We start from the raw sequence: 115343 nt of genomic DNA, 5'->3' as shown, positions 1-115343 counted from the left end.
GCGAAACTCGGACTTGATCGAGGTGCGCGTCATCAGGATTTCGCGCAGACCCGAGATCATGGTGCGCAGCACGCGACCCATCCGCCCCATCGTTGCGGGCAGGTCAGCATCGTCGATTTTCAGATCATCGACCTCCAGTGCTTCCAAGAACGCACGCGCCGCGGACGGATCACCTACAGTTGAGGTCACCGGTGCGGGGGGTTCGGGTATTGGCGGCTTGGGATGCGCGGGAGTTTGATCTTGCGGCGCAGGCCTTACAGGCGGGGGGGTGGTTTGTGCAGAAGGTTCCGGTGTGGAACAAGGATCTGCAGGTGCGCCGCCTGAAGGCGACAACAGATCATCATCCCAATCATCCGGGATCAGGTTCGCCCCGCCCCCGCTTTGTGGGGCCGTAAACGCATCCGATGTGGACGGGTTATGCATCGCATCGCTAGCCCCCATACCTGCATGTGGATCTTTGGGTTTGGCGAAAAACGGATCGTCGTCATCAAGCGGAGGCAGCAATTCGTCCATCGGATCTGGTGTCGCAATCTGCCCCGGCCCCTTTGGCGCATCACCACCCAGCAGATCATCGAGAAAGTCACCACCCGGCCCTGCGTCATCCAGCAAAGCCAAAGGATCCGGCGCATTCTGAGCCTGACCCGGAGAGACCCCGGCCTGTTGCATCGGCTGCGGGATCATTTCTTCGAATGTCGGAAGATCTGCGCCAATCTCGACGATCATCTCATAGCCGCCCGCCGTCAGCACATCGCCGTTGTTCAAAGGCGTTGGGGTGCGGCCCAAGGCGATCTTGGAATAGTTCAGAAAGGTCCCGTTCGTCGACAGATCGACGATCACCACATTGCCATTGTGATCTTCGATCACAAAATGGCTTTTGCTGAGCGTTTTTTCGGGATCGGGCAATACAAGGTCGTTGGCCGGGCCACGCCCGACGGTCAAAGAGCCCCCCTGCATCGATACCGGGCGCCCGTCGCCCGGCACGATGCCGGTGGATTGAAATTTTAGTGTGACCGTCATTCCTGTGTCTTCATCCTCCAACCAGCACCGTGAACTCCCCCTTGATGATCGGGCCGCCGCAGGCGCAGGTATCCATCACCCGCGCCGCTGGTAACTTGCTGATCAACACCGTCGCCGACCCCTTGATGATCGGGTGCGGGAAGGCCGGTGTCGCAAGATCCGTCAGCCGGGCAGCAGGTAGCTTGGCAACCAGAACCGTTGGGCAGCAGGGTGGCATGATCGGCATTGGCACCGGGGCCGGTGGTGGTGGTGCTGGCGGCGGCGCCGGCAGCGTACACATGTGCAAATCCGTTACACGGGCCTGAGGGAATCCCATGTCTAATCCTCTGTCTCGTTCGTGGCCGCCTCGCGGTCCAGCTTACCATTCCCACCCCGAGCAATATCGACGCCTCGGTCGATCAGCAACTGCACGTAGGCATCAAAATCGCCTTCATGGTTGTCCATGGCAACAACATTCATCGCAAAAGCCACTGTTTCAGCAGCGCCCGGAGGCGAGGGAATATTGGCCAGATCACCTGTTCCCAGCGTTCCTTCGGAATATAGCACGCCCATGGCGCAGTTCACGGTCTCGTCGTCGGGTTCTGCCAAGTCGAGCGTTTCTCCGGCCTTTTCACGGTTTTCCTCGGTCGGCCGAAACACCCATTCCTCGGCGGCGGCAAGCGAAGCCGTGTTGTTATCCGGTGCTTCGCCTACATAATCTCGCGCCGCGAGGCACGACCACCAGACCCGCTCGCGTGGCGGCAGCGCAACACCCAAAAGACGTAATATGTCGATAAACGCCTCTTTCTTGTCCAGCTCAGCCAGCACCACATCCAAGGGTGCGCTGGCCGGCGCGTCGAGCTTGGTCCCCAATCGGGCGTTTGCGTCCGCCAACATGCGCGCCGCTGGCGCATCGGGGGTTTTGGTCATTCCACTAAATCGATCACTCATCAGCCTATCCCCTAGTTGATCATGGTCAGGCCGCCCTTAAGGGTCAGCATCGCATCGCCATTCACGGTGGTCATCGGGCTTTTGGCGTCAAGCTTCGCATTCGCTTGCACCTTGATCATGGTGCTCTTGATGGTCACCGACGTTGGGTCCAGCTTGATTGACGAGCTGCCAACTTTCAGCTCGATCGACTGCATGGCAGTCATGGTGATCTTGCCAGACTTCGCGTCGACCTGGATGTTGCCCATGCTCACCGTTGTTGTCTTGTTGCCGGATTTGACCGTCTCGACAGTGTTGCCGGTCACGGTCCGGGTCGACTTGCCTTCGATCGTTTCGGTCTGGTCGGTCTTGATGCTGACCGTCTGGCTGCCGGTTTCGATCTTGAAGGTGTGATCACCTTCCTTGATCGTTTCATCCACGTTCTTCTTGACCACCTGGCTTAGACATCCGTCGCCACCATTGCCACCCTTGTCCAGCTTGTCATAACCGATGGTAATGGTGGACATGTTCTTGACCAGTTTCTCGTGGTCTTTCTGCGCCTGGAAACGGACAAGCTCGGCGTCTTTCTTATCTTCGAACATAAGTTCGTTGTAAGTATCCGCACTGCCCTTGGTGGTGGACCGGGTCTTTATCCCAGACTGTGTCTGATTGGCAGGCAGAGCATAGGGTGGCATCGTGTCTGCGTTATACAGCATCCCGGTACAGATCGGCCTGTCAGGATCACCCTCTTCAAACTGGATGACCACTTCCTGACCGATGCGCGGTATGCTGACCATACCCCAGTTCTTGCCCGACCACGGTGTCACAACGCGCACCCAGCAGGTGGTTTTCTCGTCGTTTTTGCCTTCGCGATCCCAGTGGAACTGAACTTTGATACGCCCATATTTGTCGGTCCAAATCTCCTCGCCCTTCTTGCCTGTCACAATCGCAGTGTGCAGGCCGGAAATCTCTGGCCAAGCAATCGTCCGCAAGGATTTGAACTCAGTTTTCGCAGGCTGAGCCTCGAACTCGACCATGAACATCTCGCCGCTGTCATCGGGAAACTCCAACGCGCCGGTGTCCAGGTCCTTTTGCTTTTTCTCAAAGCCATAACCTTCGGTTGTCTGAAGGAAATACTTGGCGCTGACGATCAGGTACTCGGCATTCTGAGACTTGTCGGGATGATCCGTCAGCGTGAACTTTCGCCCCGTTTCCAGCGACCTGACCGAGGCACGGGCCCGGCGTCTATCAAACAAGGCGTCTTCTGCCAGCATGCGCACCCGGGCACGGGTATCACCCAGCTTGGTCTCTTTGTGGTGACCCGGAATGTCATAAAGTTCCAGTTTGTCTTTGAAGCTATGGCCGGGTTTGGTTGCCGTATTTGCCCGCGCATCCAACGACGCTTTGGGTTTTTCAAAGTCGAAATCCCCAAGCGAGACGACACCCGGTTTGATCGCTTCGGACGCGGCCCATTCGGTGACGAAATCACCCAACCGTTGTTCATAGTCGTCACCGCCGCGGAATTCGACCTTGGGCTCTCCTTTGATCGGTGTATGGGCTGTCGGGCCGTCGCACAGAACAAGTTTTTCGTTTTTCTTGTCCGCGTCAGAATAGTCGAAGAAGTAGTAGATCCCTTCTTCCTGCATCAACCGCGACACGAAGTCGAAATCCGTTTCGCGATATTGAACGCAGTATTCTCGCTTTTCATAGGTCGAAGACAGGACTTTCTTGAAGTCAGAAATCTTGTGCTCGTCCTTAAAGATTTTCTCGATGATCTCGACCGACGTCATGTTCTGGAAAATACGACTGTTGGTCGATTGCGTGAGCAACCAGAACCAAGGGCGCAGTTCGGCCAGAAACTGCACGAAACCGTCGCGCAGGGCCAGACGCTCGACCCGGACAATCGTGCCGGTGAATTTGCGCTTTGCGCCTTCTTCGGCGTCAAGGTGAATGGTCATCACCTTGCCCAACAGCTTATCCAGTTCAATCGTCGTCATTTCCGACATGAACTCGACCTGAATCTCGGTCAGTTTCCCAAGTTCTTCGGTCACAATGGCGCGTCGGATGACCAAATCATCTTCGCCATAGGAATATGAACCTGTGATCCGGAGGGGCCACTCTTTGCTCTGCAAACTTTCCGCCATTTACCATTCCTTCCAAATCTTGTTCGCCCTGTTGTTACAGGTCGGCAAGCAGCGCCGCCAATTCAGGGTCGATATCATCTTCACTGTCGTCCTCATCGTCCGAACTGTCGTCGAACCCGGCCAGGAAATCATCCAGATCGCTCGAGTCGTCCAAATCGAGATCGAGGTCCAGATCCAAGTCGAGGTCGGTCGCCTCCGCGTCTGATGCGTCGTCAGACTCCAGATCGATGTCGAGATCCAAATCATCCGCATCGAAATCAAGGCTTTCATCGTCGCTTGTGTCCACCTCATCCGTTTCGGGCGCGGCTAGAATATCAGGCGAGGGATCCGGTGCCGCGGCATCGGACCAAGGCCCCAAGATTTCCTGACCGGCGACCGAGTTGAACGAGCCAAGGCGAATTTCGTCACGCCCTTTTATCGACAAAACGGGCATGTATCCGCGCTGAACGGAATGTTCGTGTTTTTCCAGCGTGATGTTGCGTTCCGTGCAGGGCAGCGCGACCTGATCCCCGTAACGATCATTGACAAAGTGATAGGGAACACCGCCCAAGCTCATGACCGAACCCAGGTTCATCGCTTTGCCGTTTTGCTTGAATGACCGCGCCAAAAGGATAGAGACCAGAACCGCCGGGTTCGCCCAGAGCATCCCGCGCAGGCCTTCGGCCTCGGTGAATTCCTCAAAGTCGAACTCATAGATCGGTTCGGATTTCGCCCCATAAGGACGCCGCAACAGGAACCGCGGCGACGCCAAGCCAACATAGCCCGCCTCGGGCATTGCGCGCAGCGTCTCCCAGGCCTCGACCACCAATGGGTGTCGGTCTTCGGGCTTAATATCCAGATATGACGGCGTGATGGCGCTGATAAATGGCGCGTCCACATGTGCCGCCACGCGTCCAATCCGACCCAAAAGCTCGGCATGCGGAGGTGTTTCTTCGAACGTGTAAAGCCCGATCATCGCCGAATAGCCGCCGCGCCCGTTTTCTTCGTCCAGGGGTTCTTCGGCCAGCAGACGCACCAATCCGGTCTGCGCCAGATCTTCTTCTGCAGCCAGATCGGCTGCAATTTCTTCAGCAGACACGTCGTAGAGAATAACATCCAGCGTATCATCATCTTCGATGCTGCGAGCAATCAGATCAAGGCTGCGCCACTGCGCCTCGACCGACTGAAATTCGGGGTGGTGCAGCACCATGCGCATGGCCGCACTCAGCGCTTCATCAACCGCAGACTGCATGGCCGAGACATCGGGACTGGGCAATTTGTGGATATGCGGGCCGACGACACGCTTGAGCAATTCTTCAACTGGCGACGCTTGCGTCAACTCTCCACCGCTATCCCCGATCAGCTTCTGGAAATCGCTCAGTTTCAGGTCAGCTCGAACAGTGTTGCCGCCCGAGCTTTTGCGCGGTGGTACAACGGCCTGACCAAACTCTTCACCCCAAGCAGTCAATTGCCTGGCCGCGTGATCTGCCGTTGCCCCGGCGCTGAGCTGGCTTTTCAAGCTGGACAAACCATCAAACAGTTCGACATTTTCGTACAGCTCGTCGGGGTGCAGGTCATCCAGCTCTTTCAGGTTTACCGCGATCCCGGCCCCGTCTTTGCCGATGGGAAGCACCAGTTTGGTGGCAAAGCTTGCGATGACCTCATCGACCGTGTCGGTATCCAACAGGATGGGCTTGCGTGCTGCCAGTGCATCGCCGGTTTCGATCAGACCCCGGGCTGCGCGACCCGAAAAGTCACCGAAAATCGCAAGACGGAAGCGCGTGCGCTTCAAACGCTCTGGATCGGGTCTGTCGGCGCTCATGCGACCAAAGGCCAGTACCGGTTCGTCAGTCAGCTGGGCCTCTTCTGTTGGAGGTTCAGCTTCTGTTTCGTCATCGCCGAGGAGATCATCGATATCAAAATCCGCCCCCTCTGCGTCCGACGCGGGAACGTCATCATCCAGATCTGACAGCAAGTCATCCAGATCAACATCGTCGAAATCGGATTGTTCTGTTGCTGCGCCGTCTTCATCGTCCGAACTGTCTGCGCTTGCCTCAGACGTATCATCTTCGGCAAGAAGATCGTCGATGTCGATATCTGCCGAGTCTTCCGGCTCATCGCTCAGGTCGTTCAACAAAGAATCCAGGTCGACGTCTTCGCCTTCCGCCTGTTGTTCCTCATCGGCACCAAGGTCGTTCAGAAGATCATCCAGATCCACCTCGTTTTCATCCGCGGGCGTATCTTCGGAAAGATCGGCAAGCAATGCGTCCAAATCTTCGGTTTCATCGGTCGGTTCGCTGTCGCCCAAACTGCTCAGGGTGTCGTCCGATGTCTCCTCCGCATCGCTTACCTCGGTATCTGGTACCGAAGCCAAGATGTCATCCAGTGTGACGTCGGTTTTTTCGTCTTCCGTTTCTGTTTCGGCCAGATCCCCTAACAGTTCGTCCAACGCATCTGCGTCAGGTGCGTCCTCAGGGGCAGCATCTGCCAATTGGTCCAGAACGTCCGAAAGCGCCTCATCCTCCTCGCCGTTCTCAGGTGCTTGGTCGGCAAGGTCATTGAGCAGATCATCAAGGTCGCTGTCATTGGTTTCGGTGTCCTCGGGTGCGGCACCAGCCAAGCCGTCCAGAACATCCGAGATATCTTCAGCATCTTCTTCGGTGAAATCAGGCAATGACGACAACGCGTCCGCGGTCGTGTCCTCGTCAGTTGACGCATCACTGCTCAGATCCACAAGATCACCCAACACGTCATCCAGGTCGGTATCGCCGCTCAACTCGGCTTCAACCGGTGTTTCGGCCAGTTGGGTTAGAACCTCTGAAGAGTCGTCGTTTTCGGTGGCCTCGACGGTTTCCGGGACCGATGCAAGGGCGTCTTCGATTGCTGAGTCAACGGCAACGGGCTGGGGTTCGGCTTCGGAGAGATCCGAGAGAATATCGTCGCTTGAGTCTTCGTCTACGCTGTCCTGATGGTCGGGCAGCGACGATAGGGCATCCGACAATGATGTGTCTTCCACGGTCTCCGTCGGCGCAGTGTCGACAAGGTCAGTCAAGACATATGTTGATTTGTCAGCGGTTTCGTCGACCGTGGTTTCAGGGATCGACGCAAGTGCGTCCTGAACAGATGTATCTTCGGGTTGATTTTCCGGAGCAAGAGTCGCCAGCCCGTCCAATACATCACCTGTGTCATCATGCGGTTCGTCCGCTGGCGCAACCTCTGGCAACGAAGACAGCGCGTCCGCAACGGACGTGTCTTCGGGCGTCTCGTCTAGTGCCGCATCAGCAAGGTCTTTCAAAACGTAGGGCGCAGTATCGTCTTGGGTGTTGCTGTGGACCTCAGGAAGTGAAGCCAGAGCGTCTTCGACCGATCGATCCTCGGGCGCGTCCTCCGGAGCCAAGGCGCGCAGCGCATCCAGCGTGGCGGCAGAACTGTCCCCGGCGACCGGGCTGCTGGCCAACGAACCCAGCAGGGCCGGATCGGCAAGGATCTTTTCGATCAACGCCTCAGCCCCGGCTTTGCCGTCCATATAGGCCATCAGAGTGGCAAGTTGTGTGCGGGCCTCAAGAAGCTTTTGCAAGGGTTCGATCTTGGCCGCGATCTGAGCGGGGTTGAAATCCTCCATCTTCTCGAAAGTCAGATCAACGCCCAGATTGCCTTCACCAGTCAGAGTGTTGGGCACCGAAAACTCGACCCTTGGGGCCATGGCTTTCATGCGATCATCGAAATTGTCGACGTCGATCTCAAGAAACTTCCGGTCTGAAACGGCGGGCGTTTCAGCTTTTGACTTGCCTGACAGATCGCTCATCACCCCCATGACAAAGGGCAATTGCACCTTCTTCTCGGCGCCATAGAGTTCGACATCATACTCGATCTGGACCCGAGGTGCCCGGTTTCGGGCGATGAATTTCTGGGAACTGTCAGCCATCGGTCTGACCTTTCAGCTCGGCCACTTCGCGGCGCAGGGCCCTGACCTCGACCAACAGTTCTTTGACATGATCATCCACAATATCGGTCTCGCTGCGAACCAGTTCGCGCAGGTGCGAGAACTCTTGGACCGATTCATCCTCAACGGCAGATTGCATTGTGTTCACAAGCAAACCGATGAACAGGTTAAGAACCGAAAAGGCGGTGATGACGATGAAGGGAACAAAAAAGATCCACGCGGTCGGGTGTGTTTCCATAACTGGCCGTACGATCCCCATGGACCAGCTTTCCAGCGTCATGATCTGGAACAGCGAGTAAAGCGACCGGCCCAACGTTCCGAACCACTCAGGGAAATCGGGGCCGTACATCAACGTCGCCATAACGGCAAAGACGTAGAACACGATCGAGATCATGATGATTACCGCGCCCATGCCCGGCAGCGCGTCCAGCAAAGCCTGTACCACAGCGCGCATCTGCGGGATGACCGACAAAAGGCGCATCGCCCGGATCACGCGCAAGCCACGCAATGCGGACAGGCCATCACGGTTGGGCAACAGGCCCAGTGTCACGACAACAAGGTCAAAGATATTCCAGGCGTTTTTGAAGAAATCCAATCTATAGGCATAGAATTTCAACAAAAGCTCAGCGACAAAAATGCCAAGCACAAGGGTGTCAATGACCCGAAGCACATGACCCAAATTGGCCTGGATTGACGGAGAGGTCGACAGGCCCAGCGTGATGGCATTGAAAATGATCACGCCAAGGATCGTGTTGGTGACTGCCCTGCGCTCGACAAACTCGCGCACGGTGTCGCGGAGCGCTTCGCTCTTCTCGATACCGGTGTTCACCATTGCCTCCTGTCGTTCATTGCAGACCGGGCGTGGCTTGGCCGCGCCCGGTTCGATTTATGTCTTAGCCTACAACGTCACTGATTTCGTCGACCAGCGTGTATACGCCTTTGACCGAAGTCAGCATCGTCTTGGTCTCTTTCAGCACAGTCATCTTGTCCAACTTCTTGAGCTTGTCGACAATCGTCGTGTCGTCCACCTTCAGACCGTTGCCTTCCATCAGAGCTTCCATTTCAGCCAGGAACTTCTGGCGCTCTTCCAGCTTGGCAGCCATGGCACTTGCTTCGCGCTTGACGGTCATGCACTCGGCGCCCAGCTTGATGCCTTCTTTCAGCGTCTTCTGCGATTTGGCAGCCTTCATCAGTTTGTCTGCTGCCTGGCCCAAGGAATCCACTTTCTGACGGGTCTTCGTCGTGTGTTCCCGGTACAACTTGCGCTTTTTGTCCGAGTCTTTCTGGTAAGCCTGATAGCCCTTGATCGCGAAATCCATGATGTCCTTGGCGATGGCTTTGGGGTCGCGCCCCTTTGTCACTTCTTCGCCCATACCAACGGCTTTGGCCGTCAGCTTCTTGATCGCTTCCATCGGCTTTTTGACAGAAATTCCAGAGGTATCTGTAATCCCCTGCCGCTCGGCGGCCTGCATGATCGATGTTCCGCGCAGGGTGATGTATTTCTGGATTGCGCCGTACAAGTCCTTGCGAAGCTTTTCCTCGCCCTTCAGCTGCTGCTGAACTTCCTTGCCCAGCTCATAGACCTGTTTGACAATCGTCTTATAGGCCATCACATCGGCCCCAGACGTCGCAACCAGGCGGGTCACAGCTGTGCCGATCTTGATCACACCAGCCGTGACCTTCAGCGTGGTTTTGACCCGCGCCTCTTTCAGCAGTTTGTCTTTGTTGGCTTCAACCTTGATCTGCTTTTCGATTGCAACCTGCGCGGCGCCCTCGGCAGATTTCAACGCGTTCTTGATCATCACGTTGGTCGCCTGGATCATCTTCTCGGCCTCAGCCTGAGATTTCTGACCCGGCGTCTTCATCAGCTCGCCAACTTTTTTGTCAAGCTTGACAGCCTCTTCCGAAATGACCTTCTCATAGCGTTCCAGCTCTTTCATCCCGGTCGCTTCAAGACGCTTGAGCGTTGTCGACGGGACCGGGCCTTTGGCGGTGACATCGAATTTGACGTCAACGCGATAGCTGGGGATCTCAATATACTGCAGTTTGGGTTTCGACCGTATCAGATCGACAACGTAGAACTTGTGCGATGTAACTGTCGTCTTTGCCATGATAGAACCTTGTGTTTTCTAGTGTTTTCCTGCCCCCGGATATTTTGCACCGCGCGTACTAGTCGCACGCGCGATGCCAGTGATTGCGTTAGCCGATTGCCTCTTCCAACTGATCTTTGCCTTCGGATGCGATGTCGTTGAACAGGCCCAAAGCCGTGTTGACTGTGTCCAGCGTGCTTGAGGCTTCCTTGAATCCGACGCCAGCATTCGCGCCGGCCAGGGTCAGATTGACGACTACAGGAAAGACCTTGTCGAAGATCTGAGCATATTTCGGGTTGGTCGAATTCAGCGCATCCAGCATCTTTTTGAGGTTGGGTGCGTTTTTGTCGGCGTTCGAGACACGCTCCATCATCGACGAACACCCATCCAAAGCCTTTTGCAGCGCTGCGCGGGCCTTTTTCAATTTGTCTAGATATTTCCCGGCCTTCTTGGCGTCGGCCTTCTTCATGGCCTTTTCAAGCTTGTCGCAATCAGCCAAGCCCTTGATGATGGCTTGAGACAGCTTGCGCCCGCCCACTTCAAGTCCGGCGACCTTGTTCTGCCAAAGCCCGTAATTCTTGTCGCATTTGGGCAGCGTTGCCAGGAAAGGCGCGTCGGTGCCCAGAATGCCTTTCAGAACCGAGGCACCCACTTCGGCACCACCCTGTACATTCTTTTTCGCTTCTCCTTCGGCGTTGCGATACCGTTTCAGCAGCGTGTCCAGATCGTTTTTCAGGGTCTTTTCGACCTTTTCCGCCTCTTGAGCGGTGTCTTTGATCTTGTCGGCCAGCTGCGCAACACCGCGCACCAAAGATACGATGCCCAAGGCCAAAGACGCCCCACCGGTTGCTGCGGCACCCGCAACCCCCACAGCACCGCCCACAACACTCAATGTGCCAAGCGCGATGTCAAAGCCGGTTTTGACCTTGTATTCCTTGTATTGCTGCTTGCGCTTTACAAAGGCTTGCCAGCGTTTCGCAGGTATTGCCTCGTAATGCTTCTTGGCGCCGTTCATGATGGTCTTGAGCTTGTCCTCAAACCCCTTGATCAGCGCGGCCCGCTTTTTGGCGTCCGTTTCCTTTTTGATCGCCGCATCCGTCGACATCAGCTCTTTGGCGATCAGCGCCACAAGCTTGTCGGTCACAGCATTGGCATCATCCACCATCTGCTGAGGCGTGACATAGTCGCCTTCGTCTTCCAGAACATCCAGAAGGTCTTCGTTCAGCTTCAGCTGGAACGCATAGCCTTTGAGATCCTTCAGCCAATCCGGCTTGAACTTCTTGGTTATCTCCTCGCCCAGATCCTTTTTCCAGATCACAACCGATTTGCCGACTTTCTGTTTCGGTGTGTCGGCTGGTGCCGATTTGGCGCGATCCTCGGCGTCCTTCTGCTTGGCCTTAAGCTCTTTCTCGATCTTGTCGATGATCTTTGGATATTTCTTGAGAACCGTAACCGTGTCAGCATGTTTGGACCCGGCGGCCTTGACCGCTTCGGCAACCTTGCGCTTGACGTCTGACAGCGCTTTCAGCGACTTCGCCCAGTCCATCTGATCCTCGGCGATCTGATAGGCTTTCAGCGCATCGCCCAAGCCGGTTTTTTTCATCAGCTTGGGCTTGTTCTTTGACCACCATTTCTGGTCGAGTTCCGGTGTCATTGTCGGTTTCACAATAAGTCCCTTTCGGTTGCCAGACGCATCATGCGTTGTGGTCAATCAAACCCATAAGTGAACTCGCCGTCTGTGACATTGATCACGACTTTGCTAACTTCTTGCCCTTCCATCATTCTTTTTAGGAATTCGGCCGAGATGTCCGGCAACATGGTATTGGTAACGATGGCGTCGATCATGCGGCCACCGCTGTCGAGCTCCTGACAGCGATTCACAATCTCTTCGACAACAGCGTCGGTGTATTCGAACGGAACACCATGGGCCTGTTGCACGCGCTTCTTGATGCGGTTCAATTGCAGCTTGGTGATTTCGCCCAGCATATCGGGGCTGAGCGGGTAGTAAGGGATGGTCACCAGACGCCCCAGCAGCGCAGGTGGGAACACTTTGAGCATCGGGTCGCGCAGCGCCTTGGCCATGCCTTCGGGATCCGGCATCAGATCGGGGTCGGCGCACATATCCATGATCATCTCGGTCCCGACATTCGAGGTCAGCAGGATCAGCGTGTTCTTGAAATCGATCACGCGGCCTTCGCCGTCTTCCATGACACCCTTGTCGAAGACCTGGAAAAAGATCTCATGCACATCGGGGTGAGCTTTTTCGACCTCATCCAGCAGTACAACCGAATAGGGTTTGCGCCGCACCGCTTCGGTCAGCACGCCGCCTTCGCCATAGCCCACATATCCCGGAGGGGCGCCTTTCAGGCTGCTGACGGTGTGGGCCTCCTGGTATTCGGACATGTTGATGGTGATGACGTTCTGCTCACCGCCATACAGCACCTCGGCCAGGGCCAAGGCGGTTTCTGTTTTGCCGACACCGCTGGTCCCCGCCAGCATGAACACGCCAATGGGCTTGTTGGGATTGTCGAGCCCTGCGCGAGAGGTCTGAACGCGTTTTGCGATCATCTTCATTGCATGGTCCTGGCCGATCACGCGTTGCGCCAGACGGTCTTCCAGGTTCAGGATCGTCTCGATCTCGTCCTTGACCATGCGCCCGACCGGGATACCGGTCCAGTCGCCAACGACGCTGGCCACGGCCTGATGATCCACGATGGGCAGGATCAGGGGGCTGTCGCCCTGCAAGGTCTCAAGCTCTTCGTTCTTTGCCTTCAACTCGGCCAGCAACGCGTCGCGATCGATGGGTTGGGCTTCGACTTCGGGGGCCTCTTCAGTAGCGGCTTCGCCTTCGGCTGTGCCGGTACCTTCAACCTCTTGCCCGCCTGCCCGCAGCTTGGCCCGCAGATCGAGGATATCCTCGACCACTTTCTTTTCGGCATCCCAACGGGCGGTGAGTTCTTCCAGCCGCGCTTCTTCCGTCTCTTTCGCGGCATTCACCGCATCGCGCCGGTCTGCGACGTCATAGCCTGCGGTCTCATCCCGTTCGATGATCTCCAACTCGGTGGTCAGCGCCTCGATCCGGCGGCGGCTGTCGTCAACCTCGGCCGGAACCGCGTGTTGAGACACGGCAACCCGGGCGCAGGCGGTATCCAGCAAGCTGACCGATTTGTCGGGCAATTGCCGGGCTGGAATATAGCGCGCCGACAGGGTCACTGCGGCTTCGATGCCCTCATCCAGAACCTGAACGCGGTGGTGCTTTTCCAGCATCGACGCGATACCGCGCATCATCAGAACCGCCTTGGGGATATCGGGTTCCTCGACATGCACGACCTGGAAGCGCCGGGTCAGGGCCGGGTCTTTTTCGATGTATTTCTTATATTCGGCCCATGTGGTAGCGCCGATGGTGCGTAGTGTGCCGCGCGCCAGGGCCGGTTTCAGCAGGTTGGCGGCATCACCGGTACCAGCAGCACCTCCGGCGCCCACCAGCGTATGGGTTTCGTCTACAAACATCACGATGGGCGTCGGGCTTGCCTGAACCTCATCAATCACCTGACGCAGACGGTTTTCAAACTCGCCCTTCATGGACGCGCCGGCTTGCAAAAGGCCAACGTCCAGCACCAGCAGACGCACATCCTTCAGCGCGGGTGGTACGTCGCCGCGTGCAATACGCAGGGCAAAGCCTTCGACCACAGCCGTTTTGCCCACGCCCGCCTCGCCGGTCAGGATTGGGTTGTTCTGGCGACGCCGCATCAGCACGTCGACTATCTGGCGTATTTCCTCGTCGCGTCCCACGATCGGGTCGATCTCGCCATTGCGGGCCTGCTCGGTCAGGTCGGTGCAGAACTGTTCAAGCGCTTCGCCCTTGCCCATTGCGCCGGGCGCCATTGCGCCGCTGGCCTCACCCGGTTCTGCGCCACCACCCACGTTCGAGCCATCCTGCGCACCCAAAGTATCCTCGGGCGAACCATCCGTGGCCTCTCCGAAATTGTCGGCCAAATCATCGGCCCCGATCTTGGCTAGTTCCGGCGACATGCTGGCCAGAATGTTACGTAATGCAGGGGTCTTGAGCATACCCAGGATCAGATATCCTGTGCGAACTTTGCTGTCGGAATACAACAACGAGCCCCAAACCCAGCCGCGCTCCATTGCGTCCATCAGATGATCGGAAAGGTCCGAAATCGAAGATGCCCCGCGCGGCAGCATGTCCAACGATCGCGTCAGCTCTGAGGCGATCTTGCCCGGATCCAGATCATAATGCTGAATGATGCGGTGAATGTCGCTGTCCTGCCCGTTCAGGATCTGATGCAGCCAGTGCTGAACCTCGACATAAGGATTGCCCCTCATCTTGCAGAATACGGTCGCCCCTTCGATGGCCTGATAGCCCAGCTTGTTCAGTTTCCCAAACAGCGAAACACGGCTGATTTCCGTCATCTTCAATACCTCTCACTATGGGCCGCTTCCTGGGCCTCGAATTCTTGCGTCGCGAAGGTGGGATACAGGATCAGATCATCTGCATCCTGCCCTGCCACATCCGGGTCGTCTCGGGTCTTTATCCAACTGGTGTGGCCCAATTGTGTTGTTCCACCCAGTGATGCGCGTGGAACCTCGTCGCCTGCCAGAACCAGATTGACCTCCCAATCCAGCGTGTCGCCGATATAGGTGCGCAGAATTGCTTCCATCCGGCGTTGGGACACGCCACCGGGCAGCAAGCGTTTGTAATCGCTCAGGGTCAGCGGCCCGATCCGCAGGCGGAATTTAGCCGACCGGGACCAGACCCGGCTGCCGATGTTGGTCGACTGCCCAAGCCGTGCAGCCCCGCCCAATTGCCAGGTGTCATCTGGTTCAAGCTCAAGCCACGAGCCGACGAATTGCTGCACATGGACCTCGACCCCGAAATAGTCGGATAGGATGGCGATAAGACCCTCGACCGTTTTTGTACCCGAGCCCAGATGCCCGGAAAAAAACCGGCGCAGCATATCCGGCATCGCGTCGCGGTCAGAAAAATCAACCCCCTTGAACCCGGCCAACGCAGCGATGCGTTGCTCGAACGGGTCGTCGCCACGGTCAAAACTGGGCGCGGGTTCGGCTTCGGCCCAGGCGCGATAGAGCAAGCTCATCATGCGGTGGGTCAGCATATCCGCGAAAGCCACAAAGGTCGGGTCGCGGTGATTGCGTAGACGGTCGCGCGCAAACTCGGTTAGGTGCAGCGGCAAAGGGCCTTGCGGGCCAAAGAACCCAAAGAAAAGATTGCTGAGCTTGCCAGGCTGCGTGTCGGTGCCCGGTTCAAACCGCGTCAGGGTTGTCGGCGGAAAGGCCAGCGACACATCCTGCCCCAGACGCACGCGGTCTTCGCGCGGACGTCGCGACTCGCCCAGGCGAGGTGCGTCGGTATAGTGCGCCTCGATAATGCGAAGCGCCTGAAAGACGTGGTGCCTTTCAGGATCAGCCGCCAGCGCGGCCAGCAGGCTCAGATGATCCTGCCCAGACCCGCCGCCGGTCGCCATCTGGCAATCTCTCCTCGTTTTTCTGTTTTCAGCACCGTTTCGGTGAAACTGTTGATGGTCGTGTATTTCCGGAAGAAACGTTCCAGCACGGCGCCCAGCACGTAAACACTGGTGCCCTCGTAAAAGCTCTCGTCAAAACCTAGCGAGATTTCGAGACCCCGCACCGCTGTGCTGAGAACCTCGTCGCTCATGCGGCGCACGATGGGGCGGCTATTGACCGAGACCACGCCCTCCAGCTGCTTTTCGGTGACGCGATTGCCAAGGGGCGCGTAGATGCCCAACAGCTCACGAAGCGCGCCTGCCCCACCTTCAGGACCATCACCGGCAATGGACAGATAATTCAGGCTCAGGTGGCTGATCAGTTTCCAGGCCGCGTCCCCTTGTGCAAGCGTCGCATGGGGTCGGGTTGGTGTCACTGGCGTACGTACCGCTTTGACCGGCCCGCCTTCGGGCAGATGAAACACGTCATCACCACCTGCAGCCAACAGCAACGGCAGGTCCCGGTTCGAACACAAAGCCTCGACCGCAAGCTGATCCAGAGAGACCGGGTAAGGCGCCTGGGCGCGGTCCACCAAAGTCAGATACACTTCGGAGCCCAAATATGAGGTCCGAACCCCACGCAGTCGTTCCTTTTCGTTCCGTTGCCGCATCCGGCGTTTGACGGTGTAATAGGCCAGGTGGTTGTCGCCCGCAGCGGTCAGATCGGTATCGCTGTAGAACGGGCGAAAGGGAATATCGCCCTCTTCTTCCGACTGAATACCCGTCACTTTGCTGATCGAGTAGATCTCAAAATCCAGCCCTGCGGTTCTGTTGGGAACCACGTGATGCTGCGTGTCCATCTGCGTGATGTGCACGCGGTCACAGCGCCGGTGAAACAGGTTGACTGCTGGTACGGCATTAAGCGTGAACGCGGCGGGTGTGACCGCCGGGGCCAAATCGCGCATGCCGTCTTGCAACAGGATGTAGATGTCTACATCTGTTCCGGCTGACTGGGTCAAAGCCACGTTTAAACCGGTCAGTTCGACGAACAGAAACCGCTCTGGCATGGCGAAATATTCCTGCAACAGCCGATAGCCATCGAAGGACTGGCGCGGTGTCGGCAGCAGGGCTTCATCCGCCTCGAACCCTTTGGGGATCACATCCGCATCATTCAACCGCACCGTCCAGTCGGCGCGGCGGTCTGTGGACCGTGCAGTCAGCCCAACACATTGCGTGCAGAGCACTTCGTGCAAAGACCAGGCCTTGCCGCTTTGGGTATCCAGATGCAACACAAGACGGTCCAGACCCAGTTCGGCCATCGGCTCGCCATCGGTGCGGTTCAGACGCAAGCGAATACCCGCCCGCGCATTGGTTTCCTTGGCCACGCCGGCAGCAACCAGCTCTCCGCGCCCGTCGATATATTCCGCTTCGGTCACTTCAATAGGCCAGAGCGTCAGATCAGACGATGTCGTGAATTCACACGCGGTCTGCTCTCCTTCGGCCAATCGTGCGCGCAGCGTCGTGCCTCGCGGCATGGGATAGCCTTCCTTGAGCGCGGCATTGCCGATATCGGGCTCGAACTGAGCGATCATCATCGACGGTGTCGGCGCCAGATAATGTGGGTAGACGATTTCCAGCAGGTTCGACGTGAAGGTCGGGAACTGCATGTCCAGTTCCAGCTGAACACGCGCGGTCAGAAAAGCGCTGCCCTCCAGCAAACGTTCGACATAGGGATCGACAACTTCGATCCCTTCCATGCCCAAGCGCGATGCGATTTTGGGATAGGCGCTGGCAAATTCCGCACCCATTTCGCGCAGAAAAGCAAGTTCGGTTTCGTAATGCTTGAGAAGCCGCGTATCCATTCTGCTTAGCTCCTCTCGATCGCCACTTCACCGGTCGTCACATCGACACGGCTGCGCAAATAAAGCTCAAGCGGCATCGGCTGCGCCCACATGACGGCGCGAATGTCGAACTCAACGTGCATTTCGCCGGACCGTTGTTTGGAACGAAGGTCAACGACTACGGAGCCTTTGACAATCCGCGGCTCGAACACTTCGATTGAATCGGCAATCGATTGCTGGATGCGTTGCGCCTGACGCATGGTGGAAAATGAGCCCGATGTTTCGCGAATCCCATAGTTCAGAACCGATTTGGCGGCGTGGGGATAGACATCTTCGTCGATCAGGTCGGATTGATCTGTCGTATTCAGCAGCAGGGAAAGATCACGTTGGATGATCTCGCGTAGACGGCCAACGTCGATCACCCGCGCGTCGCGGCCTTCTTTCAGCTGATCCGGGGCATTGTCGGTCAACCGGTCAAGAAGCGAAGGTTGTAGTCTTTCGACAAGCGCCTTCTCAGCCATCTCCTGCCATTTCCCCGGACTCGGTGGTCACGTTCAGGACCAATTCGCGAACGTCCAACAGAGCGACATCTGACGTATCGGTCGTCAAAAGACGTTGTCCCAATCCAACGAAGGTTTCAGCCCCGGCGTCGATCCAACTGGTCGCGCGCGCAAGGCGTGCGGCATCATCCCCTTGATCCGTTGTTCCAGCGTAACGCGTCGGGATCAGAGCCGCGACCTCGCCGCCGCTTGCGACGGTTAGTGTACACGCCGTCCAAACGGAATCCCGCAGATCGCTGGGTTCTTCGATTTCAAGCCGGGCGATCTGAGAAAACGGCAGCCAGAAATAGCGCCCGTTTACGATCACCTCCAAAACCGGCCCCAACCGCATATCGGCATCGGCGATCCATTCAAACGCTTCGCCATTCACAGTGCCCGATGTTGCAGGAGCCGCGTCAAAGGCTTTGGCCCGCAGCTCGGCGGCCTGTTCGAAATGGCCACCTGCCGTCAGTTTCTGAGCTTCGATCAGATGAGCCAGCCATTCTTCGGGCTCACCAAAAATCATTGGGGTCTTCTCACCCGCAAAAACCTTTTCACGATAGACCTCGCAGATAATGGCCTCGCGATAGGTTTTGGCCATCATCGTGGCCTCTTCTTCCATTTCCGCGCTCAGTTTCAACTGCGTTATCGCGCGTTTCCAATCGCCCATGACACAAAGCAGCTGAAACAGAAAAATCCGCAGCTTTGCATCTGCGGGGTTTGCGCGGATCTTGTCTTGCAGCGTTGAAAGCGTTGCGGTCAGATCGCCTGATTTAAGATGTTCTTCTGGCGTCATTAAACCCTCGCGCAGTCTGGAAGCAAAAAAGCAAAAGGGCCCCGGCGGCGCCTGCCGCCAGAGCCATTTTCAGATCGGACCTTAGCTGACGTCGCCAGTCTCCAGGTTCCACTTGAACTCGTTGCAGTCGCTGAGTTTGCCGGTTTTGAAATCGGCAATCTTGTATTTGACCGAGATGCCACGATACGCGACGGTCCAGGATTCCGACGGGATCGAATCTTCGCCACCCGAGACCGAGTAGCTGTCGACGATGGCGTCGCGCAGGGTGATGATCAGGTAGGGTTCCATACCCTTCTTTTCATCATCGCCTGCCCGGCATAGATGGATTGTCATCTCACCGTTTGCTTTGCCCGAGGCAACATAGGTCATGATCTTTGCCGAAGCTTTGCTCAGCTCAGTGCTCAGTTCGACCTTGCCAAAATTTGCGTTCGCATAGCCGCGCTGGGTTGTGCCCATGTCGGACATATCCAGCGTCCGCTCGACGTTCCAGCTGATCTCTTTACACGCGATCCAGTCTGTGTGTGCTTTTTCCCGGGCCTCGCCAGGGAAGTCCATTTTGATGAATACGTTTTCCATTTTGGGTTCCTCTAGTATGTGTACCCTTGGTTTACCTGAGGGCTACATGGGCGGCAGTGAATTGCTTCACATGCCGCCATTTTTTTTCGCGAAATTATCCAGCTTTTTCAGATGGAAGTTTCGAAACAAGGCGCAGCGACACTGACAAGCCTTCAAGCTGATAGTGCGGACGCAGGAAGAACTTGGATGTGTAGTATCCAGGGTTTCCTTCAACGTCTTCCACAACAACCTCGGCAGAGGCCAGCGGCTTGCGCGCTTTTTCCGCTTCGGCCGAAATATCGGCGTTGAAATCCACGTACTGGTTGATCCAATCCTGCAGCCAGCTTTCCATATCCTGACGGCTTTTGAACGATCCGACTTTGTCGCGCACCATGCATTTCAGATAATGCGCAAAACGGCAGGTCGCGAACAGATAGGGCAAGCGCGCGGCCAGATTGGCGTTCGCGGTTGCATCTGGATCGTCGTATTCTGCGGGCTTGTGCAAAGATTGCGCACCGATGAACGTTGCCGAGTCGCTGTTCTTGCGGTGGATCAGAGGCATCATGCCATTTTTGGCCAGTTCCGCCTCGCGACGATCTGAAATCGCGATTTCGGTCGGGCATTTCATGTCGACACCGCCATCATCGGTCGGGAATGTATGCGCGGGCAGTCCTTCGACCGTACCGCCACTTTCCACTCCGCGAATGCGCGAGCACCAACCATATTCCTTAAAGGACCGGTTGATGTTCACCGCCATGCCGTAGGCCGCATTCACCCAGCTATAGCTGTCGCTGTTGGCACCGGTTGTATCTTCCTCAAACGCAAACTCTTCGACCGGTTCGGTCTTCGAACCGTAAGGCAAACGGCCCAGGAAGCGTGGCATCGCCAGACCTACATATTTGGAATCTTCGCTCTCGCGCAGCGACCGCCACGCGGCGTATTCCGGTGTCTGGAAGATCTTGGTCAGATCGCGCGGGTTGGCCAGTTCCGACCAGCTGTCCATCTGGAACAGGCTTGGCTTGGCCCCGGTGATCAGAGGAGCATGAGCTGCGGCCGCAATCTTCGACATCTCACCCAGCAGTTCGATGTCCTGCGGGCTGTGGTCGAAATGGTAATCTGCCACCAGCGAACCGTAAGGTTCACCACCAAACTGGCCGAACTCTTCTTCGTAAAGCTTCTTGAAGATCGGTGACTGATCCCACGCGGTGCCTTTGAACTTGCGCAGGGTCTTGTGCATGTCTTTCTTCGAGATGTTCATCACGCGGATTTTCAGCATCTCGTCAGTTTCGGTGTTGTTCACCAGATAATGCAGACCACGCCACGCGCTTTCCATCTGTTGGAACTCTTCGTGGTGCAGGATCAGGTTGACCTGTTCGGTCAGCTTCTTGTCGATCTCGGCAATAATGCCCTCGATTGACCGCAGCGCGTCATCAGAGATAAGGCCAGCGTTGGCCAGAGCCTGTTCGGCCAGCGTTTTAACCGCACTTTCAACAGCGGTTTTCGCCTGATCCGATTTCGGACGGAATTCCTTTTGCAGCAGCGCCTCGAATTCCGAGGATCCAAACGCTGTTGCGCCTTCGGCGGCTTCTACCTTGGCTTCTTCTTCGGCCATCTTTTAGTCCTCCTCGGCTTCGTCGCCGCCCGGTTTGGGTTGGGCTGCCAGTGTTTTCAACAAGCTCGGGTCCTGCATGATCTTTGTAATCAGGTCTTCAGCACCGGTTTTGCCGTCCATGTAGGTCATCAGGTTGGACAATTGAGTGCGGGCATCCAGCAGCTCTTTCAGTGGCGCGACCTTTGCGGCGATCGCAGCAGGGCTGAAGTCATCCATGCTTTCAAAGGTGATATCGACCGCCAGGTTGCCTTCGCCGGTCAAGGTATTGGGCACGGTGAACGCGGCACGTGGGGCCATCGATTTCATCCGGTCATCGAAATTGTCGACGTCGATCTCAAGAAACTTGCGGTCGGCCACTGCGGGCTGTTCGACCTCGGACTTACCGGCCAGGTCGCTCATAACGCCCATGACAAAAGGCAACTGAACCTTTTTCTCAGCCCCATACAGTTCGACATCGTATTCGATTTGAACCCTCGGAGCCCTGTTACGGGCTATGAATTTTTGTGAACTGTCAGCCATCTGATGCTCCTCGATTCATGTGTCTGTGTTTGTTCTAAGTCCGCTGTCCCAGGGCATCTGGGGCGGTTCAATAATCGTCATCGTCTGATTTGAGGCCACCAATCTGACGGACCTCATCCAGACCTTCCTTGGCCATATCTTCGATAATCGTCAGGAAATCCGCGTTCACAAGCCGTTTGGCGCGCTCAAGCAGAATGGGCAGTGGGCTCGACGGTTCGCAGCGTGCGTAATAGTCCATGATGCGGTCCAGCATACGCGTGACATCCTCGGGCGAGTTGATCGCCCCGCCGCCCGACGGACCAGCAGCTGCCGGAGCTGCAGAAGAAACAGGCGCGTCGTCATCGCTATCGCTTGCGTCATCAATCGCCACCTCGCCTACGTCAGCATAACGTGCCAACGCTTGTTGAATACTGTTCAACGCCTCGGTCAGCGGATCAAGATTTGGTCCTTCGCCAGGCGTTTTATCGGCAAAGATTGCATCGATAGCAGCGATATCTTCCAGCGCTGCGGCAGCAGCTTCGGCATTCGCAGCCAACACCTCGTCATCGGTGTCTTTGAAAGCCGCCGCAACACTGTTTTCGTCGGGTATCTCTTCCAGATCCGCAGGCATGTTGATCCGGCCATCAACCACGTCGAGATGGCGCAGTGTCATACGGCCAAACATGCGACTGTCTGTGATACCGGTGCGCCGCAAAGCGCGCACCATGCGGTCCGACGAGGACAACCCCTGAACCGCGTTTATGCGCATCGTGGCATCGCCATCGTCTTCATCAAGTTCGGGATGGCATGTGTCCCAGAACTCATCCAGCAGCGATTTCGCATAGCCAACTGCCGCGGCGAACGCTGGCAGACCTTTGGTGTGCAGAACGGCCTCGGCCAGATAAATGGCGGCACGCAAGTCATGGCTCTTGTCCATAACCGCCAGCGCCTTGTCTTCGACGTCGCTCCAGTCCTGCTCCTCTGCTGCGACGATCTCGTCGCCCATCTGCCGCTCTTCACCGGGCTGTGCAGCGATTTCAAGATCCGTAAACGCTGGATCGTATTCCAGATTCTCTCCGCTTGGAGGTTCTTCACCTCTGGGTTCGAGATATGAGGATAGGTCCATTTTCTGTTATCACCCTATTGCCCGTTGACCGCGTTTCGTTGTTGTTTATCGCCTACCGCAGTGCTCACGATCTTGTGTATGACCTAGTTCACATGATCATTAAACTCGCAAACTTTTCTACTATTTTCGCAGCTCGTGTTCTGAATCAGCCGCATCACCGGGCTAAAGTCAAACCTCTTAAATACGTTTTTTTTGCGGCATGGGCTCGGTGCTACACTGCTGTATTTCAATCGCGGCTTTCTGGTCACAGGCGCTTCGTGCCTGTCTTGGAAAAAACTTCTTCCCGCGTCGAACCGAATGCTGCAATGATCAAGCCTGAATGCGTTTGGGCCTTATATTCTTGATCCTGACGCGATCTGACATCGGCTTTGCAGGGTCGATCCACGACGACGAAAAAGGGAAAAACATGAAAATACGCATACTTGGCGCAATTGCGCTGATGCTCGCACCGCTGGTTGTCGCAGCTGAAGAGGGGAAGCTGTCGATCGAGTTGAACAAGTTCGAACCCGGTGAGAGCAACGGATGTCGTGCGTATTTTCTGTTTCGAAATCGGACGGAGAACAGTTTTGAAGACTTTGAAATGTCGCTGGCTATCCTGGACAATGATGGTGTGATTGACCGGCTTCTTTCCATTGACGCCTCGCCGCTGCCTGTGCAGCGCACCGTGCTGAAACTGTTTGAAATCCCCGAGGTCAATTGCGCAGACATATCCGAAGTTCTGCTGCATGATCTGCCTGCTTGCAAGTCACAGAACGCTGAACCGATGGATTGCTTCCCACTGCTGACGCTTGGCAGCAAAACGACAGCTAATCTGGCGCAATAGACAATGTTTGGCTTTGAAAACTTGGGCACAGGTGGGCCCATCATTGCGGTTCTTGGTCTGCTGTCGTTGCTGTCGCTGACCCTTATCGTGGTCAAAACCCTGCAATTGGCGCCGGTGCGGTCGGGCGAAGCATCGCGGGATGCCGCCTTTGTACAATGGGCCAACGGGGATCGACAGCCCGCTCAGGCGGCAGTGGCAGCCGGCAAATCCCCTGCAGATCGCGTTTGCGCCTATGCAATGCAGGCCCTGATGGATGGGTTTAAGGGATCAGCGCTGATGGCTGAATTGACCCGACGCGGCAATCAGGAATTTGTTGCAATGAACACCTGGATCAGAGTGCTGGAGCTGATTGCGATGATCTCACCGCTTTTGGGCCTGCTGGGAACCGTGACCGGCATGATCCAATCTTTCCAACAGTTGGAACTCGCCCAGGGCGCCGCCAACGCGTCGGTCCTTGCGGGCGGTATCTGGCAGGCCTTGCTGACCACCGCCGCAGGGCTTTTGGTCGCCATTCCCGCAGCCATCGGCGCCTCACTTCTGTCAGGGCGCGCCGAGGCCGGGGCGCAATCCATCGAAAACGCCATCGGCCAGTTGATGGTGATCGAGGAACGAGGCACGCCCTAGGATCCTTCCATGACCTCCGAGCTTACCCTTCACAGGCGCAAACCGACCCGGCCCTTAATCTCTTTGGTGCCGATGATCGATGTTTTGCTGATCCTGCTGGTGTTCTTCATGGTCACCTCGACCTATCTGAATCTAGACATGATCCCGGCGCTTGCTCAATCAGACAGCCCGGCCCCGGCGCAAGAGGTGTCGGGCGAGGCCAATGCCAGCGCCTTGTTGCTCCGCATCGGCGCTGACGGCGCGCCTTATCATCAGGGCACGCCAATGACCCTGCCCGAACTCGACACATTGCTGGCAGCGCGTCTTGGGGATGACCCGACAACTCAGGTCATCATTCTGCCCACGGGGGGTGCGGCACTGCAATCGCTGGTATCGGTGATGGACAGTGTGACACTGGCAGGCGTTGTGAACATGCGTGTCGTTCGGCTTGAGGCCAGCCCATGAGGATCACGCGCCCTGCCCCGCGCACGCAGCCCGAGACCATTATCGCGCTGATCGATGTGGTGTTCTTTCTGCTAGTGTTCTTCATGCTGATCGGTCGCATGGACGCAACTGCGCCGTTTGATGTGACCCCGCCAACGGCCACTACCGGTGCAGATATGCCCGCCGGTGGTATCACCTTGTCAGTGAGTGCTGATGGTGTGTTGGCTTTGGACGGCGTCGAACTGAGCCCGCAAGCCGTGCAGGAGGCTGTGCAAGCACAGATCATGGAGGATCCCGAAACGCGTGTGCGCATCAACGCCCATCGTGACGCGATATTGCGCGACATCCTGCCCCTGATCGCGCGGTTTGAGGCTATGGGTGCGCGCGAGGTAGTTCTGGTCGTGACACCTCCGGGGCCGATCCGGTGACGGGCGGACCGCTGATTTGGGGGGCCGGGTTTGTAGGCTCGGTCACGCTGCATGTCGCGGGGGCGCTGCTCTTGCTCTGGACCAGCGACCCCGACCCGGTGCTGGACCAGCCCGTTCCCGAAACGCGGATGCAATTGTCGGCCCACCAGGTGAAGCAAAGCCAAGCGGTAGAAGCCCAACTGCAATCCGATGCGGCCCGGGCCAAAACCGCCAGCGGGGCGCGTCTGGATCAGGGTGTCATAAGGCAATCCAGCGCTGCCGCTGCCCCATTGCCACAGCAATCGCTTGCAGCGTCACTGCCACAAACCAACGCGCAGCCCCTGCTCGCGCACACCGCCAACCGGATCGAAGCGCAGCTGGCGCCAACGCTGGGCCTGACCGAAGTTACCAGCGCCGCTGAGGTGCTTGTGAGTGCCCAAGTGTCCCCGACCCCTGTCGTCGCTACGGTTGTCAACCAGGAATTGTCCCGACCCGCAGAGCTGGAGGCACAGCCCATTGTCTCGGCCACCCCGGCGACCGAAACGGCGCAGGCGGTTTCGCCACAACCTGTTGCGCTCAGACAATCCGAGCCCGACACGACAACAGCCGTGGCCTCAGATGTCATGTCAACAACCGGAGACGGCCCGATTGACCCCGTCTCGCTGGCTGCAATCCAAAGTTTCATGCGCCCCGAGGATGCCGCACAGGCTGCGCAGGATTTGCGTGACGGGATCGATGGCCTGCTGGTCCAAGTGCCCTGCTCCCGCCTGCAGGTGCAGTTCCAACCCGAAACCAACACGCTTGAGGTGATCGGCCATATTCCCGAAGACGGGTTGCGCGCTCCGACGCTTGCGGCGTTGCAGGCCCAGATGGGCGAGAATATCCGCGTCGCCGACAACATCCTGCTGCTGCCCCGTCCACAATGCGGCGCGCTGAGCGGAATTGCAGATGTCGGCTTGCCGCAATCCACGGACCAGATCACCAACCCTCTGCTGATCGGCGACGATGTGCACGCGCGCGAATTTCGCTATGTCCAGGGTCAGCAACTGGTTCTGGATCTGTCCGGCGCAGATTACGACGCCTATGTCTATGTGGATTATTTCGATGCCGATGGGCAGGTGATCCACCTCAGCCCCAACGCGTCAACACCGCTGGATCTGACACCGGCCAAAGCCTCGCTTCGTATCGGAGCAGATGAGCCCGGCGAACCGGGGCTATTCATCACCATCGGCCCACCTTACGGCCAGGAGATAGCGGTGGCCTTTGCGTCTTCGGTGCCGCTTTACCAGGAAGAACGGCCATTGGTTGAACCCGCTGATGACTACCTGAGATTCCTGAAAACCCGCATTTCTGCAGCCCGCTCGGAAAACCCGGATTTTAAAGGTGAATGGGTCTATTTCTTCATCACCACCGCAGCAGAATAGCCTAGACGTCAACCTATGCTGTCGTGCAAGCCGAGCGCAGCCCGTAGATCGCGAACCCGTTCGGCGTTATCTTTAGCAAGGCTGCCATCTGCATTGTGCAGATTGTTTTCAAACCCGATCCGCATCTCGCCACCCATTTGGTGGGCCTCGACCAGGCAGGCCGTTTCAGTCTGACCGAAGGCACATGCCATCCAGCGCGTTGGCCGAGTGCCGGCATCCAGAAACGGTTGCAGGTTTTCCGGGCGACTTGGCAACCCGTCCTCATAGCGCCCCAACACAAACAGAACGCGCTGCGGCTTATCGGGTATGACATGCCGGTCTTGCAGTTCCTCAAGCCACTCCCGATCTTTCGGAAAGTAGAGAATGTGTTGGATTTCAATACCCGACTCATCCGCCCAGTGATAGAACTGCCGCGCCGTGGCATCATCGGTACCGGTCATTTGTTCCCGCAATGCGACCGAGACACGCTGCGGCATCACATCTCGGACCAGTTTTCGTTGATCCGCAGCATCATATCGGTCGAGGCTTTCGGTGGTGATCTGCAACTGCAATTCCGGTACCTGCAGGGTGCATTCCTGCAAAACCTCGCGATATTGCCCGGCATCCAGCAGGTGATTGCCTGCGCTGTCGCGAACATGTGCATGAAGGGCGTCCGCCCCAGCGGCATGGCACTCCTGTGCGCAGGCGATCAGTTCGGCAACAGTTGTCGGGACAGCAGGATGATCCGCCTTGGTCTTGCGACCACCATTGGGCGCGACCATGATAAACGGCTTTTTGAACTCATTCATGGCTGCTGTCTGGTTGCTTTGCGCCGGGCTGGCAAGAGCCTTTCTTCTGCTTTTCCTTTGTCGCTTGTTGCGTTGAAATCAACGGGCGACTTCAAACGCCTTGCGACATCAGCAAAAGATGGTCGGTGACAGCGACAAAAAACAAGACACTGCCGGTCAGCACAAACACATGCCAGATTGTGTTGTGAAAGGGCAGCCATTCCATCAGGTAAAAAACCACGCCGACCGTATAGACTAGGCCACCTGCGATCATAAGCGTCAGGACAAAGGGCGATAGCTCGGCCAGCATGGAATGCCCGGCAAGCACAGCCGCCCAGCCCATGATCAAATAAAGCGCAAGGCCGAACCAGCGGAACCTGTCAGGGTCCATCATTTTCAAAACCGATCCAAGCGTGGCCGATGACCACAACCCCACCAAAAGCCCGGTGGTGGGGGCGCCTGAAAGCACAAGAAAGGGCGTATATGTCCCTGCAATTTTTACATAGATGCCCGAATGGTCTAGACGGCGAAACAGGTCGGTCATGCGATGAGTGTCGAACATGTTGTAAACCGCCGAGAACGACAGCATCAGCACCAGGGTGCAGCCATAGATTGATGCGGCCAGAACGGCTTCGGTCTTGGGGTGGCTGTAGGCTGTGACCCATATGAGGATCGGCACCGCGATGACGGCTGAGGACACCCCAAGTACATGAACACATCCGTCACTGATACGCTCTGCCCGGCTATAGGCTGGTCGGATATGCGCAAAAGACATCATGGATCAAAGGTAAGCGCGCAGAACCCGCGCAACAAGTTAACAAAACCGCGAGTGTGAGCGCCACGCCTATTCCGGCGCGTCATCCGGTTTGGGATCCTTGTACCGGTTCAGATCAAAAATCCCCGCCTGTAATGGGTCGCTTGCGGCAAAAGCCTGATGCAACTGGTCGCTTGATGGCCAGAAGTTCGGGCTGGTCCGGCGCACACCAAAATTGTTGACCAAAGTCAGATAGTCCTCCTGCGTTGCGATGGATTTCACCTCTTCTGTAAACACATCAAGCTGTGATTGTGGCACCCGAAAGAAGAAATTGGGATAGCTGCCGAAGAGCCCGGGGAGGATTGTCAGAACATCCTCGTCAGGCTGGCGCCGTGACGGCTCGTGAAACAGAAACGCGATATTGGAATGCGCTTTGTCATGGGCGATGGTGAAGATCTGATCCTCTTTGTCCGGGGTCTCGATGATCAAGACCGAGAGATCTGGAAAGAACTTGGCCCAGGGTCCAGGTTCAGCAGCGATGGTGCGCAGGGCCAGATCCGTGCAGGTTTCGTCCGCGCACCGATTTATCGGGTCAGACAGAGGCCAAAGACCACCGCCTCGTGCAAGTAACGCTAGCAGAAATTCCTGTTTCGGTTGGTTTGTGGCATACGCGATCCCGTTGGGAAACGTGTCATCCACCCGCCGCTGATGCCAGTAGGTATGCAATTGGGCCAGAGGCCCGCTATACCAGCTCTTATGCATCTCTGGACGGCTCTCACGTGGCATGAAGTTCAGGAATAGATCCTCGCTCTCCATCCGCAACTCGTCCATGTAAAGCCGAGTGGCCAGTTGATGTTCGATCCGGCCAAAGACATCGTAACCGGCAACCAGGTCGTAATAGATCCGCTCGAACACGGGGTAGTCGATCACCCATGCGGTTTCCGGGATCGCGCCGTGAAATCCAGTCATGGCCGACGCGTTGTCGAAATTGCGAAACACCGTCAGTAGGGCGTTTGTGTTCGTGCTCTCGCCGTCCCAGATCGCGTCATAGCCAAATCCTTGTTGATGCGTCGGGCTGGCACGGTATCGGGCGTCGCGGAATTCAAGATAGCGGATCTGATTTTTATGGGACAGACCATGCAAATCGCCCAGCTTTCCCCGATCGACCTGCGCCACCGGCAATTCCAGGAAGGCGGCGCCGTCTTGTAGGAAACTTGGGTCGGTGACCGACAAATCCGCGTCCGGGTCCAGGAAACTGACCCAGAACCGATCCTCAATAACGTCAACCGCTGTGGCCCCATGACAGACCGGGCCGCGGATAAAGCTGCGCACAAAAAACAGGGCGTCGTCCAACAGAAACTGATAGCGCGATCTTGCAGGCAGGCTGGCAAAGGTTGTGAACGGATCACCGCCTTCGGCATCTCCGTAAGACGGCAATGACGTGATCGACCAGTCGTTGTCCAAAAACAGCGCTTGATACCGCGCCATGCGGTCAGCCCCCAGCGTGTAGACCAGATGCTCTTTGTGGACGATGGTTTCGTCGATCACTCGCAGCCGGTAGTAAAACGGCCCGTCTCCGGGGCTGTCGAACGGGCGGCGGGTTGCGATGACGTCGATCTCTTGGCCGTGCGGTGTTCTGGATCGGACCAGTTGGAAAAACCGTCTGGGGTCATCCCCGACAAAGTGCAGATGGGCCAGGAACAGGTGTTCGTAGAGATAGCGGCTCATCAACTGGGTCCGCATATCTGAGGCGTTCAAAAAGGCCTCCCATTCGGCAAGCTGACGTTGGATGTCTTCCGGCACCTCGGTTTTTACTGTAGGTACAACCGCTCCTGCGCGCGCCCAGGCCGCCAAGGTTGCATATTCGTCATCGCCCAAAGCTGCGGCAGCATAGGGCATTCCGGCCAATGGGTTGTTTTTGGCAAACGCGTCGAACTGATCGGGCGTGGGGCAAACCAGAGTTCGATCAACCGCAAGCTCCAATGCCTGCGGGACCGGCGCATTCGTGGCCAAGGGGGTCTGCCTCCCCAACTCAAGATAGCGTTCGATCAGATTGGCCGAGGCTTCTGCCTGCTGCGGATCACGGGTGACAGAAAAGAATCCAAGATCCCGCCAACCTGCCACGGTTGTAGCATCAATCCCCAGCCGCGTGGGCTGCGCATCGCTCAGACGTTCGGTGTGATAGACCGGCTGCTGGCTCGCGCCGCGCAGAATACCTTGTGGGGATGTCAGTTTAAGCTGACAGGGTGCGTCATAGCAGCTGTGGCAGACAACACAGCGCTTATCCAGAATCTCTTTCACATCCTTCCAAGCAGGTTCAGACAGCGTATCTTGGCTATGTGCCATGATTGGAAAGCAAAGCGCAAAGACCAGCCAAAGCACCCCTGCGTTCCATTTCTGACCCGTGTGTTGTCGATCATGCGGCATGTCCGGCCCCCTGTTCGGCAGATGTCTGCAAGACGCATGACACCCCGATCCGAGATCGGATACAAGCCGGGACCGGATTAAGTTTGCCGGAATGAGTCCCTGAATGAGCAAGACTAATCCGAACCGTCCTGAATTTCGGCCAAAAGCCAGGATTTCAAGCTTTGGGCGCCTTCTGACAAATGCTCATCCGCGCGCCCGACCAGGTAGAAGTTGTCTGGCGCCGGGATCGCGTGCTCATCCAGAGCCACGAGCTTTCCGCTGTTCAGCATAGGGTGCACCAGGCGTCTCCAACCCAAGGCCAGACCCGCCCCTTTGCGCGCCAGTTGCAAGGCCAGCGCATAGCTGTTCACCCGCGATTGCACGGGAACCTGCCCGGTATATCCAAGTGCCTGAAACCAGGCGGGCCATGTGGTCCAGCTGCTGTCATGAGTGTCGAGATGGATCAGAGGCTGCTGCGCAATGTCAGCAAGCGTGGCCCCTTTCAGCTGAGTGGCCAGTGTGGGGCTGCAGACAGGGGTCAGCACATCCCGATAGAGTTGCGTATGCGGCAGAGAAGATCCGGGCGCGTGGCCATACCGTATGAAAAAATCCACATCAGATCGATCGTTAAAGGCCGTATCCTGTGCCAGCTGGTTCACCTTCACATGCGGGTAATCCTGCCAGAAGCGGATCACCGAGGGGGACAACCAAAGGGCCGCCACCGCAGTGGTTACGCCCACGGTGACATGGTTTTCCGAATCCCCGCTGCGAATTTGTTCAAGCACTTTGGACACTGTCTGAAAAGAGGTGCTGAGCGCCTCGTACAGTGCGGTGCCCCCGTCGGTCAGAACAACGCCGCGGTGACGGCGGATAAACAACGCAGCCGACAGCTCGGTCTCCAGGGCCTTGATCTGGTGGCTAACGGCCCCCGGGGTGACAGACAGCTCGACGGCTGCGTCCTTGAAGCTCAGATGGCGTGCGGCGGCCTCGAACGCCGAGAGCGATGCAAGCGGTGGCAGGTTATAGTGACGTCGAGACATTGGCTGCGAGCATATCCAGTTGGCTTGAGCGACATTCACCCCAGCTTGGCAACAAATCTGTCAGAAATCCACTTGTTTCACCGCCCCATGCGCTCACCAAACGGCAACCGGATCGCCCAGTACGGATTTGTCGACTTCGATGCCCAACCCCGGAGCATCCGGTACCATCACGCCACCATCCTGGACTGGAGCATCAAACCTCGCGGTCGACAGTGTTACCATGTCGCGACAATCCAGAATGCAGCGCAGGAAACGCTGCGGTACGGTGGACCCCAGATGAGCAATGGCAGCAAAGGCGATGGTTGACCCCACCGTGTCCTGCACGCTGAGTGTCAGACCAGCGGCGCAACAGATATCGCGATGACGCCGCCCATGGGTCAGGCCGCCCGCTTTTGAGATTTTCAGGCCAATCCCGTCAGCCACATCCTGCGCAATGATCTGAATGATGTCCTGATCCTGCTGCGCCAATTCGTCGATGATGATCGGCACATTGCACCTTTGTCGCAAAGACAGTGTCTCGCGCCAGGAGGCACAAGGCGCTTCCAGTACAAAATCGAGTCCTTGGGGCAGCAAACGCAACATCCGAAGCGCGGTTTCCGGCAACAAGCCACCGTTTGCATCAACGATGAAATACTCACCCGGCAGGCGGTCCGCCAGAGCCGCGGCGATCCGTTCGGCATCCAGCGCCGGGCCACCCTCGCTGTCCAGCGCGCCGATTTTGATCGAATGCCCTTGATACCCCATGCTGCGATGTTCGGCGACGCGGTGGCGCATGTCTTCGGGCGTGCCAGCATAGATCGACGAGATGATGGGCATACGGTTCCCCGTAGACCCGCCCAGCAAAGCACAGACGGGCATGTTCACCGCCTTGCCAAAGATGTCCCAGCACGCCACGTCCAGCGCGGTTTTGGCGTGGTTGTGGGCCACAAGCGCTGTATCCATTGCATCATTGATCCGATCCACATGGCGCGGATCGCGACCGATCAAATGTGGCGCGATCTCGGCGATGCCAGCACGCACGCCACGCGCATGAGCGGCGATATAGCTTGCTCCAAAGGGCGTGCTTTCACCCCAGCCTTCGATCCCGCACTCTGTTTCGATCCGCACGATCCCAGCGTCAAAACTGCAATATGTGCGGCCACCGGACAGCTGATAAACACCACCCGAATAGGGCAGTTCAACCTGATACAGTTCGATGCGCTTGATTTTCACTCAGGCACCTCGGGCGGAAGCAGAACAAGCTTGCCGATATGCCGTTTTGCCAGAAAATCCTGTTGAGCGCGGGCAATCTCTTTCAACGGATAGGTGGCCGACAAGGCCGGACGGATCTCACCCCGTTCGATATATGAGACGAGGTTCGGAAACACCTCATCAGCCTGGTAGGTGGATCCAAAAAGTGAGAGGTCTTTGAGGTAGAGCGTGCGCACATCCAGCTCTGCCATTGGCCCTGCGATGGCCCCTGCGGTTGCGTAACGGCCTCCTCGGCGCAATACCTCAAGCATGCTGGGCCATTGCGGCCCCGCAACCAGATCGATCACCACATCTACCGACATTTTCCCCAAACTGGTCACTAAATCGGCATTGCGATCAATAACCTCGTCGGCACCCAGATCCAGAACTTCATCAGCTTTCGATCTTGAAGACACGGCTATGACATATGCGCCCCGACGTTTGCACAATTGCACAGCCGCTGAACCCACGCCGCCTGACGCGCCGGTGATCAGCACCCGCTCGGCCCCGACCGAGGCGCGCTGCAGCATATTTTCCGCCGTTGAATAGGCGCAGGGCATCGAGGCGAGTTCGGCATTGGTCCAACCGCAATGAACAGGATGGGCAAATTCGGATTTGGCCAAGGTGAATTGCGCAAAGGCACCATCGCATTCCGAACCAAAAGTGATGCAGCTGAAGGGCGGGTGTTCGCGCAAGGGTTGGATCGATTGCACCAGCACTCGTTGCCCGATCCGCGACGGGTCAACGCCATCCCCGACGGCCTTGATATATCCGCAGGCATCTGCGCCCTGAATGCGCGGAAAGCTCAGCGGAGTGCCTGACCAGCTGGCGTCGGTGTTATCAACACTCTCGAACCCCTGAGCGCCACCGGTTTCAGTGTCTTCGGTCACCGCTTTGGAATACCAGCCGATCCGGGTGTTGATATCGGTGTTGTTGATGCCTGCCGCCGCAACGCGGATCAGAACTTCGCCCGGACCCGGTGAAGGTACCGGTATATCGGTGCGGTATTCAAGCTTGTCCAATCCGCCATGACCCGTCAGCACGACCCCTGCCATCGTTCTGATCATGATACCGCCCCCTTCGGTTAACAATCCCAACTCGTCCTATACGATCATACCCTAAACCATCGGCTCAAACGCCCCTTTGCGTCAAATGCCCAAACGCTCGGCACGTCCCCGCTCGTACAGTTTACGGTTCAACTCCTCTGCTTCAGGTGCGCCATGTTCCAGCGCGTAGACAAACGCGTGTGTAAGATAAAAACAGGCGGCATCGTAGTCTTGTCGCACCTCTGCAACCTCAGCCGCTTGTTGATACAGCTGAATCAGCGCCGGCACGTCCTGCTTGGCGTGGGCCAGCAACAGCTGCTGATCCAGTTTGTTCAGGTCCACTGTCAGTCCGCGTGCGGCGCCGAGCGCGCCTTTTCGATCTGCGAAGCAACCCAGTGATGAAAACAATGCGTCGGTCCGTCCATCACGGGTGAAAAGCGGCCACCGTCGAACTTAATGCCATGCCGGCCCTTTTGCATGCCTTCGACGACAAACACATCCTCTTCGAAAACCGTTTTCCAAAGAGCCGCATTCTGGGCGCGCAAAGCTTCGTGCTCGGGTGTATCCTCGGGGGGTTGAGCATAGTAGAGCTCGATCCGTTCGTTCGAGCGCTCATGGCTGATCGGGTCGATGATAAAGGCAAACCCATGGTCGCGCTGTACGCCCAACAAGGTGTTGGGATAGACAACGATATATTCGGCCCCTTCGGTCCATTTCTCGCTTAACCCGGCGAAATCATCCAGCTTTTCGCCCGCCTCCCCTTCGAATTGGCGGTACACATAGGTGCCCTGGCCGGAATACTTACCCAGTTCGTTGATGTTGTAATGGTCCTCAAGACGGGAATAGCTGTTCAGCCCGGGATGCACCCAGGGCAGGTGATAGCTTTCGCAGAAATTCTCGACCGCCAGCTTCCAGTTTGAGGCCAGTTCCAGATGGACCGAAGCGCCGTCTCCCCCGTGATACATCGGTTGATCGAAATCCTGCCAGCGCTCCATCAATTCGCCGTGCACCTCTTCGAAGTCAGGAGCGGTGCCGTCGATATTCACAAAGATCACATCGCGCCAAACATAGGATCGGATGCGGATCAACCCCAGATCGGCATAGTCCATATCCTCATGTGTATTCTGACCGGGGCCACCAACATGCGGTGCTGCTTTCAGCGTGCCGTCCAGCCCATAGCACCAGCTGTGATAGGGGCAGCGGATCGCGCCGCGGATCTTGCCAGGCTTGTCCACCAAGATCATTCCACGATGGCGACAGGTGTTCTGAAACACGCCTATCTGGCCTTCGCGATCTCGCACCATCAGCAAAGGCATCCCCAGAAACTCGATCGGATAAGCATCGCCCGCTTCGGGGATATCCTTGCCAAACCCAATGCCAGACCAATTGGCAAACAAGACGGCATCACGTTCTTCCACAAAGACATTCGGGTCGATGTAATGGGCGTTGGGCAGACCTTTGGCCTTGTTAACCTCGGTCAGAACAGATGAAAGCGAGACGCGTGTGTTCATCGATTACTCCTTATTGTCCAGAATGGGCTTGGTATCAGGACCCATTGGCAATGCTATTGATCGATCTTCAATATCAAAAATCCTAACCGATGAGTGAGCTTGGCTAAATTGAAATCTACAAAGGCTTAGATGCGGTGTTCTCAGCGTCCGACGATGCTGGTGGAAGAGCCACCTTGGTCACAAGGCGCGAGATTCACGCGCAATTCGTCTGAAAAAGGGAAAAAAGCCGCGAAAATTCTCCGTTTCAGGCCGATTTCGCGGACTGTACGCCAGCTGATGCTGATACAGATTGAAGCCACCGACCGCGAATGAGAGCTCAGATGCCAAAAACTTGTTATGCCTACCAATCCATCGCCCGCGCCACTCATGAACATGGGGTCGATACCATGTTCGGCCTGATGGGTGACGCGAATCTGTTCATGGTCGACAGCTTTGTGCGCGACTGCGGCGGGCGGTTTGTCGGTGCGGCGCATGAGGCGAGCTCGGTCCTGATGGCGTTGGCCTATTCCTATGTGTCAGGCAAGGTTGGGGTGGCAACAGTAACGCATGGCCCGGCGCTGACCAATTGCACAACTGCCCTGACCGAGGCCGCGCGCGGCAATGTTCCGATGGTTGTTCTGGCTGGTGACACACCGGTCAGCAACCCGCGCCATGTGCAGGGCATCGATCAGCGCGAAGTTGTCAAAGTCACCGGTGCCGGATTCGAACAATTGCGCTCGCCCGAAACCATTGGCGCGGATGTGGCTCGTGTGTTCTATCGCGCGCAGATCGAACAGCGCCCGATTGTTCTGAACATGCCTGCTGATTTCATGTGGCAAGAGGTTACGCACAGCGCCCATGTTCTGAACGTTTACAACGCACCCACCGGCGTCGCGGAGAGCGATATTCTGGATGACGCGATAGGCATGATCGCCTCGGCACGGCGACCGTTGATCCTGGCCGGAGCCGGGGCCGTTGCAGCGAAGGACCAGATCGTCAAACTGGCCGACCGGCTGGAGGCGCCGCTTGCCACCACGCTCAAGGCCAAGGGCCTGTTCAACGACCATCCCTATAATATCGATATCTTTGGCACGCTTTCGACCCCGGCGGCCTATGAGTTGATTGCCCAATCCGACTGTATCGTTTGTTTTGGCGCGCAACTGCATGATTTCACAACCGATCGTGGCAAGCTGATGAAGAACAAGCGGGTGGTTCAGATCGATGTTCAGGCCTCGGCCATTGGTGGTGGGTTGCACCCGGATGCTGCGTTGATCGCAGATGCCGGACTGGCGGCAGAGACGATCCTGTATTGGCTGAACGAGGCGGAAATACCAGCCAGCGGCTTTACCCGCGAGTTGGATGTACCAACACTTACCGCCCATCCCGACCCTGCGGACAAAACTGCGGACGGTTGCATCAACTATATCCACGCGCTGAACCGGCTTGAGGCTGAGCTGCCCCAGAATCGCGTGATGGTTACCGATGGGGGTCGTTTCATGACCGAAGTCTGGTGTCGCCTATCCGTGCCCGACCCTCACAGCTTTGTGCCGACCGCCAATTTCGGATCGATTGGCCTGGGCCTGCAAGAGGCCATCGGCGCGGCCATTGCCGAACCAGACCGCCCCACGGTTTTGTTCTGCGGCGATGGCGGGTTCATGATGGGCGGCATCAACGAATTCAACACAGCCGTGCGGTTGGGGCTGGATCTGATTGTCATCATCGCCAATGACTCGGCCTATGGCGCTGAACATATCCAGTTTATCGACCGCCAGATGGACCCAAGCCTGACTGAATTCAACTGGCCCTCGTTTGCCGAGGTCGCAAAGTCACTGGGCGCAGACGGGGCCGAGGTGCGCACCAAAGACGATCTGGAGGCTGCACTTGACGCGGTCAAAACCCGCAAAGGCCCCTTCCTGATCGAGCTTCACCTGGATCCCCATGATGTGCCGCGCATGCGGATCTGAGCCTGCCTAACTGGCTGCCTAAGTCCAAGCCGCTCACCCCACATCAGTTGGGGTGACGCACAGTCAAAAGGACCATTGCGAATCTATCTACCTACTGGTAGGTAAGTGGGTGAACCCCTCATGCCCCGTTATCTCACCACCAGAAAGGAATTCCCTCATGGAACTGAACTCCGATTTTACGTCCCGCGTGGTGGTTCATTCTGATCAGCTTGATTGGCAAGCTTCGCCGATGAAGGGAGTCGACCGCCGAATGCTGGATCGGATCGGTGGTGAAGTTGCCCGCGCCACAACAATCGTGCGCTATGCGCCGGGCAGCAAGTTTTCCGCACATACCCACACGGGGGGCGAAGAGTTCATTGTACTGGACGGAGTCTTTCAGGACGAACACGGGGATTTCCCGGCAGGAACCTATGTCCGGAACCCACCGACCTCGGCCCATACACCGGGGTCCGAGCCGGGCTGCACAATCTTCGTCAAGCTGTGGCAGTTCGACATGGACGACCGAACGCAGTTTCGCAAAGACATGGCGGCCGAGCTTGCTGCGCCCGTAAACGGAGTTGCCACCGCTGCTTTACACGAAGACCCGCGCGAGATCGTCACCTACAGCCACCTTGATCCGGGTGCTCAATTGTCGTCGGATGCGAAGGGCGGGATCGAGTTGCTGGTGATTGACGGCGAGATCACAGCTGGTGCTGATGTTCTGCGCAAAAATAGCTGGTTACGCCTGCCCGAAGGGGAAGCGCTGGCAGCAACAGCGGGTGCGGACGGTGCAAAGATCTGGATGAAAACCGGGCATTTGCCCTATGCTCAAGCCCCGGTGGTGTGACAGATGAATGACCCTAAACCCCTTGCTTTGGTGGCCGGTGCCGGCGCTGGCCTTGGCCAATCTCTCCTGACCCGCTTTCAGTCTGCCGGTATGGAGCCGGTCGGGCTGGGCCGCACGAGACCCGAAGGCACCGTTGGCACGTTCCATCAGGTTGATCTGTCAGATCCTGACAGCGTGTCGCCGATAATAGCTAAACTGATCGCCATCCATGGCCCACCCAAGATCGTTGTGCACAACACCGCTGAACTGGTTATTGCCCCCTTCACCGGAACAACACTGGAAGACTATCAGCGCACGTGGGCTTCGATGGTTCAATCCCTTGTGGTCCTCGGGCAATCGGTGCTGCAGCCGATGGTGCGGGGTGGTGGAGGCACCTTTATCGTCTCGGGCGCAACGGCATCACTGCGCGGTGGCGCGAGGTTTTCGGCTTTTGCCTCGGCGAAATTTGCCTTGCGCGGTCTGACCCAATCGCTGGCGCGGGAATACCAGCCTTCCGGGATACATGTGGCGCATGTCATTCTGGACGGTATCATCGATACGCCGAGATCCCGCGAATTGCACAGTCTGGATCCGTCAAAGATGATGAAACCCGACGCGATTGCAGAAGCTTATTGGCAATTGGCACAACAGCCCGCGTCAACCTGGACCCATGAGTTGGATCTGCGCCCGGCCACAGAGGGTTTCTGAGCAATGCAGACCGAAACGCTCATCATCGGCGCAGGGCTTTCAGGCCTGTCACTCGCGACGCAACTGGCCCAAAGTGGCCGCGACTTTCTATTGGTCGAAGCCCGCGACAGGATTGGGGGCCGCATACTGACCGAGCATTCAGGGGCCGGTTATTTTGATCTGGGCCCCTCATGGTTCTGGCCCGGACAGCCCCGGATCGCGGCGCTGATCAGCCAGTTGGGGCTGGAGCGTTTCGATCAATACAGCATCGGAGCGCTCAGCTTTGAGGATGAGCAGGGCCGCGTGGAGCGTGGCAGAGGCTTTGCCTCGATGGAGGGCTCGTATCGGGTCGAAGGTGGGTTGGCTGCCGTGACAAACGGATTGGCGGCACAGCTCAAGCCGGATCGGCTTATGCAGTCGACACCCATTGTCGGCCTGACGCGTACACCGAACGCGATCGTCGCTACCGGTAATGCAGGACAAGAGATCAAGGCAAAGCAAGTCGTGTTGGCCTTGCCACCACGGGTCGCAAGCCGGATCACGTTTTCGCCTGTGCTGCCGCAAGCTACCCAGGCTGCGATGACAGGCATTGCCACTTGGATGGCGGGTCAGGCCAAGGCTTTTGCGGTCTACAAAACTCCGTTCTGGCGAGAGAAAGGGCTTTCGGGCGACGCAATGAGCCGCTGCGGACCGATGGTGGAAATTCACGATGCCTCACCTGCAGAAGGTGGACCCTATGCTTTGTTTGGCTTCATCGGCGTCCCGCCGCAAGCCCGGCAAGACGCGCCAAGTCTGCACCAGGCTCTGCAAGATCAGTTGATCCGACTGTTTGGGCCCAAAGCCGCGGACCCTATTTCGCTATTTGTCAAAGACTGGGCGTTTGACCGGTATACGGCGATTGAAACCGACCAGCGACCATTGACTGCGCATCCGGCCTATGGGTTGCCACAAGCCATGTCGGGCCTTTGGGATAACGCTCTGATCTTTGCCGGCACCGAAGTTGCCACGCAATTCGGAGGCTACGTGGAAGGCGCCCTCGAAGCCGCAGAAAACGCCATGGCCCGGATCGAAAGGAAAACCCCTGCCCGACAAGAGCTCTGATACCAAAACGGCGCTGCTGGATGTGGCCGAGCTTGCTGTGCGGTCGCGAGGGTTTGATGGATTCAGCTATGCTGATCTGGCGCAAGTCGTTGGGATTCGCAAAGCTTCGATCCACTATCATTTCCCGACCAAGGCGGATCTGACAGCGGCCTTGGTCGAACGCTACCACAATGCGCTCGACCAAGAGTGCCACCGGATCGAAACTCAGCACAAAACTGGGCGCGACCGGTTGCAGGCCATGATCCAGCTTTATCGAGACGCGTTGAATGATGGCACGACCTTATGCCTGTGTGTGTCGCTGATCAGCAGCCGCGAAAGCCTCTCCATTGGCGTGATCGAAAAAATCAAAGCTTTCCGCGCAATGATGGTCGCCCGATTTGCTGAAGTCTTCCGGCAATGCCAACAAGAAAATTCGATCCGCGACGTGTCAGATCCCGTGGCCGAGGCCCGCGCCGCCCTTGCCCTGCTGGAAGGGGCGCATTTGTCGGCGCGCGCTGAAAACAACGTTGACGCTTTCGATCGTGCATTGTGGATATTGACGTCCCGTTTGCGGTAAAGCTGCTGCTCGCAAAGGCGTGGCTGCGGTCTGACAACAAGCTGTCTGCCGGAAGCCTTTGCCCCGCCCATGAGGATTGACACATCGACGGATAATCTAAATCGTGACAGAGTTACGCATACTTGGAGCCCGAAAAGGAATGCGGTTTGTCGGATACAGAAATGTCAAAACGAAAAGCCATCATCGCGCATTGCAGGGCACTGAACAGCAGCGGGCTTAATCAGGGAACAAGCGGTAATATCAGTATCAGACACCAGGATGGGATGCTGATCTCTCCGACCAGTCGCCCCTATGACAGTTTGCAACCCGAAGACATCGCCTTTGTTGATCAGAACGGCAAAGCCACAGGCAAATTTGCCCCGTCAAGTGAATGGCATTTCCACCTCGACATTCTGCTGCAGCGTCCGGATGTAAACGCTGTTGTTCACGCGCATCCGACCTATTGCACCACTTTGGCAATTATGGGCAAGGAAATCCCACCCATTCACTATATGATTGCAGCGTTTGGCGGCGCGACCATTCGATGCGCTCCGTATGAGATCTATGGCACCGCTGCCCTGTCGAAGGTAGCGGTAGCGGCGCTTGAAGGGCGTAAAGGATGCCTGCTGGCGCATCACGGCATGATCACTGTGGGTCAGTCGATCGAACAAGCCTTTTGGTTGGCCGGAGAGTTAGAGGCCCTTGCGCGCCAATATCACGGCTGCCTTGTTTTGGGCGAGCCGCCCCTGCTGAGCGATGAGCAGATCGAAGAGGTTCTTGAGAAAATCAGTGGATACGGTCAAAACCACAGTAGCTGACACCGTATTCTTCACACAGCGAACACATCACATCTTAGAATGTTCATCGCGAAAAACCTGGCTTTTTCGCGCGGATCGTTCAGTATTCTGAACAAACGAATTGAAGGGTCGCGAAACCCAACATGCTTGACCTACTCAGCGATATCCTCACGCGGCTGTCCATGCGTGGCACCTTGTATTTCCGAACGTCCTTCAGCAAACCCTGGGGCGTGGCCGTGCCTCAGCATCAAAACGTGGCGCGATTTCACTATGCACATCGGGGTGCATGTCTGGTCGCGGTCGCTGGGCTGGAAGAACCGGCATCTGTCGAACAGGGCGACCTGATCATCATCCCCCATGGCGCGCCGCATGAGCTGTATTGCGGTCACAAGCCCGAGGAAACCATTCTGCCGCTTGAGACAGTATTAGAAGACTCCGGCTATGACGGATCGGGGGTGCTGGTATATGGCGGGAACGATCAACCGCTGAGCGAAACGCAATTGATCTGCGGGCATTTCTCGTTCAACGCGCAGTCGCGCCACATTCTGTTCGAGCGTTTGCCGCCGCTGGTGCATATCAAAAACTATGGCGAGTCTGCTGGCAAATGGATGGATGCGACGTTGCGGGTAATAGGCGAAGAGGCCGGAGCGCACCGGATGGGTGGCGATCTGATTGCATTGAAGATGTCAGAGGCGATCCTGGCCCAAGCCATTCGCAGTTTTCTTGAAAGCGACCTGGCTGAGGATTGGAAATTGGCCGGGTTTTCGGACAAGAACCTTGCTCAGGCCTTGGACGCATTTCATCAGAATCCACATCGCGCATGGACTGTTGAAACGCTGGCAAGTTCGGCGGGGATGTCGCGCACCAGCTTTGCAGTGGCCTTCCAAAAGAAAATGGCCATGACACCCATGGACTATGTGACAAGCTGGCGTATGGAGCTTGCCAAACAGGCGCTGTTGGATCCTCTGAATACTGTCGCCGATGTAGCCGAGTCCGTAGGATACGCATCAGATTCCGCCTTCGCGCGCGTATTCAAGAAAGAAACCGGTTTTACCCCTGCAGGGTTCAAGCGCCTCGAAAACGCAAACCGTGCAACAGTTTGAACGTTCTGCGCGAAAAAACGAACGGGCGGACATTCATAGATCGAAACTAGCCCCGTATTTCTTAGTTATCGGCAATATTGACCGGATTGAGAAAGGAAAACACGATGCCTCGTTTCGTTACCAAAACCATTCACGCATATCTCGACTATCCTGTTGCTTTGAGCTTGGTTGCCATGCCCTTTCTGTTTGGGCTGGGCGCCTCAAACCCGCTAGCTTTTTGGCTATCTGTTATCACAGGTGTCGCCGCTTTTGTGCTGACGGTGTTGACCGATCATCACCTGGGTATGATCCGGGTGCTGCCGTATAAACTCCACCTAGCGGTCGATGGATTGGTCGGTGCTGTCTTTGTCCTTGCTCCGTTCGTGCTGGGCTTTGCCGGTCTCGACATGTGGTATTATGTCATTCTGGGCGTTACGGTCCTGCTTGTAGTCGGCTTGCATCAACCGGATGAAACAGGCGCGGCCGCCTAAACGACACGGGGGACCGGGCGTTCTACGCGGCCCCCCGATAATCTTCGCAATTGACGGGTGGATCAGGCCAGCTGTTTCAATCGCGGCATCAAATCCAGTAGTTCTTGAGTGTAGGGATGCTGAGGTGCGTTAAAGAGCTTGTCTGTCTCCTGAACCTCGACCAGCTTTCCTTGCCGCATAACACCTACACGGTCGCACATTTGGCGCACAACCGGTAGATCGTGACTGATGAACAACATGGTCAGGCCAAGGTGGTCTTGCAGGTCCTTGAGGATGTTAAGGATCTGCGCCTGAATCGAAACGTCAAGCGCGCTGGTGGGCTCATCGCAGATCAAGAACCTGGGCTGTGTCGCCAGCGCCCGAGCGATACAAATTCGCTGGCGCTGGCCCCCTGAGAACTCATGCGGGTATTTACGCCAGGCATCCTTTGCCAAACCGACCCAATCCAGCAGTTCACGCACGCGGGGGCCGATATCGGCTTTGGGTAAGATCTTGTGGTGATGAATGGGTTCTGCGACCAGATCACCGACCTTCATGCGCGGGTTGAGGCTTGAGAAAGGATCCTGAAAGATCATCTGGATCTGACGACGGTACCCTTGCAAAGCATCGGCCCCCATGGCCGTAACATCCTCACCGTCAAAGATCACACGGCCACCGTCCACGGGGTAAAGCGTGCCGATCATACGAGCCACGGTTGATTTGCCCGACCCACTTTCGCCGACAAGTCCAAAAACTTCGCCATCTCGGATGTCAAAGCTGACCTGATCCACAGCGGTGAAATACTGCCTGTGCGACGGAAGAATCGCGCCCTTTTGCAAAAAGGTTTTGGTGATGTTTTCAACCTCAACCAACTTGCCGGATTTGGACAGATCGGTTTTGTTCCAATGCGCTGCCAGATCGTCGATCTTGAACGTGCTGACACGGTCGCCATAGCTGACCATGGGAAACCGCTCGACCTTGGTATGTGGCCGTGGCACCGCAGCGATCAGCGATTTGGTATAATCATGTGTGGGCGCGCCCAGGATCTGATCGGTTGTGCCGCTTTCGACCACTTGGCCGGAATACATGACCGTCACCGTATCAGTGGTGTCTGCAATGACGCCCATGTCATGGGTCACAAGAATGACACCCACCTGACGTTCCTTGGCCAGTTCCTTGATCAGATCCAGCACTTGCGCCTGAACCGACACGTCCAGAGCGGTTGTGGGTTCGTCCGCGATCAGCACGCTGGGCTCGGTGCACAAGGCCAGCGCGATCACCACCCGCTGACGCATCCCGCCGGAAAACTGGTGTGGGTATTGGTTGAAGCGCTCTGCCGGGTCTGGGATCGAGACCCGATCGAGCAGCGCAATCGCGCGCTTTTTGGCCTCCGACGCTGACAGGCCCAGATGCAGCTGGATCGTCTCAACCAATTGCTCACCCACCGTGAAAAGCGGGTTGAGCGAGGTCAGCGGGTCCTGAAAGATCATCCCGATCTCTTTGCCCCGGATCCGGCGTTTGTCTTCGGCGTCCAGCGCGTCGATGCGGCGACCGTTCAGCCACACCTCACCCTCGGACACATGCGCCGGAGGGTCCAGCAACCCGATCACTGCGTTGCCGGTCATCGATTTGCCGGCCCCGCTTTCGCCCACAACGCCCCGTATCTCACCGGGATGCAGGTAATAGGTTACATGCTCGACCGGTTTGAAAACGCCATGGCGCGTGGGGATTTCTACGGTCAGGTTGCGGATTGAAAGAACGGGGTCGGTCATTTCAGCCTCGGGTTCAGAACATCACGCAGCCAGTCGCCCAGCAGGTTCACACTCAGCGCCAGCGCCAGCAAGGTGCAGGCCGGGAAGAACAAGATCCACCATTCGCCCGAGAACAGGAACCCCTGCCCGATGCGAATGAGCGTCCCCAGCGAGGGTTGCGTTGGCGGCGCGCCTACGCCCAGAAAGCTGAGCGTGGCCTCGGCGATAATCGCAAGCGCCAGCGAGATAGTGGCGATCACCAAAACCGGTGACAGCACATTGGGCAGGATATGGCGCAGCATGATGGTCAACGGGCTTTGCCCGATGATGCGCGCGGCGGCGACATAGTCTTTGTTCTTTTCAACCAAAGTGGCCCCGCGCACGACCCGCGCAAACTGCACCCAATCTGACAGGCCAATGGCCAGGATCAGCACCCAGATGGCCATCTGGTCACGGTATTCCACCGGGGTCACGCCCTTGGCGATCCCAAAGATCAGCATGGCCAGCAGGATCGAAGGGAACGTCAGCTGCACATCCGCGGTACGCATGATGATCGTCTCGGTCCAGCCGCCGAAATAGCCTGACAACAGGCCCAGGATGATGCCCAGCACCATGGCAAACAGGACAGCGGCAACACCCACAAAAAGCGATATCCGCATCCCGTAGAGGATCGTCGAAAACACATCCCGCCCCTGATCGTCGGTGCCCATCAAAAAGCTTTCACCGGTGAAGGCGTTGGGCTGCATCGGCGGTGTAAAACCGTTCATCAGGTTCAGGCTGGACGGGTCGAACGGGTTTGTCGGTGCAATCAGTGGTGCTAGGACCGTCGCAAGGATCAACAACGATGCAACCGCAGCCGACACCATGGCCACGGGCGAGCGGCGAAACGCGTAGAACTGATCGCTGTCCAGAATAGTTTGCAGACGGCTCATGCGCTGACCCTCAGACGCGGATCGATAAAGGCATAAAGAATGTCGACCGCAAGGTTGATGGTGACGAAGATGACCGAGATCATCATCAGATAGGCGGCCATGACCGGGATATCGACGAACTGGATTGCGTTGATGAACAAGAGGCCAAGACCCGGCCACTGGAACACCGTTTCGGTGATGATAGCAAAGGCGATTATCGCCCCCAATTGCAGGCCGATTATTGTGATGACAGGCACCATCGTGTTTTTCAAGGCATGGCGAAAGTTGATGGTCCGATCGCTTAGGCCCCTTGCACGGGCAAAACGAACATAGTCCTGTCTCAATACCTCGAGCATTTCGGATCGCACCAGACGCATGATCAGAGTCATCTGATAGAGGCCAAGCGTGATTGCCGGCAGGATCAGCGCCTTAAGACCGCTGGCCGTCAGCAGCCCAGTATTCCACCAGCCCAAATCCACAACCTCGCCGCGCCCGAAGCTGGGCAGCCAGCCCAGTTCGACCGAGAACACGTAGATCAGCAAAATTCCGATCAGGAAGGTGGGCAGAGACACCCCGATCAGCGATGCCGACATGATGAAGTTCGCTGCAAACCCGTCGCGCTTGATGGCGGTGAACACACCCAGCGCAATCCCTAAGACAACCGCAAAGATGGCCGAGACCAATGCCAGTTCCAGCGTCGCCGGAGCACGTTCGGCTAGGATTTCGGCAACGGGGCGGCCTTGGCGAAAGCTGACCCCAAAATTGCCTTGCACCGCTTCTTGCAAAAACTTGACGTATTGCACGGGAAACGGTTGATCCAAACCAAGCTGTGCGCGCAAACGCTCTACATCTTCCATGGTCCGTTCCTGCCCCAGCATGTTGTCGATCGGATCACCGACAAACCGGAACATGGAAAAGGCGACAAGGCCCACGACAAAAAGTACCAGCGCCGACTGGGCAATGCGCCTGACGATGTATGACAGCATTTAGTTGACCGTGACCCAACGCAACAGGAAGAAATTGTCAGGACGCTGGGTCAGTTCGACATTGCTGCGTGCACCCCAGACCAACGGCTGGACATAGAGCGGAACATAAGCCACCTCGTCTTGCAGTATTCCCGCAACCTCATCCAGCATCGCCTGACGCTTGGGCTCATCGATCTCGGACTGGATCAAGGGCAAAAGCTCATCCACGCGCGCGTTCGAGTAGCCGCCAAAGTTCCAGGACCCCAACTTCTTTTCCTCATTTGGAGTCGAGGCAAGAAAGCGCACGGGATGTTCAGCATCGAACGTGCCCGGCGACCAACCCAACAGGTACATATCAAAGTTGTCGGCGCGCAGTTCCGGCCAATAATTCTGGACCGGCATCGCATCCAGCGTCACGTTCAGACCAGCCTGAGTCAGCATGGCCGTGATCGCCTGACAGACCGACTCGTCATTCAGATAGCGGTTGTTGGAGCATTTGAAGCTGACCTCGGCCCCTTCGGCCCCGGCCTCAGCGAGCAGCGCCTTGGCACCGTCCAGATCAAAGGCGTAAGGGTCGGCATTTGCAGCCGAGTACCCGCGCATCGCGGGGCTGACCAATTGGCTGGCCACTTCGGCATTACCGCGCATGATGGTCTGAAGGATGGCCGGAACATTTACCGCCTTGGCCACAGCCTCGCGCACACGGGCATCTTTGAACAGATCCGAGCTGCCCTGCCCCGTTTCGCTGGCACCCTCTTTCTGGTCAAAGCCCAGCATGATCACGCGAGCCTCGATACCCTGAATGACTTTCACATCCGGGTTGCCCTGCAAGCGGGCGACGTCCTGAATGGGTACAGGGTTGATGAAATCCACATCCCCAGACAGCAGCGCGGCCAGAGCGGTTGCGGGGTTCTGGATCGGTACCAGTTCAGCGCTGGTCAGGTTGTGTTCGGCCTCATCCCACCAACTGTCAAAGGGCTCCAGAACCGTGCGCAGCCCGGGCTCGCGTGCGGTCACACGGAAAGCACCGGTGCCGTTGGCGTTCAGCGTGGCATAGTTCCCGGCCTCTTTATCGGGCAGCGCCGCGTCATTGGCCTCGGCCCAACCACTGTCCATAATCATCCAGTTGGCGATGCTGTCCGGGAAGATCGGGTTTGGCGCGGTGGTCATGACGTCAACGGTATAGTCATCAACCTTGACCACATCGCTGACCGGTGCAAACCAGCTGCGTGTGTCCGAGCTTTCGTCCGACGCGCGCTGATACGAAAAGATCACGTCATCTGCGTTGAACTCTGACCCATCATGAAATGTCACACCTTCGCGCAGCTTGAACCGCCAACCCGCACCGCCATCGATGGTTTCCCAACTGGTCGCCAGGGCAGGCTCGATGGTCATGTCTTTGCCACGACGCACGAGGCCTTCGTACACATTGTTCAGAAAACCCAGCACCGGGGCCGAGTTGACCGCGTGCGGGTCCATGGTTTGCGGATCGGTCGTCACGGCGAATTTAAATTCTTCAGCCGAAACGGGCATGGCAAGCGCGCCCATCAGCGCGGCAGTGGTCAGACGTTTCATGATAGCTCCCACTTCATATGGTGACGGACCCCGTGGGTCGGGGCCCGCCAGAAAGGTTTAATTCAGGCCGAAATGCTTGACCATGGGCTGATCCTCGGGATCAACCTCGATGGCCAGGTTTTCTGCCATGCCCCAGTTCAGCACCTGATGGTGGATCGGGATGTACAGCTGCTCGTCCTGCACAACGCGCCAGATATCAGCGATATCCTTGTTGCGCGCGTCCAGGTCCGTGTTGGACGCCAGCGATTTGATCTTGGCATCGAGGTCATCGCTGTTGAAACCCGTACCGTTCCAAGTGCCGATATCACTCTCGCGACCATGGACCAGGAAGTTGAAGATGTATTCCGAGTCATATGTCGGAACACCCCAACCCAGCATGTAGAAATCGGTCAGACCATCGGTGATCAGCGGGAAATGCTGTGCTTTTGGCTTGGCGTCGAGGTTCACCGTGATCCCGATTTGACCCAACATGCCAACTGCTGCCTGACAGATACCTTCATCGTTGATGTAGCGGTCATTCGGGCAGTCCAGCCGGATCGAGAAACCGTCCGCATAGCCTGCCTCGGCCAACAAGGCCTTGGCCGCTTCGATATCAGTGCTGCTTTCGGCGTCCATCTCGGCCGTCCAGCCGTTCACAAACGGAGGCGCAATCATCCCGGCGGGTTGAGATTGGCCACGCATGACAACCTGCTGAATGGCATCGCGATTGATCGCTTTCGACATCGCCTGACGCACGCGTACGTCCGCCAGAGGGTTCTTGCCGTCAACATTGTCGGCTTCGATATCGTCCGCGCCCTGGTTCATCCCGAAGAAGATCACCCGGTTTTGTGGGGCCTGTTTAACAACCAACCCATCGACGGCATCGACCCGTTGAAGATCTTGTACCGGCATGTCCTGCAGGAAGTTCACCTCACCCGACAGCATTGCCGCAACGCGGGTCGCATCGTTTTGGATGGGAGTATAGATGATCTCGCTGATCGCCATCGGAAACTGATCGCGTCCCCAATAGTTCTCGTTACGCTCCATGACGGTTTTCACGTCGGGTTCACGGCTGACCAGTTTGTAAGGACCGGTGCCATTCACATTGGTGGTCGCAAAAGTGATCTCACCACCTTCGAAATCCTGCACGTCGACCGTGTTGTTCGCTTCGGTCCAGTCTTTGTCCATGATGAACAGATCGGTCAGGTTTGCAGGCAGGATCGGGTTCGGACCATCTGTCACGATCTCGACGGTGTGGTCGTCGACCGCGCGCACTTCGACAATCGAATTGATCAGCTCTTTCATGTCCGAGTTTGGCTGTTTCGCGCGATTGATGCTGAACACCACATCCTCGGCAGTGAAATCCGCTCCATCGTGGAATTTCACACCCTGGCGCAGGTTGAATACCCACACGTTCGGATCGTCCGCGCTGGGGGCCCAATCGGTGGCAAGAGCTGCTTCGAACGCACCAGACGTGTCGCGAATAATCAGTGGCTCATACATCTGATGGCGCACAGTATGTGTCGGCCCTTCGTTCTGCGAATGTGGATCAAGCGTGAGCGCATCTCCCGACCGCGCCCACCGCAAGGTTTCCGCACTGGCCAACGAGGTCGTCGTCATCAATAGCGCAAGCGCTAGCATTGGTTTTTTCATTTTTTACTCCCGTTTTGCAGACATTTAGCTGCAGTGAATTCGCGATTCTCTGTCACGAATTTCTATGAACGTTATGGGTGCGGATAGCATACCAACTGCGGACGCATGTCAATCAGCGATCGTATGGATTTAGTTCGATTCAACAACCTGAGTTTCGGCGTCAGATAAGCTTGTCGCAAAGAAAGAACGACGCAGATGTGTGCCGGTTGGAACCTCCGAGCGCCTAGCTCGAAACAGATGAGACGAGGACTTGATACCCAATAGAACACTGAGTGATGTGCCGGGAGTTGCCGCGTCTAAAGGTGAACACAGGTTCGACTTTTTCATGGCTCGTAATGGTACAATCAAACGATGCTATCTCGGCTAAACGTCTTAAACTGAAAGACCGGTCCAACCGCAATAGGCCCACGCAAATCGCGTGGGCCTGTTTCGTTTTGGAGCCTTGCCATCAATAGCGGTACCTGCAGCTTTTCAGCTGTCTCGCTGGCATTTGAGATTCGAGCATGGTCCAACGTCCAAGTATCTTCTCAACGCGCCCAAATCTAAGACTGAAAAGAGGACACAGATCGCCGCAAAATTGAGCAAACCCTGAATAGCAGGGCGCCCCAAGCATTCTCTCCTGCTTTGTTTTGCATTATGGAAACATTGGCCTCTTTGGCAGATTATTGCTAATTAATACCTTTTGGACGTCATTTTTCCGTCTCTTTTCTCGGCTCTTCAAAAGAGGACCAAGAGAAGTGAGTTGAACGCTGTTGTTGGGCGCAGGGATGTGAAGAATGACTGGCTTGAAAAAGAATGAATACGTCGAAGAAGAGCAGACGTTTGTAGACGAACTGAAGCCCGGTACAGAGCTTATGCACAGGCAGTTTCGGATCGAACGTTTTCTGAATGCTGGAGGTTTCGGGATCACTTACGAAGCCAAAGACAGCCTCAATCGGCGCGTTGTCATCAAGGAGTGTTTCCCCGGAGCATTCTGCCGACGTTCGGTTGTTCAAGTCGTGGCCCGTTCGCGTGCGCACCAGCAAGATCTTGCCTCGATCGTAAAGCTATTTGTGCGTGAAGCACGCAGCCTCGCCAAGCTCAAGCATCCCAACATCGTTGGCGTGCACCAGGTTTTCGAGGAAAATAACACCGCGTATATGGCGCTTGATTTTGTCGACGGCCGCGACCTGCTTCAGATCATTGAAGACAAGCACACCAATCTCTCTCCAGCGCTGATCGAAGAAATTTTAACTAATTTGCTTGATGCTGTCGCGTTTGTGCATAATCAGAATGTGCTGCACCGGGATATCTCGCCCGACAACATCCTGCTGGACCTTAACGATCGCCCGGTTTTGATTGACTTCGGCGCCGCGCGCGAAGAAGCCACGAAACAAAGCCGAGTATTGACCGCCATGCGTGTCGTTAAAGACGGCTATAGCCCGCAAGAGTTCTATATCGCGGGCAGTGAGCAAGGACCGCATAGCGATCTGTACGCACTTGGCGCCAGCTTCTATCACTTGATTTCGGGCGAAGTGCCGCCAAACAGCCAGGCGCGCCTGTCCGCTGCGGCAGCCGGCGACCCCGACCCTTACCAGCCGCTGGAAGGACGCTTCGACGACTACAACCCCAAATTCCTTGCAGCGCTTGATAAGTCGTTGGCTATCCTTCCCAAAGACCGCATGGCGAGTGCAGAAGATTGGCAGGCGATGATAAAAGGGCTGGCCCCGAATTCCGCTGATGTCGTCGTTCTTGCGTATGGGTCCACACCAAAACCGGCAAACGAAGTCAAAGCAGAACAACAACAAGAGTTGCAAAAAGGGAAGTCCCGCACCGGGTTGTTGTTGGCATCCGCAGCAGTTGTAGCAATTGCTGCTGTTGGCGTCGCGTATCAATCAAGCCAGCCCGGTGGTCTCGATCTTGGGTCGTTGACAGGTAACAGCGTAGCTGTAACCGCAGAGCCGAATACGGCAACAGCGGAAGATGCAGCCGAAGTAGCTGCGGCGACCCCATCCCAGGCTGAGACCGCTCCTGCCCTGCCTGCGTCTCCTGTTTCTGAAACCCAGCCAGCAGATGACACAACGCTGGAAGCACCGGCCCCCACCATCGCAGACGCGACCAGAGCCGAGCCGCCGGAAACTGTCGCTGAACCCGAAGTCAGCGCACTGGCTGTCGCAGAAGCGGTACCTGCAAGCCCAGAAAGTGTCGCGCGGACAGAAGTGGCGACAGATATTCCTGCCGCTAAAATCCAGCCGGCCGAGACAAACCAACCTGCTTCAAAAGTTGCCGCTTCGGAAATCGTTACACCAAACACGTCTGACGACTACACTACCGAACTGGCCAGCCTCTTTAATCCAGCCGGGCTAGTGGTCGATCTGTCCTCGATAACGACAAATGTTGAGGCTGCGGTCGAAAACACCCCACCCACCGCTTCGACGCCGGTCGCCAAACCCGAGCCTGCGGCTATCGACACCAAAATCATCCCAGAAATTCCTGCGCAGAATGATATCGAAATTGCCGGACTGCAGTCTGAGCGCTTGGTGCAGCTGCCCTATGAACGCCTGCTTGATGCGAGCAAAGGTGAAATGCGCATTTTTGCCGTCAATGGGACGCCAGTTGCTAGCCGGGACGATTTCAATGCTGTGACTAAGGGGCTTCTGGCCAATTCAGATAGGTCGACCCTGGAAGTAACTGTCAGCATCGGTGTCACAACTGCGGACGCACGGGAACAGACCCTGACTTTGCCGGTCTTCCAGCGTGTGACGCTTTCCAACGGTTTGGTGTTCAACACTTCTTATCAGGGCGATAGCTGGATAACACGCGTTGCGGCTGTCCCCGATGAGCTGAACCTGGACATGCGCCCCGGCGACATTCTCTACGGTTATCTCATAACAAATGAGTTGCTGACCGGCCCTTATGCGGTTGAGACAATCTTGGAAGAGCAAGTCGGCCAAGGGAAAACTTCGTTCAGTTTCGCTGTCAAGCGCGGTGAAGATATCTGGGCCGTGGCTTTCCCTTTTGATGGCAATGCTCCGATTGTCACGGCCACTGCCACGCAAACCAGTAAACGTTGACAGATCCGCAGACGGAGGGGATGTTGTGAACTTTCTCAAGAGGCTATTTGGATCCAAATCCGATACCAAGCACGACGCACGCAAGCGCGCGTCGGCCAAAAGTGAAATCGCTAAGGCGGACGCCGAACGGAAAAAACGGCTCCACGCTGTGGTTAACCGGCATACTCAGAAAGCGGCTAAACCTGCCGAAGCCAAGGAACAAAAGCCCCAGCCGAGCAAACCCGCTACCCGCAAGAAACAGGCCAAAACCCGTTTGATTGCGCTTGAACGGTCGGAACCTCAAGTGATCGATCTGATTAGCAATCGCAAGCAAGCGGCGAAGGATACGAAAAACCAGTTCCCCGTGGGCTGGCTTGTGGTGATCGGTGGTCCAGGTCAGGGGCGTTTCTTCCCACTGCACTCGGGCCTGATGCAGATCGGACGTGGCGAAGACCAGCAGATTTCCCTGGACTTCGGAGACACTACGATTTCGCGGAATAATCATGCTTCGCTCGTCTTTGACGCAGACAGCAACCAGTTCTTTCTGGGGCATGGTGGGAAGTCAAACATTGTCCGTCTGAATCAAAAACCAGTTCTGTCAGATGTCATCTTGCAGGACCGGGATGAAATTATTGTAGGTGAAACTGTTTTGAAAATCAAAATGCTGGCCGGTGCTGATTTCAGCTGGGCAGAAACCGGCAACAACAAGGAGCGTAAACATGTGGAGAGCGCCTGAACCGCGTTATGATGTCGCCTCAGGGCTGTCTCAGGGTGGTCGCGACTACCAGGAAGACGCTTTGGTAACTGATTTCCCCTTCGGCATGGATAGCGGGGTTGCCGTTTTGGCCGACGGGATGGGCGGCCATGAGGCCGGAGACGTCGCTTCGAAAATCGTATCGACCGAGGTGTATAGCGCCCTCAAATTCCGATCAGCCAGTTTTGCCGAGGCTGAAAAGGACATACCCGATCACTTTGCAGTCGCAACAGCCGGGGCCAATGGCACGATCCGTGACTACGTTTCAGAAAATCCGGGCGCTCGCGGTATGGGCGCAACACTGGTTGCTGTCGTTGTGGCGGAAAACCGTATGTATTGGATGAGCATCGGTGACAGCCCGCTCTATTTGCTGCGGGGTGGCAAGCTGCAGCAGTTGAACGAAGACCATTCGCTGGCGCCGCAGATTGATTTGATGGCAGAACAGGGTCTTCTGAGCCCCGAGTTGGCCAAAAATCACCCGGACCGGAACTGCCTGACTTCAGTCATCATGGGTCAGAACATTCCTAAATTTGACTGCCCATCAAAGCCGTTTGAGCTTCAGCTTGGCGACATCGTGGTCGTATCCTCTGACGGGCTTCAATACCTGGGTGAGCCGATGCTGCAAAAGATCTTGCACCGCTATCGCCGACGGAAATCGGCAGAAATTGCAGGGCATCTGTTGAACGCGATTTCAGATCTCGATGATCCCGATCAGGATAATGTGTCCTTTTCGGTAATCAAATTGAACCACATGAAACCGGTCGAGCGTAAAATCACGCAAAAACCGATCGGCATGTCTGAAGAACAAGGTCAAAGCCTTACTCGTGTGGTCAGTCTGGAAGACAAAGCCAAGACTGCTGCTGGCTCGAACGAACCGGCGGATCAACCGGAGTTCAAGCACGCCCGATCTGGTTAGAACGCTTGATAACTCTCAAAATGGGGCCTGCATGCGGGCCCTTTTTTTGTCTTGGTATCCGAGCCAAAAGTGGGGATTAGGGTCCTAAACGCGTTGCGATTAACGCGTCTTGGCGAAATCGCAAGAGAACCCATGAATTAACAACATGCAGAACATCTTCCACCACTCAGACATCTGTCAGATTCTGTACATCGGGGAATGCTAAGACTTCCAATCTTTCTCCCGCAGCAACCCCCTGATCCACAATCGAAGCCGATGTGGGTCAACCAATGGGATCCCCGGGTTTCTGCATTCGAAACAGAGTGCAGCATCTTGGGGATCCCATTTAGTGCCTGTGTCGTCAAAGGCGTATACCAAGGGTTTCGCGTCTCAATAAGGTTGCGACCCAAATGGCATGCGATGACCTGACAAGTGGGTTCCTCACTCCGTTTCCTGCCCAGAACCTCGAAATAAGAAGTAAGTGACTCATCCAATTAGTTGTGGATTATCAAATAATGGGTTTATTGGTCTTTGCGGGTCTAAGCTGCTCAGACCCCGACTGAATAATGGGAGGACATCATGAAACATCTTAAAGCGTTCCTTGGGGGCGTTTCACTGGCAGCGGTGATGGCAACCGCATCAACGGCACAAGAAGTCACGCTCAAACTGCATCACTTCTTGCCCGCGCAGGCCAATGTGCCGCGTCTCATTTTGGATGTCTGGGCCGACAAGATCGAGGCCGAGTCCGAAGGGCGCATCAAGATTGATCGTTTCCCGACCATGCAACTGGGGGGCAAGCCGCCCGAATTGCTGGATCGTGTGATTGATGGTGTCGATGATATTACCTGGACAGTGGTCGGCTATACGCCCGGGCGTTTCCCATCGACTGAGGTATTCGAGCTGCCTTTCATGGTCGAAGATGCCCGCGCAGCGTCCTGCGCCTATTGGACGATCTTTGAAGAAAGCATGAAAGACGGTGAATTCAGTGACGTTCAGATCCTGGGCACTTGGGTACACGGCCCGGGTATGTTCCACACCGCTGATCCGGTCGAAACACCAGCTGATCTGGAGGGCATGAAGATCCGTGGTGGATCGCGCCTTGTGAACGATCTTCTGTCCGAAGCGGGCGCAACACCGGTTGGCATGCCCGTTCCCGCAATCGCCGAAGCACTCTCGAAAGGTGTGATTGACGGAACCACTATCCCGTGGGAGGTCACACCAGCGTTGAAAATACCTGAACTTGTTGAAAACCATACCGAATTCGAGGGACCCTCTCTCTATACCCTGACTTTTGTTCTGGCCATGAACAAAGCGTTGTATGAGGGCCTATCGGATGAAAACAAGGCAGTAATCGACGCCAATTCCGGAATGGATTTTTCGGTCTTTGCTGGTGGCACGCAGGCGGATGCCGATGGCCCGGCGCGTGAGGTTGCGGTGGACGCGGGCAACACGATCATCACCATCTCGGACACTGAGGAATGGAAGGAACTGGCCGCGCCGATCTATGAAAACTGGATCGCTGATCTTGGAGAAAAAGGTATGGACGGCCAGGCATTGATCGACCGCGCCAAAGGGTTGATGAGCGGTGAGTGCAAAGGCGCAAACGCGAAAATGTAATCCTCCTGATCCAGCGCCCGTCATCGGGCGCTGGCGAGGCTTGGGGTGAATTCTGAATATGCACGCTTTTGTCTTTAGGCTTGCTCGTCTGCTAGCGCATTTGGGCGGGATCACCTTGGCTGCGTTGATCCTGATTGTGTGCGTCTCGGTCGCCGGGCGCTTGCTGAATGGCGTTTTGCACGGCGATGCAATGCAAAGCTTTGCTCCGGGTATTGCCGATTGGCTACTGGCCTTGGGGATTGGTCCAGTCAACGGTGATTTCGAAATTGTCGAAGCCGGAATGGCCTTTGCGATCTTTGCCTTTCTTCCAATTTGCCAGATCACTGGCGCCCATGCTTCTGTCGATATCTTCGCCTCAAGACTACCTGCCCCGGCGAACAGGTTGCTGAGCTTGTTGACCGAGCTCTTGTTTGCCGCCGTGCTGGTTCTGCTGGCCTGGCAACTGACCTTGGGTGGGCTCAGCAAATTCCGGTCCGGTCAGACTACCCTGTTGCTGGAGTTTCCGGTCTGGTGGTCCTATGCCGCAAGCATCGTCGCGATGTGGATTGCCGCCCTTGTAGGGATCTACATGGCCGTGTTGCGCGCCGGCGAGGTCATCGCAGGCCGAGACAACCCTCTTTCTGACGAAAGGCAAAACTCTTGAGCGACATTGCCATTGGACTGTGGTCCTTTCCGGCGCTTCTTGCGCTGATTTTTGTGCGCGTGCCGATCGGTCTGGCGATGTTCGTGACCGGGTTTGTAGGCATCATCCTGATGACGGGTGACACCAACATCGCCGTCGGACGGCTAAGGACCGAGACCTATACGACCTTTTCTAACTATTCCCTGTCGATCATCCCGATGTTCCTGCTGATGGGCCATTTCGCGACGCTGGGCGGGATGAGCCAGGCCTTGTTCAAATCCGCTGAAAGCTGGCTGGGTCACCGCAAAGGGGGTGTGGCCATGGCCAGCGTGGGGGCCTGCGCGGGGTTCGGGGCTATCTGCGGATCATCTCTAGCGACCGCAGCCACCATGAGCCGTGTCGCGCTGCCAGAATTGAAACGCTATGGCTATTCGGGTGGTTTCTCGACCGCTACGCTTGCAGCGGGTGGAACATTGGGCATCCTGATACCGCCCTCGGTGGTATTGGTGATCTATGCCATCATAACCGAACAGAACATTGCCAAACTGTTCCTGGCCGCTTTCATCCCCGGCATTCTGGCGGCCATCGGCTATATGATTGCTATTTCGGTCTATGTCCGCGTTAATCCCGGTTCGGCGGGAACGCGTGAAAGGATGCCTTACGGAGAACGTTTTCGAGCGTTGTTTGATGTCTGGCCGGTGCTTTTGGTCTTTTCGCTGGTTGTGGGCGGTATCTATCTGGGGTGGTTCACCCCAACCGAAGGGGCGGCCATCGGTGCGTTTGGCACAGCTGTTATTGCCTGGTTTGCTGGCGGACTGACCCGCGCCAGTCTGAGCGAAAGCTTTGTGGTCACCGCCAAATCCACCGCGATGATCTTTTTTATCATCCTGGGGGCTGCATTCTATAATGGCTTTTTGGCGCTGACCCAGATGCCGCAGGCTGCCGCCGAATGGGTTTCAAACAGCGGGTTCGCACCGGTCACAATCATCCTTGTGATCCTAGTGTTTTATCTGATCCTGGGCTGTTTCATGGACAGCCTGTCGATGATCCTTCTGACGATCCCGATCTTTTGGCCTATCGTGCAAGGACTTGATTTCGGTCTTGTTTCTTTGGTCGAGTTCCAGTCTGCGCGCTTGGATGATTTGATTGCTTCTGGCAAAGAAATCCCCGCAGCCGCCTTGGCCGAGGCCCAAGCCTTGTTGGCTTCAGGCCAAGAACTTAGCCGCGAGATGGCCCGTGAACTGGGGCTGCGCGGAGCGTCCACCGGAGCCTTCAACCGGGTGAATATCGAACAAACAGCCATCTGGTTTGGCATTCTTGTGCTGATTGTGGTTGAGGTCGGGTTGATCACCCCTCCTGTGGGCATGAACCTGTTTGTCATCAACGCGATGGATCGGGAAACACCAATGACCGAGACCTATCGGGCCGTGCTCTATTTCGTGGGCTCTGATTTGATCCGTGTCGGGATATTGCTTGCCTTTCCAGCGATCACACTCATGCTAATCCCTATTTAGAGGCGGTCCGAGATCATGTGCTATTCCCGTCAGAGAGTACACAGACCCGGAAAGAGGTCCCCACAGTGACTGTGCTGATTGCAGGAGCTGGCATCGCAGGCCTGACGATGGGTCTGACCTTGCACCAAATTGGTATTCCGTTTCGCATTTATGAAAAAGTAAAGCGACCACAGCCGCTTGGCGTGGGCATCAACTTGCAACCCCCGGCAGTGCGGGAATTATTCGACCTGGGGCTCGAACCGCTGTTGGACCGGGTCGGTATTCAGACTCGCGATTACGGCTTCTATACTAGGACCGGTGTCGAGATCTGGACCGAACCACGCGGTCGATTTGCAGGCTATAAATGGCCTCAATATTCGGTTCACCGTGGTCATCTTCAAATGCAATTGCTGGAGGAGGTGCTGCAACGCTGCGGTGAAGCGTCTGTTGCGTTTGGATGTGATGTCGAAGGATTTGCGGACAGAGGCGATGGCGCAGAGCTGATCCTGCGCGGCTCCGATGGTCGCGACAGCGTGTTGGGATCCATGGTGGTTGCAGCCGATGGTATCCATTCGGCGGTTCGCGCGCAGATGTACCCAGATCAAGGCCCTCCGGTTTGGGGCGGTGGGATCATGTGGCGCGGCACAACGATTGCGAAACCCTTCCTGTCCGGTGCCTCGATGATTCTGGCGGGGAATGACACGCAGCGCTTTGTGTCCTATCCGATTTCGCAGCCAAACCCGGATGATGGCAGGACCGTTATCAACTGGATCGCAGAAATGCGGGTCGACCCAAGCTCGACAATCGAGAAAGAGGACTGGAACCGCCGGGTTGACCCTGCCCGTTTTGCAGATGACTTCACCGATTGGGATTTCGACTGGATCGATATTCCCGCGTTGATCGCGGAAGCCGAGGCGGTATTTGAGTACCCTATGGTCGATCTTGAGCCTGTGGACACCTGGACCGACGGGGCCGTCACTCTGATCGGTGATGCCGCACATGCCACCTATCCGGTTGGATCAAGCGGTGCGAGCCAGGCCATCATTGACGCGCGCACGCTTGGCGCGGCCATTCAGGATCTGGGCCCTGGTCACGCTGCGGCGCTGAGATATGAGCAAGCCGTGCGCCCGATGGCTAACGCAGTCACCCACGCCAATCGCGGATCTGGCGGCCCGGATGCGATCATGCAGATGGCCGAGGACCGATGCGGTGGCGATTTCTCAAAGCTTGATAATCTATTACCGATGGCCGAGCGTCAGGCCCATGCGGATGGATTCAAACGGCTCGCGCATCTGACTGTAGACGACACCAACGCACAGGTCTCGCTGATCAGGCTTTCCTCAGACAAATAGCGTCAGGCCAATCATGGACACAATCAGGAACAGAATGGTCATGATCCCGCCCGAGCGGATAAAGTCCACAACGCGATAACCCGCAGGCCCCATGATCAGCGCATTCACCTGATGTGTCGGGATCAGGAACGAGTTTGAGGTCGAGATCGCAACCGTCAACGCAAAAACCGCCGGATCACCACCGGATGAAATCGCGATGGATACCGCCAAGGGTACCAGCAGGACCGTGGCACCCACATTTGACATCACAAGCGTAAAGATCGTGGCCAATATTGCCAGTCCCGCCTGGAGCGACCACAAGGGCCAGCCATCCAGCAGCGACAGGATCTTTTCGGCGATCCAGGCAGCTGTACCGGTGTTTTGCACCGCCATACCCAACGGGATCAGCGAGGCCAAAAGGAAAACGGTACTCCAACTGACAGCTTCATAGGCTTCGTCAATGGACAGCACGCGCGACAGGATCATACCGACGGCACCTGTCAGCAACGCAAGCGACAACAACAGGTCTGTGAACAGGATCAGGCACAGCGTCAACAAGAAGAACCCAAGCGCCCAGTTCACTTTGTGCGGGCGCAGTTCTTCTTGCGGAAAGTCTGAGGTCACGACCACGAAATCCTGATCTGATTTCAAACGCGTCAATCGTTCCCATTGGACATGAACCACCAGAGTGTCACCGGCCTGAAGATTGACTTCGCCGATATGGGTAGCCTCGTGGTCTTCGGTTTCAACATGGCTCAGAGTTCCTTCGCCCCGGTGTATTGCCAGAACCGACAAGCCATGGGTTTGACGCAAGCGTAGCTCGATCGGGGATCGCCCGATGACGCTGGAACCGGGTGGGATAACCACTTCGGCCACGCCAGATTCAGTGGCGGCAAAATCATCGGCAAACACGTCCAGACCGGGCAGGATTTCCAGGCCATAAGGCTCGGCGAATTCGTCATGCAGCACCCGTCGCAGACCCAGAACAGCCAGACGCGCAGGCGCTTCGATTGTGGTATCGGCCATTGGCGCGATGACCTTGTGACCGCGAAAGGAGGTCCCCAGAATATAGATGTGATGCGCCACCATGATATCGGCCAGCGTCTGACCGATCAGGATCGACCCTTCGGGCACGCGCACCTCGAACATATCGGCGCGCAGCCCATAGGTATTCTCGATATAGGTCTGCATCGAACGCGCAGCACCCGCATCCTCGCCTCGCGCCCGTTTACCGGGCAGTATCCATCGGCCCAACAAAACGAAATACAAAACCCCGGTCAGCACCAGCATCACTCCGATGGGTGTGACGGAAAACAAACCAAAAGGCTCCATTTGATGATCTGCGGGCAAGCTGCGATTGGCCGAGATCAGCAGATCATTCAGCAAAATCAACGGGGAAGAGCCGACCATCGTGATCGTCCCGCCAAGGATGGCGCAAAACCCCATCGGCATGGCCAGGCGGCTCATGGGAATTTCAGTGCGTGCCGATATGCGGCTGATGACAGGCAGGAACAACGCGGCAGCGCCAACATTCTGCATGAACGAACTGATGACACCCACGGTGCCCGAGACGATGGGGATGATCCTGGCCTCGGTTGTTCCCCCGCGTTTCAGGATCAGTGCGGCAACCTTCGACATTAGACCGGTTTTGTCCAACCCCGCCCCGATGATCATCACAGCGATGATCGAGATAACCGCGTTTGAGGAGAAGCCTGAGAAAAGCTCGGACCGGCTGGCGAGGCTTTCAAGACCCGGCAGTGTGCTGAGCACGCCCAGGATCACCAGAACCAGGATCGCCGCCAGATCAATGCGAATTATTTCCGAAACAAAGAGAAATACGGTCAATGCCAGCAGTCCAAGGACCACCATCATTTCGAAAGTCAGTATTGTTGTTTCCATCGTCTATCCTTGAGCACAAGTCTAGCGAGGGTTTCCAATTCCGCATAGGGCCAATCCAACAGTTTTGCTTTGCCAGTTCCCAAATTCGAGGCAAAGATATGTGCGCAGTCAAAGAGGGTAGCGTTCTGATAGATATGCGCTTTTACGCATCGTAAAGACCCTACCAAACTGGACAGAGCTCAAAACACTGCCTTTGGCGATGTCACTGAAACTCGAAGTGGCGACCCGATACAAATCTGTACTCTGGCATCTTCGTTCAACTCCGCTGTGTGTTCACGTGAATGGCATAGAGGCTGGTGGTTGCTGTGATGAACAAGTGCGTGTTCCTTGGGCCGCCAAATTCAAGGTTGGATACAACCTCGGGCACAAAAATCCGTCCAAGCAGTTTTCCATCTTGATCGAAACACTGCACGCTATCAGCAGAGGAAATCCAGACGTTTCCATGGCAATCGACACGCAAGCCATCCGGTATACCCGGTTTAATTTCAGCGAATACGGCGCGCTCAGAGAGCGTATTGTCTGCGGTCACATCGCAAACATAGACGGTTGAGGGGACCGAACGATCATGACTGGCACCGGAGTCAGCGATATACAAACGCGTCTCATCTGGAGAAAAAGCAAGCCCGTTAGGCTGCGCAAAGGAGTCGATGACTGCTTTTGTCGATCCGGTCGTTTGATCAAAGCAAAAAACGGATCTGGCAGCTTGTTCCGGGACAGCGCGTTTGCCTTCGTAATTGCCCATGATCCCATAGGTCGGGTCGGTGAACCAAATGGTGTCGTCTGCTTTGACGACAACGTCGTTCGGAGAGTTCAGAGGTTTTTCACCATATTTGTCGGCCAGGGTCTCAATCGATCCGTCGTGGTTGGTTCGGGTTACGCTGCGTGTCCCATGCTGGCAGGTAATCAACCTCCCTTCGGCATCTAGTGTGTTGCCATTGGCAAATCCCGAATTTTCGCGAAAGACTGTGATCTGCCCATCCGGTGTCCAACGATGAATCCTTTGGTTAGGAATGTCGGAGAAATACAAGCATTGATGAGCGGGGACCCATACCGGGCCTTCGGTCCACATATGACCGCTGGACAGTTGCATGAGTTGGACGTTGTGAAGGATCAAATCCAGGAAACGAGAGTCGACGATGTCATATTCGGCCTTCATGCTGCGTACTTTCGTTTACTTGCAAAGACTACAACCATCATGATGATTACTCCGGTAAGGATCAGTCGCGCACCAGCCCCAAATCCATAACTGTTCAGCATTGAGACCAACAGGAACATAAACAGGGCTGCCCCACAAACGCCGGGCACATTTGAATTGCCACCCGCGATGGAACTGCCGCCGATCACGACCACAGCGATTGAGGTCAACATGTACTCGGCCCCCATATTCAGGTTTGCTCCACCCGAGAAATTCGCCAGCAGAAACCCAGAAAGTGATGCAAGGATGGCCGATGCAACATAAACGCCAAAGCGCACACCATTGACCGGTACTCCGCTAAGTTGCGCAGCTCGCATGTTCTGGCCAGTGGCCAGAATCCAGCGCCCCACAATTGCGCGTTCAAGTACGATCCAAGCAACCACAGCAACACCGATGGCAACCAGTGCAAGGTTCGGGATCACCAGTCCACCCGTTGCAAAATCAGCCAATGGTTCAGGCGGCTTGATCCGCAGCCCCCGGTTGGACCAGATGGCCAGGGACTGAAATAGGAAAGACGAAGACAGCGTCGCGATAATCGGCGGGATACGCAAAAGCAGGATCAGACCGAAATTGAAGATGCCACAGGCTGTTCCAATTCCCAGTGCGATCAAAAGCCCCGGCAGCATAAGGCTTGTATTGGTATCCATGAACTTGAGCGCCAGTGTCGCCGCCAGTGTCATGGTGGCGGGAATGGACAGATCAACATTGCCGGGGCCCAGCGTGATCACAAACATCTGCCCAACACCCACAATGACGGCAAAGGACGCAAAGGTCAGCGCCGCGAAGAAAAGCGACCCGCCGCCCTGCCCGCCCGAGACGATCATCGTTGCGCCAAAGGCCGCAAGTGCCGCCAAATAAGACCAGATCCACGGTTTTTGACTCAAGCCAGACATCAGCGTTCCTCCCGGCGGGACACCAGCAGCCGCACTGCCAAAACAAGAATGAGGATCGCCCCCTGTGCTCCGATCTGCCAATCGGGCGACAGGCGCAGGAAGGAAAGAAAACTTGCGGCAAGCGTCAGCGTCAAAGCACCGATCACGGCTCCGATCGGTGAGACCCGTCCACCGGTGAACTCACCCCCACCCAAGATAACGCCGGCAATCGAAAGCAAAGTATAGCGCAAGGCGATGTTGGCATCCGCAGATGTCGTCAGCCCCACCAAAGCCATTCCGGCCAAGGCACCAAAAAGACCAGCGATCCCGTAGGCTGTCGCCTTGAGTTTTACAATCGACCACCCGGCACGTTCCAAAGCGCGCTCGTTCCCACCGACGCCTTGCAGCACAACTCCAAAAGACGAACGCTTTACGAAAAGATGCGTCACAAGAGCGATCAAGGTGGCAGCGATGATTGCCATAGGCACCAGAGGCGGTTTGGATTTCATCAATGTCTGCAACCATTCTGGCGATGCACCGCCAGGTGACGGCAAAATCAGAACGGCAAGGCCGGACCAAACAAAGGACATCCCCAATGTCACGACAATCGCAGGCAAACCCCGGGCATGGATCACAGCCCCGATGGCAGAATAAGCCAGGATCGCAATGGCAAGAATGGAATAGCCCAACAGCGGCGTGTCATGGACAAAGGTTGCCGTGACACAGGCGCAGAAACTGACAAATGTGCCGATCGACAGGTCGATATCGTTGACCATGATGATCATCATCTGCGCAATAGTCGCCAAAGCGACCGGTATCGCGAGGTTGAAGAGCAGGTTCAGGCCGAAATAGCTCATCGTTCGGGGCTGCAGATAGAACACCGCGGCCAACAAAACGGCCAGTGACAGCACTGGCAGCAGGATACGAAGTTGATCCCGTGTCACGCAGTGGCCTCCTGTAACTCAAACGAAGCGCGCAGCAGGTTTTCCTCGGTGATCATGTCACCTGTCAGCTCGGCCGAAATCTCACCATCGCGAAAAACATAGACCCGGTCGCATTCCAGCACTTCTTCTGTTTCAGTCGAATACCAAAGAAAGCTGCGCCCAGTGTCAGCCTCGGCACGGATCATGGAATAGACCTCTTTCTTGGTGCCGATATCGACGCCGCGCATCGGGTCATCCATGATCACTATCGGCGCCGACGAAGCCAGAGCTTTGGCAAAAAGCACTTTCTGCTGGTTGCCGCCAGACAGCGACAGGATCGGGTCCAGCGGGTTATTGGCCTTGATTTTGATCCGCTCTTTCCAAGTTTCATAGAGCCTGTCTTCTTCGCTGCGATTGACCAAACCGTTTTGGCTGAACTCGCGCAGCGTCATCAGGCTGAGGTTCTTCAGGATCGACCACAAAGGCATCACACCATCACGGGTACGGTCACCCGCGACAAAGGCCACTTCGGGGGTCTTAGTACTGCGCCAGACGGAAGCACGAGACATGTAGAACCGTGCCAGTGCCTCGGCCTGCCCGTGCCCGGCAAGCCCGGCAAGGCCCACAATCTCGCCTGCGTGAACCGTCATGCCATTGTTGAGCCTGGCAACTTCTTCTCCAACCGCCCGGCGTTGCCTTGCACTTTGCGTACGACCTGAGGTTTCGACAACATGGCCCATGGCATCGACCAAGCTGTCGCGGGTAAAGGCATTGGCCTGTTTGTCCTGCGTCACGCGACCGTCTTTCATCACCAGAATTCGCGTGGCCACCTCAAAGATTTCGCCCAACAGATGCGAGATAAAGATAATCGTGCCGCCTGCCGCACAGAATTTTTTGATATGGCTCAGCAATTGCTGCGCGATGGCGGCATCCAGTGACGATGTCGGCTCGTCCAGGATCACCAATGCCGGTTCAGTATCTCGCTCGGCGAAAGCAATGGCGATTTCAACCATCTGCCGTTCCGCAATGCTGAGATCGCCGACAACTGCATCAGCCGATATCCCGTGATCCGGGAAAACTTCGTCCAACGCCGCCAGCACCATGCGCCGCGCTTCCCGGCGCCACGCCTTGCGCGGCATGTTGCGATACGGGATGCGCAGGTTCTCCAAGACGGTAAGATTTGGGCAGAGAGACAGTTCCTGGAATACACTCCTGATACCGGCTTCCTGCGCACCAGTGGCCGCGTCGGATTGACCGCCGTGGCCGGAATACCGAACTTTACCCTGGGTTGGAGTGAGGCGCCCGTTGATCACATTGACCAACGTGGACTTGCCCGCCCCGTTATGTCCGACAAGGCCGACGCATTCACCCGGCCAAAGTTCAAATCGCGCATCGACCAATGCGTGCACAGGTCCGAACGACATATGTACGCCGTCAAGCGATACAACCGGCGCCACTGCGGCGCCGGGTCTTGTGTTGAGGTCTGTCAAAATATGCCCTCGGGACTATTGGCTGGCGTCGATGACGGCCTTCGCGTCTTCGAGAGAATACTCCACATTGGCAACAGAGCCGACCGGTGTCGTTTCAAGCGCGGCTTCCAATCCGTCCTGTTCGATGGTCAGGAACGGAACTGTCAGATCTTTCGGAACATCGGCACCATCCAGGATCTGTTGTGCCACCCAAAAGGCCAATGTGCTAACCCCAGGTGCGATGGAGAGCGACGTTGTCTCATACCCGTTTGCGGCCTTCTGCTCGGCCCACCAGGCAAGTTCGTCCTGACGGTTGCCCATCACGATGGTGGGTGTCGGACGATTGGCTGCAGCAATCGCCTGCGCAGCGCCATATCCGTCGCCGCCCTGTGTCACAACCGCCGTCAACTCGGGCAAGCTGGGCAGAATGCCAGCCACAGCTTTCTGCGCGACATCTTGTGCCCAGTCACCGTGAACCGACCCAACGATCTCAAAATTGGTGTTCGCGACCTCTTCGTGAATGCCTGCGCTGATTTCATCGTCGACAAAAACCCCGGCCAGGCCACGGATTTCCAGCAGGTTGCCGCCGTCAGGATAGCGTTCGGCCAGGTATTTCACCTGATTTCGACCCATTTGCTTGAAATCCACCGCGATGCGCCATGCACAGGGTTCAGTGACGATCCCGTCAAAGGATACAACCGTGATACCTGCATCGCAGGCCTCTTTCACGGCACCGTTGATCGCGGTTGGCGATGCAGCGTTCAGAACGATCGCATCATAACCCTGCAAGATCATGTTTTGTATCTGGGCCGCTTGTTCAGTGGCTTGGTTTTCAGACGTGGTAAACGCATCCGCAGCCTTCACAACCCCATCGGCCACCGCAGCGCCGGTGACTTTGGACCAGCTTTCCAGCATAGCCTGACGCCAACTGTTGCCCGCATAGTTATTGGAAAGCGCAATACTCTTTCCCGATGTATCAGCCGCAACGGGCAAAGCTGTGGTCATCGCCAAGGCAGCTGTAACCGTAAACAGTTTGGCAATCGTCTTCATCATGTTCCTCCCATGTGCGGTCGAAGCCGCAGAAATTCTTCCTAACGCCTCCTCGCGTCAGGCCAAAGCTAGCGGCAATCGCCCGCCAGCATCAGGGTAGCAGTCGCAGGTCAATTGCGGTTTCCCGCAAAACCCATGAGGTGAAACGCAAGACCCGGGGTAAGCTTTCGTCTAAGCTTGGTATCAGGAGGAGAATGCATGTGTCCGAGCTTGAGTATTTCCTACGCATTTCGAACCACCTTGCAGGTGAGGTCGACATTCAATCTGCGTTGCGGGCGGTCAAGGCCGAGATCGACAAGATTATCACCGTAGACCATCTGGACATTTGTCTGATGGACGAGGCCAATCGCACCAATCGTTCCTATGAAGTGGGTTTGAGCACGTTCTGGAGCACCAGACGGACGTTGGTGTCTCGGTCTCCGGTCCGCGATGTACTGCTGGGAAAGACAGACTCGATGCTATCGGGGGATGCCACCAAGGATTCTCGTTACATTTTTCCAGGTGCAATAAGCGGGCCGATTACTCAACACGGGTTGCGAAGCCGTATCAATGTCGCGATGAAAGTCCTCGGTCGCACTGTTGGTGCGCTGAATTGTTCGTCGCGCCAGGTTGACTATTACACCGAAGAAAATCTGCAAAAGGTCAAGATCCTGGCTGATATCCTGGCACCCTATTTCTTTGCTTTGCGATCTTCGGAAGATGCCCGGCGGCAGGCTGTCAGACGCGCCCGCGCAGAAAGCAAACAAGAAGGATTAAGGGTTGGGGCCTTGCGCCTTACCCACGCGCTCGAAGCTGAAAGACAGCGCATCGGTATGGATCTGCATGATCAGACTCTGGCCGAACTTACGCGGCTGGCGCGCCGTCTTACACCTGAAATGACCGAATCTGAAACAGCGGACCTGCGCAGCGACATGCACGCATGCATCCAGCATCTGCGCGAGATTATAGACAGTTCGATCCCCTCTATTCTGGAATTGTTTGGTTTCGAAGAAGCGGTGCGGTCGCATTTCGAAAGCGCTGGCGGCGCGGTGGCTGGTCTTACTTTCCAGTATGAGGATCAAACCAATGGCGAGATTGACAAGCTGCGCGATACGGTGAGAACAGCGCTTTTCCGGATATCGCAAGAAGCGATCAATAACACATTGCGACACGCCCAAGCCTCCCAAATCAACGTTCTTGTCAGCCAATCACCCGAAGGCACTTTGGCTATGACCATTCGCGACAACGGATCGTTTAAAGCGCGTGTTGACGCTCGTTTGGGAGGGATTAACCATATGCAGACGCGTGCTCAGCTCATCGGAGCGTCATTTGAAGTCAAAGATAAAGACGGAACCGAAATTGGAATTCGTCTTGAGCCGGAAATTCTGTCGGAGTTGAGACATGCACATTCTTTTGGTTGAAGACGACAAAATGCACCTCGCGTATTTGCGCGACCAAATCACTGCGACATTCGGTTCATCTGCCCGCGTGGACGTTGCCCAGGACGGTCGCGAAGCCGAGACGCTGGCGCGTGCAGAACAAATACCCGCGGTCGTGATGGATCTTCGGATGAAGGATCGCAGCGGCATCGACGCGGCGCGCGTTATCTGGGGCGAACGTCCCGATACGCGCGTGCTGTTTTGGTCGAACTATTCGGATGAAGCCTATCTGCGCGGCATTTCGCGGATCGTACCGGACGCGGCGGCCTATGGCTATGTGCTCAAGACCGCGTCGTCAGAACGTCTGGCACTTGCCTTGCGAGCTGTGCTTTTCGAAGGACAGGTGATGATCGACCGCGAGGTTCACTCGCTCCAAAGCTCACAAATACGGTCTCCTGACGCGTTGACAGAAGTCGAGCATGCCATCCTTCTGGATGTCGCCATCGGCCTGCCGGACAAGGCCATCGCAGAAAGACGCGGGCTATCATTGCGCACCGTACAGAATAGGCTCACGACGCTATACGAAAAGCTGGGCGAAGATCCTGATAGCGATTGCGGGATTGGTTTGAATAAACGAATGCGCACAGTCACGAATGCCCTGATCCGTAAGCTGATCAATTCCGAGATTCTCGAAGAGGCCGACCGTGACTTGCAACTTTGGATGAGCCGTCAACGCGCAAAGTAAAGACTGCGCCATCCGGCCAAAAAAGGGGTTTGGTCGAAGACCAATCGCCAACAACTGCTTGCTGGTCAAATCAGGTAAGCAACCGGAAAACAGGCATTAACTGCGAAAACACCGCTATTGTTCGCGCCACAAGCTTTGGCTCGGTTGCAAAACCGGGCGTCTGGGTGTCATTCCACACGCTAAATCCCTTCCGCCGCAGAGCGTCTTTATTAGGGTGATCTTTTTCAAAACCTGCAGGAACTCGTTGCAGCTCGGGCTCACCCACCCTGAAACCTTCATTGTGCATCCGGTCAGTAAGCTGGATCAGCTTAGCCCCTTTTGGCCCAGCCATCGCTTTACGAAACTCGGCCAGCGCCTGTCTTTCATATTGAAAAACTCCACAGCCAAGAGACAGTTTTTCAGGTGAAAGGCCAAAAAACCACATCGGCGGTTGAGCCGCAGTTTCTTCAGGCTTGAAAGCGATATGCAGATGCGCGTTATAGGGTGTCTTGTCTTTGGAGAACCGGACATCGCGATAGATTCGAAAGATCTTGCTGCTGTGCGGACGTCCAGTCAGCTCTTGCAACGCTGCGCACATGTCTGCAGCAAAGTCCTGACCGGGACCCTTTATTTGGGCCTCGTAAACGGCCTTGTGCGATGTAAACCATTCTTTGTTGTTGTTGGCCTTCAGATCCTTAAGAAAGACAAGCGCTTCAGGCTTGAAACTGTCAAATCGTGTCATCTAAAACTCCATTCAACTCTTAGCCGGAAGCGCGGCGGCATGACCTAGACAAAGCTCTAGCCATCGGTCGAGCGAGGGACCGTCACATTCGGCGGCGTTTACGGTCACGAAACCCCCAAGTTTGCGGCCCCCGTGGATCACCGGTTGGGCGCTTACGTCCTGCAAAGCCAAGCTTTCATTCGCTTTGCCAACTCGAAACATGAACCGGCCAACACCATCCTTATGCAACCGTGCACCACACAACATGTTACCGTTCAAAAAGAAGCACTGACCACCCACCATCTGTTTTTCCGAGATACCCGCATACGTGGCCAAAGCGTCACGTATGCGAGCGTTGAGAGCTTGATCAACAGGCATCAGCCGGCCACGACAAGATGCCAGAGGATGGCCAGTGCCAGCACCAGCATGGTGAGTGTAGTTAGCGCCGCACCGACCGCCCGCCCCTTCCCATCTGGTGCAGAGCGCAGACTGAAATAGTGGATCAGGCGGGCAAGCAACAAAGCCCCACCACAAAGCCAGACCAGCCAGGGGGCGGTTCCGACAATTTCGGCTCCGGCAAGCGCCAGCAACGCAAGCGGGACATATTCGACAAAATTTCCATGCGCACGCATCAGCCTGAGCAGGTCATCATCCGCACCATGCAGCAGGAGTATCCCGGTTTTACTGCGGCGCACACCAACGGCAAGCGCCATTGGAATACTCATCAACACAAAAACTGCGGTGAATCCCAATGCGATTTGGGGAAGCTGTTCCATCTGATCGCTCCTCTTCTGCGCTATGCCTGTGAAGCCATGCTTTCATAAGTAATCAGTGCGAACCGGGCACCTTGCGGGTCGGTCAGCGTGGCCATCCGCCCGACGCCGGGCATATCCATTGCCGGCTGAACCACCGTGGCCCCTTTGGCCTTGGCCGTATCAACACTTGCGTCCACATCGGCCACAGTGAAAAAGATCGTCCAGCTGCCCTGGTCCTCGGGCATCGGAGAAAACCCTCCAATCGCCGTCTCACCCACTACGGCTGCGGAATAGCTGGATCCGTCCTGCATCGGCATATCGTTGATCGTCCACCCCAGGACATCACGATAGAAGGACTTCGCCTTGTTCTGATCGGGGCCGGAATGTCCGATCCAACCTGAGTTGCCGACTGCAGTCATTTCAAGAATACTCATGGGTATCTCCCTTGGTTGCGCCCGCCACATGCGGGTCTGATCCAAGGACGCGCGAGCCGAAAGCCGACCTACATCTCATCCAACATTTTTTGGCTGATCCTGATTTTGTTTTTAACCACAACACGTTCCGGTTCAGTTGGCGCAAGTGTCAACACCGTCTCAAAGGCGTCAATGGCCGCCCGCTGATCACCCGTTTCCTGCAACAACCCACCCCGCATCGCATGAAACCATCGATAACCGGACAGGTCATGCTTCAAAGCCTCAAGCGCCTCAAGCGCATGGTGAGGACCGTGGATTTTGGCTTGTGCAGCGATCTGATTAAGCCGGACCACCGGTGTTGGCTGTAGTGCATAGAGCGCCGCGTAGTGGCTTTCGATCAGCGTCCAGTCGGTGTCCACGGGTGACCTTGCACGGGCATGCGCCGCAGCGATTGTCGCCTGAATGACATAAATCCCATGATGACCGGTCCTTTGCGCTTTTTGCAGCAATCCCATGGCTTCGGCGATGTTGGCGCCATCCCACAAGTTTCGATCCTGATCATCAAGTGCGACAAGCTTTCCCGCCTCGTCTATCCGCGCATCTCGCCGCGCATGCTGAAGCAACAACAAGGACAACAAAGCCGCTTGCTCGCCCATGGCCGGAAATAGGTCCACAAGCAAGCGGGCCAGCCGGATCGATTCTTCGCACAGGGTCAGTTTCATCTGCGTTGGGCCCGCCGAGGTCGACCAGCCTTCGTTGAACATCAGGTAGATCATCAACGACACTTCACCCAGCCGCGTCCCGCGCTCGGCTGGGCTTGGAGTTTCAAAAGCAACCCGGTTGCTCAGAATTTTCTTTTTGGCCCGCGTGATCCGCTGCTCCATCGTTTTGGGTTTGACCAAAAAGCCTCGCGCGATTTCTTCCACGCTCAGGCCCGCAACAACGCGTAACGCTATGGCAATCTGATCCCTCCGTTCCAGTTCGGGGTGACAGCAGATGAACAGCAAGCGCAAGACATCATCTCGCAACTCGTCCGGATCGGGTGTTTCTGCGGGCATTGGCTGAAATTCCTCGGTATGGCGCGACAGGATCTCTGCGCGCCGCCGGGATTTGCGCAAACGATCCAAACCAGCGTTCCGCGCCGTTGTCAGAAGCCAAGCCAACGGATCACGAGGCGCACCATCCTGCGACCAGACCGTCAGGGCCTTTACACAGGCATCGGCAAAAGCCTCTTCGGCCAGATCTATATCCCGGAACACCCGCGTCAGAGCCGCGATCGCGCGGGGGCGTTGTTGGACGAATGTGGCCTCAAGCCAGTCCGACATTTGCTATTCCGAAGAAATGGCGCCACCTGCCCAGGCGACAGGGCGCACCTCAAGCCGCGCAACCGGAGAAGAGATCATCTTTGCATATTCCAACGCCTCATCAAGATCCTTGAATTCAGCGGCATAGAAGCCAAGAAAGCTCTCTTTCGTCTCGGAAAACGGGCCGTCCGTGATCAGGGGCGCCGCACCTGTGTTCCCCGCTGCTTCGACCATCACAGCCGAAGTCGGCGGCATCAGCTTGATCGAAACAAACTCTCCCCGCTGCGCCAAAACCTCCTGTAGCGCGGTATGCCCACCAAGCACCTCGTCCTGACGCTCTTTTGGAAGAGCTTCAAACACTCCGGCTTCGCCATAAATCGTGATCGCGAATATCATTCTAACCTCCTTAACTGTTGGTACACTGCAAGGACGCTCCGAATCCTGCAAATCCGACATCAGACGATATTTATTTGTCTACGCCACGCTGTAGGGGTCCATGTCATACAGCACCCAACAGCGCAGCAAAGAACTACTCGAAGCTTGAAAACGTTATCGAATAGCCGGAAAAGCAAGGCATCAAACTCACGAACTGCGACTGAGCCGCTCTTTGACGAAATCTTCAGCCGTTTCCAGAATGTCGTTCTCTAACCTGCGCGCGGCGGGGGACAAGACCGCACCAGCTTTGCGCAAGATGTGAATCTGCCGTTTGGCAGTCTCATCTGCGAGCGGGCGAAAAACCAAATTCCACTGCACCGCTGAAATCGCTGCAAGTTCAGGTAGGATTGTGATGCCAATCCCGGCTCGAACAATCCCAAGGATAGAGGTAATATTATGAGCAGAAAACAGCGACCTGGCGTGAAGCTCCGCCGCTTCATTGGCAGGGATAATTTCTGAAAGACTGTTTGCAATTAAGTTCTGCGACCTCAATGCGTCCCAACCTATGGGACTCGTGGTGTTAGCCAGCGGATGGTCGACCGGTAACAGCACACCAAACCTGTCAGTAAGCAAAACCTGACCATGCAGGCCGGGAACATTGGCCCCCAAAGTGGCAATGCCGATATCGATGCGATCACGAAGCAGCTCGTGTCGAACCGACTTCGAATCCATGTCTCTCAGATCAATCCTAACATTTTGGTAGCCCCCGATATTTCTGGCAAACGCTCGAGGGATTATCGTCGCAGCTATGGAAGGAACCGTGGCTATTTTTACCTGTCCAATTTTCGAATTTGCAAAATTCTCGATGGCGCGTACCGTGCTATCAAAGTGCAGTAATTCCTTTTCCGCTTGCTCGAACACAAACTCTCCCAGCGCGGTGAGCTTGTTCTTTCGATCTGTCTCAAACAGCGGTTCTCCTAGATGCGTTTCGAACTGCTTCAGCATCATTGAAAGGGCTGAAGGTGTCCGTTTCAGTGTCATGGCTGCGTCGGTCAGGTTTCCATGGCGAGCAACTGCGACAAAGCCGCGAAGCATTTCTATTTTGAGTGTCATCTCGGCGGATTTCAGATTTGTTGAAATTTTCTTCAATAATTTTAGTTTGATTGACGCCCCAATTGGAGTCCATACCCCAACAAACGATTTTTTGTGGGGAAACAGCCGTGGCTGACGTTCAAAAGAACCTAATAGCTGGTGAATGGGTCATCGGTGACAGTGTCATCGAAAACCGTAACCCTTCCGATCTGACCGATCTGATTGGTGTTTTTGCGCAGGCTAACACGGATCAATTGCAAAAGACCTTGGATCAGGCCCGCATCACCCAGCAAGAATGGGCAGCCTATGGGCTGGAGCGTAAGCAATCCGTTCTGAACGCTATCGGTAATGAGATGATGGCCCGAGCCGAAGAGCTGGGCACCTTGCTCAGCCGCGAAGAAGGCAAACCATTAGCCGAAGGAAAAGGCGAAGTTTTCCGCGCGGGGCAGTTCTTTACCTACTATGCCGCCGAGTGCCTGCGTCAGATCGGCGAGAACGCCGATTCCGTGCGACCCGATATCGAGGTAGATGTGCGCCGCGAAGCCGTGGGTGTTGTCGCGATCATCAGTCCGTGGAATTTCCCGACTGCGACCGCCTCTTGGAAGATTGCCCCTGCGCTATGTTACGGCAACGCGGTAGTCTGGAAGCCTGCCAATATCACACCAGCCTCAGCTGTGGCCTTGACCGAGATCATCGAGAAGCAGGACATCCCAAAAGGTTTGTTCAGCCTCGTCATGGGTTCAGGCGGTTCGGTCGGACAGCGTCTGGTCGAGAGCCCCAAAGTAGACGCGATTTCCTTCACCGGGTCTGTCCCGGTCGGAAAGGGAATTGCCACCGCTGCCATTCAGAACCTGACGAAAGTGCAGATGGAGATGGGCTCCAAAAACGCTTTGGCCGTCATGGATGACGCCGATCTGGATCTGGCGGTGTCACTGGCCTTGGGTGGCGCGTTTGGCGGCACTGGTCAGAAATGCACTGCGTCGTCCCGCCTTGTTGTGCATGATCGCATTCACGATGCGTTTGTCGAGAAACTGGTGGCAGGTGCTCAAGCCATGAAAGTAGGCCACGCGCTGGAAGAAGGTACGCAAATGGGTCCCGTCGTCAGCCAGCAGCAGTTGGCTGAGAACCTGGCTTATGTCGATCTGGGCAAGTCCGAAGGCGCAGAACTGGCTTGTGGAGGTGTTCGTCTGGATATGCCTCACGAAGGTTTCTATATGTCGCCAGGCGTGTTCCTGAACACCGACAACGCAATGCGCATCAACCGAGAAGAAATGTTTGCACCGCTGACCAGCGTGATCAGGGTCGGCAGTTATGACGAGGCGCTGAGCGTCGTCAACGACACCAACTTTGGCCTGACCTCGGGCATTGTGACCAAGTCATTGGCCCGTGCCACGCACTTCCGCCGTAACGCGCGTACCGGTGTTGTCACCGTGAACCTGCCCACGGCAGGCACGGATTATCACGTGCCGTTCGGCGGTCGCGGCGACAGCTCTTACGGGCCGCGGGAACAGGGTAAAGCCGCTGCTGAATTCTACACGACCGTCAAGACTGCCTATATCAGCGCGGGACCTGTTTGATGCTGATCGACGGGCTGCAATATGCAAACTGGTCTGAAAAGATCTTTCGGCAATTGCGCCAGGGGGACGTCGACGCGATCCATGTCACGATCTCGTATCACGAGAATTTCCGCGAGACGGTTCTGAATTTCGAGAAGTGGAATCGCTGGTTCGAACAATATCCGGACCTGATCATGAAAGGCCGCTGGGCCAGCGATATCGATATCGCGCGGGAAACCAGTCGGACGGCTGTGTTCTTCGGGTTCCAGAACCCGTCCCCGATCGAAGATGATATCGGCTTGGTTGAAGTCCTGCATGATCTGGGTGCGCGATTTATGCAACTGACCTATAACAACCAGTCCCTGCTGGCGACCGGATGCTATGAAGCCGATGACACAGGCATCACACGAATGGGCAAACAGGTCATTAAAGAGATGAACCGCGTCGGCCTGGTGGTCGATATGAGCCACTCCGCAGACCGCTCTACAATTGATGCTGCCGAGCTTTCCGAGCGACCAATCGCGATTACCCATGCCAACCCATATGACTGGGCCCCGGCCTTGCGCAACAAACGCCATGACGTAATCCAGGCGGTCACGGAAAAGGGTGGGATGCTGGGCTTTTCGGTCTATCCTCATCACCTGAAGGATAAATCCGCCTGCACCGTGGAAAGCTTTTGTGAAATGGTCGCTCGTACTGCCGAAAAATATGGTGTCCAGCATCTGGGGATCGGCACGGACCTGTGTCAGGATCAGCCAGACAGCGTCGTCGAATGGATGCGTGTCGGTCGCTGGACCAAAGAAATAGACTATGGTGAAGGCTCGGCCTCGGCACCCGGTTTCCCACCGATGCCTAACTGGTTCAAAGACAATCGCGACTTTGGCAACATCGCTGCTGGCTTGCGTGCAACGGGCATGAACGACACAGAAGTCGCCGGGATAATGGGCGCGAACTGGTATCGTTTCTTCGAGCACAGTTTCAAGCCAAGCTCCTGACCAAGGACCAACGATACATTTGAATACCGATTGGAGAGAATGGTAACCGAACTGAAGAGGCAAGACCGAATGGCAGACGTTTCCCGCCGTGATCCGAACATCGTAATGCGCCTGGCCCGGCTTGGCTCGATGCATCAGTCACGTCTTTCATTCATGCGAATCCTGACCCGGCGCTTGGCTCGGGAAAACTGGCGGTTTGAAAGGGCAGCGTTCGACATTGACTCGACGGGTGTTGGGCACGCGATCTATACCGCCCACGGGCCCGATCGGTCTTATTCGCTAATTGCCTATGCACATGATTTACCGCCGGAGAAGCGATCCGATAGAGTGATCGCAGAAGCATGGGATGCAACTTTTACATTATTTGATGGCGTTCCAACCGCCGAAGATATTGAACGTCTTTCGCACAATATTCCTGTGCAGGAGGCCGGACGCGTATCTGAAACCGAGCTGTCCGTTTCTCGAGCCAATAGATCCGTTCGCCTTTGGGAGCATGTGGTCAACGTATTAGCCGAAGGTCGCCAACCGTCGTACGAAAAAATAGCTGCGGTGGGCTATTTGATGCGTACCACCGCTGTCTATGGATCAGGCAAACTGGGAGCCGCCGACCGGGAAATGATTGCAGACCGACCCGAGTTTCGCGCTCCGTTCCAGGTCGAAATGCTGTCGGTCTATCTCACGCGTTGGTTCGTAGTTGATTTGGTGCAGCACATGGCCAAAGCGCGGGCGGCATTGAGCGGCACACAAGCCGCTGAATTGGATGCGGGAATCGCGCGTTCAATAGGCATCGGCAATTCAACCGGATTGGGTATGGCACCGTTCTTGCTAAACCATCCGCGACTATTCAATAACTGGATAACCGCGCGTGAAGACGCCATACAGGCTGTGCGCAATGTCCAATGGGCACGGGACGAAGAGATAGCGCAGTTCCATGACATCCTGCTCCGCAATATCCAACTTATTGAATCGTGGCAGTCTCAGCACCCAGTTCAAATGGAAAAGCTAGCGGTGCTCGGCAAGGACATCGCTTTGGTAAAGGGCTATCTGTCGCGCACCGACCTCAGCATGAAACAGCCTTGGGACGCGTTGTATTCCTGGTCAGAAGAAGCCTTGTCGCTGGAGGGGCAAGAATGGATCGCCTCACTGATTCTGGAACCCTACGGAGCTTTGGTCGATAAATTCGCCAAAGCCATGGCTTCAGATGACGAGCCTGTTGCCCTCATTGCCGGCGCGACGCAAATCGGAAGCCTTCGCGCCGTTTTGGAGGATGTCTACCGTTGGGCCATTGATACGGATTGGACGGTTCCGACCAACATGGCCCGCGCTTGGTACATTTCGGAGGAAAAGCAAGAACCTCGTCTGGGCCAACGATTTGAAGAACCAATCGAAGAGTATGAACAGCCTTTGGCGCCCGGTCGCGATGCTGCAGTGCTCTATCAAGCGTTGACGCATTGGCCCGACGAAGTGGAAGTGGCCGATTTCTTGCTAGAGAATCCGGAACACCGGCATACCTTGCGTCGCATTCAAGTTGCAGGGTCCTCACCCTATGCGGAAATTCGCGACAATACGATCTCTAACAGCATGTTGCCCATCGACATGCTACGCTGCAAACTTTCCTTTTTCGGCGCGACCAAATTCGACCCGCGGTCGGATCGATGGGTTCGCATTTGCATGTATGGAAACGCCCCGCTTCCCTATGAGCTCTCGCAAGCAAACGCCGACTTTTGGGTTTTTCCAAGCTCGACCGAGACGACTGCATGAGCCATTCGCTGAACGAAATCGAAACCATGAGCAAACGTGCCGCGCGTGGTGCGGGTCTCCCATGGGGTTTGGCTGAAGAGGCTGGTAAAACCACACGCTGGCTGTCCGCCTATGGCTTTCCGGGTGTTAACCTGTTGGTCGATCTGCTTGAGATGCACGACGCGCTTCCAATTCTTGATGTATCTCCTGTCTCGCTGGAGGCGGAAACTTGGTCTGCACCGATTGGCCGGATGAGCCCCCTGATCGCGAATGCCTCGGTGAGCGACTGTGCGGCCCGCCTTTTATCTCGCGGGACGATCACCCTCGAAAATGTCGACCTTCCATTGCTGGCAGTGCCATCCATCGGTGCGGTCGCGTCAACTCTTGGGGTCTCGGTTGTAGTCGAGTGGCAGAATGCTCGGCTAGTGGCAGATGGATCAGCGATTTGTGTAGAAGGCGACCCCAAGGCGCTGGAAGCGCGCCACGCGGCCAAGATGGTGTTTTCAATACCCGCCGAGTTGAAGCATCGACAAGAGCCAATGCTAAGGGCTCGTTTGTCCGATAGAAGCTGGAGCAAGCTCAGCGCATTCGCCCATCGAACCTACGCGCCTGCTACCGAAGAAAGCCGACAGCTCGGTGCGGGTAGCAGCCGGAACGACAACGACTGACAACGCGCTCCTCCCATAAAAGAAACAAAACGATGAACAGGAAACAACCATGATTGCCACTGAAACCCTGTCTCTGTCCGAAATCGAAGATTTGGCCTTTCAAGCGCTTGTCAAAGCGGGAACGTCCGAGGAAAACGCGCGCCCGCTTGCAGTTGCGACGGCAATGACCGAGGCAGATGGCGTCGCCTCTCACGGTCTTGCTTATATCCCGATCTACGCGCAGCATGTTGAGTGCGGCAAAGTAGACGGGTTGGCCGAACCCTTGATATCACGTCCACGCCCCGCTGTGGTCGCAGTAGACGCAGCGACCGGTTTTGCCCATCGCGCAATAGATTTGGGTTTTGAAAGCTTGATCCCACTGGCACGCGAACAAGGGGTGGCCGTATTGGCAATCAACAATTCCTACAATTGCGGAGTTCTGGGCATTCACACCCAACGCATCGCTCAAGCCGGCTTGATGGGTATCGGGTTCACAAATGCTCCTGCATCCATCGCTCCTTCGGGCGGCGCCAAGCCCGTATTAGGAACAAACCCAATTTCGATTTCTGTTCCTGACGCAGATGGCAATCCGGCTTTGTTGATTGACCAGTCCGCCAGCACAATCGCAAAAAGCGAAGTCATGAAACACGCGCGTGAGGGCAAACCGGTGCCAGAAGGTTGGGTCCTGGATGTAGAAGGTCAGCCCACCACAGATGCTGCGACTGGATTAAAGGGTTCTATGGTGCCGTCTGGTGGCTACAAGGGTGTCGGAATCGCATTGACCGTCGAGCTGATGGCTGCGGCTATGACTGGTGCAAATCTAGGCTCTGTCGCCAGCCCATTCTCGGGCACCGAAGGCGGCCCACCGAAAACCGGTCAGTTTTTCATTGCAATTGACCCGCAGGCTACATCGGGCGGTCTATTTCAAGAAAGGTTATCGGATTTGATTGGCTCGTTTCGTGCTCAAGACGGTGCGCGACTGCCAGGCGATTGGCGCCGAAAGTGTCGCGAACGCGCGTCGACCGAAGGTGTTGCGGTGAATTCCGCTATTCTTGAAAAGGTACGCGCGCTGGTCTGACTTTGTTTCAGACAAGCTCTGTCAACGCGTACGCTAGTTGCACAAAAACTTGCGAAAGGCGGTATTCAACTGCCGCCTCTCTGGTCTTTCCCTGGCGCTTAATTCTCGAGTGCAATTTCCTTCAAACGGACCGCGACGCCCCGCGGTCTGAAGACCATAGACGGGATGGATCAAAGGCCGGTCCTGCGCTTCCAATCAAGTCAGAGCACTCGCTTGGGCATGAACGATATCTTGAAGCTTCTGCAAGACGTCGTGCTGAACCGGTTTGAAAGAAAACCGCCGCCCGCTGGTGGAGCGAGACAAACCGAGCTTTCGATGCGATGCCAAATCGTGCTATCCGCACCATAGAGGGCGAGGCCTTTGGGAAACGTCAAAAATCTATTGAAACAGCAACGTTCGGGACTGAAGCAAAGGCGGGCCAAACAGATGAAACAGATTGCCTTGATCGCACATGACAACAAAAAACCTGATCTGGCCGATTGGGTGAAACGCCACGCGACCCAATTGCGCCCGCACAACTTGATCTGCACAAAAACAACAGGGACTGTGATCCAGGCCGGCGTCTCTTTAGAGAATATCGAACTTGTTAAGAGCGGACCATTAGGAGGAGACCAACAGATCGGCGCCTTAATAGCGCTCGACAAAATAGATCTACTTGTGTTCTTCACAGATCCGATGACACCTCATCCCCATGATGTAGACGTCAAAGCCCTGACTCGTCTGGCGACCGTCTACGACATCCCCATGGCATGTAGCAAAGCGACCGCGAATTTGATTATCGCTTCAGGATTCTTGGAAAGCTAAACTGTTCCATCAATTGGCGTCGGCAGCCCAAGACCAAGCCAGCGGCGATTTTCGTTTGAGAGCACCGCTTAGATGACGCCTCATGCGATGAGAGGCGCCCAGGTTATCTCCCGCCTCCAGCAGATCCAAGATTTCTATATGCTCTGAGCATTGCTCGATAAGGCGGTCGTGGTTCACATCGGCACGATACTCCATGAGGCGCCGCATGCGATTGACACGCTGCAGTGAAACCAGGAAAAACGGGTTTCCGGAAAGCTTGATGACCTCTTCATGAAAAACCGAACCGTTTTGCAAAAGTGTTTCTGCCGGAACCGAGCTGAAATCCATTTCCAGCATTCCTTCCTGCGTCCGCCTTAGTTCAGTCAGAACTCCTCGGTTCAACTCAAAGGATGGTTCGAGCATCGCAGCGGGCTCAATCGCCATACGAAACCGATAAATCTCGTCAAACGCTTCCGGTGTATTTGCCACGGGAAGAAACCGCCAACCATAGCCTTCTTTTCTCTCGACCCACCCTTCACGCGTCGCCCTCACCAGAACCTCGCTTGTGCAGGCCTTCGACCAATCATAACGCTGGCGCAAAAACTGTTCTGTGACTTCTTCGGGAAGCTCTCCCCTTAGCCAATCATCCGCCAAACGATGATAAGGGCTTTGGTCTTGCTCGGGTTGCTGTTCCAGCACCTCTGCAACGACATCAGGATCCAGTTCTCCAACAAAGAACCCTCGGTTCTCCTGACGCTGAAGAAAACCTCTTTGTTCAAGTAAATTCAAAGCTTCTCTGATCGGAGTTCGCGAAACTCCGTAACGATCCGCCAATTGTTGCGCTCCCAGATGCTGGCCCGTTTGCAGCCCGCCAGAGGCGATATCTTGCAGCAATCGTCTGGAAATTCTCTGTGGAAGGTCACTTGAGCGCAAACCGCCCTCCGGCTATTTACTAAGTTGAATTGGCTGAGTAGCACGACATGTTTCAGCTTATTGGTTTTTTGGGCCAATTTGCAACGTCAAAAATGGTTTTTATCGAACCAATGTGCAGCGCGAGTTAAGCGCTCTTAGAGATAACCACAATTCCCGACTGCGCAGTCTTTGGTGCGTTTGTAATCGAATAACGGCCGCCAACCAGCTGCAGCGTGACGCGGTTTCCATCGGCTTGAACCATGTGACCCTTTGCACGAACAACATTTGGATCAGAGGCCAGCGTTTTGGCGAACGCATCCGCATCGACCGTTTCGGTCATTGACAGTGTTTTTGTAACCAAAGGGATTTTGTGAGGCGCAATATCCAGGTCTGACGCACGATCAACGCTTACGTCATCCAATAGTAGTATACGAGCAATGCCATCTACCTTGCTTTCAAGCACACTGGCTGACGGGGCATGGCGACCGACCAGTTCACGACTCAGGCTCGTTTTCTCAGGCGGCGCAAGATCGGTTTTGGTCAGGATCACAAGATCGGCCGATTTGAGTTGTCGCGTGATCGTGTCTGAGATGTAAGTATCGCTGAGAAGATCTGGCAGCGTTTCTGCATCCACCAAGGTCACAACTCCGTGGACCCGGATGTCATCGCCAAACAGGCTGATAGAAGACGCAATTGCACCAGGCAAAGCAACACCGGACGCCTCAAGCAAAATATGGTCAGGGGCCGGATCCATGTTGCGGATCTGCGTCAGCGCGAACATCAGGTCGTCACCATAGGAACAACACACACATCCGCCCGCTAGGGTCACCAGATCGCCGTCCTGCGCCTCGATCAGGTCGGCATCAATAGGAAGGCTTCCAAATTCGTTGACAAGAACTGCGAGGCGTTGCCCCTGTGCATTCTTCAATAGTGTATTGACCAGTGTGGTTTTCCCGGCCCCCAGATAGCCGCCGATGATGGTCAGAGGCAGGCCCGTGTCAGACATCGGAGGCCGCAAAGACAGTACCGCCCAGAACCGTCCCCCAGACGCGAGTTTCGTTCAGTTGCTCCACCCCTTTTTCTTCAGGATCATCCTCAAGAACGGCGAAATCTGCACGTTTGCCCGTTTCGATCGAGCCTACTTCATTGTCCAGATGCAACGTGTAGGCCGCGCCCAATGTGATCGCCCGCAAAGCCTGATCTAAGGTGATCTTTTCAGCCTCTCCCAAGGTCCGACCGGTCGCCGTTTGCCGGTTCATGGCGCACCAGGCTGTAAACAACGGGCCAAGCGGCGTAATTGGTGCGTCAGAGTGGATGGCAAAAGGCACACCTTCGCGCGCAGCGGTTCCAGCGGCGTTCATACGTTCAGCGCGTTCCGGCCCAACCGTCAGATCATAATGCTGATCGCCCCAGTAAAAGTGGTGGTTGGCAAAGAGGTTCACGCATAGCCCCAGCTCTTTCATCTGACGGAACTGCGCGGTGTCGGCCAATTGGCAATGTTGCAGCGTGAACCGGTGGTTCAGTGACGGCGCCTTGCGCAACACCCGCGCCATCGTGTCCAGTACCAGCTGCGTGGCCTCATCTCCATTGGTATGCGTGTGTACTTGAATGCCTTTGCGCAGGGATGTTTCAAGGATATAGGCCAAATGCTCTGGCGGGATGTACCACAGCCCGTTGGGTGATCCGTTGTAATATCCCGGCGCGCGCAGACGGGCAGTAAAGCCCTGAATGGACCCGTCGACAACGATCTTGATCCGACCCAAGCGCAGCTTGTCGGTGGATTGCGGGGCCAGGGCTTCGACATGGGCAATCAAATCTTCGGGGCTGACCCCATGGTGAAAGCGCAAGGGAACGATACGAGCGGGGAAGTTTGTATTTCCAGTTACACGCAACAAGGTCTCGACAGCTTCTTCAGGCAACCGGGCGGCCAGATCGGTGGCGGTGGTGACACCGGCTCGAATACAAAGCTTGCCAAACCGCCACATGCCCGGCTCATCACAAGACAGCATATCGCGGTCAAAACCCACATGGATCGACACCGGGCTCATGACATCGGGGCCGCGCAACTCGCCGGTGGGCAATCCGTCGCTCCCAAGGGGCACACCCTCGTGATTGATGCCCGTGCGCAGCAAGCCTGCCAGTTCCAACGCCTTGGTGTTGACGTTCATGATATGGCCCGACGCGTGCATGATTCCGATGGGCCTGGTCGAAGAAATCGCATCCAGCTGCCCGCGCGTGATCTTCTGATTGTCGAAATAGATCGGATCCAGCGACCACGCCGGAAGCGCTGCATTGGGGTCCTCCAACTTGGCTTCGGCAGCGGCCAATTTGGCTAGCATTTCGTCGACGGTTTTGCACCCGGCCTGCATCTCTCCTTCGGGCGACATCCGATCGAAGAAGCCCACATAGGTATGAGACCACAGGGCTCCTTCCTGCAGATGGCAATGTCCCTCGACCAGACCAGGCATTAGCACCTTGTCGGCAAATCGGTCGTCCAAAGTATACGGGCCCCAGCCTTCAAGCTCATCCAACGTGCCTGTGCCCAGTATGATCCCGTCGCGTATGGCGACATGGCTTGTGACTGGTCGCTGGGGATTCATGGTCAGGATTTTGCGGGCAGAAAAAACTGTAATCATTGGCTGAAAAACCCAGAAAAGAGCGAGATCACCCAAGGCTAGGGGGTTTTCATTGCGCCAAAAACTAGATTTAATAGTTCGAGAAACCACGTTTTTTGGGGGAATATGTGGCGCTTGCGCTGACTCTTAAACAGATGCGCTACGTCGAGGCCGCCGGGCGCCTGAACTCGATTACCGGTGCCTCTGAGGCGATGAATATCTCGCAAAGCTCAGTAACCGCCGCGATTGATGCGCTTGAGGCCGAGCTTGGGTTCGATATCTTCGACCGCATTCCCGCCAAGGGGTTGCAGCCCACACCCGCAGGATTGGACGCGCTGCAATTGATCACGCGCTTCCTGTCCCATCACCGCGATTTCGAGACAGAGCTTCAGGCCATCGGAGGCGTGTTGACCGGAACCATCCGGCTTGCCTGTTTCGCGACTGCTGCGGCAACATTCCTACCCCCCGCAATCGAGCGGTTTCAGGCCGACATCAAGGGTGTTCGGTTTGAGCTGGTCGAAGGGAATATGGATACGGTCATCGATTTCCTTGAAAGCGGAAAGGCCGATTTGGCGTTCAGCTATAAGGAAGTCATCACCCCGCAGCAAAATTTTGAGCTGATGGTGGATCTGCCCCATTACGCCATGGTGAATGCGCAAGACCCAATTGCGCAGCAACCCTCGGTGCGATTGGCCGATCTGATTCACTTGCCAATGATCAGCCTCAGCCTGCCGAGGTCGCGCGCTTATTATTTGGATCTTTTCAAAGAAGCTGGATTATCGGTCAATGTGGCGCATACGTCATCATCTGTTGAAATGATCCGAACACTGATCGCGTCCGGTTTTGGTTTTACCGTCCTCAATGCCCGGCCGGCCACCTCATCGCTCGCGCAAAGAGGGTGCTCTGTCATTCCAATCTCGGATCCGCTCCCGACACGGCCTTTTGGTATCGTAACTCAGTCACGTATCGTTTCGCCAAGACCCGTTCGGAAATTCTTGGAATATTGCGCTGCTTTGCGCGACGAAGGCGTGTTCGAAGAGATGGCGGTCAGGCTGCCCTGACACAACGCCACCCTCTACCCGTACAAACGCATCGCAGCCCAAGCTTGAACAGCAAGGGCCGACTGGTCCTGCCGCTATTCACCAAGAAATGTGGTATATGGCTGCATTAAATCTATTTTGCTGGGAACGTGGCTGAGCCTACGCTCGACAAAAATCCAAAAAACACCGTTTCCAACACAGGAGGTCCGAAGATGACCACATTTCTAAAGGCGTTGGCACGTTCCGTTGCGGCTGCAGCCTTGCTTGTCAGCGCAGCTCATGCCGACGAACCGGTCAAAGGTGGCACGTTGATCACCACTCTGCCGCAAACACCGCGTCACCTGAACCCAGCGGTTCAATCGGGGATTGTGACCGGGGCGCCGGGCGCGCAGCTGTTCGCGGCGCCATTGCGTTATGATGAGGATTGGACACCGCAGCCTTATCTTGCCGAAAGCTGGGCCTGGTCCGATGACGGCCTGTCGATGACCTTGAACCTGGTGCAAGACGCACGGTTCCATGACGGGGAGCCGATTACATCAGAAGATGTGGCATTTTCAGTCGAAACCATCAAAGCAAACCACCCGTTCAAAACCATGTTCGGTGTTGTCGAAACTGTCGAAACACCAGATGAACACACCGCTGTTCTAAAGCTCAGCCAACCCCACCCGGCGCTTTTGCTGGCCATGTCCTCACAGCTGATGCCGATCATTCCCAAACATATCTACGGAGATGGGCAGGACCCCAAATCCCACCCGCGCAACGGGCAGGACGTTGTGGGGTCGGGGCCGTTCAAATTTGTTGAGTTCACACCCGACCAGCAGGTCATCCTGGAACGCAATGACGACTTCTTCATTGAAGGCCGACCCTATCTGGATCGCATCGTCTATCGCATCATCAAAGACGCCGCCGCCCGTTCAATCGGGATGGAAAACGGCGAGCTGCACATGACGACCTTTGAAAACACCGTGCGCAACATCAAGCGGATGTCAGAAAATGACAGCCTGAACGTAACCGATGAAGGCTATGCAGCAATCGGACCGATCAACTGGCTGGCCTTCAATACCGGGCAGGACGGGCCTTTGGCCGACAAGCGCGTACGTCAGGCCATTGCCTATGCGCTGGACAAAGACTTTATCTTGAACGCCATCATGCTGGGTCTGAGCCAAGAAGCCAAAACCGGCATCCATCCAGGATCACCACTCTATTTCCCTGATGTTAATGGCTATGACCTTGATCTCGACAAGGCAAATGCGCTGCTGGATGAAGCCGGATATCCAAAGGATGCAAACGGCATTCGGTTTGCCCTGACCATTGACCACGGGAACCCGACCACGAAACCACAGGCCGAATTCACCAAAGCCTCTCTGGCCAAGGTTGGCATTGACGTTTCGGTCAACTCATTTGTGGACTTCCCGACCTGGGCCAATAAGATCTCGAACCACGATTTCGACATGACCTGGGACACAGTGTTCAACTGGGGTGATCCGGTGATCGGTGTGCACCGCACCTATGACAGCCAGAACATCAAGGAAGGCGTCATCTGGTCGAACACCCAGCAATACGCAAATCCCAAGATCGATGAGCTGATGAATGCAGCGGGTCAAGAGATCGACCCCGCAAAGCGCGCAGAGCTGTATCGCGAGTTCCAGGAAATTCTAGCCGAGGATCTGCCGGTCTATTGGACCAACACTCTGCCCTATCACACGATCTACTCCAAAAAGGTGGGCAACCCGCCTTTGGGCATCTGGGCATCAAGCTCACCCTATGATCTGGTTTACCTGAAAGACGAATAAGACGGTAATCTAACTCCTGTCCCGGTTTTGCCGGGGCAGGTCACTGCTTGGGGTCGCGCATGGCGTTTTTGAAAGTTCTTGTGCAGCGCATTGGATATGCCGTGTTGCTGTTGATTGCAGTGCTTGTGCTGAATTTCACCATGATCAACCTCGCCCCCGGCGATGTGGTCGATACAATCGCCGCAGATATGGGCGGCGCAAATGCCGACTTGATGGCCCAGATTCGGGCCGAGTACGGGTTGGACCAACCGGTTATTGTTCAGCTTGGCAGCTATATCGGCAGGGTCCTGCAATTCGATCTGGGCTATTCCTATTTCTACAATCGTCCGGTCACCGAGCTGATATTCGAACGCCTGCCCGCCACCCTGCTGCTGGTGTTTTCGGCCCAGATCTTTGCCTTGGTCCTGGGCATTCTTCTGGGCGTTTTTGCCGCTCAAAACCCCAATGGGCCGCTCAGCCATCTTGTGACGCTCTTTGCGCTGTTTGGATATGCTGCGCCGGTGTTCTGGACAGGCATCCTGCTGCTGATCGCCTTTTCGCTAAAGATCCCGCTCTTTCCCGTGGCCGGGATGCGCGATGTCACCATTGAGGGTGGGTTTTTCCCGCAAGCTTTGTCTGTCGCGCATCACCTTGTGCTGCCGATGCTGACGCTGGGCTCGATCTTCATTGCGCTTTATTCGCGGCTTTGTCGGGCCTCGATGCTTGAGGTTCTGGGCTCAGACTATGTCAGAACCGCCAAGGCCAAAGGGTTACGGCCGCGTGATGTGGTCATGAAACACGCGCTGAAAAACGCGCTGCCGCCGGTGGTGACACTGGCCGGATTGCAGTTTTCGGCCGTGATCTCGGGCGCGGTTCTGGTTGAAACCGTGTTCTCCTGGCCGGGGCTTGGGCAATTGGCGCTGACCTCGATCCTGGCGCGCGACACGCCAACAATCCTTGGCATCCTGTTCTTTTCCGCCCTTGTCGTGATCGTCGGCAACCTGCTGACTGATTTGGTTCTGCGGATGATTGATCCCAGAGTAAGGGGGAGAGGATGAGCGACCAAACACAGATCAAAGCCCGCTCGCCCTTTGCCGAAGCGTTCGAGATGTTCCGCCGCAACCATGCGGCCGTGGCCGGGTTGGTCGTACTGTTGCTGATCGTGGCAGTCGCCATTTTGGGGCCGTTTCTTTACCCTGGCAATCCCTTTGACATGGTTTGGGCGCCGTTCACGCCCCCGGGGCAGGAAGGCTATCTGCTAGGTACCGATTATCTGGGTCGTGATATCCTGTCGCTGCTGATCCATGGCGCAAAGGTGTCGCTGACCGTTGGGCTGGCCGCAGCTTTCGTGACCGTTACAATCGGCATAACCGTGGGCGCGTTGGCCGGGTTTTATCGCGGGTTGGTCGAAGAAGCCCTGATGCGCTTTACCGAGTTCTTTCAGGTACTGCCCACATTGCTGTTTTCGATGGTCATCGTAGCCCTGTTCGGCGCGTCCCTGACCATGATCACCATCGCCATCGGCCTGGTCAGTTGGCCCGCCGTAGCCCGGATCACACGGGCTGAATTCCTGCGGATCCGCGAGTTGGAATACGTTACTGCCGCGCGCGCTGGTGGGGTGCGCAATGGCGGGCTGATCTTCAAGGTCATCTTGCCAAACGCCCTGCCCCCGATCATCGTGCAAGCCGCGCTTATGGTGGGGTCGGCCATCCTGTTCGAAGCGGGGCTCAGTTTTCTTGGTCTGACTGACCCGAATGTGGCCAGCTGGGGCCAGATCATCGGGTCCAACCGCGAATATATCCTGGACGCCAGCTATACAGTCACCGTGCCGGGTGTGGCGATCTTTGTAACCGTTCTGGCCATCAGCCTTGTCGGCGACGGCCTGAACGACGCGCTTAATCCAAAACTGAGGCAGCGATGACCAATCCGCTTTTGTCCGTCGAAAACCTGCGTATCGAGCTGGCCGCGCGCAGCGGCATGGTGCCGGTGGTTGACGACCTGTCGCTGTATCTGAATGCAGGCGAAACGCTCAGCATCGTTGGGGAATCGGGCAGTGGGAAGTCGATGACAGCGCTTGCCGTAATGGGGCTGTTGCCGTCAATCGGGCAGATTGCGCAGGGGCGCATCCTGTTTGAAGGCGGTGACATGACCCAAATGGATGACGAGACGCTGCGTACCATCCGGGGCAATCAGATCAGCATGATTTTTCAAGAGCCGATGACCTCGCTCAACCCGGTCTACACAGTGGGTGAACAGATCGCCGAGGTGTTGCGCCTGCACAAGGGCCTGGGCCATCAAGAGGCCTGGGCCCGCGCGGTTTCCTTGCTGGATGACGTGCGCATCCCCGATGCCAAGCGGCGCGCGCGCGCCTATCCGCATGAAATGTCGGGCGGTCAGCGTCAGCGCGTCATGATCGCCATGGCCCTGGCATGCCGCCCAAAGATCCTGATCGCAGATGAGCCCACCACCGCGCTGGATGTGACCGTCCAGGCCGAGATCTTTGCCCTGATGCGCGAACTCTCGCGTGAGACCAATACAGCGACGATCCTGATCACGCATGACATGGGTGTTGTGGCCGAAATGGCGGATCGCGTTGTGGTAATGTATCGTGGCAAAAAGGTCGAAGACGGCGCAGCCGAGGCGGTCATTCGGCACCCGCAGCACCCTTATACGCAGACCCTGATTGCAAGCGTGCCGCATCTAACCATCGAAGCTCCGCCTGAGCAAGAACCGGAACCTGCCGCGAAGTCTGATGCGCTTTTGTCAGTGCGGGATTTGACGGTGCAGTTTCCGGTGAAAAAGCGGTTCGGCAAACGCGAGATGTTCATAGCGGTCAATGGCATCAGCTTTGACATCGAGCGCGGCAAGACCTTGGCCATCGTCGGCGAAAGCGGTTCGGGGAAGACAACTGCCGCCCTGGCCGTCGCCCGCCTTGTGGACGCACAGGCGGGGCAGGTCACGCTGGATGGCACGGATATGCTGGGCCTGGACGGAGAAGCCCTGCGCCTTGCCCGCTCCAAGGTTCAGGTCATTTTTCAGGATCCCTATTCCTCTCTCAACCCGCGTCTGCGCGCCGGTGATATCGTGCGTGAACCGCTGGACAACCTAGGCGCCTTCCCGGCATCCGAGCGCGAAGACCGGGTTGCCGATCTCTTCGACAAGGTGGGGTTGCAGCGTGATCAGATGCGGCTTTTCCCGCATCAGTTTTCGGGCGGTCAGCGCCAACGGATCAGCATCGCCCGTGCGCTGTCGACCAACCCGTCGCTAATCATTTGTGACGAGGCGGTATCAGCACTGGATGTGGTGATTCAGGCGCAAATTCTGGATCTGTTGCAGGAATTGCAGCGTGATCTGGACCTGACCTATCTGTTCATCAGCCACGATCTCGGTGTCGTGCAGCAAGTCTGTGATGAGGTTGCTGTCATGTATATGGGCGATATCGTAGAGTTCGGAGATCGGCAATCCGTCTTTTCTGCTCCAAAACAACGCTATACCCGCGATCTATTGGCAGCTGTGCCCTCCATCGAACGCGCTAACAACACCCAAAGGGAACGTCAAACCACGGCTAGCCAATAAAGCTGCACCCCAGGGTGTTGCGCAAGGCTTCGCTAAGCTCTTCGATCGACTCTGTCGAAACATACATCCCACCCGTGCTGTCCGACAGACATTTTGCGACCGAGATACCGTCGGGGAACAAATCGACATTCGGGCTGTCCCAGGCAAACCGATCCGTGGCGACGCGAAAGCCGATCACATGCACCGTCAGATCGGCTGCGGTTGCCGAAAGTTCGGCCCCCAAAGCGCAAGGCGCGCCTCCGCAGGTCTCGTTTCCATCCGTAACCAGCACCACAATTCCGGGATTAGTGCGGTAATTCAAAACTTCGGCGGCCACCCGGACCGCTTCGGTCAGAGGCGTCAATCCGTTGGGATCCAGCAAAGCAATGGCGTCCATCACCGGTTGCGCGGCGTTCTCAACCGGTTCGAATTTCAGGTTGATCCCCTCGCAGGAATTCTCGGGTCCCGGACCATAGGTGATCAGCCCAATGCGCCGGATCGGAGCGATCTGCGGCATGGCATCCTGCAAAGCCGTCCGGGCATCGTCGATGCGGCGCGGTTGATTCAATTGCAGACCAAGCTCTGCCATCGACGCCGAGCCATCAAACACCAACATCGCATCGCGCGTGCAACCCTGTGCGTTTACCGCCGAAACATAGGGCAGAAGGCAAGCCATCATCGCACAGCAGGTTTTCATCGGTCTTTCCATGGAATGATTGAACAGAACACAGCCTCTTGGGTCAACGGCCCAGGTTCGAGACGCCTGTCCCTTCACAACTTTTTTAGACAGGATCTGTCAAACGCACCCTTTCCATTTTGGCTTGGGCGTCGTCTGCCGCTAAGGTGCCACTAACGGGCAAGAGGGAACCAGATGGCCGCGCTTTTCAGCAGTTTCGCGCTTCGTAAAATAGTGTTCAAAAACCGTATTGCAGCCTCACCGATGAGCCAATATCGCGCCAAGGAGGGCCTGGCCAATGACTGGCATCTGGCGCATCTGGGTCGCTTTGCCATGGGCGCCGCGGCTCTGGTCTATGCCGAGGCCACAGCGGTTACGCGCGACGGTCGCCGCACAAGGGACTCGACGCGGCCGCGCAGCGACAATAAGGGTTTTGCGAAATACATCGAAAGCGACGCGCAGGAAGCGTTCACCTGCCAAACGTCGGCACGTGCATCGATTCAGATCGAGCCAGCTTCGACCATGTAATTGTTGGCCGAGCACATCGCGGCGTCATCGGAAGCCAGGAACAATACCATGCGAGCAACATAGACAGGATCGATCAGGTCCGGCAGGCATTGGCGATTGCGGTGTGCTTCAAGACCTTCTGGCGTTGCCCACAATTCTTTCTGACGTTCAGTCATTATCCAACCCGGAACCACGGTGTTGACCCGTATGCGGTGGTTCCCCAGATCGCGCGCCATCGTTCTTGTCAGACCATGGACCGCTGCTTTGGCGGTTGTATAGGCCGGAAAGCCACCACCGGCTTCCCACCAGGAATTCGAACCCATGTTGACGATGGATCCTCCACCATTCGCGATCATCCCCGGTGCGATGGTTTGGATGGCAAAAAACATGTGACGAATGTTGGTTGCTTGGCGTTCGTCCCAGTATTCAGGTGTCACGTCCTTCCAATCATGACGGTCATCTCGCGCAGCGTTGTTCACAAGCACATGCGCAGAACCCAAACGGTCTGTCAGGCGCCCTAGCGCCGCTTGCATCGCGGCGATATCACGAAGATCGCAGATTTCGTAGGTTAAACCTTCCGTGCTTTTTGTCAGAGCGATGCTTCCAGCCTCATCGATATCAAGAAACCCGACCTTGGCACCTTGTGCAGCAAACGCCTTGACGATCTCGGACCCGATCCCTTGGGCACCACCAGAGACGATGACCGTTTTGTTTTTCAGGCTGGGGTAGTTTGCAAATTCAGGCATCGGGTTTCCTTATCGAGGAAGAAGAACGTGTCAAATTGACGTGGTGAAGACAGGTCACCCAGCGTCTTGGTAAGCTCTAAGGTCGGCAATCATCTCACGCAATAGGCTCGGGCCTGGAAGGAACGCCGCGCAGCGCCCATTCCACGGGCCAACAAAATGACTTGGTCTCAAATCGTGTGATATGCATATCGACGTGGTCTCTGGTTTTGATATTGTCGCATCCAACCGCATCGCCACTTTCTTTGACCGATATAAAGGCAGGTGTCCAACCTGTGACGCATTCTGACAAAAATCCAAACTGTTGCGGGCCAGCACGAAACGGCTCTCAACTGGCCCCTGTTGAGATTTCGAAAGATCCTCTGACAAATCAAAAGCTCTGGGCAACCGCTTGCCAGATTCCCGGTGGCAACAGTCTGCTAGGCACCCGCACCGAATTCATTCCAAACGATGGCGAAGCACCGTTGCGTCGAACAAGGATAAAACCGTTTCGCTTAGGTGCTACGACGGTCACAAACGCAGAGTTTCAAGCTTTCACCGAGGCCACAGGCTATGTCACCGAAGCCGAACGGATCGGATGGTCGTTTGTATTCTGGTCCGAGGTCCCGAAAGAGGTGGGGCCGACACAGGCTGTTTCCGGGGCCGAATGGTGGCGGCGGGTCGACGGCGCAAACTGGCGCGACATAAACGGCCCTGGCACACAAGCAGACACATGGCACGCAGACCATCCGGTGGTTCAGGTCTCTTGGAACGACGCGCGCGCCTATTGCACTTGGGTCGGAGGCTATCTTCCCACCGAGGCCGAATGGGAACATGCCGCCCGAGGGGGGTTGGGCGACGTGCGCTTCCCCTGGGGAGACCAGGAGCCCAACGATACCGATGTCTTGCCCTGTAATATCTGGCAAGGCCGTTTCCCGGAGTTTAACACCGGCCAAGACGGTTTTATCACAACGGCCCCTGCACGCTCGTTCGATCCAAACGGCTATGGGCTGTACAATCTGGTTGGCAATGTCTGGGAATGGACAGCCGATGCGTTCAGGATCAAGTCGTTGAAAAAGCAAGTCCGGGACCGGCTAGCGAGTATGCCAGGTTATAAGTTGTCCAAAGGCGGATCATTCCTGTGCCACCGCTCTTATTGCTATCGGTACCGGATCGCTGCGCGATCGGGCACATCGCCGGACAGCGCAACACCACATCACGGATTCCGCATCGCCTGGCCAGACCGCCTTTAGGTTCCGCGCGACCCGCCTGCGACGCTTGCCCTTGCAATGGTTGGTAATCGGAAAATTCCATCCCTCATCACTCGGCCCAGATCAGTTACGCCAATCAGATATTGTTGTTGACTCGGTCAGATGCCAGCCCTTATCGTTTGCATACTAACGACGATAGCAGGAGCGCATGGCCTACTCGCAACCCAGCTTGTTATCTGATGCTCTTTCTGTTCTTCAGGAGGCCGAAACACGTGTTGTGGCCGGTGGTACTGATTTCTATCCCGCCATGCAGCCCGGGCAACAGCCGACATCACTGCTTGATATCACGCGGATAGATGGCCTCTCGGACATCACGCAGGACCACGAGGGCGTCCGATTTGGCGCGGCTGTCACCTGGTCCGATGTGACTAAGGCGGATTTGCCACCAGGTTTTGATGCGCTCAAACAAGCGGCGCGCGAAGTGGGTAGCCTTCAAATTCAGAACGCGGGCACAGTTGCGGGAAACATCTGCAATGCCTCTCCAGCCGCGGATGGTGTGCCGCCATTGTTGGCGTTGGATGCAAAGGTCGAGCTCTGTAGTGCGGAGCGCGGTGTTCGGGTAATACCGCTGAGCGCATTCATCACAGGAGTGCGGCAGACCACTTTGGCAAAAGACGAGTTGGTGACCGCGATCCTGGTCCCCAAATGCCCACCCGGCATGAGGTCCGGATTTGAGAAGCTGGGAAGCCGCCGATATCTGGTGATCTCAATCGTCATGACGGCGGCCAATGTGGTGCTGGACGAACAGGGTAAGGTCGCCGAAGCACGTATCGCTGTGGGGGCCTGTTCGGCCGTGGCGCAGAGGCTTGCTGATCTTGAGGCCGATCTTGTTGGCCAGGATCCGAGGGCACTTCGGATCACGCAGGCGCATTTGGCCCCGCTGGCGCCCATTGATGACGTGCGCGGAAGCGGTGACTATCGCTTGGCGGCAGCTGCCGAACAGATTCAACGTTCTATCCTGAGGGCGATTGAAACATGAACAAACCAGTGACAGAAAAACCGACGCCGTTCCGCCTGAACGGGCAGGATCAGGCCCCAATTCTTGCGCCCGGGCAGCGCCTGTCCGAGTTGCTGCGCGAAGGGCTCGGACAGCGCGATGTCAAGATCGGCTGCGACGCGGGCGATTGCGGCGCGTGCACGGTTCTGATCGATGGCGCACCTGTCTGTGCCTGCCTGACACCGGCACATCGGGTTGCCGGTCGTGAAGTTGAGACTGTACAGGGCCTTCAGGCCAATGATCCTCTTGCCACCCGTCTCAGCGAGAGCTTTCTAGACCATGGTGCCGCACAATGCGGTATCTGCACACCGGGCATGATGGTATCGGCGATTGCTTTGTTGCGCGACGTGCCCGAACCCAGTGAGGAACAGGTGCAAGACGCGCTTGGTGGTGTTTTGTGCCGCTGCACCGGCTACCGCAAGATCATTGATGCGGTGATGGGCGTACGGGCTGTCGCGGTAAGAACTGACGGCGCCGTTGGCGATGCGATCCGGCATCTGGATGGGCGAGACAAGGTCAACGCACAAGTCGCCTATGGCGACGATGTGGCACCAATGGGTTGCCTTGAGATCCTGGTCATCCGGTCCCCCTTTGCACGGGCCAAGTTTGAAATCGGCGACCTGCAGGGATTTGCCCAAGAGGCAGGGCTTGATGCGGTTTTGACGGCGGCTGATGTCTCGGGTCAGAATACATACGGCGTGATCCCTGGGTTCGAGGATCAGCCCGTCTTTGCGGAAACTGAAACGCGGTTTCGGGGTGAAGCTGTCGCGGCACTGGTCGGCCCCCGCGACAGGTTGCGCGCAATTGATCCCACGAGCTTGCCTATCACTTGGAAAGAAGAACCCGCTGCTACCGATGTTGACGCAGCCCAAAGTGCGGATGCGGCGCAATTGCACAAGGGACGCGAACGCAACGTGATGTGCGGCGGCTTTGTCAGCCGCGGTGATGCCAAATCCGCTTTGGCGCGCGCCGATCTCACGGTCGAGGGCCGGTTCCAAAGCGGTTTTGTTGAACATGGTTATATCGAGCCTGAGGCTGGGTTTGCCCAACTGGTCGATGGTCGCCTTGAGGTTCACGCCTGCACGCAGGCCCCGGTGATGGACCTTGAAGGGCTGGAACATATTCTGCGTATCGACCGGTCCAAAATCCGCGTCGTCCCAACAGCTGTTGGGGGCGGGTTTGGGTCGAAGCTCGATCTGAGCGTCCAACCCTATCTTGCGCTCGCCGCACTGAAAACGGGCAAGCCGGTGCGGCTTTGCTATACCCGAACGGAATCGATGCAAAGCTCGACCAAACGGCACCCCTCGGACATTACGGTGACGATTGGAGCCAACCGGGATGGAAAGCTTTGCGGCTTCGACTTTCGCGGGACATTCGATACCGGCGCTTATGCCAGTTGGGGACCGACGGTTGCAAACCGAGTGCCGGTTCACGCTTCGGGGCCCTATCACGTGGCCGATTACAGCGCTCACGCCAAAGGCGTACATACGAACAACCCCCCTGCCGGAGCATTCCGGGGCTTTGGTGTGCCGCAATCGGCGATTGCGCAAGAAAGCCTGTTTGATGAACTGGCCGACACGCTGGGTATGGATGCGCTGGACTTTCGTGTCCTGAACGCACTGGACAACGGAGTCCCAACCGTTTGTGGCCAGGTATTTGACCAGGGGGTCGGCATCAAAGCCTGTTTTGAGGCCCTGCGTCCCGCCTGGGCCAGCGAACGCGCGGCGGCGGCGCAGTTCAACGCCGAGCACCAACAGGTGAAACGCGGTGTTGGCGTTGCGGGCGGCTGGTACGGCTGCGGAAACACCTCGCTCCCGAACCCCTCGACCATCAAGAGCGGCATCTGCGCCGACGGCACAGTCGTGCTGCATCAGGGCGCGATGGATATCGGTCAGGGCGCAAATACCGTAATCACGCAGGTTTTTGCCACCGCACTTGGCATTGATGCAGCCCAGATCGAACGGGTCGGAGCGGATACGGATATGACGCCCGATGCAGGCAAAACCTCGGCCTCGCGCCAGACCTTTGTGTCAGGCAACGCCGCGCGGCTGTCAGGTGAAGCGCTGAGAGCGGCCATTCTTGAGCGGCTGAACGTAGCCGAAGATGCCACGCTCGAGTTCCGCGCAGGCGCGGTTCACGCCATCGATGCCGCCGGTACTCATGTTCTGGACCTTGGATCCTTGGCCGCTGACGATGAGGGCTTTGTGCTGTGCGCCTCCGAAAGCTATGATCCGCCGACCAAACCTCTGGATGAAAACGGTCAGGGCCATCCCTATGCCCAATTCGGCTATGCGGCGCATCTTGCGGTGGTCGAGGTCGATCTGACCCTGGGCACTGTGAAACCTATCAGATTTGTCGCGGCGCATGATGTGGGTCAGGCCATCAACCCCATGCTGGTGGAAGGTCAGGTGCATGGGGGCATTGCACAAGGTCTGGGCATGGCTTTGATGGAAGAGTATATCCCGGGCCGGACCGAGAATTTGCATGACTATCTGATACCGACCATCGGGGATATTCCCCCGATTGAGACAATCATCATCGAAGAACAGGACGCACACGGACCTTATGGGGCCAAGGGCCTGGGTGAACATGTACTTATCCCCACTGCACCCGCGCTTTTGAACGCGATCAAACATGCAACGGGTGTGCGGCTGTACAAGGGACCAGCCACGCCAAGCACCGTCCATGCGGCTATCAACCAAAGGGGCACATCATGAAAGACGTGGGCAAACCCGAAAAGATCCGCTGCGATGCCTGCCCGGTGATGTGCTATATCGCCGATGGCAACTCCGGTGCCTGTGATCGTTATGCCAACCATAAGGGCACGTTGGTCCGGCTGGATCCCCTTACCATAATCCAAAGCGGTCAGGATCTGGTGCCGTTCATGGGTGAAGGCGCGCAAGCAGACTGGGATGGCGACATCATCAAGGGTGGGCGGCAATTCGTAACAGCCGTGGGCGCCGGGACCACCTATCCCGATTACAAACCTGCCCCTTTCATCGCCAGTCAGGAGGTCGACGGAGTTGATATGGTCACCGTCGTAACTGAAGGGATCTTCAGCTATTGCGGCGTCAAGGTAAAGATCGACACCGACCGCCATCTCGGCCATGAGCGTGATGTCGTGCGCGTGGATGGGGAGCCCATCGGCCATGTGATGACCTCGGAATATGGCTCGAAGATGCTTTCACTTGGTGGGGTCGAGCATCTGACCGGTGGCTCGAAAAAAGAAGGCCGGGTGACCTGCGACGCGCTGTTGCGTCTGTGCAACCGCGAAGCCGTAACAATGACCATTGGCGAGGCAGATCACGCCACCGAAGTGGTTGTCGAGGCGGGCAAGCCCCCGATCATCAACGGGGTGACCGAAAACCTGATGCGTGTGGGCTGTGGATCAGCCACCATCGGCATGTTCCCCAAACAGTGGATCGGCCATGTGGACGATGTGGTGGTTGTGGATGACCACATCACCGGTGTGCTCAGCGAACATGAAACCGGCAAGCAGTTGGACGTGCCGCCGACAGGCATCAAGATCAAGGGGCGTCGCTCGACGCCCGGGCGCTATTTCCAGGTGGCCGAACCGGGCACCGGTTGGGGCGGCACCGATATCGAAGATCCGCTGGCGATCCTTGGACCTTTTAATCCCAAAGTGGCCTGGGAAGGGCTGCGGCTGTTCATGGTATCCACTACCGGTGAGCAATTCGCCTACTACGAGTTGAACGCGGACCTTGTGCCAGAGCTCCGCGACGTGCCCAAGCCCCTGGCGCTGTCGGCCCATCTGATTGCCGAGAACTGCGAACCTTCGGTATGCTCGGTCCTGTTCATGGGGGGCGCCGGTGGCAGCTTGCGCGCAGGAGTGACCGAGAACCCTGTGCGATTGACCAAATCGGTCAAGGACGCGCTGACACATGTCTCTTGCGGTGGCGCAAATGCCTATGTCTGGCCCGGTGGCGGCATCACGGTAATGGTAGATGTTCTGGACATGCCCACCAACTCTTTCGGCTATGTGCCGACACCCGCACTGGTGGCCCCGATCGAGTTCACTCTGCGCGTCAGCGACTATGCCGCCTTGGGTGGCCACGTGAACAGCATGCGGCGCGTCAGCGATATCAACGCGACCGAAACACGCCGCGTGCCCCAAAACCCCAAGGCGGGCGACCCGATGGATCTGGGCAATTACCGGTGGAAAGCCCAACCCGAATGAGCGCAACAGCCCGCATCCTGCCTGATGGCGAACGGCTTCATCTGCAACACGGGCCAAGCGATCTGGTCGTATGGGCTGAAGGGGCCCGAGATCAGGCCTATCACGCTGCCACCAAGCGCTTTGGCACCATTATCGCCGAGCTTGTGGACGAACTCCCCGACCTGCGCACCCGCCTTGGTACCCGCAGCGCTCGGCCCCAAGGCGCGGTTGCGAAGAGGATGCATGATGTCTGCCTGCCCTATGTGGGTCAGACACAACTGACGCGCATGGCCGCCGTTGCCGGTGCGATTGCTGATGAGGTGCTGGGCGCCATGACTTCTGGCGCGCCCCTTACCCGCGCCTACGTCAACAATGGTGGTGATATCGCTTTATATCTGGCACCGGGCACATCGTTCAGGACGGCGATCAGCGCCTATGATGGTAAGCAATTGGGGCGCATCGATATCTCGGCCGAAGATGGTATTGGCGGCATCGCTACTTCGGGTCGTCACGGGCGCAGCCTGTCGCTGGGGATCGCCGACAGCGTCACCGTTCTGGCCCGGTCCGCCGCAAAGGCTGATGTCGCGGCGACTCTTGTGGCAAATGCGGTCGATTTGCCGGATCATCCTGCGGTCACCCGACGCCCGGCCCGCGAGGTTGACGAGGCCAGCGATTTGGGCGACCTGCCTGTCACTGTCAGTTGTGACACGCTCTCTGACGAAGAGTGCGACCGTGCGCTGGCCAACGGGATCGAAACGGCCAGAACCTTTCAAGCCCAAGGGGGTATCGCTGCAGCTGCAGCGTTTCTGCAAGGCCGCTGCGCCACCCTCGGCGCTCAGATATTAACCTTCCAACAAGAGCCTGAACATGTCCAAGCTTGACCTGCGCAAGACCGCCTATACGGTCGAAGAAATCTTTCATGAAGGCGGCCCCGCGCCCAAGACCCCCCTTCGCCGAGCTGCTGCGATTGCGGTGATAACCAACCCCTTTGCTGGCCGCTATGAGCCGGATATCCAGTGGTTCATGGAAGATCTCAAACCGCTGGGCCTGCAGATGGCCGGGCGGCTGGTGAACCATTTGGGCGGTGCCGATCAGATCGAAGGCTACGGCAAAGGCGCGATGATCGGCGAAGCAGGTGAGTTAGAACATGGCGCGCTTTGGCACGCGCCGGGCGGCTATGCGATGCGCGAGCTGTTGAACGATTCCAACGCAATCGTGCCGTCATCGAAGAAAGTTGCCGGTGTTGGTGGGCGTCTGGACGTTCCGATAACCCATATCAACGCCTCTTATGTGCGCAGCCATTTCGACAGTATGGAAGTAGGCTTGAATGATGCGCCCAAAGCGCATGAGATGGCTCTGGTTCTGGTCATGAGTACCGGCGCGCGGATACATAACCGCGCAGGCGGCCTTGCCGCCGCAGACATCAAGGGAGAGGATGGGCTGAGATGACCGCCAAGATACGCAAAATTGCCGTTACCATCGAAGAAATCCACGCCGAAATCGGGCGCAAAATAGATCCCGCAACCCGCAAAGCCGTGGCCGTTGCGGTGATCGAAAACCCGTTTGCAGGCGCCTATCAGGAAGATCTGACGCCGCTGATGGATATTGGCGCAGAGCTGGGCGCGCTTTTGGGTCGCAAATGTGTCCAGGCTTTGGGCATCACTCCCGATCAGGCCGAAAGCTTTGGCAAATCCGCAATGGTTGGCGAAAATGGTGAATTGGAACACGCCGCAGCCATCCTGCACCCAAAGCTTGGCGCTCCGCTGCGCAAAGAGGTCGAGAAAGGTGCCGCTCTGGTGCCCTCATCAAAGAAGATGGGATCACCCGGTCAGGTGCTGGACGTCCCTCTCGGTCATAAGGACGCCGCCTATGTGCGCAGCCATTTTGACGGGATCGAAGTGCGCCTGAACGATGCGCCGCGCGCCAATGAGATTATGGTGGCCGTCGCCGTCACTGATAGCGGCCGACCCCTGCCACGTGTCGGGGGCTTGACCCATGCGGATGCAGAGGGCAAAGACGGGCTTCGGTAAATGGGAGTCCGTCTTGTCCGAAAGCGAAACCAAATATCGGCTGAGTGAACAGGTCGGATACCTTCTGAGGCTGGCCAGCCAGCGCCACGCTGTAATCTTTCAAAGTCGGGTCTCGGAAGGGCTGACGCCTACGCAATTTGCCACCCTGATCCGCGTCGCCGAAACCGGCGAGGTCAGTCAAAACCAGCTTGGACGTTTGGCCGCGATGGATATCGCCACAATCAAGGGGGTGGTGGATCGGCTGAAGTCAAAAGGTTTGTTGCAATCAGCGTCAGATCCTCATGACAAGCGCAGGTCGATCATATCGCTGACGTCGAACGGCGCGGCCTTGATGGATCAGCTATACGCGGACGGGCTGTCGATATCGGACGAAACGCTTGCTCCGCTTGATACAGCTGAACGAGAAACCCTGCTGCAACTGCTCAAAAAGATCAGCTGAAACACCCCTTACAAGATGCGTTCTGGCAGTCTTTGGGCCGGTGGTGTATTGCGCGACCGTTCCGAGCGGATTACCCCGTCGATGATGGTCATGCCCACACCCGGCAGATTCCCCTGCGCCACGCTTTCCAGCATCGTCTTGCCCGGCGCATGCTGCGCCTGATCCAGCAGGACAAAATCAGCCGCATAGCCCTTTTCGATCAATCCGACATCCAAATCACGCTGGCGGGCCGTGTTTCCATTGCCAAAGCAAAATGCGATCTCGGCGGGCACATTGCCAAAGGCCGAAAGCATCGCGATCATGCGCAGAATGCCCAATGGCTGCACCCCCGAACCCGCAGGCCCGTCGGTGCCCAGAATGACCTGATCCAGCTTGCCCAGCTCGCGCGCGGTGTTCACTGTCAATACCGCGGCCCGCTCATTACCGTTGTGGACAATCTCGAAGGCTTGTTTGGTGCAGGTTTCACACAGGCAGATGATCTGATCATCGGGCAAGGCCGAGTGACCGCCGTTGATATGGCCGATCACGTCAGTGCCTGTCTCGATCACCATGTCTGCGTCGATCAATCCTGAACCGGGGATTGATGGCCCTCCGGTATGGATCGTCGATTGAATGCCGTATTTGCGGGCCCAGTCCACCATCTGGTTGGCCGTCTTGCCATCCTTGACCGAACCAAGCCCGACCTCACCCAGATATTTGACCCCGGCATTGGCAAGCTCGGCGAAATCCTCTTCGACCATCCCATGCTCAATAACCGGTGCACCCGCATGAACCTTGACCCCGGAGGGGCGAAAATTCTCGTACCAGCGCTGCGCCGCAATCGACATCGCCTTGAGGCCGACAATGTCCTTGGGACGCCCGGGCATATGCACTTCACCCGCTGAAATCATCGTGGTCACGCCACCATTCAGGGTGGAATCGATCCAGTGCAGTTGCTGCTGACGGGGGGTGTAGTCACCCACAACCGGGTGCACGTGGCTGTCGATCAGACCCGGCGCCAGCGTCACCCCATGTGCGTCGACGATACAGGTGGCATCCTCGGTATCCAGATCTTTCTCGTTCCCCCATTCCAGGATCTTGCCATCAATCGCGATCAGGCAGTCTCCGTCAAAGATCGGCTCTTCCATTTTGCCAGACAAAATCATGCCGATGTTTTTTATGACCAGCTTTTCCACGAGCACCTCCATCCGTTCGTTAGTATACGAATATATCTTAGGGCAAAGCGTCAAGCCTGTTTGTTCGGCTCAAAGCCTTGAAAACAAGAATTGACACACGCGCGGGCAATCGCCTATTCATTAGTATACTAACGATTAGAGTAAGTGTTATGGATGGCAAAATCGAGACCGCATTCCCGATCCCCACAGGCGTATTCGCCGAAACGGTCACCGAGGTACAACACTATACTGACCGTTTGTTCCGCTTCCGCATGACGCGGCCCGCGTCGTTTCGGTTCCGATCCGGTGAGTTCGTGATGATTGGCCTGCCCAACGCGGAAAAGCCGGTATTCCGGGCCTATTCCATCGCGTCACCCAGCTGGGACGAAGAGCTTGAGTTCTATTCGATCAAGGTTCCGGACGGCCCGTTGACCGAGCACTTGCAGAAGATCAAGGAAGGCGACACTGTTTTGATGCGGAAAAAGCCGACAGGCACATTGGTCAATGACGCTCTGCTGCCGGGCAAACGGCTTTGGATGTTCGCGACCGGCACGGGTTTTGCCCCCTTTGCCAGCCTGATCCGCGATCCCGAAACCTATGAGAAATTCGAAGAGGTCATCGTCACACATACCTGTCGCGAGGTGGCTGAGCTGACCTATAGCCAGACCCTGGTCGCCTCGGTCAAGGACGATCCGTTATGTGGTGAGTTTGCCAGCGGCTTGCGCCTTTATGCGACAACAACGCGCGAGGACTATCCCTTTATGGGCCGGATCACTGACCTGATGGCCTCGGGCAAAGTCTTCGACGATCTGGGCGTGCCACAGATCTCACCCCAAGCTGATCGGGGTATGATCTGCGGTTCCATGTCCATGCTCAAAGACACCAAGACGGCCCTTGAAGGTTTCGGGCTGGTCGAGGGCTCAAACAACAAGCCCGATACTTTTGTAGTCGAACGCGCTTTCGTGGATTGACGTGAAACGCCTGCTCAAGCACCTCCGTTGGCAAAATTTTTTGTGTTCGAACAGAACGCCAAATATCCGACCGGCACAGTTTACAGCGTAAACGCATAAGACAACATGACAGGCTCGCTGTTCGAGACGTAAGGGCGATGGTCGTTCGTGTTGAGAACAACGCTCAGCACATAATCGCCCGGTGCCAGCGCTCCGATGGCGAAACGTTCCTCATAAAGGCGCCCTAGTTTGAGCCCGTTCAGATAGATATGCGCATGGCCCTGACCATCGACATGGGGTGCGCTATCATCAACAAGGGTGAATTCGAAATTCTCAACGCGGATCTCAACATCAAACCCTTCAGGTCTGACCTCAGGATCTTGCACCAACGCGATGGATGGCCCCGGCGACAGGGGGACTCCACTGGTTGCACTGTGATCCATTGCTGTTGCTGCGGTGACTTCGGGATGCAGGATACGAGCCGAGACTTCGCTTCCGTCGTCGAATTCCAGGGCCAGGGAATGAAACCCGCCCGCCGGAAACGATCCCTGCGGCACGCGCAGTACGACATGAGCGCCATCCATCGCCAGCTGCGCCGTATCACCCCCGGGCACCACAAGACCACCATCATAGCCGGGGTTCATGATGGATACGTCTGCGCCGGACGGAGAAGTAACGCCCTGTAAGGCCACCGCAGCACCGTCATTTTGCAGGTTCAAAGTGACCATGAACAGCTCGCCCGAGGCTCCCATAGGCACGGCGCGCCCGTCAGAAACCTTAACTTCACTTTGCGGCTTACTCGTATAAACGTAGGTGAGACCAAGCAGAGCCAAGACAATCGCAATGACGAACCAGCGTTTCTTCATCAGACTTGCCCCCTCGCAGAAATTTATGTGTATACTAATTAAATGACGCTGCTTGTGAAGTCCTGCCTTGCTGCGCCTTTGGCCGTCCTTTTGGCGTCGGGGCCCGCATTGGCCCACGCCGCTGATCAGGGCTTTGTACTTCTTCTGCCGACCACCGCATATATTGTCGGGGGCACCCTGACCGTCGCGGCCACAATCCTGTTGCTTATCCTGCTGCGACCCGGACAGCTTGACCACTTGATGCGCCCAGTGAAATTTGGTCCGCCGCCGGGCGCAAGAGACTGGAACCAGTGGGGGCAGCTTTTTGCCGCTGCTTGTTTGGCGCTTCTGATACTGATCGGCTTGCGCGGCCCCACCGATCCGCAGGCAAACCTGATGCCCTTGGTCTTATGGACAGTCTGGTGGATGCTGCTGTTTGTTGTGCAGGCCCTGGTTATCGACATCTGGTCGTGGATCAACCCGTGGCCTGCCCTGCACCGTTTTTTGGTGCCAGAACCCAAGGCGCTGATCACCTTGCCGGCAGGTCTTTCGATCTGGCCTGCAGTTGTGATTATGGCAGCATTTCAGGGCTTTGTACTCGCCGACGCCGCACCAAATGATCCTGAGCGTTTAGCTCTTTTCGCAATCGGCTACTGGGTGTTTACATTGGCGGGCATGACAGTTTTCGGGCGCGAGACCTGGCTGCGGCAAGTCGAGTGCTTTACGGTCCTGTTCACTCTGATCGGCCTTCTTCGGCCCCTGAACGGGCGCTCAATTGGTTTTCCGGGTTGGCAAGTCTTTAGCAAACATCAGCTAGATCTCAGCCACGCGGGGTTTATCCTGATTGTCCTGGCGTCGGGCAGTTTCGACGGCCTCTACGAAACCTTTTGGTGGCTTGCGCGGATTGGGGTCAATCCACTTGAATATCCGGGCCGAACGGCGCTGGTCTGGCCTACAACGCTTGGCCTTTACGGCAGCATTCTATTTCTGACTGCGATTTTCGCACTCGCCATTTTCTTAGGAACAGCCTTGGTCAAAGGCAGCGTCGGATTCAAAACAGCCTTCGTACGCTTTTCGGTCACCCTGTTACCGATTGCGATTGGCTATCATTTCGCACATTACTTTGTGACCTTCCTGGTTCAAATCCAAGTTGTGCTAGCCACACTGGCAGATCCGTTCGCTCTTGGCTGGAACCTGTTCGGTCTGGGACATCGTCGCGTGATGATCGGGTTTCTGACGGTCCCCGGCACGGTAAAAGCAATATGGCTTTGCCAGGCAGGCGCGGTTGTCTTGTCACATGTGCTGGCTGTGATCCTAAGTCACCGAACCGCCGAGACTTTTTGCAGCTCACGTCGAGACATCCTGGCCCTGCAATCGGGTATCTCAATTCTAATGGTTTTCTACACAATCTTCGGGCTTTGGCTGCTCGCAAGCCCAAGAGGCGCATAAAAATGTAGACAGCTCGTTAGTGTGCATACAAACTACTTCAAAAGAGGCGAGACATCGCCCAGCAAACAACAGAGGAGAAAACGCCATGAAGAACCCCCCAAAGATCAGTCGCAGAAAGACACTTTTGGGTCTCGGTGCTGGCGCCGGAGCCTTGGCGACAACCGGCGTCCTGCCCGGCTCGCTTGGGTTTGCGCAGGCACAAAGCTCGGCTCCGATCAAAATCGGTTTTCAGAAACATGCCACTGGTATCGGGGCCGCTTATGGCCGTTGGTACGATACCACAACAACCGCGGCTGTCGCGCGCATCAACGATATGGGTGGTATCAACGGTCGCCCCGTCGAGATCATCACCGAGGATGACGCAACCGACCCGGGGCGCGGTGCTGAAGTGTTGGAAAAATTTGCCAACCAGCACGAGGTCGATGTGGCCTTCGGAACCCTGTTCAGCCATGTGGTGATCGGTTCTGCCCCTCGCGCAGGCGAATTGAAACTGCCTTATTTTGTGGTCTCTGAAGGCCATCATGTGGCCAGCGGAATGCTCAATCGCTATACGCTGCAGCCCGGTATCACCGATGTGAAAAGTCAGGTGATCTCGATGGCGCCTTTCGTGGCTGACAACCTCGGCAAAAAGGTCACTATGATCTATCCTGATTTTGCCTTCGGCCACGATCACCGCGATTTCTTCTCGCAAGCGATCGAAGCGCAAGGCGGTAAAGTTGTTGCCAAGATCGCCATCCCTCCAACCGAGACAACCTTTACCCGCTATTTCCCCAACATCCCGCGCGAAACCGAAGTCATCTATCACGTGATGGTCGGCCCCGCAGTTTTGACATTCGTCAAGGAAATGGGCGAGTTCTTTGGACCCAGCCGACCCGAAATCTTTGGCTTTATCGACAGCCTCGAAGCCGTCGATATACAAAGCCCCGGTCTTGAGTTCCTGGAAGGCACCTATTTCTGGGAGGGCATGCCTCGCCACAAACAAGCAAATGAATCCGAGGCGGCCTCGGCCTATCGTGCAGCGGTTGGGGTTAATGACCGCGGTGCCGCGATTGACGACCCAGCAAATGTCGCAACCTACGCGCATATGTTTGGCTGCTGGGAGACTTTGAACGTGATCAAGGCCGGTATGGAAGCTGCCGACTATCAGGGCCCTGCAGATCGCACCAAACTGATCGAGGCGGTCGAAGCCATGACCGAAATGCCTGAGTCACTTGACCATCCTCAAGGGGATAAGCTGTTCAACGGCAAGACGCACCAGGCGTTTGGCAAACAGTTTATCTCGAAGGTCAGCGACGGAAATCTTGAGGTCGTGCACACAGCATCGATCGAAGATGGCCTCTATGCGGACGAAGTGGATTATACGACACAATCCTTCTGAAACGACCCACTCTCAACTAAGCGAGACCAGCGATGGACTTCGGGCCTCACCTGATGCTTGCCTCCCTCGAGGGGGCAGTCATCTCGGCTATTCTTGTGCTTACGGCTATGGGCCTCAGCATCGTTTTCGGCGTCATGCGCGTGGTGAATGTCGCGCATGGCGAGTTTTTCATGCTTGGTGCCGTGTTTGCCTGGGTGGTGACGACAATGATCAGCGGGCATGCAGCCTTGGGCTTTGTGACCGCGCTCATCATCGTGCCGGTTTTGGTCGGGGCTATCGCGGCGGGCGTGGACCAACTGATCCTCAAACGGATCGACTATGACGTGGATCGCACAATCGTCGCCACAATCGGCGTGCTCTATATCGTGCAGCAATCCACATTGATGCTCTACGGGCCCGAAGCACGACCCGTAGAGCCGCCCTTTAACCTGCGGCTTGCCCTGCCCTGGTTCGAATTTGGCGAAAACGGGTTCCAAATGATCTGGCCCTGGGGGCTGAGCGTCACAACCTACAAGCTGTTTGTGATCGGCGCTGCGATTGTGGTGCTGGGCGCGCTGTGGCTGGTTTTGACGCGCACCAAAATCGGCCTGGTGATGCGCGCAACCCAGCAAGACCGAGATATGGCGCAAGCCTTCGGGGTCCCTGTCGGTCAGGTCTATTCGCTGGTTTTTGGCCTGGGCGCGGGGCTTGCCGCGCTGGGGGCGGTGCTGGTTGTACCCATTCAGCAAGCGCACTACCTGATGGGAGGTGATCCGCTGTTGCTGGCCTTTATCGTCGTGATCATCGGCGGGCTTGGCAGCCTGCCCGGAACCGTCATCGCGGCCCTTCTTATCGGAATGAGCGACGGTATCATCTCGGTGTTTTTCTCGCCGACATTAGCCAAAATCATCGCGACCTTTCTCGTGGCCATGGTGCTGGTCTTCCGGCCTCAGGGCCTGATGGGACGGGTGGCCGCCTGATGGATCTGACGAAATCAAACGCGCTTCATATCGGCACGCTGGTGGTGCTGTTTGCGCTCTTTTTCATTCTGCCCGCCTATCATGTCGGAGCGTTCTCGCGGATCATGGTGCTGGCGATCTATGCCATCGGCTTCAATCTGCTCTTTGGCTATACCGGCCTTCTCAGCCTGGGCCACGCGATGTTTTTTGCCGCAGGCATGTACGGCTTCGGCCTGAGCATGAACCTGGGTGGCTTGTCCGTCTTGCCCGCCTTCGTCATCGGCGTCGGAGCGGCGGGGCTTCTGGCGCTGGGGGCGGGTTATCTGGCTCTGCGCACAATCGGCGTGGCCTTCATGATCGTCACCCTGATGTTCGCCCAGACCTTCTATTTGGTGATCCTTTATTATGGCGAATACACCAGAGGCGATGAGGGCTTCATCATCCAGCAGGCCCAAAGACAAATCGCCGGGATTGACCTGACCACGGAAACAGCGCGCTATTTCACTGCCTTCATTCTGTTTGCTGTCTGCTTTCTTGCGATGGCGCGACTGGTGCAAAGACCCTTTGGCAAACGCCTGATTGCAATCCGCGAGAACGAGGAACGCGCCCGCATGTTGGGCTATGACGTCGCGCGGTTGAAACTGGCAGCGCTGGTTGTCTCGGGCCTGTTCTCGGGCGTGGCCGGGGCTGCTTATGCCTTGTTGTTCGGCTATGTCGGCGCCAGTTTTGCCTCGGTTCAGTATTCGATCTTTCCGTTGCTTTGGGTCTTGCTGGGCGGCGCTGGCACCACTGTCGGCCCTTTGATTGGCGTCATCTTCATGTTCTACCTGATCGACATTTCCAGCGGGGTCACAAACGCCTATATGCTTGTAGCCGGATTGGCCCTTGTGCTTCTGACCCTGTTCGCACCACAAGGGCTGGCGGGCACTCTGCGCAAGAGGGCTCTGCCATGGCTGCCATGAACATTCTTGAAACCAAGGGCCTGACCAAGATCTACGGCGGGTTGCAGGCCAACACAGACATTGATTTCACCTTGCAGCGCAACGCAATCACCGCGCTGATCGGGCCAAACGGCGCTGGCAAATCAACCTTTGTCGGCATGGTCAGCGGGCGTACAACGCCGACCCGAGGCAAGGTGTTCTTCGAAGGTCAAGACATCAGTACCTTGCCTGCACATAAGCGCATGCAGTTGGGAATGGCCTATACATTCCAGATCACCTCGATCTTCCCCGGCCTGTCGGTCGAGGATAATGTGGCTCTTGCTGCCGGGCGTAAACTGGCCCATGACAAAGCCGCCCATGACGCCAAAACCGCTGCCGTGCTGGAGAAAATCGGTCTTGCCGAGCGCGCCGATCAGACCGCAGCAGATCTAAGCTATGGCCACCAGCGCGTGCTGGAGATCGCGATGGGCCTGGCGCAAGATCCCAAACTGTTCATTCTGGATGAACCGACCCAGGGCCTTGCCGAAGGTGAGGTGGACGCGTTCGTGACACTCATGCGATCAATGGCCGAGGAAACGACGATCTTGCTGATCGAACACAATATGCGGGTCGTTACTGACACGGCTGATCATGTCACTGTGTTGGATCAGGGTCGCCTGTTGGCCTCGGGCAGTTTCGAGGAAATCCACGCAGACCCCGCAGTTCAGGCGGCTTATCTGGGGACCACCGCGGATGTTTGAAGTCAGGAATGTCCATACCGGCTATGGCCAGGTACAGGTTCTGTTTGGGGTTTCCCTGACGGTGAATGCCGCCGAGATCCATTGTTTGATGGGGCGAAACGGAGCCGGCAAATCGACCTTGCTTAAGGCAGTCATGGGGCAGTTGCCGCTCAAACAAGGTGAGATCCTATTGGACGGGGAGCGTCTTGACGGGCTTCCAGCGCATCTCGTGCCCAAGCGCGGGATCGGATATGTCCCGCAGGGGCGGCGACTGTTCAAGGAACTGACTGTATCCGAGAACATCGAGATGGGGCTCATGACCCGAGGTGAAGGTGCTCAGACCCGCGATTGGGTGCTTGATCTCTTTCCGCGACTTTCGGAGCGCCTGGATCAGGTGGCGGGAACGCTGTCTGGCGGTGAACAGCAAATGCTGGCCACAGCGCGCGCGCTGTGCCTGCGCCCCAAGGTGCTTCTTTTGGATGAACCCACCGAAGGGCTTCAGCCATCCATGATCGAGCAAATCCGGCAGGTCGTGGTCAAGATGAAAGCGGAAGGCTATGCCATCATACTGGTCGAACAGCGCATCGACGCGGTTCTGTCGATTGCCGACCGCATCACTTTTATCGAAAACGGCAAAGACCGCGAGACAGTCCTACCTTCCGATGTCGCCGGGAATGGCGCGATCCTGACGAAATATCTTGGGGTTTGAGACCATCTTGGCAGGCAGAAAAGTCGCCCATGTCTCAAGATGGCTCTCTAGAAAACCAAGGTTCTCGAGCGGGTTTGGACATATCAGATCCGATAACATCAGCAGTTTGGCGAAACTTGAATTATCTGGAGCCCAATTGGGAACGATCCTTACGACTCAATCCGATCCTGGCGATGCTATCAAACCGTAAACTGTGATGTCTTTGGATTGGATGCCAAAGAGCTTGCTTCATAGAGTTCCTTGTTCGGAGTAGATCTCGACTCTCTAAACATCTTTGGCACAATTGGCGTCTGCAGATCCTATCAGTTGCCCAAATAGGCACGTTCCAGAATGGATGGATCTTCCTTGAGCTGGCATGGCTTTCCGTCAAAGCGTATTTTCCCTTGTGAAAGTACATAGCACCTGTCTGCTACATTCAGCGCCAGTTGGGTGAATTGCTCGATAAGAAGAATGCCGATGCCACGGGTGCGCAGCTCGCGCACGACACCGATCAGGCGTTCGATGATCACCGGGGCCAGCCCAAGCGACATCTCGTCGATCAGCAAAAAGCGCGGGCGGGCCACCAGCGCTTGTGCGATGGCTACCATCTGTTGCTGTCCTCCTGACAGAGATCCCGCAGCTTGATCTTTCAACGCCACCAATTCGGGGAAAACCTGCAATGCGCCCTCCACTTCCGTGGCGCACTCCTGCGCCGAAAGGTTAGACCCGGCAGCCCGCAGGTTATCCATCACGCTGAGATTTTCCAGCACCTGATGCCCTTCGGGAACGGCCGAAATTCCCGCGCGTCTTACGGCCTGGCTGTCCAGCCCCGACACCTCGGCGTCTTCCACGGTGACGACGCCCGAGTTCAGGGGCATCACCCCTGCGATGCCTAGCACCAGTTCGGATTTACCCGCACCGTTGGGGCCCAAGAGCGCCACGATTTCGCCCTTGGCAACCTCGAGAGAGACGCCATTTACGACAGTTCGGGTCTGAGATTGGATCGAGATATTGTTCACTTTTAACATCTACTTTTTCCCTATCGGCCCAGATAGGCAGTTTTTACCGCCTCGTCCTGTAGCACTTCATTCGTCGGACCAAAGGCAATGAGCCGTCCAAAATCCAGCACTGCTGTTGACTGGCAAACATCTCGCACCAGATCGACGTCGTGATCGACCATGACGATTTGGGCGCCAAATCGTGTTTTGGTTTCGCGAATGATCCGCCGAAGATCCTGCATTTCGCTTTCCGACAAACCGCCCCCCGGCTCATCAAGCAGGATGATCTTGGGTGCACCGATCAGGCATTTGGCAATTTCGCACATGCGCTTTTCATAAGGATTCAGATCGGCCCCCATTTTGGTGCGCTGATCGCTGAGCCGGACAAACTCAAGCACCTCATCAATGGCAGCGGAACGATCGTGCCGACCTATCTTCTTGGTATCGCAAACCGCGTGCAGATGGGCTTCGACTGTAAGGTCATCGACGATCTGCACCTTCTGGAACGATCGTGCCAGGCCCCAGCGGGCGCGCTTGTGCGGGGGCAGATCCAGAAGGCTTAGCCCGTCGATGACAATCTCGCCCCCGGCAATCGGGGCGAAGCCGGAAAACGCATTGGTCATGGTGGTCTTGCCCGCACCGTTGGGACCGATCAGACCGGTCACATCGTCCTTCAAGGTCAGCGTGACGCTGTCCAGCGCCACCACGCCACCGTATTTCACGGAAAGATCGTTGATGGTGATCATGTGGGTTTCCTTTGCAAAGCGCCCAGCAATTGCCCGGCAATCCCGCGTGGGGCTGTCATGATGGCGTGCAGCAGAGCGGCCCCGAAGATGATCAGCGCCAGGTCAGCGCTGACCCCAAAGTCATTCAGCAACGCGGGCAAAAGCTTGTAGAGAATGCCGGTAATGATCGCACCGACCCACGAGAACGCGCCGCCGACCACGGTCAGGGCAAAGAGCAAGATCCCTTCGGCGGCCAGAAAGCTGCGCGCATCCAACTGCCCCAGCGCATGGGCCAGAAGACCTCCGGCGATGCCGGCCAGAAGTCCGGACAGGGCAAATGCCCAGATCTTGTAGAAGGTGACATTGATGCCCGCGGCCATGGCGTTTGCCTCAGACTGCCGGATCATAGCCCAGGCACGGCCGGGTGCGGTGATCCGGTGAAGTGCAACAAGGCCAAAGCCGAAACTCAGCACACAGATGGTATACCGCAGATAGGCCGCGTCAGATTGAGCAAAGCTTGGGCGTCGAATTTCTGCGCCCGATTGCTGCGCGACCCCCCAGAATCCCGGCCCGCCATTGGGGAATTGGAACGCGTTGAACAGGATTTGGAATGCGCCTGCTGCCATCAAGGTGACCAAGGCCAGATAGAGCCCACGAATGCGCAGCGCAGGCAGCGCCAGCACTGCTCCGATCAAGGCCGTGATCATGCCCGCGATGGCGATTATCGCGGTAACGGGCAAGGGCGTTGCGTAGTTCAGGCGCAGCGCGATCCATCCGCCAACACCCACAAGCGCAACCTGACCCAGATTGATCAGACCAAGCTGCGCAAATAGTACCGAGATCCCCGCTGCCGCGAGCGCAAAGATCAGGGAAGATGTGACAACTTTGATCCAGAGCGCGGGCAGGACCAGCGGCAGAAGCAGCACAGCAACAAGGAACACGATGAGAGGGACAAAAAGCGGTCTGAGCATCTTAGGCCTCTTTCGCAAAAGTCAGTTTCTGGCCGCGCTGCATCCAAAGGATGACCAGGGCAGCGATGAGGAAAGGGGCCATGGTGCGCAACCCGGCGGCAGGTTTGTACAGCGTCAGCATTGATTCAACGACGCCGATGAATAGCCCGCCCGCCAAAGTCAGCGGCAGCGATGTCAACCGCCCGCAAACGGCTGCAGCCACAGCCGGGATGACCATGAAGGTGATCACCGTTGGTTCAAGCCGGACAAGACTGCCAAAGATCAGCCCGGTGAACCCGGCCAGCGCGCCGGAAATGCCCCAGGCCAGCGTCTCGGTCTTGACGATCGGGATCCCCAGCAAAGCCGCGTGGCTGCGATTGTCGGCCAGGGCGCGCATGTTCAGCCCTGTGCGTGAGCGGCGCTGATAGGTGACCATCCCAATGACCACCAGAATGGACACCACAAAGGCGATGATCCGTGTCAGGGTGACCCGCACCCCAAGGATCGTGATGGCGATCTTGTCACTGGGCAGCGAGATCTTGCGCAGCGCGTCCTCCCAAAAGACGCCCATCACCCCCAGCAGGATCAACATATAACCCAGTGTGGCGATGGCTTTGACCGCTGGTTCACGCCAATGCAGCGACGGAGCAAGAAACCTGCCATAGACCACGGACAGACCGATGCCCGTCAGCACCGCTGACAACCAGGCGAAAATTCCGGGCAGACCCCATTCAGACACTTGCCAGGCAAACATCGCGGCAAAGGCAGCGATTGCGCCATAGGCAAAGTTCAACACGCCTGTCGAATTGCGCAGGATCACCAATCCGATGCCACCAAGCGCATAGAGTGACCCGACCGCAAGGCCCGAGACAAGAAACAAACCATAGACCATGGGAAACATCCTTGGGAACGGATCGGTGCGGCCCCCGCACCGATCGCTTCGTTACCGGTTATCGCAGCCCAAGAGCACGCTCTTGCTCGAAGAAAGGTTCGAGATAGGCTGTGTCCAACTCATAGCAATCACGCATCAATTCGAACCCAGCGCCGGTGAACTTAACCATTCGTCCCGCATGATTTGGCTGATGCTTGTCGCCATTGCCCACATAATATTGCCCGCACAACAAATCCGACGTTGCTCCGCTGATGTTGCGAATTGCTTCGGTCACCGAAGCACGGTCGATAGTTGCCGGGTCCATCTCAAGCAGGGCGTCGACAAAAAACTTGGCCGAGATATAGCCCGATTGGCTGAACGTATCGCGACGGTCTCCGTCCTGACCATAGGCGTCCATCACCGCAGCCCAGTTTGTATTGTCGTCGCCTGCGCTGTCGAATTGGTTCAGCTCGATATTGATATAGAGGTTGTCGGCCCAGTAATCACCCAGAACGGCCTCGACACCCGGTTCGTAAAGCGGTGTCGGCGACACCCATGTGAACAGATCGCGCCCGCCCTGTTCTTCGGCAACCTTCAGCAACCCGATGGCCGGGCCTGCTGGCAACATCAGCAGGATCGTATCAACCCCTTCGGCAATGGCCTGCAAATAGACCGAGTTCAGATCGACCGCCGTCGGGTCCATCAGGATCGAAACCCCGCGGCCGCCCTTGCTGTCCATATAGGTGTTCATCCAGTCGCAGGCCCAGCCACCATTGTTGGGGATGTTGAACCCGATACAGGCCGCACTCGTGGTGCCCAGCTCTTCGATCGCGTATTTCAGCGCGCCGATGCCCGAAGGAACCGGACCCTGATTGGTCGAGACAATGTTGGCGCTTTCATAGCATTCCGAGATTGCGCAGCCCGACGCCATGGCCATGATGCCTTCGTCTTCGTAAAGCTTGGCGTTCACAGCCATCGAAACAACCGAGCCATTGCCCACCAGCGCTACAACGCCTTCGTCCTTGACCAGCTTGGTGGCGACTTGACCCGCCAACTCGGGGTTCCATTGGTCATTTTCGACCATGTATTCAATAGGGCGCCCGTTGATGCCGCCATTGGCATTGACGCAGGCGAAATAGGCCGCAGCGGCGTCGGTTCCGCCAGAAAAGTCGCCCGGAGGGGCATTGCCGTTGATGCCGCCCACCTTGATGGGTTCACCTGTTGCGGCTTCGCCCGAGCCCATTCCACAAATCGGTGTGGTTTCGTTTGCCTGAGCTTCTGTGCCAAAGGCGTTCAGGCATAGCACAGCCATTCCTGTGACCAGGGGGGTTACACGTTTCATTTTTCTCTCCTGTTGGTATTTGGGTCGTCTTTAGCCGAACCTTCTTAAGAGGTGCCGTCCATGATCTTGCCCATGTATTCTTCTTCGTTGATTGTGCCGCCGTTTTCGGCGGCTTTGCCTTGGTCGTCTTCGTGCAGAAAGTCCTGGATCGGTTCGATCCGTTTCCAGGCCGGGAAAGGTTGGTTGCCTTCGGCGTCGGGCACGTAGATCGAGTGCGGCTCGGTTCGTTTGTGTTTGTGGATGTAACGCGCACAGTTCTGGAAGACGCGTGTGACCTCGACCACGGCAACCATGTTGCAACCCGGGAAATGGGCCATCAGATCAGGGTCTTTCGAAAGCTTCGCCTCGCCCTGAACGCGGATGCGCCAAGGTGTCTCGAAGTCCATGAACAGCATGCCGATCTTGGATGCGGCGTCGATATTGCCCATCGAAAGCCACATGCCATTGCCATCATAGTTCGGAAACACAAGCCGGTTGTCGCCCAGTGATTTCACAAAGCCCACGGGCCCGCCCTTGTAGGACACCGTCGGCTCGCCCTGTGCTGTGACCGTAGACAGAAAGAAATAGTCGCGACTTTCGATATAGTCGATGTGATACTCTTCCAGCTCATCGCGGACGATGGCCTGAATGACGGCATGAGACAGTTTGGTGTGGCCATGCGCGTCCTGCAGCTTGCGCTGCTGGTCGGTGTAGAACTCTTCATGCGTTGGAATTGCGGGTGTTGGGTCTGTCATTTCGGATCCCCTTTTGA

The 115343-nt window shown here is 56.5% G+C and carries 105 protein-coding genes and 1 pseudogene (1 of these 106 running past the window's edge); 49 read left to right on the top strand and 57 right to left on the bottom strand.

Annotation, left to right across the window (positions count from 1 at the left end):
- The 18 genes and pseudogenes from tagH to tssA all read right to left on the bottom strand — a co-directional run.
- A protein-coding gene (tagH, locus tag GOX45_RS19925; protein WP_171103375.1) for a type VI secretion system-associated FHA domain protein TagH crosses the window boundary here: on the bottom strand, positions 1 to 1017 show its 5' portion. It extends 411 nt beyond the left edge of the window; 1017 of the gene's 1428 nt are visible here — the first part of the coding sequence; the start codon lies at positions 1015 to 1017; its stop codon lies off the left edge, out of view.
- A 10-nt stretch (positions 1018 to 1027) separates the two neighbouring features.
- On the bottom strand, positions 1028 to 1234 hold the full coding sequence (locus tag GOX45_RS19920) for a PAAR domain-containing protein (RefSeq protein WP_254444433.1): 207 nt from the start codon (positions 1232 to 1234) through the stop codon (positions 1028 to 1030).
- Positions 1235 to 1335: 101 nt separating this feature from the next.
- Positions 1336 to 1947 (bottom strand): hypothetical protein, encoded by a 612-nt coding sequence (locus GOX45_RS19915; RefSeq protein ID WP_171103371.1) that lies wholly within the window; start codon positions 1945 to 1947, stop codon positions 1336 to 1338.
- An 11-nt stretch (positions 1948 to 1958) separates the two neighbouring features.
- Entirely contained in the window at positions 1959 to 4067 is a 2109-nt protein-coding gene (locus GOX45_RS19910) for a type VI secretion system Vgr family protein (RefSeq protein WP_171103368.1), read from the bottom strand.
- A gap of 34 nt (positions 4068 to 4101) precedes the next feature.
- Positions 4102 to 6780 (bottom strand): type VI secretion system contractile sheath domain-containing protein, encoded by a 2679-nt coding sequence (locus GOX45_RS22170; protein WP_371809000.1) that lies wholly within the window; start codon positions 6778 to 6780, stop codon positions 4102 to 4104.
- Positions 6781 to 7479: 699 nt separating this feature from the next.
- Positions 7480 to 7971: pseudogene (gene tssB / locus GOX45_RS22165) on the bottom strand (type VI secretion system contractile sheath small subunit); the annotation flags it as partial.
- The gene (locus GOX45_RS19900; RefSeq protein WP_171103362.1) at positions 7964 to 8821 is read right to left on the bottom strand and encodes an ion transporter; all 858 of its coding nucleotides are present in this window, start codon (positions 8819 to 8821) and stop codon (positions 7964 to 7966) included. The gene GOX45_RS19900 and the pseudogene tssB (GOX45_RS22165), both read right to left, overlap by 8 nt.
- A 61-nt stretch (positions 8822 to 8882) precedes the next feature.
- Positions 8883 to 10100 carry a hypothetical protein gene (locus tag GOX45_RS19895; RefSeq protein ID WP_171103361.1) on the bottom strand — a complete coding sequence of 406 codons (1218 nt, stop codon included), beginning with the start codon at positions 10098 to 10100 and terminating at the stop codon, positions 8883 to 8885.
- An 88-nt stretch (positions 10101 to 10188) separates the two neighbouring features.
- A complete protein-coding gene (locus GOX45_RS19890; protein ID WP_171103359.1) occupies positions 10189 to 11733 on the bottom strand; it encodes a hypothetical protein in 1545 nt (514 codons plus the stop codon).
- 53 nt (positions 11734 to 11786) lie between these two features.
- Entirely contained in the window at positions 11787 to 14510 is a 2724-nt protein-coding gene (tssH, locus tag GOX45_RS19885; protein WP_171103357.1) for a type VI secretion system ATPase TssH, read from the bottom strand.
- A 2-nt stretch (positions 14511 to 14512) separates the two neighbouring features.
- The gene (tssG, locus tag GOX45_RS19880) at positions 14513 to 15583 is read right to left on the bottom strand and encodes a type VI secretion system baseplate subunit TssG (RefSeq protein ID WP_171103355.1); all 1071 of its coding nucleotides are present in this window, start codon (positions 15581 to 15583) and stop codon (positions 14513 to 14515) included.
- The gene (gene tssF / locus GOX45_RS19875; RefSeq protein WP_171103353.1) at positions 15547 to 17424 is read right to left on the bottom strand and encodes a type VI secretion system baseplate subunit TssF; all 1878 of its coding nucleotides are present in this window, start codon (positions 17422 to 17424) and stop codon (positions 15547 to 15549) included. The genes tssG and tssF overlap by 37 nt, the downstream gene beginning before the upstream one ends.
- Before the next feature lie 5 nt (positions 17425 to 17429).
- The gene (gene tssE / locus GOX45_RS19870; protein ID WP_171103351.1) at positions 17430 to 17924 is read right to left on the bottom strand and encodes a type VI secretion system baseplate subunit TssE; all 495 of its coding nucleotides are present in this window, start codon (positions 17922 to 17924) and stop codon (positions 17430 to 17432) included.
- The gene (locus GOX45_RS19865; RefSeq protein ID WP_171103349.1) at positions 17917 to 18738 is read right to left on the bottom strand and encodes a type VI secretion system accessory protein TagJ; all 822 of its coding nucleotides are present in this window, start codon (positions 18736 to 18738) and stop codon (positions 17917 to 17919) included. The genes tssE and GOX45_RS19865 overlap by 8 nt, the downstream gene beginning before the upstream one ends.
- Positions 18739 to 18819: 81 nt before the next feature.
- Positions 18820 to 19314, bottom strand: coding sequence for a type VI secretion system tube protein Hcp (locus GOX45_RS19860; RefSeq protein ID WP_171103347.1), 495 nt, complete (start codon positions 19312 to 19314; stop codon positions 18820 to 18822).
- A 94-nt stretch (positions 19315 to 19408) separates the two neighbouring features.
- Entirely contained in the window at positions 19409 to 20905 is a 1497-nt protein-coding gene (tssC, locus tag GOX45_RS19855; protein ID WP_171103344.1) for a type VI secretion system contractile sheath large subunit, read from the bottom strand.
- A 3-nt stretch (positions 20906 to 20908) separates the two neighbouring features.
- Complete coding sequence (gene tssB, locus GOX45_RS19850; protein WP_171103342.1) at positions 20909 to 21424, bottom strand: type VI secretion system contractile sheath small subunit; 516 nt, start codon at positions 21422 to 21424, stop codon at positions 20909 to 20911.
- A gap of 67 nt (positions 21425 to 21491) precedes the next feature.
- On the bottom strand, positions 21492 to 22529 hold the full coding sequence (gene tssA / locus GOX45_RS19845; protein WP_171103335.1) for a type VI secretion system protein TssA: 1038 nt from the start codon (positions 22527 to 22529) through the stop codon (positions 21492 to 21494).
- A gap of 319 nt (positions 22530 to 22848) precedes the next feature.
- Between tssA and GOX45_RS19840 the strand changes: the two genes are divergently transcribed.
- Genes GOX45_RS19840 through GOX45_RS22360 form a run of 5 tightly spaced genes read left to right on the top strand, consistent with a single transcriptional unit; the run spans position 22849 to position 26230 of the window.
- Positions 22849 to 23352 (top strand): hypothetical protein, encoded by a 504-nt coding sequence (locus GOX45_RS19840; RefSeq protein WP_371808999.1) that lies wholly within the window; start codon positions 22849 to 22851, stop codon positions 23350 to 23352.
- Between the two features lie 3 nt (positions 23353 to 23355).
- Complete coding sequence (locus tag GOX45_RS19835; RefSeq protein ID WP_171103331.1) at positions 23356 to 23976, top strand: MotA/TolQ/ExbB proton channel family protein; 621 nt, start codon at positions 23356 to 23358, stop codon at positions 23974 to 23976.
- A gap of 9 nt (positions 23977 to 23985) precedes the next feature.
- Positions 23986 to 24420: a biopolymer transporter ExbD gene (locus GOX45_RS19830; protein ID WP_171103328.1), complete on the top strand. Its 435-nt coding sequence runs from the start codon at positions 23986 to 23988 to the stop codon at positions 24418 to 24420.
- Positions 24417 to 24827, top strand: coding sequence for a biopolymer transporter ExbD (locus GOX45_RS19825; RefSeq protein WP_171103326.1), 411 nt, complete (start codon positions 24417 to 24419; stop codon positions 24825 to 24827). The genes GOX45_RS19830 and GOX45_RS19825 overlap by 4 nt, the downstream gene beginning before the upstream one ends.
- A complete protein-coding gene (locus GOX45_RS22360; protein ID WP_171103324.1) occupies positions 24824 to 26230 on the top strand; it encodes a DUF4384 domain-containing protein in 1407 nt (468 codons plus the stop codon). The genes GOX45_RS19825 and GOX45_RS22360 overlap by 4 nt, the downstream gene beginning before the upstream one ends.
- A gap of 8 nt (positions 26231 to 26238) precedes the next feature.
- Here the strand turns inward: GOX45_RS22360 and GOX45_RS19815 are convergent, their stop codons facing one another.
- The 8 genes from GOX45_RS19815 to GOX45_RS19780 form a co-directional block, all read right to left on the bottom strand.
- Positions 26239 to 27018 carry a 3-keto-5-aminohexanoate cleavage protein gene (locus GOX45_RS19815; RefSeq protein WP_254446104.1) on the bottom strand — a complete coding sequence of 260 codons (780 nt, stop codon included), beginning with the start codon at positions 27016 to 27018 and terminating at the stop codon, positions 26239 to 26241.
- A gap of 91 nt (positions 27019 to 27109) precedes the next feature.
- A complete protein-coding gene (locus GOX45_RS19810) occupies positions 27110 to 27772 on the bottom strand; it encodes a hemolysin III family protein (protein ID WP_371731840.1) in 663 nt (220 codons plus the stop codon).
- 69 nt (positions 27773 to 27841) lie between these two features.
- Complete coding sequence (locus GOX45_RS19805) at positions 27842 to 30178, bottom strand: fatty acid cis/trans isomerase (protein WP_254446102.1); 2337 nt, start codon at positions 30176 to 30178, stop codon at positions 27842 to 27844.
- 113 nt (positions 30179 to 30291) lie between these two features.
- Positions 30292 to 31197, bottom strand: a complete 906-nt coding sequence (locus GOX45_RS19800) for a LysR substrate-binding domain-containing protein (protein WP_171103316.1) — start codon at positions 31195 to 31197, stop codon at positions 30292 to 30294.
- Between the two features lie 93 nt (positions 31198 to 31290).
- On the bottom strand, positions 31291 to 32409 hold the full coding sequence (locus GOX45_RS19795; protein WP_171103313.1) for a mandelate racemase/muconate lactonizing enzyme family protein: 1119 nt from the start codon (positions 32407 to 32409) through the stop codon (positions 31291 to 31293).
- The gene (locus GOX45_RS19790; RefSeq protein ID WP_254446101.1) at positions 32406 to 33494 is read right to left on the bottom strand and encodes an alcohol dehydrogenase family protein; all 1089 of its coding nucleotides are present in this window, start codon (positions 33492 to 33494) and stop codon (positions 32406 to 32408) included. The genes GOX45_RS19795 and GOX45_RS19790 overlap by 4 nt, the downstream gene beginning before the upstream one ends.
- Before the next feature lie 81 nt (positions 33495 to 33575).
- Entirely contained in the window at positions 33576 to 33815 is a 240-nt protein-coding gene (locus tag GOX45_RS19785) for a hypothetical protein (protein ID WP_171103312.1), read from the bottom strand.
- A gap of 2 nt (positions 33816 to 33817) precedes the next feature.
- On the bottom strand, positions 33818 to 34984 hold the full coding sequence (locus GOX45_RS19780; RefSeq protein ID WP_171103309.1) for an aromatic ring-hydroxylating dioxygenase subunit alpha: 1167 nt from the start codon (positions 34982 to 34984) through the stop codon (positions 33818 to 33820).
- 320 nt (positions 34985 to 35304) lie between these two features.
- Between GOX45_RS19780 and GOX45_RS19775 the strand changes: the two genes are divergently transcribed.
- The 8 genes from GOX45_RS19775 to GOX45_RS19740 all read left to right on the top strand — a co-directional run bounded on the left by GOX45_RS19775 (position 35305) and on the right by GOX45_RS19740 (position 42425).
- Positions 35305 to 36927, top strand: coding sequence for a thiamine pyrophosphate-binding protein (locus GOX45_RS19775; RefSeq protein ID WP_171103307.1), 1623 nt, complete (start codon positions 35305 to 35307; stop codon positions 36925 to 36927).
- A gap of 157 nt (positions 36928 to 37084) precedes the next feature.
- Positions 37085 to 37753, top strand: a complete 669-nt coding sequence (locus GOX45_RS19770; RefSeq protein WP_171103306.1) for a cupin domain-containing protein — start codon at positions 37085 to 37087, stop codon at positions 37751 to 37753.
- Between the two features lie 3 nt (positions 37754 to 37756).
- A complete protein-coding gene (locus GOX45_RS19765) occupies positions 37757 to 38440 on the top strand; it encodes an SDR family NAD(P)-dependent oxidoreductase (protein ID WP_171103305.1) in 684 nt (227 codons plus the stop codon).
- Between the two features lie 3 nt (positions 38441 to 38443).
- Complete coding sequence (locus tag GOX45_RS19760) at positions 38444 to 39520, top strand: NAD(P)/FAD-dependent oxidoreductase (protein WP_171103304.1); 1077 nt, start codon at positions 38444 to 38446, stop codon at positions 39518 to 39520.
- Entirely contained in the window at positions 39420 to 40076 is a 657-nt protein-coding gene (locus GOX45_RS19755; RefSeq protein ID WP_254446100.1) for a TetR/AcrR family transcriptional regulator, read from the top strand. Before GOX45_RS19760 ends, GOX45_RS19755 begins: the two co-directional genes overlap by 101 nt.
- 161 nt (positions 40077 to 40237) lie before the next feature.
- Positions 40238 to 40873: a class II aldolase/adducin family protein gene (locus GOX45_RS19750; protein WP_171103303.1), complete on the top strand. Its 636-nt coding sequence runs from the start codon at positions 40238 to 40240 to the stop codon at positions 40871 to 40873.
- A gap of 122 nt (positions 40874 to 40995) precedes the next feature.
- A complete protein-coding gene (locus tag GOX45_RS19745) occupies positions 40996 to 41955 on the top strand; it encodes an AraC family transcriptional regulator (protein WP_171103302.1) in 960 nt (319 codons plus the stop codon).
- A gap of 104 nt (positions 41956 to 42059) precedes the next feature.
- Entirely contained in the window at positions 42060 to 42425 is a 366-nt protein-coding gene (locus tag GOX45_RS19740; RefSeq protein WP_171103301.1) for a hypothetical protein, read from the top strand.
- A 62-nt stretch (positions 42426 to 42487) separates the two neighbouring features.
- Here the strand turns inward: GOX45_RS19740 and GOX45_RS19735 are convergent, their stop codons facing one another.
- From GOX45_RS19735 to GOX45_RS19715, 5 genes are read right to left on the bottom strand one after another with little or no spacing between them, the layout of a single operon-like run.
- Entirely contained in the window at positions 42488 to 44176 is a 1689-nt protein-coding gene (locus tag GOX45_RS19735; protein ID WP_171103299.1) for an ABC transporter ATP-binding protein, read from the bottom strand.
- Positions 44173 to 45087 carry an ABC transporter permease gene (locus GOX45_RS19730; RefSeq protein ID WP_171103297.1) on the bottom strand — a complete coding sequence of 305 codons (915 nt, stop codon included), beginning with the start codon at positions 45085 to 45087 and terminating at the stop codon, positions 44173 to 44175. Before GOX45_RS19730 ends, GOX45_RS19735 begins: the two co-directional genes overlap by 4 nt.
- A complete protein-coding gene (locus GOX45_RS19725; protein WP_171103295.1) occupies positions 45084 to 46052 on the bottom strand; it encodes an ABC transporter permease in 969 nt (322 codons plus the stop codon). The genes GOX45_RS19730 and GOX45_RS19725 overlap by 4 nt, the downstream gene beginning before the upstream one ends.
- Positions 46053 to 47606: an ABC transporter substrate-binding protein gene (locus GOX45_RS19720; protein ID WP_171103294.1), complete on the bottom strand. Its 1554-nt coding sequence runs from the start codon at positions 47604 to 47606 to the stop codon at positions 46053 to 46055.
- Positions 47607 to 47663: 57 nt separating this feature from the next.
- Positions 47664 to 49238: an ABC transporter substrate-binding protein gene (locus GOX45_RS19715; protein ID WP_171103292.1), complete on the bottom strand. Its 1575-nt coding sequence runs from the start codon at positions 49236 to 49238 to the stop codon at positions 47664 to 47666.
- 776 nt (positions 49239 to 50014) lie between these two features.
- Here GOX45_RS19715 and GOX45_RS19710 point away from each other — a divergent pair.
- The 7 genes from GOX45_RS19710 to GOX45_RS19680 all read left to right on the top strand — a co-directional run bounded on the left by GOX45_RS19710 (position 50015) and on the right by GOX45_RS19680 (position 59003).
- Positions 50015 to 52291, top strand: coding sequence for a serine/threonine-protein kinase (locus GOX45_RS19710; RefSeq protein ID WP_171103290.1), 2277 nt, complete (start codon positions 50015 to 50017; stop codon positions 52289 to 52291).
- 25 nt (positions 52292 to 52316) lie between these two features.
- On the top strand, positions 52317 to 53006 hold the full coding sequence (locus GOX45_RS22355; protein WP_171103288.1) for an FHA domain-containing protein: 690 nt from the start codon (positions 52317 to 52319) through the stop codon (positions 53004 to 53006).
- Complete coding sequence (locus GOX45_RS19700; RefSeq protein WP_171103286.1) at positions 52990 to 53940, top strand: PP2C family serine/threonine-protein phosphatase; 951 nt, start codon at positions 52990 to 52992, stop codon at positions 53938 to 53940. The genes GOX45_RS22355 and GOX45_RS19700 overlap by 17 nt, the downstream gene beginning before the upstream one ends.
- Before the next feature lie 558 nt (positions 53941 to 54498).
- Positions 54499 to 55536 carry a TRAP transporter substrate-binding protein gene (locus GOX45_RS19695; protein WP_171103284.1) on the top strand — a complete coding sequence of 346 codons (1038 nt, stop codon included), beginning with the start codon at positions 54499 to 54501 and terminating at the stop codon, positions 55534 to 55536.
- A 58-nt stretch (positions 55537 to 55594) separates the two neighbouring features.
- A complete protein-coding gene (locus tag GOX45_RS19690; protein ID WP_171103281.1) occupies positions 55595 to 56179 on the top strand; it encodes a TRAP transporter small permease in 585 nt (194 codons plus the stop codon).
- Positions 56176 to 57672: a TRAP transporter large permease gene (locus GOX45_RS19685; protein WP_171103279.1), complete on the top strand. Its 1497-nt coding sequence runs from the start codon at positions 56176 to 56178 to the stop codon at positions 57670 to 57672. Before GOX45_RS19690 ends, GOX45_RS19685 begins: the two co-directional genes overlap by 4 nt.
- Before the next feature lie 65 nt (positions 57673 to 57737).
- Positions 57738 to 59003 carry a flavin-dependent oxidoreductase gene (locus tag GOX45_RS19680; protein WP_171103277.1) on the top strand — a complete coding sequence of 422 codons (1266 nt, stop codon included), beginning with the start codon at positions 57738 to 57740 and terminating at the stop codon, positions 59001 to 59003.
- On the opposite strand, the gene GOX45_RS19675 is transcribed toward GOX45_RS19680, so the two are convergent.
- From GOX45_RS19675 to GOX45_RS19650, 6 genes are all read right to left on the bottom strand, one after another.
- On the bottom strand, positions 58992 to 60881 hold the full coding sequence (locus GOX45_RS19675; RefSeq protein ID WP_171103275.1) for an SLC13 family permease: 1890 nt from the start codon (positions 60879 to 60881) through the stop codon (positions 58992 to 58994). The two genes, GOX45_RS19680 and GOX45_RS19675, sit on opposite strands and share 12 nt — an antisense overlap.
- Positions 60882 to 61137: 256 nt before the next feature.
- Positions 61138 to 62037 carry an SMP-30/gluconolactonase/LRE family protein gene (locus GOX45_RS19670; protein WP_171103273.1) on the bottom strand — a complete coding sequence of 300 codons (900 nt, stop codon included), beginning with the start codon at positions 62035 to 62037 and terminating at the stop codon, positions 61138 to 61140.
- Entirely contained in the window at positions 62034 to 62969 is a 936-nt protein-coding gene (locus tag GOX45_RS19665) for an ABC transporter permease (protein ID WP_171103270.1), read from the bottom strand. Before GOX45_RS19665 ends, GOX45_RS19670 begins: the two co-directional genes overlap by 4 nt.
- Complete coding sequence (locus GOX45_RS19660) at positions 62969 to 63892, bottom strand: ABC transporter permease (protein ID WP_171103268.1); 924 nt, start codon at positions 63890 to 63892, stop codon at positions 62969 to 62971. The genes GOX45_RS19665 and GOX45_RS19660 overlap by 1 nt, the downstream gene beginning before the upstream one ends.
- Positions 63889 to 65295 carry a sugar ABC transporter ATP-binding protein gene (locus tag GOX45_RS19655; protein WP_171103266.1) on the bottom strand — a complete coding sequence of 469 codons (1407 nt, stop codon included), beginning with the start codon at positions 65293 to 65295 and terminating at the stop codon, positions 63889 to 63891. Before GOX45_RS19655 ends, GOX45_RS19660 begins: the two co-directional genes overlap by 4 nt.
- 81 nt (positions 65296 to 65376) lie before the next feature.
- The gene (locus tag GOX45_RS19650) at positions 65377 to 66390 is read right to left on the bottom strand and encodes a substrate-binding domain-containing protein (RefSeq protein WP_171103264.1); all 1014 of its coding nucleotides are present in this window, start codon (positions 66388 to 66390) and stop codon (positions 65377 to 65379) included.
- Positions 66391 to 66590: 200 nt separating this feature from the next.
- Between GOX45_RS19650 and GOX45_RS19645 the strand changes: the two genes are divergently transcribed.
- Together GOX45_RS19645 and GOX45_RS19640 are read left to right on the top strand one after the other, a co-directional pair.
- A complete protein-coding gene (locus tag GOX45_RS19645; RefSeq protein ID WP_254444422.1) occupies positions 66591 to 67790 on the top strand; it encodes a sensor histidine kinase in 1200 nt (399 codons plus the stop codon).
- Positions 67771 to 68493 carry a response regulator transcription factor gene (locus GOX45_RS19640; RefSeq protein WP_171103260.1) on the top strand — a complete coding sequence of 241 codons (723 nt, stop codon included), beginning with the start codon at positions 67771 to 67773 and terminating at the stop codon, positions 68491 to 68493. Before GOX45_RS19645 ends, GOX45_RS19640 begins: the two co-directional genes overlap by 20 nt.
- A gap of 70 nt (positions 68494 to 68563) precedes the next feature.
- Here GOX45_RS19640 and GOX45_RS19635 read toward each other — a convergent pair whose 3' ends face one another.
- The 7 genes from GOX45_RS19635 to GOX45_RS19605 all read right to left on the bottom strand — a co-directional run bounded on the left by GOX45_RS19635 (position 68564) and on the right by GOX45_RS19605 (position 73153).
- Entirely contained in the window at positions 68564 to 69214 is a 651-nt protein-coding gene (locus tag GOX45_RS19635) for a DUF2461 domain-containing protein (RefSeq protein WP_171103258.1), read from the bottom strand.
- 12 nt (positions 69215 to 69226) lie between these two features.
- Entirely contained in the window at positions 69227 to 69571 is a 345-nt protein-coding gene (locus tag GOX45_RS19630; RefSeq protein WP_171103256.1) for a TfoX/Sxy family protein, read from the bottom strand.
- Positions 69571 to 69969 carry an MAPEG family protein gene (locus tag GOX45_RS19625; protein WP_171103254.1) on the bottom strand — a complete coding sequence of 133 codons (399 nt, stop codon included), beginning with the start codon at positions 69967 to 69969 and terminating at the stop codon, positions 69571 to 69573. Before GOX45_RS19625 ends, GOX45_RS19630 begins: the two co-directional genes overlap by 1 nt.
- Positions 69970 to 69989: 20 nt before the next feature.
- Entirely contained in the window at positions 69990 to 70382 is a 393-nt protein-coding gene (locus GOX45_RS19620) for a VOC family protein (RefSeq protein ID WP_171103252.1), read from the bottom strand.
- 68 nt (positions 70383 to 70450) lie between these two features.
- A complete protein-coding gene (locus GOX45_RS19615) occupies positions 70451 to 71686 on the bottom strand; it encodes an RNA polymerase sigma factor (protein ID WP_171103250.1) in 1236 nt (411 codons plus the stop codon).
- Positions 71687 to 71689: 3 nt separating this feature from the next.
- A complete protein-coding gene (locus tag GOX45_RS19610) occupies positions 71690 to 72061 on the bottom strand; it encodes a YciI family protein (protein WP_171103248.1) in 372 nt (123 codons plus the stop codon).
- 186 nt (positions 72062 to 72247) lie between these two features.
- On the bottom strand, positions 72248 to 73153 hold the full coding sequence (locus GOX45_RS19605; protein WP_171103245.1) for a LysR family transcriptional regulator: 906 nt from the start codon (positions 73151 to 73153) through the stop codon (positions 72248 to 72250).
- A gap of 107 nt (positions 73154 to 73260) precedes the next feature.
- Here GOX45_RS19605 and GOX45_RS19600 point away from each other — a divergent pair, with 107 nt between their 5' ends.
- From GOX45_RS19600 to GOX45_RS19575, 6 genes are all read left to right on the top strand, one after another.
- Positions 73261 to 74709, top strand: a complete 1449-nt coding sequence (locus tag GOX45_RS19600; protein ID WP_171103242.1) for an aldehyde dehydrogenase family protein — start codon at positions 73261 to 73263, stop codon at positions 74707 to 74709.
- Entirely contained in the window at positions 74709 to 75683 is a 975-nt protein-coding gene (locus GOX45_RS19595; RefSeq protein WP_171103240.1) for a membrane dipeptidase, read from the top strand. Before GOX45_RS19600 ends, GOX45_RS19595 begins: the two co-directional genes overlap by 1 nt.
- Before the next feature lie 69 nt (positions 75684 to 75752).
- Positions 75753 to 77444 carry a hypothetical protein gene (locus tag GOX45_RS19590; protein WP_171103238.1) on the top strand — a complete coding sequence of 564 codons (1692 nt, stop codon included), beginning with the start codon at positions 75753 to 75755 and terminating at the stop codon, positions 77442 to 77444.
- Positions 77441 to 78091 (top strand): DUF3726 domain-containing protein, encoded by a 651-nt coding sequence (locus GOX45_RS19585; protein ID WP_171103236.1) that lies wholly within the window; start codon positions 77441 to 77443, stop codon positions 78089 to 78091. The genes GOX45_RS19590 and GOX45_RS19585 overlap by 4 nt, the downstream gene beginning before the upstream one ends.
- 49 nt (positions 78092 to 78140) lie before the next feature.
- A complete protein-coding gene (locus GOX45_RS19580) occupies positions 78141 to 79148 on the top strand; it encodes an Ldh family oxidoreductase (RefSeq protein WP_171103235.1) in 1008 nt (335 codons plus the stop codon).
- Between the two features lie 426 nt (positions 79149 to 79574).
- A complete protein-coding gene (locus tag GOX45_RS19575; protein ID WP_171103233.1) occupies positions 79575 to 79952 on the top strand; it encodes a methylglyoxal synthase in 378 nt (125 codons plus the stop codon).
- Positions 79953 to 79961: 9 nt separating this feature from the next.
- Here the strand turns inward: GOX45_RS19575 and GOX45_RS19570 are convergent, their stop codons facing one another.
- The 3 genes from GOX45_RS19570 to GOX45_RS19560 all read right to left on the bottom strand — a co-directional run bounded on the left by GOX45_RS19570 (position 79962) and on the right by GOX45_RS19560 (position 83479).
- Entirely contained in the window at positions 79962 to 80864 is a 903-nt protein-coding gene (locus GOX45_RS19570) for a GntR family transcriptional regulator (RefSeq protein WP_171103231.1), read from the bottom strand.
- 124 nt (positions 80865 to 80988) lie between these two features.
- Positions 80989 to 81849 carry a GTP-binding protein gene (locus GOX45_RS19565; RefSeq protein ID WP_171103229.1) on the bottom strand — a complete coding sequence of 287 codons (861 nt, stop codon included), beginning with the start codon at positions 81847 to 81849 and terminating at the stop codon, positions 80989 to 80991.
- Positions 81842 to 83479, bottom strand: a complete 1638-nt coding sequence (locus GOX45_RS19560; protein WP_171103227.1) for an amidohydrolase — start codon at positions 83477 to 83479, stop codon at positions 81842 to 81844. The genes GOX45_RS19565 and GOX45_RS19560 overlap by 8 nt, the downstream gene beginning before the upstream one ends.
- A gap of 107 nt (positions 83480 to 83586) precedes the next feature.
- Here GOX45_RS19560 and GOX45_RS19555 point away from each other — a divergent pair, with 107 nt between their 5' ends.
- The 5 genes from GOX45_RS19555 (at position 83587) to GOX45_RS19535 (ending at position 89846) form a co-directional block, all read left to right on the top strand.
- Positions 83587 to 84519, top strand: coding sequence for a LysR family transcriptional regulator (locus GOX45_RS19555; RefSeq protein ID WP_171132964.1), 933 nt, complete (start codon positions 83587 to 83589; stop codon positions 84517 to 84519).
- Positions 84520 to 84710: 191 nt separating this feature from the next.
- Positions 84711 to 86291: an ABC transporter substrate-binding protein gene (locus GOX45_RS19550; RefSeq protein WP_171103223.1), complete on the top strand. Its 1581-nt coding sequence runs from the start codon at positions 84711 to 84713 to the stop codon at positions 86289 to 86291.
- A gap of 59 nt (positions 86292 to 86350) precedes the next feature.
- On the top strand, positions 86351 to 87328 hold the full coding sequence (locus tag GOX45_RS19545; protein ID WP_171103221.1) for an ABC transporter permease: 978 nt from the start codon (positions 86351 to 86353) through the stop codon (positions 87326 to 87328).
- Positions 87325 to 88191, top strand: a complete 867-nt coding sequence (locus GOX45_RS19540) for an ABC transporter permease (RefSeq protein ID WP_171103219.1) — start codon at positions 87325 to 87327, stop codon at positions 88189 to 88191. The genes GOX45_RS19545 and GOX45_RS19540 overlap by 4 nt, the downstream gene beginning before the upstream one ends.
- On the top strand, positions 88188 to 89846 hold the full coding sequence (locus tag GOX45_RS19535) for an ABC transporter ATP-binding protein (RefSeq protein ID WP_171103217.1): 1659 nt from the start codon (positions 88188 to 88190) through the stop codon (positions 89844 to 89846). The genes GOX45_RS19540 and GOX45_RS19535 overlap by 4 nt, the downstream gene beginning before the upstream one ends.
- On the opposite strand, the gene GOX45_RS19530 is transcribed toward GOX45_RS19535, so the two are convergent.
- Positions 89836 to 90534 (bottom strand): VWA domain-containing protein, encoded by a 699-nt coding sequence (locus GOX45_RS19530; protein WP_254446099.1) that lies wholly within the window; start codon positions 90532 to 90534, stop codon positions 89836 to 89838. The two genes, GOX45_RS19535 and GOX45_RS19530, sit on opposite strands and share 11 nt — an antisense overlap.
- A gap of 231 nt (positions 90535 to 90765) precedes the next feature.
- On the opposite strand from GOX45_RS19530, the gene GOX45_RS19525 reads away from it, so the two are divergent.
- A complete protein-coding gene (locus GOX45_RS19525) occupies positions 90766 to 91029 on the top strand; it encodes a hypothetical protein (RefSeq protein WP_254446098.1) in 264 nt (87 codons plus the stop codon).
- On the opposite strand, the gene GOX45_RS19520 is transcribed toward GOX45_RS19525, so the two are convergent.
- Positions 91002 to 91754 (bottom strand): SDR family NAD(P)-dependent oxidoreductase, encoded by a 753-nt coding sequence (locus GOX45_RS19520; protein ID WP_171103212.1) that lies wholly within the window; start codon positions 91752 to 91754, stop codon positions 91002 to 91004. The genes GOX45_RS19525 and GOX45_RS19520 overlap by 28 nt on opposite strands.
- Before the next feature lie 242 nt (positions 91755 to 91996).
- On the opposite strand from GOX45_RS19520, the gene GOX45_RS19515 reads away from it, so the two are divergent.
- The 8 genes from GOX45_RS19515 to GOX45_RS19480 all read left to right on the top strand — a co-directional run bounded on the left by GOX45_RS19515 (position 91997) and on the right by GOX45_RS19480 (position 100644).
- Entirely contained in the window at positions 91997 to 92983 is a 987-nt protein-coding gene (locus tag GOX45_RS19515) for a formylglycine-generating enzyme family protein (protein ID WP_254446097.1), read from the top strand.
- Positions 92984 to 93149: 166 nt separating this feature from the next.
- Positions 93150 to 93980 (top strand): xanthine dehydrogenase family protein subunit M, encoded by an 831-nt coding sequence (locus GOX45_RS19510; RefSeq protein WP_171103210.1) that lies wholly within the window; start codon positions 93150 to 93152, stop codon positions 93978 to 93980.
- Positions 93977 to 96715, top strand: coding sequence for a molybdopterin cofactor-binding domain-containing protein (locus tag GOX45_RS19505; RefSeq protein ID WP_171103208.1), 2739 nt, complete (start codon positions 93977 to 93979; stop codon positions 96713 to 96715). Before GOX45_RS19510 ends, GOX45_RS19505 begins: the two co-directional genes overlap by 4 nt.
- A complete protein-coding gene (locus tag GOX45_RS19500; protein ID WP_171103206.1) occupies positions 96712 to 98196 on the top strand; it encodes a 6-hydroxynicotinate reductase in 1485 nt (494 codons plus the stop codon). The genes GOX45_RS19505 and GOX45_RS19500 overlap by 4 nt, the downstream gene beginning before the upstream one ends.
- Positions 98193 to 99056, top strand: coding sequence for a UPF0280 family protein (locus GOX45_RS19495; RefSeq protein WP_171103204.1), 864 nt, complete (start codon positions 98193 to 98195; stop codon positions 99054 to 99056). Before GOX45_RS19500 ends, GOX45_RS19495 begins: the two co-directional genes overlap by 4 nt.
- Positions 99043 to 99624: an amino acid synthesis family protein gene (locus tag GOX45_RS19490; protein WP_171103202.1), complete on the top strand. Its 582-nt coding sequence runs from the start codon at positions 99043 to 99045 to the stop codon at positions 99622 to 99624. The genes GOX45_RS19495 and GOX45_RS19490 overlap by 14 nt, the downstream gene beginning before the upstream one ends.
- Complete coding sequence (locus tag GOX45_RS19485; protein WP_171103200.1) at positions 99621 to 100205, top strand: amino acid synthesis family protein; 585 nt, start codon at positions 99621 to 99623, stop codon at positions 100203 to 100205. The genes GOX45_RS19490 and GOX45_RS19485 overlap by 4 nt, the downstream gene beginning before the upstream one ends.
- A 13-nt stretch (positions 100206 to 100218) precedes the next feature.
- Positions 100219 to 100644, top strand: coding sequence for a MarR family winged helix-turn-helix transcriptional regulator (locus GOX45_RS19480; protein ID WP_254430479.1), 426 nt, complete (start codon positions 100219 to 100221; stop codon positions 100642 to 100644).
- Between the two features lie 8 nt (positions 100645 to 100652).
- Here GOX45_RS19480 and GOX45_RS19475 read toward each other — a convergent pair whose 3' ends face one another.
- Positions 100653 to 101831 carry an amidohydrolase family protein gene (locus GOX45_RS19475; protein WP_171103196.1) on the bottom strand — a complete coding sequence of 393 codons (1179 nt, stop codon included), beginning with the start codon at positions 101829 to 101831 and terminating at the stop codon, positions 100653 to 100655.
- A 137-nt stretch (positions 101832 to 101968) separates the two neighbouring features.
- On the opposite strand from GOX45_RS19475, the gene GOX45_RS19470 reads away from it, so the two are divergent.
- Complete coding sequence (locus tag GOX45_RS19470) at positions 101969 to 102769, top strand: ferredoxin--NADP reductase (RefSeq protein ID WP_171103194.1); 801 nt, start codon at positions 101969 to 101971, stop codon at positions 102767 to 102769.
- A gap of 80 nt (positions 102770 to 102849) precedes the next feature.
- On the opposite strand, the gene GOX45_RS19465 is transcribed toward GOX45_RS19470, so the two are convergent.
- A complete protein-coding gene (locus GOX45_RS19465; protein WP_171103192.1) occupies positions 102850 to 103614 on the bottom strand; it encodes a copper chaperone PCu(A)C in 765 nt (254 codons plus the stop codon).
- Positions 103615 to 103656: 42 nt separating this feature from the next.
- On the opposite strand from GOX45_RS19465, the gene GOX45_RS19460 reads away from it, so the two are divergent.
- From GOX45_RS19460 to GOX45_RS19435, 6 genes are all read left to right on the top strand, one after another.
- A complete protein-coding gene (locus GOX45_RS19460; RefSeq protein ID WP_171103190.1) occupies positions 103657 to 105042 on the top strand; it encodes a hypothetical protein in 1386 nt (461 codons plus the stop codon).
- 85 nt (positions 105043 to 105127) lie between these two features.
- Entirely contained in the window at positions 105128 to 106420 is a 1293-nt protein-coding gene (locus tag GOX45_RS19455) for an ABC transporter substrate-binding protein (RefSeq protein ID WP_171103188.1), read from the top strand.
- Between the two features lie 32 nt (positions 106421 to 106452).
- On the top strand, positions 106453 to 107379 hold the full coding sequence (locus tag GOX45_RS19450; RefSeq protein ID WP_171103187.1) for a branched-chain amino acid ABC transporter permease: 927 nt from the start codon (positions 106453 to 106455) through the stop codon (positions 107377 to 107379).
- Positions 107379 to 108320 (top strand): branched-chain amino acid ABC transporter permease, encoded by a 942-nt coding sequence (locus tag GOX45_RS19445; RefSeq protein ID WP_171103184.1) that lies wholly within the window; start codon positions 107379 to 107381, stop codon positions 108318 to 108320. Before GOX45_RS19450 ends, GOX45_RS19445 begins: the two co-directional genes overlap by 1 nt.
- Positions 108317 to 109039, top strand: coding sequence for an ABC transporter ATP-binding protein (locus tag GOX45_RS19440; RefSeq protein WP_171103401.1), 723 nt, complete (start codon positions 108317 to 108319; stop codon positions 109037 to 109039). Before GOX45_RS19445 ends, GOX45_RS19440 begins: the two co-directional genes overlap by 4 nt.
- Positions 109032 to 109727, top strand: a complete 696-nt coding sequence (locus tag GOX45_RS19435; protein WP_171103182.1) for an ABC transporter ATP-binding protein — start codon at positions 109032 to 109034, stop codon at positions 109725 to 109727. The genes GOX45_RS19440 and GOX45_RS19435 overlap by 8 nt, the downstream gene beginning before the upstream one ends.
- A 302-nt stretch (positions 109728 to 110029) precedes the next feature.
- Here the strand turns inward: GOX45_RS19435 and GOX45_RS19430 are convergent, their stop codons facing one another.
- The 6 genes from GOX45_RS19430 to GOX45_RS19405 are packed head-to-tail and all read right to left on the bottom strand — an operon-like array spanning position 110030 to position 115326.
- Positions 110030 to 110734: an ABC transporter ATP-binding protein gene (locus GOX45_RS19430; protein ID WP_171103180.1), complete on the bottom strand. Its 705-nt coding sequence runs from the start codon at positions 110732 to 110734 to the stop codon at positions 110030 to 110032.
- 11 nt (positions 110735 to 110745) lie between these two features.
- Positions 110746 to 111450, bottom strand: coding sequence for an ABC transporter ATP-binding protein (locus GOX45_RS19425; RefSeq protein WP_171103178.1), 705 nt, complete (start codon positions 111448 to 111450; stop codon positions 110746 to 110748).
- Entirely contained in the window at positions 111447 to 112400 is a 954-nt protein-coding gene (locus GOX45_RS19420; RefSeq protein ID WP_171103176.1) for a branched-chain amino acid ABC transporter permease, read from the bottom strand. The genes GOX45_RS19425 and GOX45_RS19420 overlap by 4 nt, the downstream gene beginning before the upstream one ends.
- Before the next feature lies 1 nt (position 112401).
- On the bottom strand, positions 112402 to 113271 hold the full coding sequence (locus tag GOX45_RS19415) for a branched-chain amino acid ABC transporter permease (protein WP_171103174.1): 870 nt from the start codon (positions 113269 to 113271) through the stop codon (positions 112402 to 112404).
- A 58-nt stretch (positions 113272 to 113329) separates the two neighbouring features.
- Positions 113330 to 114592, bottom strand: a complete 1263-nt coding sequence (locus GOX45_RS19410; RefSeq protein WP_171103172.1) for an ABC transporter substrate-binding protein — start codon at positions 114590 to 114592, stop codon at positions 113330 to 113332.
- 44 nt (positions 114593 to 114636) lie between these two features.
- Entirely contained in the window at positions 114637 to 115326 is a 690-nt protein-coding gene (locus tag GOX45_RS19405) for a pyridoxamine 5'-phosphate oxidase family protein (protein WP_171103169.1), read from the bottom strand.
- Positions 115327 to 115343: the final 17 nt, after the last annotated feature.

It is taken from the genome of Ruegeria sp. HKCCD7255, from assembly GCF_013031565.1.
Classification (GTDB): Bacteria; Pseudomonadota; Alphaproteobacteria; order Rhodobacterales; family Rhodobacteraceae; genus Ruegeria.
Note: the sequence above shows the minus strand (reverse complement) of the source record. Positions and strands in the feature narration are given on the sequence as shown.

Excerpts from the sequence above, each read along its gene's own strand:
- GOX45_RS19920 (WP_254444433.1), bottom strand. The coding sequence starts at position 1,234 with ATGCCACCCTGCTGCCCAACGGTTCTGGTTGCCAAGCTACCTGCTGCC.
- GOX45_RS19915 (WP_171103371.1), bottom strand. The coding sequence starts at position 1,947 with ATGAGTGATCGATTTAGTGGAATGACCAAAACCCCCGATGCGCCAGCG.
- GOX45_RS19910 (WP_171103368.1), bottom strand. The coding sequence starts at position 4,067 with ATGGCGGAAAGTTTGCAGAGCAAAGAGTGGCCCCTCCGGATCACAGGT.
- GOX45_RS19900 (WP_171103362.1), bottom strand. The coding sequence starts at position 8,821 with ATGGTGAACACCGGTATCGAGAAGAGCGAAGCGCTCCGCGACACCGTG.
- GOX45_RS19895 (WP_171103361.1), bottom strand. The coding sequence starts at position 10,100 with ATGGCAAAGACGACAGTTACATCGCACAAGTTCTACGTTGTCGATCTG.
- GOX45_RS19890 (WP_171103359.1), bottom strand. The coding sequence starts at position 11,733 with ATGACACCGGAACTCGACCAGAAATGGTGGTCAAAGAACAAGCCCAAG.
- tssH (WP_171103357.1), bottom strand. The coding sequence starts at position 14,510 with ATGACGGAAATCAGCCGTGTTTCGCTGTTTGGGAAACTGAACAAGCTG.
- tssG (WP_171103355.1), bottom strand. The coding sequence starts at position 15,583 with ATGGCGACCGGCGGCGGGTCTGGGCAGGATCATCTGAGCCTGCTGGCC.
- tssF (WP_171103353.1), bottom strand. The coding sequence starts at position 17,424 with ATGGATACGCGGCTTCTCAAGCATTACGAAACCGAACTTGCTTTTCTG.
- tssE (WP_171103351.1), bottom strand. The coding sequence starts at position 17,924 with ATGGCTGAGAAGGCGCTTGTCGAAAGACTACAACCTTCGCTTCTTGAC.
- GOX45_RS19865 (WP_171103349.1), bottom strand. The coding sequence starts at position 18,738 with ATGACGCCAGAAGAACATCTTAAATCAGGCGATCTGACCGCAACGCTT.
- GOX45_RS19860 (WP_171103347.1), bottom strand. The coding sequence starts at position 19,314 with ATGGAAAACGTATTCATCAAAATGGACTTCCCTGGCGAGGCCCGGGAA.
- tssC (WP_171103344.1), bottom strand. The coding sequence starts at position 20,905 with ATGGCCGAAGAAGAAGCCAAGGTAGAAGCCGCCGAAGGCGCAACAGCG.
- tssB (WP_171103342.1), bottom strand. The coding sequence starts at position 21,424 with ATGGCTGACAGTTCACAAAAATTCATAGCCCGTAACAGGGCTCCGAGG.
- tssA (WP_171103335.1), bottom strand. The coding sequence starts at position 22,529 with ATGGACCTATCCTCATATCTCGAACCCAGAGGTGAAGAACCTCCAAGC.
- GOX45_RS19840 (WP_371808999.1), top strand. The coding sequence starts at position 22,849 with ATGCGTTTGGGCCTTATATTCTTGATCCTGACGCGATCTGACATCGGC.
- GOX45_RS19835 (WP_171103331.1), top strand. The coding sequence starts at position 23,356 with ATGTTTGGCTTTGAAAACTTGGGCACAGGTGGGCCCATCATTGCGGTT.
- GOX45_RS19830 (WP_171103328.1), top strand. The coding sequence starts at position 23,986 with ATGACCTCCGAGCTTACCCTTCACAGGCGCAAACCGACCCGGCCCTTA.
- GOX45_RS19825 (WP_171103326.1), top strand. The coding sequence starts at position 24,417 with ATGAGGATCACGCGCCCTGCCCCGCGCACGCAGCCCGAGACCATTATC.
- GOX45_RS19815 (WP_254446104.1), bottom strand. The coding sequence starts at position 27,018 with ATGAATGAGTTCAAAAAGCCGTTTATCATGGTCGCGCCCAATGGTGGT.
- GOX45_RS19810 (WP_371731840.1), bottom strand. The coding sequence starts at position 27,772 with ATGTCTTTTGCGCATATCCGACCAGCCTATAGCCGGGCAGAGCGTATC.
- GOX45_RS19805 (WP_254446102.1), bottom strand. The coding sequence starts at position 30,178 with ATGCCGCATGATCGACAACACACGGGTCAGAAATGGAACGCAGGGGTG.
- GOX45_RS19800 (WP_171103316.1), bottom strand. The coding sequence starts at position 31,197 with ATGTCTCGACGTCACTATAACCTGCCACCGCTTGCATCGCTCTCGGCG.
- GOX45_RS19790 (WP_254446101.1), bottom strand. The coding sequence starts at position 33,494 with ATGATCAGAACGATGGCAGGGGTCGTGCTGACGGGTCATGGCGGATTG.
- GOX45_RS19780 (WP_171103309.1), bottom strand. The coding sequence starts at position 34,984 with ATGAACACACGCGTCTCGCTTTCATCTGTTCTGACCGAGGTTAACAAG.
- GOX45_RS19775 (WP_171103307.1), top strand. The coding sequence starts at position 35,305 with ATGCCAAAAACTTGTTATGCCTACCAATCCATCGCCCGCGCCACTCAT.
- GOX45_RS19770 (WP_171103306.1), top strand. The coding sequence starts at position 37,085 with ATGGAACTGAACTCCGATTTTACGTCCCGCGTGGTGGTTCATTCTGAT.
- GOX45_RS19765 (WP_171103305.1), top strand. The coding sequence starts at position 37,757 with ATGAATGACCCTAAACCCCTTGCTTTGGTGGCCGGTGCCGGCGCTGGC.
- GOX45_RS19760 (WP_171103304.1), top strand. The coding sequence starts at position 38,444 with ATGCAGACCGAAACGCTCATCATCGGCGCAGGGCTTTCAGGCCTGTCA.
- GOX45_RS19750 (WP_171103303.1), top strand. The coding sequence starts at position 40,238 with ATGTCAAAACGAAAAGCCATCATCGCGCATTGCAGGGCACTGAACAGC.
- GOX45_RS19745 (WP_171103302.1), top strand. The coding sequence starts at position 40,996 with ATGCTTGACCTACTCAGCGATATCCTCACGCGGCTGTCCATGCGTGGC.
- GOX45_RS19740 (WP_171103301.1), top strand. The coding sequence starts at position 42,060 with ATGCCTCGTTTCGTTACCAAAACCATTCACGCATATCTCGACTATCCT.
- GOX45_RS19735 (WP_171103299.1), bottom strand. The coding sequence starts at position 44,176 with ATGACCGACCCCGTTCTTTCAATCCGCAACCTGACCGTAGAAATCCCC.
- GOX45_RS19730 (WP_171103297.1), bottom strand. The coding sequence starts at position 45,087 with ATGAGCCGTCTGCAAACTATTCTGGACAGCGATCAGTTCTACGCGTTT.
- GOX45_RS19725 (WP_171103295.1), bottom strand. The coding sequence starts at position 46,052 with ATGCTGTCATACATCGTCAGGCGCATTGCCCAGTCGGCGCTGGTACTT.
- GOX45_RS19720 (WP_171103294.1), bottom strand. The coding sequence starts at position 47,606 with ATGAAACGTCTGACCACTGCCGCGCTGATGGGCGCGCTTGCCATGCCC.
- GOX45_RS19715 (WP_171103292.1), bottom strand. The coding sequence starts at position 49,238 with ATGAAAAAACCAATGCTAGCGCTTGCGCTATTGATGACGACGACCTCG.
- GOX45_RS19710 (WP_171103290.1), top strand. The coding sequence starts at position 50,015 with ATGACTGGCTTGAAAAAGAATGAATACGTCGAAGAAGAGCAGACGTTT.
- GOX45_RS19700 (WP_171103286.1), top strand. The coding sequence starts at position 52,990 with ATGTGGAGAGCGCCTGAACCGCGTTATGATGTCGCCTCAGGGCTGTCT.
- GOX45_RS19695 (WP_171103284.1), top strand. The coding sequence starts at position 54,499 with ATGAAACATCTTAAAGCGTTCCTTGGGGGCGTTTCACTGGCAGCGGTG.
- GOX45_RS19690 (WP_171103281.1), top strand. The coding sequence starts at position 55,595 with ATGCACGCTTTTGTCTTTAGGCTTGCTCGTCTGCTAGCGCATTTGGGC.
- GOX45_RS19675 (WP_171103275.1), bottom strand. The coding sequence starts at position 60,881 with ATGGAAACAACAATACTGACTTTCGAAATGATGGTGGTCCTTGGACTG.
- GOX45_RS19670 (WP_171103273.1), bottom strand. The coding sequence starts at position 62,037 with ATGAAGGCCGAATATGACATCGTCGACTCTCGTTTCCTGGATTTGATC.
- GOX45_RS19665 (WP_171103270.1), bottom strand. The coding sequence starts at position 62,969 with ATGTCTGGCTTGAGTCAAAAACCGTGGATCTGGTCTTATTTGGCGGCA.
- GOX45_RS19655 (WP_171103266.1), bottom strand. The coding sequence starts at position 65,295 with ATGTCGTTCGGACCTGTGCACGCATTGGTCGATGCGCGATTTGAACTT.
- GOX45_RS19650 (WP_171103264.1), bottom strand. The coding sequence starts at position 66,390 with ATGAAGACGATTGCCAAACTGTTTACGGTTACAGCTGCCTTGGCGATG.
- GOX45_RS19640 (WP_171103260.1), top strand. The coding sequence starts at position 67,771 with ATGCACATTCTTTTGGTTGAAGACGACAAAATGCACCTCGCGTATTTG.
- GOX45_RS19635 (WP_171103258.1), bottom strand. The coding sequence starts at position 69,214 with ATGACACGATTTGACAGTTTCAAGCCTGAAGCGCTTGTCTTTCTTAAG.
- GOX45_RS19630 (WP_171103256.1), bottom strand. The coding sequence starts at position 69,571 with ATGCCTGTTGATCAAGCTCTCAACGCTCGCATACGTGACGCTTTGGCC.
- GOX45_RS19625 (WP_171103254.1), bottom strand. The coding sequence starts at position 69,969 with ATGGAACAGCTTCCCCAAATCGCATTGGGATTCACCGCAGTTTTTGTG.
- GOX45_RS19620 (WP_171103252.1), bottom strand. The coding sequence starts at position 70,382 with ATGAGTATTCTTGAAATGACTGCAGTCGGCAACTCAGGTTGGATCGGA.
- GOX45_RS19615 (WP_171103250.1), bottom strand. The coding sequence starts at position 71,686 with ATGTCGGACTGGCTTGAGGCCACATTCGTCCAACAACGCCCCCGCGCG.
- GOX45_RS19610 (WP_171103248.1), bottom strand. The coding sequence starts at position 72,061 with ATGATATTCGCGATCACGATTTATGGCGAAGCCGGAGTGTTTGAAGCT.
- GOX45_RS19605 (WP_171103245.1), bottom strand. The coding sequence starts at position 73,153 with ATGACACTCAAAATAGAAATGCTTCGCGGCTTTGTCGCAGTTGCTCGC.
- GOX45_RS19595 (WP_171103240.1), top strand. The coding sequence starts at position 74,709 with ATGCTGATCGACGGGCTGCAATATGCAAACTGGTCTGAAAAGATCTTT.
- GOX45_RS19590 (WP_171103238.1), top strand. The coding sequence starts at position 75,753 with ATGGCAGACGTTTCCCGCCGTGATCCGAACATCGTAATGCGCCTGGCC.
- GOX45_RS19585 (WP_171103236.1), top strand. The coding sequence starts at position 77,441 with ATGAGCCATTCGCTGAACGAAATCGAAACCATGAGCAAACGTGCCGCG.
- GOX45_RS19580 (WP_171103235.1), top strand. The coding sequence starts at position 78,141 with ATGATTGCCACTGAAACCCTGTCTCTGTCCGAAATCGAAGATTTGGCC.
- GOX45_RS19575 (WP_171103233.1), top strand. The coding sequence starts at position 79,575 with ATGAAACAGATTGCCTTGATCGCACATGACAACAAAAAACCTGATCTG.
- GOX45_RS19565 (WP_171103229.1), bottom strand. The coding sequence starts at position 81,849 with ATGTCTGACACGGGCCTGCCTCTGACCATCATCGGCGGCTATCTGGGG.
- GOX45_RS19560 (WP_171103227.1), bottom strand. The coding sequence starts at position 83,479 with ATGATTACAGTTTTTTCTGCCCGCAAAATCCTGACCATGAATCCCCAG.
- GOX45_RS19550 (WP_171103223.1), top strand. The coding sequence starts at position 84,711 with ATGACCACATTTCTAAAGGCGTTGGCACGTTCCGTTGCGGCTGCAGCC.
- GOX45_RS19545 (WP_171103221.1), top strand. The coding sequence starts at position 86,351 with ATGGCGTTTTTGAAAGTTCTTGTGCAGCGCATTGGATATGCCGTGTTG.
- GOX45_RS19540 (WP_171103219.1), top strand. The coding sequence starts at position 87,325 with ATGAGCGACCAAACACAGATCAAAGCCCGCTCGCCCTTTGCCGAAGCG.
- GOX45_RS19535 (WP_171103217.1), top strand. The coding sequence starts at position 88,188 with ATGACCAATCCGCTTTTGTCCGTCGAAAACCTGCGTATCGAGCTGGCC.
- GOX45_RS19530 (WP_254446099.1), bottom strand. The coding sequence starts at position 90,534 with ATGGAAAGACCGATGAAAACCTGCTGTGCGATGATGGCTTGCCTTCTG.
- GOX45_RS19525 (WP_254446098.1), top strand. The coding sequence starts at position 90,766 with ATGAGCCAATATCGCGCCAAGGAGGGCCTGGCCAATGACTGGCATCTG.
- GOX45_RS19520 (WP_171103212.1), bottom strand. The coding sequence starts at position 91,754 with ATGCCTGAATTTGCAAACTACCCCAGCCTGAAAAACAAAACGGTCATC.
- GOX45_RS19510 (WP_171103210.1), top strand. The coding sequence starts at position 93,150 with ATGGCCTACTCGCAACCCAGCTTGTTATCTGATGCTCTTTCTGTTCTT.
- GOX45_RS19505 (WP_171103208.1), top strand. The coding sequence starts at position 93,977 with ATGAACAAACCAGTGACAGAAAAACCGACGCCGTTCCGCCTGAACGGG.
- GOX45_RS19500 (WP_171103206.1), top strand. The coding sequence starts at position 96,712 with ATGAAAGACGTGGGCAAACCCGAAAAGATCCGCTGCGATGCCTGCCCG.
- GOX45_RS19495 (WP_171103204.1), top strand. The coding sequence starts at position 98,193 with ATGAGCGCAACAGCCCGCATCCTGCCTGATGGCGAACGGCTTCATCTG.
- GOX45_RS19490 (WP_171103202.1), top strand. The coding sequence starts at position 99,043 with ATGTCCAAGCTTGACCTGCGCAAGACCGCCTATACGGTCGAAGAAATC.
- GOX45_RS19485 (WP_171103200.1), top strand. The coding sequence starts at position 99,621 with ATGACCGCCAAGATACGCAAAATTGCCGTTACCATCGAAGAAATCCAC.
- GOX45_RS19475 (WP_171103196.1), bottom strand. The coding sequence starts at position 101,831 with ATGGAGGTGCTCGTGGAAAAGCTGGTCATAAAAAACATCGGCATGATT.
- GOX45_RS19470 (WP_171103194.1), top strand. The coding sequence starts at position 101,969 with ATGGATGGCAAAATCGAGACCGCATTCCCGATCCCCACAGGCGTATTC.
- GOX45_RS19465 (WP_171103192.1), bottom strand. The coding sequence starts at position 103,614 with ATGAAGAAACGCTGGTTCGTCATTGCGATTGTCTTGGCTCTGCTTGGT.
- GOX45_RS19460 (WP_171103190.1), top strand. The coding sequence starts at position 103,657 with ATGACGCTGCTTGTGAAGTCCTGCCTTGCTGCGCCTTTGGCCGTCCTT.
- GOX45_RS19455 (WP_171103188.1), top strand. The coding sequence starts at position 105,128 with ATGAAGAACCCCCCAAAGATCAGTCGCAGAAAGACACTTTTGGGTCTC.
- GOX45_RS19450 (WP_171103187.1), top strand. The coding sequence starts at position 106,453 with ATGGACTTCGGGCCTCACCTGATGCTTGCCTCCCTCGAGGGGGCAGTC.
- GOX45_RS19445 (WP_171103184.1), top strand. The coding sequence starts at position 107,379 with ATGGATCTGACGAAATCAAACGCGCTTCATATCGGCACGCTGGTGGTG.
- GOX45_RS19440 (WP_171103401.1), top strand. The coding sequence starts at position 108,317 with ATGAACATTCTTGAAACCAAGGGCCTGACCAAGATCTACGGCGGGTTG.
- GOX45_RS19435 (WP_171103182.1), top strand. The coding sequence starts at position 109,032 with ATGTTTGAAGTCAGGAATGTCCATACCGGCTATGGCCAGGTACAGGTT.
- GOX45_RS19430 (WP_171103180.1), bottom strand. The coding sequence starts at position 110,734 with ATGTTAAAAGTGAACAATATCTCGATCCAATCTCAGACCCGAACTGTC.
- GOX45_RS19425 (WP_171103178.1), bottom strand. The coding sequence starts at position 111,450 with ATGATCACCATCAACGATCTTTCCGTGAAATACGGTGGCGTGGTGGCG.
- GOX45_RS19420 (WP_171103176.1), bottom strand. The coding sequence starts at position 112,400 with ATGCTCAGACCGCTTTTTGTCCCTCTCATCGTGTTCCTTGTTGCTGTG.
- GOX45_RS19415 (WP_171103174.1), bottom strand. The coding sequence starts at position 113,271 with ATGGTCTATGGTTTGTTTCTTGTCTCGGGCCTTGCGGTCGGGTCACTC.
- GOX45_RS19410 (WP_171103172.1), bottom strand. The coding sequence starts at position 114,592 with ATGAAACGTGTAACCCCCCTGGTCACAGGAATGGCTGTGCTATGCCTG.
- GOX45_RS19405 (WP_171103169.1), bottom strand. The coding sequence starts at position 115,326 with ATGACAGACCCAACACCCGCAATTCCAACGCATGAAGAGTTCTACACC.